104 protein-coding genes and 2 pseudogenes (2 of these 106 cut by a window edge) are annotated in these 115,343 nt (G+C 65.6%); 48 read left to right on the forward strand and 58 right to left on the reverse strand.

The genetic code is table 11. The features are described 5' to 3' along the window. Nucleotides 1–48, forward strand: the 3' end of a protein-coding gene (locus tag AB0M74_RS01265) for a TraR/DksA C4-type zinc finger protein (RefSeq protein ID WP_364900293.1). 261 nt of this gene lie to the left of the window's left edge; the window shows 48 of its 309 coding nt (coding positions 262–309); its start codon lies beyond the left edge, outside the window; its stop codon occupies nt 46–48. A 286-nt stretch (nt 49–334) separates the two neighbouring features. Further along, on the forward strand, nt 335–595 hold the full coding sequence (locus AB0M74_RS01270; RefSeq protein WP_364900295.1) for a hypothetical protein: 261 nt from the start codon (nt 335–337) through the stop codon (nt 593–595). A gap of 42 nt (nt 596–637) precedes the next feature. On the opposite strand, the gene AB0M74_RS01275 is transcribed toward AB0M74_RS01270, so the two are convergent. Then, a complete protein-coding gene (locus tag AB0M74_RS01275; RefSeq protein ID WP_364900297.1) occupies nt 638–1,018 on the reverse strand; it encodes a hypothetical protein in 381 nt (126 codons plus the stop codon). Nucleotides 1,019–1,214: 196 nt separating this feature from the next. On the opposite strand from AB0M74_RS01275, the gene AB0M74_RS01280 reads away from it, so the two are divergent. Further along, nucleotides 1,215–1,847, forward strand: a complete 633-nt coding sequence (locus AB0M74_RS01280; RefSeq protein ID WP_364900298.1) for a hypothetical protein — start codon at nt 1,215–1,217, stop codon at nt 1,845–1,847. A gap of 275 nt (nt 1,848–2,122) precedes the next feature. Here AB0M74_RS01280 and AB0M74_RS01285 read toward each other — a convergent pair whose 3' ends face one another. From AB0M74_RS01285 to AB0M74_RS01300, 4 genes are all read right to left on the reverse strand, one after another. After that, the gene (locus AB0M74_RS01285; RefSeq protein ID WP_364900299.1) at nt 2,123–2,407 is read right to left on the reverse strand and encodes a hypothetical protein; all 285 of its coding nucleotides are present in this window, start codon (nt 2,405–2,407) and stop codon (nt 2,123–2,125) included. Between the two features lie 247 nt (nt 2,408–2,654). After that, nucleotides 2,655–3,284, reverse strand: coding sequence for a LamB/YcsF family protein (locus AB0M74_RS01290; protein WP_364900301.1), 630 nt, complete (start codon nt 3,282–3,284; stop codon nt 2,655–2,657). Between the two features lie 24 nt (nt 3,285–3,308). Further along, nucleotides 3,309–3,800, reverse strand: a complete 492-nt coding sequence (locus AB0M74_RS01295; RefSeq protein ID WP_364900303.1) for a DUF4254 domain-containing protein — start codon at nt 3,798–3,800, stop codon at nt 3,309–3,311. A gap of 627 nt (nt 3,801–4,427) precedes the next feature. Further along, the gene (locus AB0M74_RS01300; protein WP_364900305.1) at nt 4,428–7,031 is read right to left on the reverse strand and encodes a LuxR C-terminal-related transcriptional regulator; all 2,604 of its coding nucleotides are present in this window, start codon (nt 7,029–7,031) and stop codon (nt 4,428–4,430) included. Between the two features lie 465 nt (nt 7,032–7,496). Between AB0M74_RS01300 and AB0M74_RS01305 the strand changes: the two genes are divergently transcribed. After that, complete coding sequence (locus AB0M74_RS01305) at nt 7,497–9,044, forward strand: carboxylesterase family protein (protein ID WP_364900306.1); 1,548 nt, start codon at nt 7,497–7,499, stop codon at nt 9,042–9,044. Between the two features lie 485 nt (nt 9,045–9,529). After that, the gene (locus AB0M74_RS01310) at nt 9,530–9,862 is read left to right on the forward strand and encodes a tetratricopeptide repeat protein (protein ID WP_364900308.1); all 333 of its coding nucleotides are present in this window, start codon (nt 9,530–9,532) and stop codon (nt 9,860–9,862) included. A 116-nt stretch (nt 9,863–9,978) separates the two neighbouring features. Here AB0M74_RS01310 and AB0M74_RS01315 read toward each other — a convergent pair whose 3' ends face one another. Continuing rightward, the gene (locus AB0M74_RS01315) at nt 9,979–10,476 is read right to left on the reverse strand and encodes an HAD domain-containing protein (RefSeq protein ID WP_364900310.1); all 498 of its coding nucleotides are present in this window, start codon (nt 10,474–10,476) and stop codon (nt 9,979–9,981) included. Next, nucleotides 10,473–11,726 carry an IS256 family transposase gene (locus tag AB0M74_RS01320; protein ID WP_364900312.1) on the reverse strand — a complete coding sequence of 418 codons (1,254 nt, stop codon included), beginning with the start codon at nt 11,724–11,726 and terminating at the stop codon, nt 10,473–10,475. Before AB0M74_RS01320 ends, AB0M74_RS01315 begins: the two co-directional genes overlap by 4 nt. 382 nt (nt 11,727–12,108) lie before the next feature. Here AB0M74_RS01320 and AB0M74_RS01325 point away from each other — a divergent pair, with 382 nt between their 5' ends. Then, nucleotides 12,109–12,762: a hypothetical protein gene (locus AB0M74_RS01325; protein ID WP_364900314.1), complete on the forward strand. Its 654-nt coding sequence runs from the start codon at nt 12,109–12,111 to the stop codon at nt 12,760–12,762. 644 nt (nt 12,763–13,406) lie between these two features. On the opposite strand, the gene AB0M74_RS01330 is transcribed toward AB0M74_RS01325, so the two are convergent. After that, a complete protein-coding gene (locus AB0M74_RS01330; RefSeq protein WP_364900316.1) occupies nt 13,407–13,802 on the reverse strand; it encodes a carboxymuconolactone decarboxylase family protein in 396 nt (131 codons plus the stop codon). 153 nt (nt 13,803–13,955) lie between these two features. Here AB0M74_RS01330 and AB0M74_RS01335 point away from each other — a divergent pair, with 153 nt between their 5' ends. Further along, nucleotides 13,956–14,216: a metal-sensitive transcriptional regulator gene (locus AB0M74_RS01335; RefSeq protein WP_364900318.1), complete on the forward strand. Its 261-nt coding sequence runs from the start codon at nt 13,956–13,958 to the stop codon at nt 14,214–14,216. Between the two features lie 455 nt (nt 14,217–14,671). On the opposite strand, the gene AB0M74_RS01340 is transcribed toward AB0M74_RS01335, so the two are convergent. The 3 genes and pseudogenes from AB0M74_RS01340 to AB0M74_RS01350 all read right to left on the reverse strand — a co-directional run. Beyond that, a complete protein-coding gene (locus AB0M74_RS01340) occupies nt 14,672–15,358 on the reverse strand; it encodes a sigma 54 modulation/S30EA ribosomal C-terminal domain-containing protein (RefSeq protein ID WP_364900320.1) in 687 nt (228 codons plus the stop codon). A 228-nt stretch (nt 15,359–15,586) separates the two neighbouring features. Then, entirely contained in the window at nt 15,587–15,739 is a 153-nt protein-coding gene (locus tag AB0M74_RS01345; RefSeq protein WP_364900322.1) for a hypothetical protein, read from the reverse strand. Between the two features lie 117 nt (nt 15,740–15,856). Then, nucleotides 15,857–16,492, reverse strand: a pseudogene (locus AB0M74_RS01350) (DUF4389 domain-containing protein); the annotation flags it as partial. Between the two features lie 126 nt (nt 16,493–16,618). Here AB0M74_RS01350 and AB0M74_RS01355 point away from each other — a divergent pair. The 3 genes from AB0M74_RS01355 (at nt 16,619) to AB0M74_RS01365 (ending at nt 18,276) form a co-directional block, all read left to right on the forward strand. Continuing rightward, the gene (locus tag AB0M74_RS01355) at nt 16,619–16,867 is read left to right on the forward strand and encodes a hypothetical protein (protein ID WP_364900324.1); all 249 of its coding nucleotides are present in this window, start codon (nt 16,619–16,621) and stop codon (nt 16,865–16,867) included. Further along, nucleotides 16,864–17,148 carry an SHOCT domain-containing protein gene (locus tag AB0M74_RS01360; RefSeq protein ID WP_364900325.1) on the forward strand — a complete coding sequence of 95 codons (285 nt, stop codon included), beginning with the start codon at nt 16,864–16,866 and terminating at the stop codon, nt 17,146–17,148. Before AB0M74_RS01355 ends, AB0M74_RS01360 begins: the two co-directional genes overlap by 4 nt. Nucleotides 17,149–17,274: 126 nt before the next feature. Next, the gene (locus tag AB0M74_RS01365) at nt 17,275–18,276 is read left to right on the forward strand and encodes a hypothetical protein (protein ID WP_364900326.1); all 1,002 of its coding nucleotides are present in this window, start codon (nt 17,275–17,277) and stop codon (nt 18,274–18,276) included. A 153-nt stretch (nt 18,277–18,429) separates the two neighbouring features. Here AB0M74_RS01365 and AB0M74_RS01370 read toward each other — a convergent pair whose 3' ends face one another. The 3 genes from AB0M74_RS01370 to AB0M74_RS01380 all read right to left on the reverse strand — a co-directional run bounded on the left by AB0M74_RS01370 (nt 18,430) and on the right by AB0M74_RS01380 (nt 21,624). After that, nucleotides 18,430–19,224 (reverse strand): ABC transporter permease subunit, encoded by a 795-nt coding sequence (locus AB0M74_RS01370; protein WP_364900328.1) that lies wholly within the window; start codon nt 19,222–19,224, stop codon nt 18,430–18,432. Between the two features lie 4 nt (nt 19,225–19,228). Beyond that, a complete protein-coding gene (locus AB0M74_RS01375; RefSeq protein WP_364900330.1) occupies nt 19,229–20,110 on the reverse strand; it encodes an ABC transporter ATP-binding protein in 882 nt (293 codons plus the stop codon). 167 nt (nt 20,111–20,277) lie between these two features. Beyond that, a complete protein-coding gene (locus AB0M74_RS01380; protein WP_364900332.1) occupies nt 20,278–21,624 on the reverse strand; it encodes a wax ester/triacylglycerol synthase family O-acyltransferase in 1,347 nt (448 codons plus the stop codon). A 369-nt stretch (nt 21,625–21,993) separates the two neighbouring features. On the opposite strand from AB0M74_RS01380, the gene AB0M74_RS01385 reads away from it, so the two are divergent. The 4 genes from AB0M74_RS01385 (at nt 21,994) to AB0M74_RS01400 (ending at nt 27,731) form a co-directional block, all read left to right on the forward strand. Continuing rightward, nucleotides 21,994–22,923 carry a universal stress protein gene (locus tag AB0M74_RS01385; RefSeq protein WP_364900333.1) on the forward strand — a complete coding sequence of 310 codons (930 nt, stop codon included), beginning with the start codon at nt 21,994–21,996 and terminating at the stop codon, nt 22,921–22,923. Between the two features lie 424 nt (nt 22,924–23,347). Then, entirely contained in the window at nt 23,348–24,013 is a 666-nt protein-coding gene (locus AB0M74_RS01390; protein WP_364900335.1) for a DUF2267 domain-containing protein, read from the forward strand. 358 nt (nt 24,014–24,371) lie between these two features. Next, the gene (ppsA, locus tag AB0M74_RS01395; RefSeq protein WP_364901896.1) at nt 24,372–26,657 is read left to right on the forward strand and encodes a phosphoenolpyruvate synthase; all 2,286 of its coding nucleotides are present in this window, start codon (nt 24,372–24,374) and stop codon (nt 26,655–26,657) included. 87 nt (nt 26,658–26,744) lie between these two features. Next, nucleotides 26,745–27,731, forward strand: coding sequence for a potassium channel protein (locus AB0M74_RS01400; protein WP_364900336.1), 987 nt, complete (start codon nt 26,745–26,747; stop codon nt 27,729–27,731). A 252-nt stretch (nt 27,732–27,983) separates the two neighbouring features. On the opposite strand, the gene AB0M74_RS01405 is transcribed toward AB0M74_RS01400, so the two are convergent. The 3 genes from AB0M74_RS01405 to sulP all read right to left on the reverse strand — a co-directional run bounded on the left by AB0M74_RS01405 (nt 27,984) and on the right by sulP (nt 31,305). Further along, entirely contained in the window at nt 27,984–28,886 is a 903-nt protein-coding gene (locus tag AB0M74_RS01405) for a universal stress protein (RefSeq protein WP_364900337.1), read from the reverse strand. 23 nt (nt 28,887–28,909) lie between these two features. Then, nucleotides 28,910–29,512, reverse strand: coding sequence for a hypothetical protein (locus AB0M74_RS01410; protein ID WP_364900339.1), 603 nt, complete (start codon nt 29,510–29,512; stop codon nt 28,910–28,912). A gap of 80 nt (nt 29,513–29,592) precedes the next feature. Beyond that, entirely contained in the window at nt 29,593–31,305 is a 1,713-nt protein-coding gene (gene sulP / locus AB0M74_RS01415) for a sulfate permease (protein ID WP_364900341.1), read from the reverse strand. 616 nt (nt 31,306–31,921) lie between these two features. Here sulP and AB0M74_RS01420 point away from each other — a divergent pair. The 3 genes and pseudogenes from AB0M74_RS01420 (at nt 31,922) to AB0M74_RS01430 (ending at nt 33,344) form a co-directional block, all read left to right on the forward strand. Next, nucleotides 31,922–32,449, forward strand: a complete 528-nt coding sequence (locus AB0M74_RS01420) for a flavodoxin family protein (RefSeq protein WP_364900342.1) — start codon at nt 31,922–31,924, stop codon at nt 32,447–32,449. Between the two features lie 31 nt (nt 32,450–32,480). Beyond that, a pseudogene (locus tag AB0M74_RS01425) lies at nt 32,481–32,924 on the forward strand (GyrI-like domain-containing protein); the annotation flags it as partial. 27 nt (nt 32,925–32,951) lie between these two features. Further along, nucleotides 32,952–33,344 (forward strand): DUF302 domain-containing protein, encoded by a 393-nt coding sequence (locus AB0M74_RS01430; protein ID WP_364901898.1) that lies wholly within the window; start codon nt 32,952–32,954, stop codon nt 33,342–33,344. A 153-nt stretch (nt 33,345–33,497) separates the two neighbouring features. Here AB0M74_RS01430 and AB0M74_RS01435 read toward each other — a convergent pair whose 3' ends face one another. Continuing rightward, nucleotides 33,498–34,487 (reverse strand): NAD(P)H nitroreductase, encoded by a 990-nt coding sequence (locus AB0M74_RS01435; protein WP_364900344.1) that lies wholly within the window; start codon nt 34,485–34,487, stop codon nt 33,498–33,500. Between the two features lie 483 nt (nt 34,488–34,970). On the opposite strand from AB0M74_RS01435, the gene AB0M74_RS01440 reads away from it, so the two are divergent. From AB0M74_RS01440 to AB0M74_RS01465, 6 genes are all read left to right on the forward strand, one after another. Next, the gene (locus tag AB0M74_RS01440) at nt 34,971–35,093 is read left to right on the forward strand and encodes a hypothetical protein (RefSeq protein WP_364900346.1); all 123 of its coding nucleotides are present in this window, start codon (nt 34,971–34,973) and stop codon (nt 35,091–35,093) included. A gap of 209 nt (nt 35,094–35,302) precedes the next feature. Continuing rightward, on the forward strand, nt 35,303–35,950 hold the full coding sequence (locus AB0M74_RS01445) for a response regulator transcription factor (RefSeq protein WP_364900348.1): 648 nt from the start codon (nt 35,303–35,305) through the stop codon (nt 35,948–35,950). Nucleotides 35,951–36,018: 68 nt separating this feature from the next. Continuing rightward, on the forward strand, nt 36,019–37,764 hold the full coding sequence (locus AB0M74_RS01450; RefSeq protein WP_364900350.1) for a GAF domain-containing protein: 1,746 nt from the start codon (nt 36,019–36,021) through the stop codon (nt 37,762–37,764). Between the two features lie 224 nt (nt 37,765–37,988). Then, nucleotides 37,989–38,966 carry a PfkB family carbohydrate kinase gene (locus tag AB0M74_RS01455; protein WP_364900352.1) on the forward strand — a complete coding sequence of 326 codons (978 nt, stop codon included), beginning with the start codon at nt 37,989–37,991 and terminating at the stop codon, nt 38,964–38,966. Between the two features lie 332 nt (nt 38,967–39,298). After that, on the forward strand, nt 39,299–39,826 hold the full coding sequence (locus tag AB0M74_RS01460) for a hypothetical protein (protein WP_364900353.1): 528 nt from the start codon (nt 39,299–39,301) through the stop codon (nt 39,824–39,826). A gap of 199 nt (nt 39,827–40,025) precedes the next feature. After that, nucleotides 40,026–40,889 carry a universal stress protein gene (locus AB0M74_RS01465; protein ID WP_364900355.1) on the forward strand — a complete coding sequence of 288 codons (864 nt, stop codon included), beginning with the start codon at nt 40,026–40,028 and terminating at the stop codon, nt 40,887–40,889. A gap of 14 nt (nt 40,890–40,903) precedes the next feature. Here AB0M74_RS01465 and otsB read toward each other — a convergent pair whose 3' ends face one another. Further along, nucleotides 40,904–44,890: a trehalose-phosphatase gene (gene otsB / locus AB0M74_RS01470; RefSeq protein WP_364900357.1), complete on the reverse strand. Its 3,987-nt coding sequence runs from the start codon at nt 44,888–44,890 to the stop codon at nt 40,904–40,906. 140 nt (nt 44,891–45,030) lie between these two features. On the opposite strand from otsB, the gene AB0M74_RS01475 reads away from it, so the two are divergent. Continuing rightward, nucleotides 45,031–46,029, forward strand: a complete 999-nt coding sequence (locus tag AB0M74_RS01475; protein ID WP_364900358.1) for an NAD(P)H nitroreductase — start codon at nt 45,031–45,033, stop codon at nt 46,027–46,029. Nucleotides 46,030–46,116: 87 nt separating this feature from the next. Beyond that, nucleotides 46,117–46,383 (forward strand): hypothetical protein, encoded by a 267-nt coding sequence (locus AB0M74_RS01480; protein WP_364900360.1) that lies wholly within the window; start codon nt 46,117–46,119, stop codon nt 46,381–46,383. 293 nt (nt 46,384–46,676) lie between these two features. Here AB0M74_RS01480 and AB0M74_RS01485 read toward each other — a convergent pair whose 3' ends face one another. After that, nucleotides 46,677–46,952, reverse strand: coding sequence for a DUF1918 domain-containing protein (locus AB0M74_RS01485; protein WP_364900361.1), 276 nt, complete (start codon nt 46,950–46,952; stop codon nt 46,677–46,679). Between the two features lie 141 nt (nt 46,953–47,093). Next, entirely contained in the window at nt 47,094–49,379 is a 2,286-nt protein-coding gene (locus AB0M74_RS01490; protein WP_364900363.1) for a heavy metal translocating P-type ATPase, read from the reverse strand. 641 nt (nt 49,380–50,020) lie between these two features. Between AB0M74_RS01490 and AB0M74_RS01495 the strand changes: the two genes are divergently transcribed. Next, entirely contained in the window at nt 50,021–51,544 is a 1,524-nt protein-coding gene (locus AB0M74_RS01495) for an AAA family ATPase (protein ID WP_364900364.1), read from the forward strand. Between the two features lie 281 nt (nt 51,545–51,825). Next, nucleotides 51,826–53,250 (forward strand): wax ester/triacylglycerol synthase domain-containing protein, encoded by a 1,425-nt coding sequence (locus tag AB0M74_RS01500; protein ID WP_364900366.1) that lies wholly within the window; start codon nt 51,826–51,828, stop codon nt 53,248–53,250. Between the two features lie 48 nt (nt 53,251–53,298). Here AB0M74_RS01500 and AB0M74_RS01505 read toward each other — a convergent pair whose 3' ends face one another. Genes AB0M74_RS01505 through AB0M74_RS01530 form a run of 6 tightly spaced genes read right to left on the reverse strand, consistent with a single transcriptional unit; the run spans nt 53,299 to nt 58,298 of the window. After that, nucleotides 53,299–53,781 carry a hydrogenase maturation protease gene (locus tag AB0M74_RS01505; RefSeq protein WP_364900368.1) on the reverse strand — a complete coding sequence of 161 codons (483 nt, stop codon included), beginning with the start codon at nt 53,779–53,781 and terminating at the stop codon, nt 53,299–53,301. Further along, the gene (locus AB0M74_RS01510) at nt 53,778–55,064 is read right to left on the reverse strand and encodes a Ni/Fe hydrogenase subunit alpha (RefSeq protein WP_364900370.1); all 1,287 of its coding nucleotides are present in this window, start codon (nt 55,062–55,064) and stop codon (nt 53,778–53,780) included. The genes AB0M74_RS01505 and AB0M74_RS01510 overlap by 4 nt, the downstream gene beginning before the upstream one ends. Beyond that, nucleotides 55,051–55,824: an oxidoreductase gene (locus AB0M74_RS01515; protein ID WP_364900372.1), complete on the reverse strand. Its 774-nt coding sequence runs from the start codon at nt 55,822–55,824 to the stop codon at nt 55,051–55,053. The genes AB0M74_RS01510 and AB0M74_RS01515 overlap by 14 nt, the downstream gene beginning before the upstream one ends. Next, entirely contained in the window at nt 55,821–56,675 is an 855-nt protein-coding gene (locus AB0M74_RS01520; RefSeq protein ID WP_364900373.1) for an FAD/NAD(P)-binding protein, read from the reverse strand. The genes AB0M74_RS01515 and AB0M74_RS01520 overlap by 4 nt, the downstream gene beginning before the upstream one ends. After that, on the reverse strand, nt 56,672–57,181 hold the full coding sequence (locus tag AB0M74_RS01525; protein WP_364900375.1) for a cyclic nucleotide-binding domain-containing protein: 510 nt from the start codon (nt 57,179–57,181) through the stop codon (nt 56,672–56,674). The genes AB0M74_RS01520 and AB0M74_RS01525 overlap by 4 nt, the downstream gene beginning before the upstream one ends. Next, nucleotides 57,168–58,298: a 4Fe-4S dicluster domain-containing protein gene (locus AB0M74_RS01530; protein ID WP_364900377.1), complete on the reverse strand. Its 1,131-nt coding sequence runs from the start codon at nt 58,296–58,298 to the stop codon at nt 57,168–57,170. Before AB0M74_RS01530 ends, AB0M74_RS01525 begins: the two co-directional genes overlap by 14 nt. A 756-nt stretch (nt 58,299–59,054) precedes the next feature. Here AB0M74_RS01530 and AB0M74_RS01535 point away from each other — a divergent pair. From AB0M74_RS01535 to AB0M74_RS01545, 3 genes are all read left to right on the forward strand, one after another. Continuing rightward, nucleotides 59,055–59,336: a hypothetical protein gene (locus tag AB0M74_RS01535; protein WP_364900379.1), complete on the forward strand. Its 282-nt coding sequence runs from the start codon at nt 59,055–59,057 to the stop codon at nt 59,334–59,336. After that, on the forward strand, nt 59,333–62,074 hold the full coding sequence (locus AB0M74_RS01540; RefSeq protein ID WP_364900381.1) for a cation-transporting P-type ATPase: 2,742 nt from the start codon (nt 59,333–59,335) through the stop codon (nt 62,072–62,074). The genes AB0M74_RS01535 and AB0M74_RS01540 overlap by 4 nt, the downstream gene beginning before the upstream one ends. A 68-nt stretch (nt 62,075–62,142) precedes the next feature. Then, on the forward strand, nt 62,143–62,697 hold the full coding sequence (locus tag AB0M74_RS01545) for a flavodoxin domain-containing protein (protein ID WP_364900383.1): 555 nt from the start codon (nt 62,143–62,145) through the stop codon (nt 62,695–62,697). 314 nt (nt 62,698–63,011) lie between these two features. On the opposite strand, the gene AB0M74_RS01550 is transcribed toward AB0M74_RS01545, so the two are convergent. From AB0M74_RS01550 to AB0M74_RS01575, 6 genes are all read right to left on the reverse strand, one after another. After that, nucleotides 63,012–63,911: a universal stress protein gene (locus AB0M74_RS01550; protein ID WP_364900384.1), complete on the reverse strand. Its 900-nt coding sequence runs from the start codon at nt 63,909–63,911 to the stop codon at nt 63,012–63,014. Nucleotides 63,912–64,205: 294 nt separating this feature from the next. Further along, complete coding sequence (locus AB0M74_RS01555; RefSeq protein WP_364900385.1) at nt 64,206–65,195, reverse strand: nitroreductase family protein; 990 nt, start codon at nt 65,193–65,195, stop codon at nt 64,206–64,208. 10 nt (nt 65,196–65,205) lie between these two features. Further along, nucleotides 65,206–65,958 carry an SDR family oxidoreductase gene (locus AB0M74_RS01560; RefSeq protein WP_364900386.1) on the reverse strand — a complete coding sequence of 251 codons (753 nt, stop codon included), beginning with the start codon at nt 65,956–65,958 and terminating at the stop codon, nt 65,206–65,208. A gap of 452 nt (nt 65,959–66,410) precedes the next feature. Continuing rightward, complete coding sequence (locus tag AB0M74_RS01565) at nt 66,411–67,355, reverse strand: universal stress protein (RefSeq protein WP_364900388.1); 945 nt, start codon at nt 67,353–67,355, stop codon at nt 66,411–66,413. Nucleotides 67,356–68,229: 874 nt separating this feature from the next. Beyond that, nucleotides 68,230–69,132, reverse strand: a complete 903-nt coding sequence (locus tag AB0M74_RS01570; protein WP_364900390.1) for a helix-turn-helix transcriptional regulator — start codon at nt 69,130–69,132, stop codon at nt 68,230–68,232. A 652-nt stretch (nt 69,133–69,784) separates the two neighbouring features. Further along, nucleotides 69,785–70,183, reverse strand: coding sequence for a hypothetical protein (locus tag AB0M74_RS01575; protein WP_364901984.1), 399 nt, complete (start codon nt 70,181–70,183; stop codon nt 69,785–69,787). Between the two features lie 108 nt (nt 70,184–70,291). On the opposite strand from AB0M74_RS01575, the gene AB0M74_RS01580 reads away from it, so the two are divergent. From AB0M74_RS01580 to AB0M74_RS01595, 4 genes are all read left to right on the forward strand, one after another. Continuing rightward, a complete protein-coding gene (locus AB0M74_RS01580; protein ID WP_364900392.1) occupies nt 70,292–71,740 on the forward strand; it encodes an MFS transporter in 1,449 nt (482 codons plus the stop codon). 150 nt (nt 71,741–71,890) lie between these two features. After that, nucleotides 71,891–73,495 (forward strand): GMC family oxidoreductase N-terminal domain-containing protein, encoded by a 1,605-nt coding sequence (locus AB0M74_RS01585; RefSeq protein ID WP_364900394.1) that lies wholly within the window; start codon nt 71,891–71,893, stop codon nt 73,493–73,495. A 604-nt stretch (nt 73,496–74,099) separates the two neighbouring features. Further along, a complete protein-coding gene (locus AB0M74_RS01590) occupies nt 74,100–75,833 on the forward strand; it encodes a CDGSH iron-sulfur domain-containing protein (protein WP_364900395.1) in 1,734 nt (577 codons plus the stop codon). A 126-nt stretch (nt 75,834–75,959) separates the two neighbouring features. After that, nucleotides 75,960–76,286 (forward strand): hypothetical protein, encoded by a 327-nt coding sequence (locus tag AB0M74_RS01595; RefSeq protein ID WP_364900397.1) that lies wholly within the window; start codon nt 75,960–75,962, stop codon nt 76,284–76,286. 714 nt (nt 76,287–77,000) lie between these two features. Here AB0M74_RS01595 and AB0M74_RS01600 read toward each other — a convergent pair. Continuing rightward, entirely contained in the window at nt 77,001–77,348 is a 348-nt protein-coding gene (locus AB0M74_RS01600; protein ID WP_364900399.1) for a DoxX family protein, read from the reverse strand. A 135-nt stretch (nt 77,349–77,483) separates the two neighbouring features. Between AB0M74_RS01600 and AB0M74_RS01605 the strand changes: the two genes are divergently transcribed. Beyond that, nucleotides 77,484–78,362, forward strand: coding sequence for a sigma-70 family RNA polymerase sigma factor (locus AB0M74_RS01605; RefSeq protein WP_364900401.1), 879 nt, complete (start codon nt 77,484–77,486; stop codon nt 78,360–78,362). A gap of 15 nt (nt 78,363–78,377) precedes the next feature. Here the strand turns inward: AB0M74_RS01605 and AB0M74_RS01610 are convergent, their stop codons facing one another. Both AB0M74_RS01610 and AB0M74_RS01615 read right to left on the reverse strand, forming a co-directional pair. Beyond that, on the reverse strand, nt 78,378–78,758 hold the full coding sequence (locus AB0M74_RS01610; protein WP_364900403.1) for a DoxX family protein: 381 nt from the start codon (nt 78,756–78,758) through the stop codon (nt 78,378–78,380). Between the two features lie 218 nt (nt 78,759–78,976). Beyond that, complete coding sequence (locus AB0M74_RS01615) at nt 78,977–79,738, reverse strand: trans-aconitate 2-methyltransferase (RefSeq protein ID WP_364900404.1); 762 nt, start codon at nt 79,736–79,738, stop codon at nt 78,977–78,979. Nucleotides 79,739–80,305: 567 nt separating this feature from the next. Here AB0M74_RS01615 and AB0M74_RS01620 point away from each other — a divergent pair. Continuing rightward, nucleotides 80,306–80,641 (forward strand): transglycosylase family protein, encoded by a 336-nt coding sequence (locus AB0M74_RS01620; protein WP_364900406.1) that lies wholly within the window; start codon nt 80,306–80,308, stop codon nt 80,639–80,641. A 147-nt stretch (nt 80,642–80,788) separates the two neighbouring features. After that, a complete protein-coding gene (locus AB0M74_RS01625) occupies nt 80,789–81,235 on the forward strand; it encodes a nuclear transport factor 2 family protein (RefSeq protein WP_364900408.1) in 447 nt (148 codons plus the stop codon). A 162-nt stretch (nt 81,236–81,397) separates the two neighbouring features. On the opposite strand, the gene AB0M74_RS01630 is transcribed toward AB0M74_RS01625, so the two are convergent. After that, the gene (locus tag AB0M74_RS01630; RefSeq protein ID WP_364900410.1) at nt 81,398–81,736 is read right to left on the reverse strand and encodes a hypothetical protein; all 339 of its coding nucleotides are present in this window, start codon (nt 81,734–81,736) and stop codon (nt 81,398–81,400) included. 414 nt (nt 81,737–82,150) lie between these two features. On the opposite strand from AB0M74_RS01630, the gene AB0M74_RS01635 reads away from it, so the two are divergent. Together AB0M74_RS01635 and AB0M74_RS01640 are read left to right on the forward strand one after the other, a co-directional pair. Beyond that, nucleotides 82,151–83,401, forward strand: a complete 1,251-nt coding sequence (locus AB0M74_RS01635) for a helix-turn-helix domain-containing protein (protein WP_364900411.1) — start codon at nt 82,151–82,153, stop codon at nt 83,399–83,401. Nucleotides 83,402–83,489: 88 nt separating this feature from the next. Next, nucleotides 83,490–84,884: a pyridoxal-dependent decarboxylase gene (locus AB0M74_RS01640; protein ID WP_364900413.1), complete on the forward strand. Its 1,395-nt coding sequence runs from the start codon at nt 83,490–83,492 to the stop codon at nt 84,882–84,884. Between the two features lie 295 nt (nt 84,885–85,179). On the opposite strand, the gene AB0M74_RS01645 is transcribed toward AB0M74_RS01640, so the two are convergent. After that, nucleotides 85,180–86,433 carry a serine hydrolase gene (locus tag AB0M74_RS01645; RefSeq protein WP_364900415.1) on the reverse strand — a complete coding sequence of 418 codons (1,254 nt, stop codon included), beginning with the start codon at nt 86,431–86,433 and terminating at the stop codon, nt 85,180–85,182. 149 nt (nt 86,434–86,582) lie between these two features. Between AB0M74_RS01645 and AB0M74_RS01650 the strand changes: the two genes are divergently transcribed. Continuing rightward, on the forward strand, nt 86,583–86,858 hold the full coding sequence (locus AB0M74_RS01650) for a YggT family protein (protein ID WP_364900417.1): 276 nt from the start codon (nt 86,583–86,585) through the stop codon (nt 86,856–86,858). Between the two features lie 199 nt (nt 86,859–87,057). After that, nucleotides 87,058–88,194: a CHAP domain-containing protein gene (locus AB0M74_RS01655; RefSeq protein WP_364900419.1), complete on the forward strand. Its 1,137-nt coding sequence runs from the start codon at nt 87,058–87,060 to the stop codon at nt 88,192–88,194. 411 nt (nt 88,195–88,605) lie between these two features. On the opposite strand, the gene AB0M74_RS01660 is transcribed toward AB0M74_RS01655, so the two are convergent. Further along, the gene (locus tag AB0M74_RS01660) at nt 88,606–89,079 is read right to left on the reverse strand and encodes a hypothetical protein (protein ID WP_364900421.1); all 474 of its coding nucleotides are present in this window, start codon (nt 89,077–89,079) and stop codon (nt 88,606–88,608) included. Nucleotides 89,080–89,303: 224 nt separating this feature from the next. Between AB0M74_RS01660 and AB0M74_RS01665 the strand changes: the two genes are divergently transcribed. Next, entirely contained in the window at nt 89,304–90,257 is a 954-nt protein-coding gene (locus AB0M74_RS01665) for a helix-turn-helix domain-containing protein (RefSeq protein ID WP_364900423.1), read from the forward strand. 4 nt (nt 90,258–90,261) lie between these two features. Here the strand turns inward: AB0M74_RS01665 and AB0M74_RS01670 are convergent, their stop codons facing one another. From AB0M74_RS01670 to AB0M74_RS01750, 17 genes are all read right to left on the reverse strand, one after another. Further along, nucleotides 90,262–91,023: a DUF6390 family protein gene (locus AB0M74_RS01670; protein WP_364900425.1), complete on the reverse strand. Its 762-nt coding sequence runs from the start codon at nt 91,021–91,023 to the stop codon at nt 90,262–90,264. Next, nucleotides 91,023–92,090 carry a HoxN/HupN/NixA family nickel/cobalt transporter gene (locus AB0M74_RS01675; protein ID WP_364900427.1) on the reverse strand — a complete coding sequence of 356 codons (1,068 nt, stop codon included), beginning with the start codon at nt 92,088–92,090 and terminating at the stop codon, nt 91,023–91,025. Before AB0M74_RS01675 ends, AB0M74_RS01670 begins: the two co-directional genes overlap by 1 nt. 95 nt (nt 92,091–92,185) lie before the next feature. After that, nucleotides 92,186–93,271, reverse strand: coding sequence for a hydrogenase expression/formation protein HypE (gene hypE, locus AB0M74_RS01680; RefSeq protein ID WP_364900429.1), 1,086 nt, complete (start codon nt 93,269–93,271; stop codon nt 92,186–92,188). Then, nucleotides 93,264–94,376 (reverse strand): hydrogenase formation protein HypD, encoded by a 1,113-nt coding sequence (gene hypD, locus AB0M74_RS01685; protein WP_364900430.1) that lies wholly within the window; start codon nt 94,374–94,376, stop codon nt 93,264–93,266. Before hypD ends, hypE begins: the two co-directional genes overlap by 8 nt. Then, nucleotides 94,373–94,714, reverse strand: a complete 342-nt coding sequence (locus AB0M74_RS01690; protein WP_364900432.1) for a HypC/HybG/HupF family hydrogenase formation chaperone — start codon at nt 94,712–94,714, stop codon at nt 94,373–94,375. Before AB0M74_RS01690 ends, hypD begins: the two co-directional genes overlap by 4 nt. Nucleotides 94,715–94,732: 18 nt before the next feature. After that, nucleotides 94,733–97,063, reverse strand: coding sequence for a carbamoyltransferase HypF (gene hypF / locus AB0M74_RS01695; RefSeq protein ID WP_364900434.1), 2,331 nt, complete (start codon nt 97,061–97,063; stop codon nt 94,733–94,735). Then, nucleotides 97,060–97,302 (reverse strand): HypC/HybG/HupF family hydrogenase formation chaperone, encoded by a 243-nt coding sequence (locus AB0M74_RS01700; protein ID WP_364900436.1) that lies wholly within the window; start codon nt 97,300–97,302, stop codon nt 97,060–97,062. The genes hypF and AB0M74_RS01700 overlap by 4 nt, the downstream gene beginning before the upstream one ends. Before the next feature lie 3 nt (nt 97,303–97,305). Next, nucleotides 97,306–97,770, reverse strand: coding sequence for a hydrogenase maturation protease (locus tag AB0M74_RS01705; protein ID WP_364901900.1), 465 nt, complete (start codon nt 97,768–97,770; stop codon nt 97,306–97,308). A 144-nt stretch (nt 97,771–97,914) separates the two neighbouring features. Next, nucleotides 97,915–99,327 carry a hypothetical protein gene (locus AB0M74_RS01710; protein ID WP_364900438.1) on the reverse strand — a complete coding sequence of 471 codons (1,413 nt, stop codon included), beginning with the start codon at nt 99,325–99,327 and terminating at the stop codon, nt 97,915–97,917. Continuing rightward, nucleotides 99,324–99,974: a DUF6084 family protein gene (locus AB0M74_RS01715; RefSeq protein WP_364900440.1), complete on the reverse strand. Its 651-nt coding sequence runs from the start codon at nt 99,972–99,974 to the stop codon at nt 99,324–99,326. Before AB0M74_RS01715 ends, AB0M74_RS01710 begins: the two co-directional genes overlap by 4 nt. Beyond that, nucleotides 99,971–100,606 carry a DUF5947 family protein gene (locus tag AB0M74_RS01720; RefSeq protein ID WP_364900442.1) on the reverse strand — a complete coding sequence of 212 codons (636 nt, stop codon included), beginning with the start codon at nt 100,604–100,606 and terminating at the stop codon, nt 99,971–99,973. Before AB0M74_RS01720 ends, AB0M74_RS01715 begins: the two co-directional genes overlap by 4 nt. Continuing rightward, nucleotides 100,603–101,448, reverse strand: a complete 846-nt coding sequence (locus AB0M74_RS01725; RefSeq protein ID WP_364901901.1) for a NifU family protein — start codon at nt 101,446–101,448, stop codon at nt 100,603–100,605. Before AB0M74_RS01725 ends, AB0M74_RS01720 begins: the two co-directional genes overlap by 4 nt. Before the next feature lie 121 nt (nt 101,449–101,569). After that, nucleotides 101,570–103,366, reverse strand: a complete 1,797-nt coding sequence (locus AB0M74_RS01730; protein WP_364900444.1) for a nickel-dependent hydrogenase large subunit — start codon at nt 103,364–103,366, stop codon at nt 101,570–101,572. A gap of 11 nt (nt 103,367–103,377) precedes the next feature. Then, nucleotides 103,378–104,433 carry a hydrogenase expression protein HypE gene (locus AB0M74_RS01735; RefSeq protein ID WP_364900446.1) on the reverse strand — a complete coding sequence of 352 codons (1,056 nt, stop codon included), beginning with the start codon at nt 104,431–104,433 and terminating at the stop codon, nt 103,378–103,380. An 88-nt stretch (nt 104,434–104,521) separates the two neighbouring features. Next, nucleotides 104,522–105,358, reverse strand: coding sequence for a hydrogenase nickel incorporation protein HypB (gene hypB / locus AB0M74_RS01740; RefSeq protein ID WP_364900448.1), 837 nt, complete (start codon nt 105,356–105,358; stop codon nt 104,522–104,524). Then, the gene (locus tag AB0M74_RS01745) at nt 105,316–105,690 is read right to left on the reverse strand and encodes a hydrogenase maturation nickel metallochaperone HypA (protein WP_364900450.1); all 375 of its coding nucleotides are present in this window, start codon (nt 105,688–105,690) and stop codon (nt 105,316–105,318) included. Before AB0M74_RS01745 ends, hypB begins: the two co-directional genes overlap by 43 nt. 314 nt (nt 105,691–106,004) lie before the next feature. After that, nucleotides 106,005–106,778, reverse strand: a complete 774-nt coding sequence (locus AB0M74_RS01750) for an SDR family oxidoreductase (RefSeq protein WP_364900452.1) — start codon at nt 106,776–106,778, stop codon at nt 106,005–106,007. A 171-nt stretch (nt 106,779–106,949) separates the two neighbouring features. Here AB0M74_RS01750 and AB0M74_RS01755 point away from each other — a divergent pair, with 171 nt between their 5' ends. After that, entirely contained in the window at nt 106,950–110,087 is a 3,138-nt protein-coding gene (locus tag AB0M74_RS01755; RefSeq protein ID WP_364900454.1) for a BTAD domain-containing putative transcriptional regulator, read from the forward strand. 51 nt (nt 110,088–110,138) lie between these two features. Then, nucleotides 110,139–111,353, forward strand: coding sequence for an FAD-dependent monooxygenase (locus AB0M74_RS01760; RefSeq protein ID WP_364900456.1), 1,215 nt, complete (start codon nt 110,139–110,141; stop codon nt 111,351–111,353). Nucleotides 111,354–111,368: 15 nt separating this feature from the next. On the opposite strand, the gene AB0M74_RS01765 is transcribed toward AB0M74_RS01760, so the two are convergent. After that, on the reverse strand, nt 111,369–111,959 hold the full coding sequence (locus AB0M74_RS01765) for an NAD(P)H-dependent oxidoreductase (RefSeq protein WP_364900458.1): 591 nt from the start codon (nt 111,957–111,959) through the stop codon (nt 111,369–111,371). Between the two features lie 327 nt (nt 111,960–112,286). Here AB0M74_RS01765 and AB0M74_RS01770 point away from each other — a divergent pair, with 327 nt between their 5' ends. The 4 genes from AB0M74_RS01770 to AB0M74_RS01785 all read left to right on the forward strand — a co-directional run bounded on the left by AB0M74_RS01770 (nt 112,287) and on the right by AB0M74_RS01785 (nt 114,002). Then, nucleotides 112,287–112,601 (forward strand): hypothetical protein, encoded by a 315-nt coding sequence (locus AB0M74_RS01770; protein ID WP_364900460.1) that lies wholly within the window; start codon nt 112,287–112,289, stop codon nt 112,599–112,601. 57 nt (nt 112,602–112,658) lie between these two features. Then, entirely contained in the window at nt 112,659–113,045 is a 387-nt protein-coding gene (locus tag AB0M74_RS01775) for a hypothetical protein (protein WP_364900462.1), read from the forward strand. Nucleotides 113,046–113,147: 102 nt separating this feature from the next. Further along, nucleotides 113,148–113,609, forward strand: a complete 462-nt coding sequence (locus tag AB0M74_RS01780; RefSeq protein ID WP_364900464.1) for a roadblock/LC7 domain-containing protein — start codon at nt 113,148–113,150, stop codon at nt 113,607–113,609. Between the two features lie 21 nt (nt 113,610–113,630). Next, the gene (locus AB0M74_RS01785; RefSeq protein ID WP_364900466.1) at nt 113,631–114,002 is read left to right on the forward strand and encodes a hypothetical protein; all 372 of its coding nucleotides are present in this window, start codon (nt 113,631–113,633) and stop codon (nt 114,000–114,002) included. 56 nt (nt 114,003–114,058) lie between these two features. Here the strand turns inward: AB0M74_RS01785 and AB0M74_RS01790 are convergent, their stop codons facing one another. Then, nucleotides 114,059–115,343, reverse strand: partial view of an FAD-dependent oxidoreductase gene (locus AB0M74_RS01790; protein WP_364900468.1) — the 3' portion only. The gene runs 245 nt beyond the window's last position; 1,285 of the gene's 1,530 nt are visible here — the last part of the coding sequence; its start codon lies beyond the right edge, outside the window; the stop codon is at nt 114,059–114,061.

Genomic DNA, 115,343 nt, shown 5'->3' on the forward strand with positions numbered 1-115,343 from the left:
CAAAAGCCGTCTCCAACCGATGCGCCTCCCGCTTCGAACCGCCGATAAGGTGAACGCACCGCCGAGTCCGGCTGTGCCGCACAGCTATATCGCCCGCAGGTAACGGTGCTTGTCCTCGGACGCGAACAGGATCACGCCTTCGTCCTCGACGTCGCCGGTGCGTCCGTCGACACCCTGGGTGGGAGGGGGTACTGGGCGTCATAGCCGGAAGGTACCGAATGTGACCGACATGCCGGATCGTCTCGGACTCTCGCGCCATACTGACGGTCATGGAGTATGAAGCCGCTCGCAGGGGACGGATAGGCGGAAACTCTGTGAGCGAGGATGGGCAAGCGTGAGCGCCCGACGCGCACGGCCGGGGCGCTACCGGTCCCCGTACTTCCACGGCTACCACAGTGCTTCGCCCACTCCGATCCTGTGGGGCCTCGGGGCGGTCGTCGGTGGTGTGATCCTCCTGCTGGTCGTGCTGACCCTCACCCACATGGGATCCACCGACAGACCGGCCGACACCGCCGTGGTGCCGTCGACCGACGCGCCAGCGCAGCCGACTGCCCCGCCGCAGCCGTGCTTCCCGTTCCAGGCGTCCTCCTGCTGACCTGGGTGACGCCATCCATTAACGGCGCCCCGATTACGCCCATCAGAGCTGCTCCCAGCCGGTCGAACCGGGACGATCGAGGAATCGCCGAGGAAACAAACGGCGGCCCACCCGAGCTGCTGCCGCCGATCGATGTGACACAGGCGCGAACCTTGACCAGTGAGCTGCGGGACGCGATCGCCGGGCACGGTGCGCCCGGCGCACCCGTTCGGCGAGCGCGGCGACCAACTCTTCGCGCTCGGCCTGGTTCTCATCTGCGGGTGTTGTGGAACACCGCCGCTGTGGGGCGAAGACCTCCCCCAGCCATTCGACGACTCCCGCCGCATCGGCCTGCGGGTAGGTCACTGCGGCGAACGCACCGAATTCGGCCCGGGCGAATCGCTCCCGCGCCGCCGGGCGCAGCACCAGGCCTTGTTCGGCCACCCAAACCTCCACTCGGGCTGGTGCCCAACTGCGCGGGGAAAGCCGCGTCTGGTCGAAAACTACTGCGGTTCAGAGGCACTGGCGACACACTCGGAGACAGCAGTGAGCCGGGTGAATCGCTCGGCGTCCGGCCGGGATGCCTGATTGGTGCGAAGATGATTGGGGCAGAATCAGATTCGCAGGTGGGAGCGAAACCATGAACGGCCAGGATGTTGTTGCGGGGCGCTTCGCTGACCGCAACCGCTACGCGGCACCATGCGGGCGATGTTCGGTGCTGATACGCGCTCGTGGCGGCGTCATCCGCGACAATTCGGAGACGGGCAAGGTCTTGATGTGCCTGACCTGTCTGGCAATCGAGCATGGTCCCGATACCGAGATCCGGCAGCCAACACCGCATGCGGCGGCGTGGGTGACCGTGCTGGTGCTGGGATTGACCCGTGCGTGCTGGCTCTGCGGTGCGGAGGTGGTCTGCGTCTCCGGGTTGTATCCGTACCAGCCCGCGCCAGAGTATCGCCACCTGATCACAACCCAGGACGAGGACGGCACCTTGCTGGCTACCGCAGCCGGGCTGCTCGACAGGATCGGCCGCCGCGACATCACCGACACGATCGGTTCGGTATACAGCCAATCGTTGAAGGCATGGACGATCGCGGTGAGTTGCCCGCACTGCCGTGGGTTGCAGGGCAACTACTTTATCGGCGAGGAAACGATGGGTCGTGTCCTCACCGACGGTATTGCCGGGCTCGAAGTCCTCGGTCGTGTCCCCTGCGCAACCCCCGAATGGCAGCGGATCGTCCATGACCCGCACTTCGCCTGGTTATCATTCTGACCGCCATATCCACACTGTGTCGCGATTCGGGCTGGGCGGTCGGTGATACGCGGCAGCATCAATCTTGTGACCGGGAAATCCGGTGCGCGCCAGCGGATTCAGCCAGGGGCAGGACCCACGGCAAACTGAACTACACGGCTGGCTTGCGCGGGAGAATCATAGAAGTTCTCGCAGCACGTAGGCGGTGGTGCCGTTCAGCCCGATGTGGCGCGGAAATCCGTCCCTGGATCACAGAACGTCGGTCGGAGCAGGTTCGACCGCACACCATTCGCTGCTCATCGCAAGGTACGTGGCTGATGTTGATAGCGAGGTTCATCGCGCACCTGCTGATCCGGTGTGGCGCCCTCCAGCTGCGCCCATGCCTGACGCGCGGCGACAGGGGCGTGCTCCCAGTCGGCGCGGATGGTGTCGATGCGGTCCAGCGTCGCGTGCAGTTCACAGGGGGTGAGGTCATGCTCGGACGCGGCTATGGAGAGCTGGGCGGCGAGCTGCTGAACGCGGGCGAAATCCGTGTGCAGGCGCGGCTGCCACGCCTGGATGGTGGTCAGGTTGGTGAGCATCGTGTACCTCCTGCGAGCAACTGCGTGTGATCGAGACGAGGACCAGCATGCGCCGATAACAACGTTCGAGCATCGGTAACCGATAGGTAGTCGACGCAATTTGCGGTGCGAGCCACTGATTTCCCGCGCGACTCGGCTATCGGAGATCGGGCCTTGGTTCCGGGTGTGACGCTGTGCACGAGCCTCATGGCTGTACCGGCCCGATCTGCGCGCATGGCCGCCGGTGAACCTACTGTTGCCTGCCCTGTCATGTCAGTGGATTTCTGCGATTGGCGCACCACCCCAGAGGGAGTTGGACTCGACGCGCCCGTATCTCGGTGACCAGTGCCGCGTAGCCCTCCCGGACCTCGGCGAGGTGGAACCACGCCTCGTGCCGCAGCTCCCTGTCGGTGGTGTGTAGGACCGTCCACCACGCGTCGGCGTAGACCTTGGCGACATGGCTGATCACCTCGCCGAGGGAATGGGTGTGCTTGCGCACGTTCGGAGTTCGTGGAACGTGGTGCACCGCCCAAGAATCGATCTCGCCGCCGATCCGCACGATGTCGGCATGACTCCCGGCTGCGTCGAAGTCTCCAGGATGTTGTGACAGGTTGAGATGCACGGGGATCATGGCCGCGTGCAGGTCACCCAACTCCCGCGCCCACCCGATCAGCGGCGAACCATGACTCAGGTGACCGGCAATCGCCGCCAACAGCTGCTCGGGTCCGAGCAGTGGCACTTGGCCGCGCATTATGTCCGGATCGTCGGCACGGAAACCGCCGGCGTTGCCCGCATCGCTGACCGACGAGAGAATCTCCACGTCGTCGCCGGTCCGCTTTCCGAATCCCACACCGACGTCTGCGTTCAGAGACTCGAATCTCTGTTTCGTGCTTTTCATGGCGCTTCTGAATCCTTGGAATATTTACAACCGGCCCGAAAACTTGTGCCAGGCGATCCGGTGAGGCCATGCCTTGGTCATCGCGGGCACACGTCGGGTTCGGGCGCACAAATCGTCGACGAGATCCTGGTAGCCGTCGGCGATGTCGTCGAGCTGTATCCAGATGTCCTCGAACGACGTGTTGTCCGGTTGTTCTTCAGCCGCCGACAGCATGGCCGAAATCAGGGCAAGCCGGTCGACGACCGAACCAACAGTCTCGGTGTGCAGGAATGCGTCAGCGTGTGGAGTAGGGATTACCGCCTCCACCCACCGGTCGATGCCACACATGAGCCCGATCCGCTGACCGACGACAGGCTCGAACTGGATCGCGTCGGTGAACGTGACCGCTCGCCGGTGCCACCGTGTCAGCGCGTAAGCGGCGTTGAGGAGCGGTTGAAAGTCGTACTCCCAGCCGCGGATTGCTGCCAGGAGCAGGTCTCTGCCGGGAAGGTTCTTCGCGGTCGCCGACGCCGACATCTCACTGGGCTCCTGCGAGTAGAGGCAACCGAAGCCAGCCGCCTACAGTGACATCGAACGACGACTCGGACCACGGCGTGTCCGGCCGACAGCACGCATCGAGCGCAGTCGACCAAGTGCACTGCCGGACCGTTACCGACTCGAACTCCACCACGAGGTACTCCTACTCACGTAGCTCGTCCGCGGTAATAGTTGATCGGACTCGGCCACCGCGGTTGACCAGGCGAACCCCAGTATGTGCAGATAGGGGCCAGCCGCGCATCGGTAACAAATAGGTAGTGGCAGCCACAACCCGGCGGACCGATAGTCGAGAACAGCGCGACGACCACCAGGCGATTGATTCTCAACTCGGGCAAGTCCATTGATGACCGTCACGCATACGTACGTGTAACGGCTCGCAAGATCTACGATCTGAGCTTCAGTCAGGGCAAAAGCTCGCGCTGAGTGAGAACATCGTCGACCACGGTCCAGTCGTCCTGCCGCGCACTGTCCCCGGCTCGTCCAGCGCCCGCTCCGCAAGCGCGGAGTGTGCGCGGCGCCAACCACCAGCCGGCGGCCGAGAACGAAGCGGACCGGCGAATCCCATCGCTGTGATTCCGGAATCGCTGTTGACCCATACCCGATCTGTCACCGCCGCCGCGGCGTCTGCGGTCGTTGTCCGGTCGAGCGCGGCTGCCTCGCTGCTTCTTTCCGAACCTGATCGATCAGGTCATCGGGAACGAGTTCGATGATGTCTTCTCGTGAGGTGATGACCAGTTTCTGGAAGATCGCGGCCATCTGCGCGTCGACGGTCCTGCGGGAATTGCCTCGGCGGGCCGCGATCGCGATGTTCGTCCATCCCGCCGCGGCCAGTGTCGCGACCGCCTCTTCGGCTGCCGACAACTCGTCCCAGTGCAAAGGGGCGTTCTTCCTTGCGGGATGCTCCATCGGCATCCTGTCGATGGACAGTGTGCCCAGCGCCAGGCGCTGCACCTCGTGCGACTCGGGATGCAACAGGGAGCCCTGCCTCTGCGCAGCAGCGAACGCCTCGGGTCCCAATACCCGGCGAGCGACGTCGATCGCCTTGTGCGTTTCATCGTCGAAGAGCCCTAGGACGCCGATGTTGATACCCAGGCCGCCGCGCTGCATTGCGGCTCCTCCAGCGAGTTGAGCGGTTTCGGTGGCCAGGGTCCTGAGTTCGGCCGGGTCGGTGCTTCCGGCCGCGATCAAGTCGGTGATGATCTGCGCCGATGACCATGCCCGGATGTACACCGCAAGCGACATGCCCCACTGGTCACCTGCAGCTATCTGGTATGCCAGCGCCGCGCGACCGACGGCCAATGCCTGGGTGGGATCACCATGTTTGGTCAACGTGATCGCCCACGCCAATTCGGCCCAAGCCTTCGCCCACCCGGCGCCGGACGCGGTGGCGCGATCCAGGTGACGCCGTGCGATCTGCAGGGCCTGCTGAGCCGATCCGAGGAGGCCGACGGCCACCGCCTCGTACAGCTCGCTTCTCCCCTCTCCACGGCTGTCGCCCACGGCACCGAACTTCTCGCGGGCGCGGGCCAACACGGTGATAGCCCTCGGGTCGCGGTGGGCCAGCATCAGTTTCGATCCCCACAGGAATTCGAGGGCAGCGGGCAGGCCGGTGTCGATTGCCGGCGTCTCCCGCCAGTTCCCTCGTCCCCCCGGGTCGCTGATGCAGAGGGCGGCACATTCCTCGAGCATCTCGTCGACGTCCTCGTTCCGGCCTTGGATCAGGGATAGCCACCCGATCAAGGTCATGGCAGCTATTTGCAGTTCAGTCGGTTGCGGAGTCAGTGTGCGGGTCGCTTGCAGTGTGCGTTCGGTCCACCAGCGTATTTCTCGGGCTGAGCCTTTGATGATGGGAAGAGCAACCAAGGTCGCGCAGATTTCCAGGCCGAGTTCGGGCTCTCCGGCGGTGAGACTTGTCTCGATCGCGGTCACGATGTTGTCCCACGCCACGTTCGCCCAGCTCTGTTCGTCAGGGCTGAACCAATCCACCGCTGCGACGACTCTGTCTCGATAGTATCGGCGATGACGCTGCGTGAACCGCCCTGGTTCGTCGACCTCGCCGGTGGAGCGTTGTGCCAGCCGGTGCCCGGCAAACAGGCGAATACTTTCCAGCAGGGAGTACCGCACCGTGGTCGGCGAAATGTGCCGGGTCACCAGCGACTGGTCGGCGAGACGCTCCAGCAAGCCCTCGACCTCTTCGGCCGCCACCCGCACCGACGCCTCTGTATTTCCACGGTCGGGTCCGGGTGCCGGATCGTCGGCGCAGACCGCCTCGATGGCTTCCAGGTCGGCGCCGACATCTAAAATGGAGCTGGTGCCGTCTTCGGGGTTGGTGTCATATCCGGCGGCGAAGACCGACATGCGGTCCAACAGCAACCGTTCCTTGTCCTGGCACAGGTCATAGGACCACGCGATGACGTCACCAACCCCCTGATGGCGGGGTTCTGTGCCCACTCGTGGTCCAGGTGACCATTGCAACCGTTTGTCGGTCGCCTCGCCGCTCAATTCCTGGAGAATCATCGCCAGCGGCTGTCGCAGCAGCCGCGCCGCGGCCAACCGGATATACAGCGGATGGTTGTGCACATGACGGCAAATCAGGCCGGCCATCGCAGTCTGATCAGTGTCGGCAATCGGATGATCGGTGAGTTCCGCACGTTGCCGGTACAACGTCAGGGCTTGCTGCTGTGTCAGTGGGGGGACTGCGATGATGTATTCGTCGACCCACCCTATCGGTTCACGGCTGGTCGCCAGGATGGTCAATCCTGGCACCGCTGCCAGCAACTCCGCGATCAGCTGACCTGCAGCGGCGAGAACATGCTCGCAATTGTCCATCACCAGCACCGCCGGAAGGCTCCGCCCGACCGCGTCGGTTCTGGTCAACGTGTCGATCAGCGCCTCCCACTCCGATCGACCCGAAAAGTCGGCCTCGACCACTGCGGCCGAGACCTCGGCCTCGACCTCGGCCTCACCGCACCCCTTGGTCAGCCGCGCCAGCCGCACCCAATACACCGGTAAATGATTCGCCTTGCCGAATCGGCGTAGCGTCTCGGTCGCGAGTCGTGTTTTCCCAATCCCTCCCGAGCCGACCAACGTAATCAACCGAGCCGAACCCAGCATCAAGGTGCTGATCTTGTCCAGCTCCGGACCACGACCAACGAAATCATCCGTTGCTGCCATCACATCCCCAGCGCGTACTCGGCGCGTCGTCGACATGGCACCGAGCGTAGTCACCCGAATCCGCCGCCCGCTATCACAAAGCAGATCGAACGTCTGGGTCCGGGCTGCGGGCACAGACACCAACCAGCCCGACATGCGCTCGGAGGGGACCGCCCGTCATCCCTCTGGCCCGACGCCACTACCACGTCCTCTACCCAATGCTCCACGACCGGCGGCCCTACCGGATACAACCGCAACCGTCCCGTGTCGCCAACGAAAATGCGCCGCCAGCGGCTCACCGGGCCCATCGGCGAGGTCCATACCCGCCTCGCGGCTGACCTATGGATCGCGAAGGGACCGTGCGGACTGACCCGCGGCGTGGGCACCGTGGTCAGACCTCGTTGCCGAATTGATGAACCTGACCGACATCGCCGCACTCGTGTGACGGCCGACTCTCACCCAGGGTCGGACAACGCTGACGATCCAGTGGCGGGTCCTCCGACATCAGACGAAGATCTACCGATGCCGAATGCGTCTGAAGGCCAGAGTGTTTCACCGGACACCGGACCCGAAGTCCGCACGCCTGCCGGCGTCGTGCGCGGCAGGTGGGAGAACACCATCGCGGTCTTCCGGGGCATCCCCTACGGCGAGCCGCCGGTCGGCGCCCGGCGGTTCAGGGCCCCCGTTCCGGTCGAGCGATGGGATGGTGTCCGCGATGCGCTGCAGTTCGGTCCACCGGTACCCCAGGCGAACAATGCCCATTCGGTGATGTCGTCGGTGTCCGGCAACGTCAACGACGGTTCCGACGACTGTTTGACGCTCAACGTGTGGTCCCCCGGCCTCGGTGCCGCGAGACTGCCGGTGATGGTGTGGATCCAGGGTGGCACGTACCTGGAGAACAACTCCGCCGATCCGCATTGCGACGGTGCGACGCTGGCCAGGTCCGGTGTCGTGGTGGTCAGCATGAACTATCGCGTCGGTGCCGACGGTTTCGCCCACATCACCGGCGCCCCGAACAACCGTGGCATCCTCGACCAGATCTCTGCGCTGCGGTGGGTCCAGGACAGTATCGCCGCGTTCGGCGGTGATCCGGCCAACGTCACGGTCTTCGGCCAGTCCGCGGGCGCCGCGTGCATCGCCGCCCTGCTTGTTATGCCGAGGGCGGCCGGACTGTTTCGCCGGGCGATCAGCCAAAGCATGCCCGGCACCTACTTCACGCAACAGCTCGCCGCCGCGATCTCGACCACGATCGCCGTCCAGCTCGGCGTCCAGGCCACCATCGCTGATCTTGCCGGTCTCCCACCGCGTGCACTGACCGACGCGACGAACGCGGTGATCGGCAAAATGCCGGAGTTCGTCGAGGTCTGGGGTCCGATGGCGCTCACGCCCACCCCGTTCTCACCCGTCGTCGACGGCGACGTGCTGCCGTGCGCACCGTGGCCTGCGGTAGCAGACGGTGCCGCACGCGAGGTCGACCTGCTCATCGGCCACACCCGCGACGAGTTCCGGCTCTACACGTCCCGGCCAGGCAGCGGACAGACCCCAGCGCGTATGGCCGCGGCATTCGATCACCTCGCACCAGACGCGGATGGCGACGGGCTCTACCGCACCGCCTACCCGGCCGCCACACGCGGCCGCCGATTCGAACTTCTCAACACCGACTGGCTGTTCCGGATGCCCAGCCTGCATCTCGCCGACGCCGCGCACACAGGCGGCGGACCCGTGTGGCTTTACGAACTGGCCTGGAGCTTCAACTCCGAACAGGGCGCCTCGCACTGCCTGGACTTCCTGCTCATCTTCGGCACCCTCAGCCCCGACGAGGTGCGTGCCCACCGCTCCGCCCACCCGAATGCGGCGAACGAAATTACTCACGTCGCCGAGCACATGCGCACTGAATGGGTAAGCTTCGCAACCCACGGCAGACCCGGCTGGGCACCCTACGAACCACAGACACGGACCACCCGCGTCTACAACGCAGAGCCGACCACCCAGCCCTACCCCGAGGAACCGTCGCGCCATATCTGGTCCGCGCACCAATTCGACACCCTGGACCTACCTCATGCCGAGTAACAGTCGACGACTGGCGGCCACATGCCGACTATCGCTGTAGATTCAGAGCCGTGAACCTCTGCAGGTCACACCCGAGGCCGAACTCCTCTCCACGAAGTATCCGCAAGACCGCACGAAAATGTCAGCGGCGAAACCGGATTCGGATGCCAGCGGGCGACTGCTCAGTGTCATCCGAATCGTCGGGTGGTCCGCCTGGGTGACCAGATCGGTTCTGGGCGCGACGTACCGCGCCGAAAAGTGCTGAGCAAATTGCCTTTCCAGTCGTATCGTGGAGCAGGTGAGCATCGTTTCGGACTACGAGCAGCTGATCGCAGACCAGACTCGCGTGCCGGGGGGGTGATCATCGTGACACCCTGATCAGCCTGCGCCGGCTGACCGAATTCCAGTTCGACTGCCGCGATTTCGCCGCGGCAGCCGTCGGCTACGAGCAGCTGCATGCCGCCCGAGTACGCATCCTCGGTGCCGATCACGAGGAGACGCTGATCATGCTTTCCAACCTGGCCACCTCCCGCGCCCTCATGGGTAACTACACCGGAGCCGTCGCCGATTACCAGCAGGTGTACGACGGGCGGGCACGCGTGCTTGGACCCGACAACCCGGACACACTGCGAACACTGGACATGCTGGCCGACACCCGGGCATCGGCCGGCGACCACGAGGGCGCCGCCGCTGACTTCAAGCAACTACTCGACACGCGCAACCGAGTACTCGGCCCGGAGCATGAGGAGACCCTGCGGACCCGCGGTGACCTCATCCACCAACAGAGCCTGCTGATCACAGCTCAACAGCAGACGTTAGACCAGGTAATCGACAACTAGCCTGTCCAGAAAACCTGTGAGGCGCGATGGCACGATCAGTGCTCGACCCGCTGACCAGCGATACGACAGATCACCCGAGAAGGAGCAATTGTCAAATCCTGTGGATCATGGGTGGCTCATGCTGCTCGCAGCCATTGATCGAGGGCTGTGAAGTCTTCGTCGGTGAGTCCTTGGGACGGCGTGACGTAGTGGAGGAGGACTCGCCCGCGATGATGCGCGGACACCCAGTCCCGATCGGCGTCGGTGATCTCGTCGTCGACCCAGACGAACGGGCGTCCGTCCGCCCAGTCCACCAGGGTCCGGGTCTTCCAGCAGAGCCCGAACCACCTGTCCTCGCGTTCATGCTTGTCGGATGACTCCGGCCAGTTCACGACCGGCAGCTGTGACAGCCCGATCCGCGGTGCTATCTCGGCGTTGGCTTCGTCTTCCCAAGTTGTGGCCCAAACTAGTTCACACGGCAGCGCCGCCAGCCGATGCCCCACTTCGGGACTGAGCCGCGATAAGTGTGATGCCGATGCAACGCCTTGCCGTTGGCGCTGCGGGTTCTCACCGAACGGAAGAAGCGGTCCGTCGACATCAAGGAAGAGTAGCGGGCGCTCCGCGCGATTGGTCATGCTGCGGTGACCTCCTCGCGCTCGACGTGGATGCCGCGCTCGAAGCGGGCTCCGGCACGCACGAGGGCGACAAGGTGTGGCGCGTTGACCGCGCGCCAGCGCTCCTGGGCCGACTCGATGAGCTTGAACGTCATCGCCACGGCGGCCGCGCGGGATCCGGCACCGCGGGTGACCTTGGTGCGCAGCCGGACGGTGGAGAACGTCGACTCGATCGGGTTCGTGGTGCGCAGGTGAATCCAGTGCTCGGCCGGGTAGTCGTAGAACGCCAGCAGCACGTCCTCGTCGTCGGCGATCTTCTTGACGGCCTTGGGGAACTTCGCTCCGTATTGCCGCTCGAAGGTCCTGATGGCTTTGGCTGCCTGGGCTTTGTCCTCGGCGTTGTAGATGTCTGCGATCGCGGCCTTGGCGGCCGGCTGCGCCGACTTCGGCATGGAATCCAAGACATTCGCGGTTTTGTGAACCCAGCAGCGCTGCTCCTTGGTCTCGGGAAACACCTCCCGGAGCGCCTTCCAGAAGCCCAGCGCCCCGTCGCCGACGGCGAGATGCGGGGCGCGCATCCCGCGCCGGGCGCAGTCGCGCAGCAGGTTCGCCCACGACTCGGAGGACTCCCGGTAGCCCTCGTCCATAGCTATCAGCTCTTTGCTGCCGTCGGCCCGGACGCCGACCAGGACCAGCACGCACGCCTTGGCCTGGTCCAGTCGTACCTTCAGGTGCACGCCGTCGGCCCAGACGTACACGAAGTCCGTCATCGACAGGTCCCGCTTCTGGAACGCCCTGTGGTCGTCAGTCCATTGTGAGGTGAGCCGGGACACGGTCGCCGACGACAGCCCGGCGGTCGAGCCGAGGAACTGCTCCAGGGCAGGGACGAAGTCGCCGGTGGACAGCCCGTGCAGGTAGAGCAGCGGCAGCACCTCGGAGATCTTCGGGGTCTTGCGTGCCCATGGCGGCAGGATCGCCGAGGAGAACCGTTTCCGCTCGCCGGTCTCGGCATCGACGCGCTTGTCGTTGACCCGCGGGGCCTTGACCTCGATCGCCCCGGCGCCGGTCACGATGTGTCGCGGCTGGTGGGACCCGTTGCGCACGACCAGACGACGGCCGTCGGCGTCGCGCTGGTCGGCCAGTTCGGCCAGGTAGGTGTCGACCTCGGCCTCCAGCGCGGCGGCCAGCATGCGCCGGGCGCCCTCTCGGACGATCTCGTCGATCAGCGATCCGTTCGGCGTCGTGCCGTCGGCATTGACTACGGTAAGCATGGGCGTGCCCTCCCGGCCGACGCGCCAACGTCGGCCTACTCAGTGACCTTCGAATCGATCACTCGGGAGGGTATGCCCCCGAGCCGATCCACAGGTTCTGAGCATTGCTCCCCGAGAAGCACGGTAGATCAGATGAGAAATACCAACTCAGGTACCGGTCCTGACCGAATCGCTACTGAGATCTCAACTCGCCTGGCTGGTGGAGGGTAGACATTCGAGGCGTAGGCCATTCCTCCTTGTGCGTCCCCCATCTGGGAGCTGGCCATGCTGGCGACCTCCCACATCCGGCCCCCCGTGGCATCCAATTGCGCTGGGCGGCAGGCACGGTAGGGTCTGCCGTGTCATTCGGGGAAGCCTCAGCCCCGACGCGTATCGAATGGTTGTGACGATCTTGATGGATGCACGGGGGCTGAGCGTAGTCGCGGTGAGCGTGGCGGTTGTGGCGGGTGGGCTGACGGGATGCGGGTCCGAGGCTGAGCCGGTGGAGGCACCGCTGTTCAGCGGCATGTCCGATTCCTGCGCAAAACTGGCGGCACCGGCCATGGACGCCATCCGGCAGTCCACTGGCAAACTCTGGAGCGCGGACGTCGCGTTCGAGGACGAGGGCAACCTGCCCGCTTCGGAGCCTGGTCAGTCGATAAAGGTCTGTGGCGCGTTGTATCTGGCCCCGCCCACACCCGTCGGGACCCGGTTGATCACTGCGGCGGAACGCCGCTTCATCACCTTGACGTTCTCGCTCCATTCCGACGATCATGCGGTCGCCTCCGCCAAGCACCAATTGGATTTCGTCCGCGACCAGGTCAAAGGCCGCACCACCTATAGCCTCGGCGACGAATCACTCGAAGGTGCTAACGGAAGCCCCAAGGTCACCCGCGCCATCACCGCCTTCCGCAAAAGCAACGCGGTTGTCGACGTGGCCGTTTCCGGATTGGACAGTTCCGGCAAGGACGTGGAAGTTTCCGAACTCGAGCCCGGATCACGCACGATCGCAAGGGCATTGGCCGACAACATTGGCGCTGCCCTCAAACTCAAATAGACCTCCGCCGAGCCATTCACTCGGCACGGCCCTGCAGTTGCGCCACCGGGCGAAGTCGACAACTGTCGAGGTTGGGCGGGTCTCGAAAGCCCACCATTCCAGCGCGCTCATCGGCGTAGGCGCGCAAAAGACATACCGAGTCCACGTCATCGAAAACTCGACTGACCAGCGAGACCTCAACATCCAAGTGAAACCGGCGGATATCCGACACAAGATCCATTCTCACCGATTGCCGGATCGCCGCTCGAACGAGCGATAGCCCGACTGTTCAGGCTGTGGTGGTCAGTGCGCGGTGCGGAGGGCGGCCGCCACCTGGGTTGAATCGAGCGGGTTGTTCAGACCCCAGTGACAAACCGCTCGCGTTCGTCGGGGCGATATCCCTATCTTCTAGACGACGTCGTCGCACATCGTACGCACGGTCGTGCGCAGTTTCGCATTCACCGCATCGCCGGCTTTCTATCGGCCGAGAAGTCGGTGCAGCCAGCCATTGTCGTCAGTGTTCGGATGGCCGGGGCACCATTGCTCGGCGGGAACGACGGCCTTGACCTGCGCGACGTGCCGACCGCAGCCGGACCATGTTGTTTTGCCACAGGATTTGCAGCGGGCGGGGCTACACATTGTGGGTGCCTTTCGGTGATCGACGGTCATACGGGAGTTACGTCGGCGTCGACGGCGTCGGCGAATTCACAGAACGCTTCGTAGGCGCGGGCGCCGTGGATGGTGGCCGGGCCGCCGTGCATGAGGAAGGTAACGCCGATGGCTTCAGCAGCTTCCTGGCGGGTGGCCCCGGCGCGGGCGGCGGCTTGCCCGTGCGAGGCAATGCAGCCGTCGCAGCCCTCGACCACACCGATCGCCAGGGCGATCAGCTCCTTCGTCTTGCGGTCGAGCGCACCGGGCGCGAAGGCGGCCTTGCTCAGTTCGCCGAAGCCCCGGTAGACCTCGGGGATCGCGCGGCGTAGTTCACGGTGCTGGGGTGAGAGTTCGCGGAGAACCTCGGTGCCGTAACGGGAGGCGTGGGCGTGCTGGACAAGTGATGACATCGGATTCCTTTCGTGTCCGCTGCGGGGCTCGGGGGTTCTGCCTCGCCACTGCATCCCCCCGGGGGGATACACTCTCGACGGTAGCATCCCCCTGGGGGGATATACAATCGGTAAGTGCGGCCCGCGACAGGCCGACCAGACGAAGGAGGCACCGTGCGACTCGAGCCCGCTGACGTGAAGGCCGTGATCACCCGCATGAAGCGGGCACACGGACACCTCGCCACCGTCATCCGCATGATGGAAGACGGGGCCGAATGCGAGGATGTCCTCATCCAACTCGCCGCGGTCAACAAGGCACTCAGCCGCAGCGGATACGCACTGGTGGCCACCGGACTTCAGCACTGCCTGACCACCGGCGGCCCGGACAGCGTCGACACGAAGAAGATGGAGAAACTCTTCCTCTCGCTCGCCTGATACGCGGCAAGGTGCCCTCACCCACGTCCGGGTGTAGTGGCGAGTGTGTGTCGAACCTCGGTCATATCAACCGCGCGGGCCTGTTCCGGCCGGTCTCTTGCTTCCGGACGGACTTCATCGATGGGCGCATACTGTCGTCGTCTCGGCATCGCCACGCCTGCAAGCCGCCAGAGTGCCGAAATGAATATCATCCCAGGGACATTGGACCCTTATCGACCGCCGCTCCGTACCGCGCGGATGGACATGGCGCCACATCCAGGCACTGAGATCATAGGCACTCGCCGGCGCCTGGGGCTCAGCCCCACGCATCCGGGGAACACGAGGTAAGAGCCACGGACATGGTGCAGAATCGGGGTACCCCGCGCGCGGGCAGCAAATCCGTGCTCAATGCTCCGAACACCACGGGCTCATCGGCGGCACACGAATCTCGCCGTCGGCAGGGACAACTCATCGACTCACGTGGTAGTCGCCTGCTCGGCGGCAACCGGGGCAACCAGCCCCAAGTCCGCGTCGTAGCGGCGATACAGGAGGTGTCCGCGACCGTCGCCGGGGTCGGTGAAGAGAAGGAACGGCAGCCCGGCGTCGCAAAGCCGGTCGACGGCCTGAGCCTCGGACAGCTCTGGGGCGAGGACAGCATCGACGGTCACCGACGACGCGGCTGACGGATCATGGAGTCGCTGTCGGGCGAACCGGATTGCGGAAGGCCCGCTTCGGTAGACGATCGCGTCGGCACCAGTGGCCGCATCAGTGAACAGGTGCGCATCATAGTCCATCGCGTCCATTACCGACACGGCCGTGGCGGGCGCGGCCATCAGTAGTGTGAAATGCTTGCGGCGAATGATCACCCCCGCACCGGACGAAGCGAGTGGCGGCCGCGTCGGATCCGGCCCGAGCGAAGTTTGCCGGCCGGTCGACAACCGTCTGATCAGCTCCTCCAATCGCACTACTGCGGGCAACACCACGCCCGCACCCGGCGTCAACGTTTGGATGCGCGCAGGAGTGCCGCGCACCCGTAGGTTCACTTGCACCAGCAGTGGTCCGTTTGCGCAGTTCGCGCCGGCGATCTTCACTCGGGCACCGCCCTCGATCGCGTACCTTGCCAGCAACCGACCGACCGCGCCCGCCACACGTTCGATCTCCAAGTCGGGAACGCGACCGCGCGGAAATACGATGACGCCTGGAAACACCGGGGTCGACCACCCTGCGGACGAACACATGACGATTTGACCTCGTTCTTCGATTTCCTCGTCTGGCACTCACACCTGATGTCGATGCAAACATCAAGTGCACCAACCACATCAGTGCCGAAAGACCCTTGACGTGAGGACCATCGACCGGAGTTCTCCTGCCGGCCGATTCGAGCCGCCGAACTACACCAGCGACAGCAGCACCAGCGGCGCCGCCCGGGCGACCGCGCAGTACCGGCGCAGCGCGCCGATCCGGTACATCGTCTGGAGGGTGAACCAGTAGACGAAGCCGACAGCGCACCCGGCGGTCAGCCACACACCTCGGCCCGAATCCACTGCCGGACACCAGAACAGGACACGCTACGCGCCGTGCGCACCAGACTCCGTGACGACGAAGCGTTTCACTCTGCGACATGACCCTTCGGTGGCCGTTGTGGAGGTGTCGTTCCGAGGTCACGCCACGGTGACATCGACGATGTCGCGTGGCCCCTGATCGAGCCGGAAGGGTGGGTACTCATCGCGCATCAGCGCCGCGTACGCCAGCACGCGGTACAGCCAGCGGTTGATGCCGATCACGAAATCGAACAATTTGGGCGGGTACTTCGCCGTGAACAGCAGAATCACCGCCGCAATCAGCACCAGCACACCGAGTAGCGGCACCGTGCCGCCGCCTTTGCCATTGTCGTCGCCCAAGTTCACCCCACCACCGGTCATGGCGAGCACGACCAGGTACTGCGGGATCGCGAGCAGCCACCACTTCAGCAGGACCAGACCACGCGATAGCTGTTCGGGATAGTCGACCTGGAAGTCGGCCGGATAGTTGGTGGGGCGCAGCGTGAACGGCGGATACCGATCGGTGCCGAGCGCGGCGTGCGAATAGAACTGCACCCGCCACGTCCAGCGGATCACCCCGACGTTGAAGTCGAAGAGCACCCTCGGATAGCGCCTGGTGAACAGGATGGCGAATCCGGCGACCATAGTCAGCACCACGAAGGCGATCCAGAGAAAGAACAGCATGATGTAGTGCGGAATCGCCAGCAGCCATTTCACCAGCCACAGCCAGCGTGATAGCGGTTCGTCGAGGTCTCCGCGAAGGTGGACAGGATAGGGATTCTTCTCGCCAGGAGTCACGATCGGCGCTCCTTGTCGCTCGTGTACTTCGACTGTGACATCGCTCCGATTCCCAACGGGAGGGGCCGAAAGTCACAGGCACAGGTGCCAATTCCCCTATTCGGTGATCGGGTCATCCCGCCGCCGGAGGTGACGATCGTCGGATTCGGCACCGCCGCCGAACGTCCCTGCGCCGACGGCGTCGATCTGTCTGCCGCGATGGCTGACCATCGGCCCCGCCAACAGGGCGTTTATCCCCTGCTGTCCTGCTCTGCCGCGGCGCATCCTGGAATCGGCTACAGCAGAGGTTCGGGCGCCGCACCCGACCCACGTCGAGGAGAAGGCAAGCAATGATGTTCTGGTACGACCACGGTTTGAGCGGTTGGGGCTACGCCTGGATGAGTATCTGGATGGTGGTGTTCTGGGGACTGCTGATCGCGGGTTTCGTGATGCTGGTGAAGTTCGCGTCGCAGCCGCATGACAGTCGGCCCTCGACCCCGGAATCCATTACCGCGGAACAACTTCTCGCTGCGCGGTTCGCCCGCGGCGAGATCGACCGAGACGAGTACGTCAGCCGGTTGGAGACCTTGCGTGGACACGGCACCAACACGACCCACCAGGCGACCAACAGCTGACCACCGATCCAGGTAACCACCCGCGTGCCGCGCCGCGCCCCGAGCCGCCGCCCAGGTGACCATCGACCCTCGAGAATAGGCGTAAGGCCCGTACCGAGCGGCCGTCGTGAAGACGACGCTTGCATCATGACCAGCACCGGTGTTCCTTCCGCGCCCGCCGTACCGGACCATCCAGCCATACTGGCGGCGCTGCGACTCGCCAGTCGGGCCCCGTCCGTGCACAACACACAGCCGTGGCGCTGGGTTTTCGACGGGGTCCGGCTGAATCTGTACCGTGATCCCGACCGACAGCTGACCGCCGCCGATCCGCTGAGCCGCCAGCTCGTGATCAGCTGTGGCGCGATGCTGCACCACGTCCGCACCGCCTTGGCTGCCCAAGGCTGGCACACCGATACGGTGCGACTGCCCGAGCCCACGCGGCCCGAATATCTCGCGGCACTCGACTTCCGGCCGTGGCCCGATCCGCCCGAGGGCATCCGCGCCCGCGCTCGCGCCATCGAACGCCGTCGCACCGATCGACTCCCGATGGGCGAACCGCACGATTGGCCCCAGCTCGTGCACGCCGCGCGCATGCTGGTGACGCCGCATGAACTCGAATTCGACGTGCTCGACGACAGCGCCAGCCCACAGTTGGCGGCGGCGTCCGAGCAGACCAAGGCGCTGCGTCGATACGACATGAGCTACCAGACCGAGTTGCACTGGTGGGCGGGGCATGCCGACACCCCCGAAGGTGTCCCTACGAGTTCACTCGTCTCCGATGAGGAATTCTCGCGCGTGAGCGTGGGACGCACCTTCCCCTCCGCGCCGCATTCGATGCGCCGCGCCGAGATGGAGGACAAGGCCCGGCTGTTGGTGCTGAGTTCGCCCGGCGAGTCGATCCCACAGTGGCTGCACACCGGTGAGGCGCTATCGGCGGTCCTGCTCGAATGCACCGCAATCGGACTGTCCACCTGCGCGCTGACGCACGTCACCGAACTTCCCGCGACCCGAAAGATCCTCGCGGGCATGCTCACTCACCCCGGAGTGCCGCAGGTCGTCATCCGGGTCGGCACCGCCCCGGAGGCGGACGACCAGCCGCCGACACCGCGGCGACCGCTATCGGACATCCTCGAAATCACCCGGCCCTGAACTACGCTGGGCCCGTCCTCGACCGACCCACTTCTTCACGTACCCGACTCCGGTCCACCCATGCCACCACAATTCACCCGCAGACAGAGCCGAATATCCTCGACCGGCACGGACCTCGTGCCCGATGTGCCGGTCGGTTCGTTCGGCCGCGGATCAGACGGCGACGATATCCCGCCGGTTGAATACGGGCAGTGCCGCCAGCAGCACCACGGAACCGGACAGCACCAACCACGCATAGGCCGCCGGGAGACCCGCACCGAGCGGACCGTCCTCGATCGCCTGATCGAACGGCGAGAGCGGCCCCCATGGCCGTACGCTCTCGACGATCTTGCTCGCGACATACAGTACGTAGGCGGCGACGGCGAACACCGATGCGGTGCCGAGCGCGACAATCCGTCGTCCCGTCGCCGCGCCGACCGCCAGAGCGAGCCAACCGAATTCAATACCCAGCAGCACCATTGCCAACGAGCCGGTCAGCGCGGCCCCGGTCGAGATGCCGAGTCCGAACAGCGCCGAGCACGCGATGATCGAGCCGCACAACACCGCCCCGAGCACGACCACCACCGTGGCGAGGACCGCCGCCTGTTGGACTGCCAGGCGAACCGGAGAGAGGCGGGTGATCAGAAGTACCTCCAGCGTGCCGCTCTGTTCTTCCCCCGCAACCGCCTTCGCACCGCGTCCGATGGCGAAGACGAGAAAGAGGATCGGCAGCAGCATGCTGAACAGTTCCGCGTTCAGAAAGCCCGTGCCGGTGACGAATTGGTCCATATTGAACAGCTTGCGTAGCGGTTCCGGATAGCTGTTCAGGAAGTCCCGCAGCCCTGCCATATCCGAAATCGATGGCCACAGCGCCGATTCCAGCAGGACGAGCGCGATGATGCCGATACTCCAGCCGAGCAGTCCACGGCGCTGATCGCGCAAGCTCTTCAGGTATACATTGCGCAGCATCGCTTCACGCCTGTCCGTAGTACGAGAGGAAGATTTCTTCCAGGTCGGGTTCCCTGCTGATGATGTCGACCACGCCGTATGGTGCGATCGCCTTCAACAGTTCCGCGGTCGACCCCGCCAGTTCGATATGGACGGCGGTGCCATTGCGCCGGACCTCTCGCACGCCCTCGATCCGCCGCAGCGCGTCCAGGTCCGGAACCTTCCCGGCGAAGCGCAGGTCGATCCGGTGCGAAGCCGCACTGGTCAGCTCGGTGACCGACCGGACCTCGATCAGCCGCCCCCGACGCAACATCCCGACCGTGTCGGCGACCGCTTGCACCTCCGAAAGCACGTGGGAGGAAAGGAAAACCGTGCGGCCCGCATCGCGGGCCTCGCGGACCATGGCAAGGAATTCGCGCTGTACCAGCGGATCCAGTCCGGTTGTCGGCTCGTCCAGAACGAGTAGGTCCGGTTCGGACATGAAGGCCTGCACGATGCCGACCTTCTGCCGGTTGCCGTGTGACATCGCACCGATGCGGTCGGTGACATCCAGGTCGAGGCGCTTCGCCAGCACAGTGCGGACGCTGTGATCGACGCCGCCGCGCAGATTGGCCACATACCTCAGATATTGGTCCGCGGTCATATCCGGGTAGGCGACGAATTGGCCCGGCAGATATCCGATGTGGCGTTGCGCGATCTCGCGATCGCGCACCGTATCCGCACCACAGACGCTGGCCGATCCGCTGGTCGGCCGCATGAGGCCGACGAGGATTCGAATCGTCGTCGTTTTGCCCGCACCGTTGGGACCCAGATAGCCGAAGACGACTCCGGCGGGAACCTGCAGTGTCACCGCGGACAACGCCGGCTTGTCGCCATAGGACTTGCTCAGCCGATCCATTCGGATCATCGACGGCACCTCTCTGTCGCGGCTGTTGGACGACCACCGCGGCGGTCCAGTCCGTAGCATCGGGTAGGGCCGGCCCCGCTGCGGTGGTCGGTACTTCGACTATCCGCCAGGAGATGCCCGCCATCACAGAGTCCGGTGGCCCGACCGCCGGGGCATATGGTCCTCTCTCAGGCCGGATGCGCCGCGTCGCGGGCGCGTTCGAGCAGGCGGTCGGTGGCCTCCTCGATGGCGGCGGCCAGCACCTCGATATCGGGTGTGGTGTCGTAGTCGCCGGTGATGCCGTACATCAGTTGGTCGCAGTAGCTGAGGATGCCGACGCCGGTGCGCAGACGCATCGCGATAGGGACATAGGCCAGGATCTCCAGCACCTCTCGGCCGTGCAGATACAGGCGGCGTTTCGGGCCGGGCACATTCGTCGCCAGACCCGCGATGCTGTGCTGCGGGAACCGGGAGGCGAGCCGGACTGCCCAGGCCACCGATGCGAAGGGCAGCAATCCGGCCAGCGTAATGAACGAGTTCGCGGCCGAGGCCTCGCCGCCTTGCTTATGGTGCGCCATCTGTGTGTGCACCGCGGTCAACTGATCCACCGGATCGGCCAGTTGGACGGGCAAGAGCGGAAGCATCACCGAAACGCGGTTGTCGAGCACGTTTTTCGCATTCGCGGCGCGTGTCGACACCGGGGCGAGAATCCGCAGTCGGTCGGTTTCGGGATCCTCGCCGCGGCGTAGCAGCAGGGTGCGGAACGCGGCGGTGAGGACGGCGAGCGCGACATCGTTCACGGTCACGCCGAAGGTCGCGCCGATTTCCCGGACGGTGCTCAGCGGGGTCCGCGCCGCCGCGTATCGCCGCTGGCGTCCGATCGGACCGTTCAGCGAAGTGTCGGGCGCGGGTCGCACGGCGGCCGCGACCAGCGGAATCGCAGCACGCAAGGTACTCAGCGCGAACCGCGGTGCGTCGAAGGGTAGCCGCAGGCCCTGCACCATCAGGCCGCGCCAGTCGGTTGCTCCATGCGCCTGCGGTTGCGTCGGCGCACGGTCTGTTGCCGCTGATTCGTCGCAGAACCGCTCGAACAACTGGATTCCCGATATGCCGTCGACCATGCTGTGGTGCGCCTTCACGATCATTGCCCAGCGGTCGTTCGCGAGATGTTCGATGATGACGCATTGCCACAACGGATGGTCGCGGTCGAGTCGCTCCTCCATGACCGTCGCCACCAGTTCGAACAGTGCCGCGTCATCACCGGGCTCCGGGAGCGCCATCCATCGAATGTGGTGCGCCAAATCGAATTCGCGATCATCCACCCAGACCGGCGCGGCGAGATCCCAGGGCCTCCTGCGCACTTTTTGCCTCAGCCGCGTATCCACTGCCAGCCGCCTCGCCAGTTCCCCGGCGAACTCCGCGCGCGTCGGCGGCGAGCCCGCGACGATCGCCACGGCCCCTATCCCGATACTCACGTGCCGATCGGTGTCCTCTAGTTCCATGAATCCCGAGTCCAACGGGCCCAATTCGGTCATCGCAGCCGGTCCATCTCGACGGCGTGGACGCCGTGACCGGGGTCGGCCACGGCCGCTACCACTGCCTCATCGTCTCGCGCCGGACTACCCATGCGGCAGATGCGAAAGGTCACCAGCGGTGATGACGTTGGGCCCGTCCGTGGCCTACTTCGAGGCCGAGGAATCGGATTTCGGGAATGCCGCCAGCACCACCGGACAGGGCGGCCAGAAGCCCACATTGGCAATGCCGACGGTCATCCCCAGATCCGGTCATGGACTGTCGGGGCACCCATCGTCCCTCCGATCGAGGACCAATGCACGCAGTCCGGTGTCCCCCCGTTTTCTACCGTTCGAGTCACCGAATTGTCGAAATTCGAAGGGGAATTTGTCATGGCCGTTCAGCACGAGAATCCGCACCACCTGGCATCGGCAGCAGTCGTGGTCGGTACCGACGGCTCGGGAACCGCCGACCTCGCTGTCCGCTGGGCCGCGGCAACCGCTGCCCAGCGCGGACGGCGATTACATATCGTGCACGCCCTCGATCTCGCCGCTACCCGTTCGCTCCTCGGCGCCTACGACGTGATGGTGCCCACGGTCGGCGACAGAATGCGCGCGCGCGGCGAGCAGGTCCTCGCCTCGGCTCAGCGGCTGGCCAGCGACATCGACCTGAATCTGCAGATAACTACTGAACTTTCCGAAGCGGATCCGGCGAAATTGCTGATCGCGCTGTCCGAAAGCGCCCATCTCGTCGCCATCGGCGCCACGCCAGGTGTCGGCACCCTCGCCCACTTCGGGTCGACCCTGCTCGCGGTCACCAGCCACGGACACGGCCGCATCGTCGTGGTGCGCGACACCGGCAACGGGCAGCGAACCCGCACCACAGGACCGGTCGTGGTCGGTGTCGACGGCAGCCCGGTCGGTGAGGCCGCCATCGCCGCCGCGTTCGCGGAAGCCTCCGAACGCAAGGCCGAACTCGTCGTCATACATGCCTGGAGTGATCTGAACGAGGGCCAGTTCGCTGGTCACCAGTATCTCGAAATCCCCATTGTCGACCTGGAGATCGCCGAGCACGCGCTATTGGCCGAGCGCCTCGCGGGCTGGCAGGGAAAGTATCCGAATGTGATCGTCACCCGGAAGGTCTTCGCTACCGGTCCGCGCGAGCATCTGGCCAAGTGGTCGACATCGGCCCAACTCGTTGTCGTAGGCAGCCGCGGCCGTGGCGGATTCCAGGGCCTCTTACTCGGCTCGACCAGCACTTGGCTGGTGCAGCATGCGCATTGCCCGGTCATGGTGGCGCACCCGGACCGACCCGCGCTATGAGCATCCGATGATTCCACCTGGAGGCGCGCCAAGAATTCGATTCGAGCGCGCTGTCGCTCTCGTGCGCGAAGACAACGGTGCCGATCGGGATCCCGGGCATCCGCAACTGCCGACCAGGTCCATTTTCCCGGAGGGATGTCGACATCGCACGCCAGGCGTCGCGGGCAGAACGATCGACCGGTAACGGTTATCGGAATCCGGCACCGCCGTGCGATGTCGCGGCGCGACGTCCCCAGCGTTAATGCCTGCCTCGGCCCCTGATTGCCGACGACAGTTCCTGGCGAATGGTCGCTAGGTTGGATCAACATCAGGACCATCGTCTCGCCCTCCGGCAACCTTCGGCCCTTGGCCCGAGCCCGTTGTCGTCGCAGGCTGGGTGATGCGCCACCCCGATTCGCACAGGGTGAATTCCAAGGAGGACACCATGCCGCCTTCAGACGATCCGTTCGCGACCGCCCTGCATACCGCGCACGAGTGGGTGCGGGCGGTTGCCGACGGCCTCGACACCGATGACCGCGGCTTCGCCTATCGCGCCCTGCGCGCATGGATGCACACCGTCCGGGATCGGATCAGCGTCACCGGGTCTGCACACCTGTCCGCGCAGCTGCCCGAGGTCCTGCGTGGCGTCTATTACGAGGGCTGGGTGCCGAGCCGTGTGCCGGTGCACCACGGTCTCACCGAATTCGTCACGGATTTCGCCAAGGCCGCGGGTGTCGATCCCGGCGAGGTCGGCCCGGTCGCGGGTGCGGTCACCAGTGCGCTGTCGGACCTGTTCTCCTCTGGCCAGCTGAACCGGGTGTTCGCGGTGCTGCCCATGCCGCTCTACGGGGTGCTGTGCGGCGCCCGCGCCGAACTCGACGAATTGCCCCCTGAACGGACATCGTCCTCCGACGAGCCCGAGGTCGCTCGGCTGGTTCTGCTCGAGTATCGGGTCCGGGCGCTCGGAGATGCTGTCGCCGCGCTCGTCCACGGGCTGGAGCGGCTGCCCACCGACGAATCCGGTAACCGGCGAACCGCTTCGGCGGCGCAAGAGGCCCATCGGATCCTGCTTGCCGAAGGGATCGCCCACACACGCCCGCGGGGGCGTTGAGCCGCCGCCGAGCCCTGTCCAGCGCCATCGCCGGGTGTACGCGCCCACCGGGCGTACCTCCCCGACCGCGGGTTGGGCGCGCAGGAGAGCAAAACCGCTCGCATACTGCTTCGCGTGGCGCCGGCCACCCGTTGCGCCCAAAGGCGTTCCGCTAAGCGGCAGTTCGAGGGACGGAGGACCGATTGTCACTATCTACGAGGACCGAAGACCTCGTTCGGCGTAGTCGCGCATGCCTGATGATTCGCCGGAGCCCAATGCCATATGTGACCGGGACCTTCGGCCGTAGTCACCGGCGTCGGCTCGGAGTGACGCTGAGGACAACCCGATTTCGAACGAGCGCACAGTGATGGGAATCGCGATGGGCGACTATGTGGCCGGATTCGAGGAACTCCGTCTCACCGATGGGGATCGAGCCGGTGGCAAGGGCGCGAACCTCGGCGAACTGGTGGCGGCGCGGCTGCCGGTGCCACCGGGGTTCGCGATCCTGCGGGCATGCTACGAGCAGGTGATCACCGAGGGCCCCGACGGCCGGGAACTGGATCGGCTGCACACCGAGGCACTCGAATCGAGCGCGAACACCTCGCGGGTGGCCGAATTGTGCCGTCAGATGCGCGAACTCGTGCACAAGGCCGTGCTCGACGGAGCTGTCCGCGAGGCGATCCTCACCGCGTATCACGCACTCGGCGACCGGGTTCCGGTGGCGGTCCGCTCCTCCGCGATCGGCGAGGACAGCGCCACCTCTTCCTTCGCCGGGATGAACATTTCCCGCACCAATGTGCACGGCGACACGAAGCTGCTCGAGACCGTAATCGACTGCTGGGCCTCGCTGTTCACCCCGCGCGTGGTCACCTATCGCGCCCGGCGCGGAATGCACGCGCGCCCGGTGATGGCCGTGGTGGTGCAGCGCATGGTGGCCGCACGAACCTCCGGCGTCGCGTTCACCGCCGATCCCGCGACCGGCCGCCGGGACCGGGTGGTGATCGAATCCGCCCGCGGCCAGGGCGAGGTCGTGGTGTCCGGCGCGACCGAACCCGATACCTACCTGTTCGACGCGGTCGGCCCCACTCTGCTCGAAACCCGCACCGGACACCAGACCTACGCGATCGTCGCCGGTCCCGACGGCGACCGGCAGGTGGAACTGACAGGTGACGAGGCGGAACTACCGGCACTCGACGAGAAGCAGGCAACGGCCGTCGCACGGCTCGCGCTGGCCGTTCAGCAACACCACGGCGGCAAACCACAAGACGTGGAGTGGGCCTTCGACGACGAAGCCCTGTGGCTGGTGCAGGCCCGGCCCATCACCACGCTCGCCGACCAGCCCAGCCCCCAGCCGATGTCGACCGCAGTGCCGCAACCCGTATTGGTGCGCGGTCTGGCCGCCGCGCCCGGCATCGCGACCGGCGCCGTCCGCATCCTCTCCTCCCCCGCCCAGGGGTCATCCCTGCGCGACGGTGAGGTTTTGGTGGCGGTGATGACCAATCCGGACTGGCTGCCCACTCTGACTCGTGCCGCCGCCGTAGTCACCGACAGCGGCGGCATGACATGTCACGCCGCCATCGTCGCCCGCGAGCTCGGCGTGCCCTGCATTGTCGGCGCCCGCACCGCGACCACCGCACTCACCGACGGCCTCATTGTCACCGTCGACGGCTCCGCGGGCGAAGTCCGCGCAGGACAACCGGAAACACCTACGACCGCGATCCCGGCCGCCGCACCGGCAGCCAACGCCACCGAATCGACCGCCACCCACGTCTATGTCAATCTCGGGCTTATCGAGGCGGCCGAACGCGCCGCGAAGACCGACGTCGACGGCGTCGGTCTGCTCCGCGCGGAAAACCTGCTGACTCAGGCCCTCGGCGGCAGACACCCCCGCGACCTCATCGCCCGCGGCGAGGAAAAACGGTTCGTCGACACGATGGCCGATTCGCTGCTGCGGATCACCACCGCCTTCGCGCCACGCCCGGTCATCTACCGCGCAACCGACCTGCGCAGCAACGAATTCCGCGAACTCACCGGCGGCACCACCTACGAACCGGTGGAACACAACCCGATGATCGGCTACCGCGGCTGCTACCGCTACATCCGCGAACCCGAAATGTTCAACCTCGAATTGGCCGCGCTGGCCCGAGTCCGCGAACAAACCCCCAACCTGCACTTGATGATCCCCTTCGTCCGCACCCGCTGGGAACTCGAAGCCTGCCTGCGCCTCGTCGACGCCAGCCCCCTCGGCCGCCAGCGCGGCCTGCATCGCTGGGTCATGGCCGAGGTCCCCTCGGTCATCCACTGGCTGCCCGAATACGTCGGTCTCGGCATCGACGGTGTCTCCATAGGCAGCAACGACCTCACCCAGCTGATGCTCGGCGTCGATCGCGACTCCGAACAGTGCGCAGAACTCTTCGACGAATCCGATCCGGCTGTCCTGGACGCCATCGGCCGCATCATCACCACTGCCCGCAACCTCGGCATCACTTCCTCGCTGTGCGGTCAGGCTCCCTCCAACCATCCCGAGTTCGCCGAACGTCTTGTCCGCATGGGCATCACCTCGATCTCCGTCACCCCGGACGCCGCCCCAGCGGCCCGGCGCGCGGTGGCCGTCGCCGAACGCCGCCTATTGCTCGACCAGGCTCTTACGGCAGGATGGGACTGACCGTCATTCAGCGGCGCAATCACCATATTTTGGGGCGGCGAGCCATTTCACCTGGGCGAGAGCCCCGGCCGATGCCACAATCGTCGAGTGAACCCCTTGCGTCGCCTCAGCCGTGTGGTGCTGGCGTTCGTGCTTGTGGCGCTGGCAGGCACCGTCGGCTATGTGATTCTGGGATTCGGGTTCCTCGACGCGCTTTATCAGACGGTGACGACGATAACGACGGTCGGTTTCCGGGAGGTCCATCCGCTCACCCCGATGGGCCAGGTGTTCACCATGGTGCTCATCCTGGTCGGCGCGGGCACCGTCTTCTATTTGTTCGGGGTCCTGCTGGAGGCCCTCATCGAAGGACATCTGCGGCACCATTTGGAGCGGAGAAGAATGAACCGCCGGATAGACCGGATGCGCGGGCATATCATCGTGTGCGGCTGGGGACGAGTGGGCCGCTCGACCGCGCAGTACCTCAACAGCCTCGGTAAGACGATCGTGGTCATCGATCGGGATCCACAACGATTGCAGGACATCGAGTTCGCGAACATCATCGGCGATGTCACCGACGACAGTGTTCTCGACGCGGCCGGCATCAAGCACGCCCACGCCTTGATCGCAGCACTGGACAATGACGCCGACAACGTATACGTGACGCTGTCGAGCAGATCACTGAGCGTAGATCTGGTGATCATCGCGCGGGCGCGGACCGAAGGCTCCAAATCCAAACTGCTTCGCGCCGGGGCGAATCGGGCGGTCAACCCCCAGCTGATCGGAGGTCGCCGGATGGCGGCATTCGCGTTGCAACCCAATGTGGCCGAGTTCCTCGACGTGGTCATGCACGAGGACACCCTCGAATACCGGATCGAGGAGATCGCGATCAGCGCCGAGTCACCCCTGGTCGGCCGCTCCTTGACCGACAGTGCCTTGCGCCGGACCACCGGCGCGCTGGTGCTGGCCCTTCGAACCTCGAACGGCCAGTTCATCGCGAACCCCACCGACGAAATCCAGCTCCACCTCGGCACTATCCTGATCGTCCTCGGCACCCCGACCCAGCTCGAGGCGGTACGCATCCACGCGGTGCCGTAGGCAAGTCGGTCCGAAGTCCCGGCATCGCCCCTGCGCAGCTCCCAGGTGAATCGACCACGCGTTGGGCGAACCCAGCGATCAGGATCGCGCCGATGTTCATCCGCAACGATGCCCGGTCGGGGACCAGCACGGTGAGATCCATCGCCGCCGCCCGTTCGATCGGATCGGTTACCGGCGTCACCATGAGCCCCCTTCACCAGCCACCCAGTATTGGCGTCGAGATCGACTGGCGTACAGGGCATTTCACGGACATCAGTGCGCGCGAACCACGATCATCGGCACCTCGGCCGCATGCAGCAGCGCATTGCTGGTGGAGCCGAGCAGCATGCTGTTGAATCCGCCGCGGCCGTGGCTGCCGACGATCAACAGCTGGGCGTTGTCCGATTCCTCGAGCAGCGAGTGCACGGGTCGGTCGGTGACCACGATTCGACGGACCTCGACATCCGGATAGCGTTCGCTCCAGCCCGCGAGACCTTCGGCGAGCAGCGCCTGTTCGGACTGCTGGGCAGTCTCCCAGCCCGTGATGGGCAGATCCAGTCCGCTCGTATCGCTCCAGGCGTGCAGAGCGACCAGGCCGACCTTACGGCGGGAGGCTTCTTCGAAGGCGAGTTCGATGGCGGGCACGCTGTTGTCGGTGCCGTCGACGCCGACCAGGACGGGGCGGCTCGCGGAGACCGGATCGACGGCCGAGATGTCGTGGATCACCGCGACCGGGCAGTGGGCGTGGCGGGTGACGGCGGTACTCACCGAGCCGAGCAGACCGCGCTGGAACGCGCCGATGCCGCGGCTGCCGACCACCAGCATGCGGACCTCCGCCGAACGCTCGATCAGCGTGGGGATGACTAATCCGGAGGTGATCTCGGTGGTAATGGTGAGATCCCCGCCGGGTGCGGCTGTACGGGCTACGCGGGTAGCTTCGGCGACGATGCGCTCCGCCTCTCGGCGCAGCCATTCGACGTCCGCCTCGGACAGCATCGGGCCCGGTCCCAAGCGGGTCTCGATCGCCATGGACGTGAGCAGGTGCAGCTTGCGGTGGTGCAATGTGGCGTCGACGGCAGCCCAGGCGACAGCCGCATAGGAACTCGTCGAACCGTCGACGGCCGCGAGGATCGGCGGGTCGAGTTGTGCTGTCCGGGAGGAGCGTTCGTCTGCCATGGTCTGCCCTTTCGATACCGATGTCATTGCCGGTCTTCGTTGATCGATCGCGTGAGCTGTCGCCATTGCCGGTCACATCGGACGCTACGGCGCCGGTCCAGCAGCCATGCGGTGCCTTGGACCAGACACCCTCCACAGAAACACACGCCGACGAGCAGGACGACGCCAACGCCGATCCCGGTCATCGGCGCCGCGGCGGGATCCCGCGGCCGACTGGTCGGCGCACCATCGGGGCCCAGCCATACCGCGATCCGATCGCCGGACCGGGCAAGGCGAGGGACCGATACGGTCGCGGCGCCGGACCGGCCGTTCGCCAGCCATTGCACCGCGGCCTGCACGTCGTGTTCCGACGTGCGTGCGGGCTGCTCGGTAACCACCGCCGTAACAACCGTTCTCGTTTCGCGCTCGGCGCGAATCCGGGCCGCGTCGGCGGTGTAGGCCGCGGTCCCGAGCGCCCCCGCGACCGGAACCGCGGTCAGCACCGCGGCTACCACGATGATCCGCACCGCCGCTTCTATCCGATCGGAGGCGCGCATCAGCGGATTCGTATTCCACGGCCGCAGCCACCAGATGTGGACCACTCGGACCCACCAGTCGCGTGGCGCGATCGTCGCGTTCTCCGACATCGCCAGTCACCTCTTCCGACGGCCGGGACACCATCGCTTAGAGCATCCCGCTTCGGCAGCGGCGCGGGCAGAGACCAAGGTCATTCGCAGGGTGGGCCGTCAGACCCTATATCTACCTCCTGCTGGTAGGCCGCGACCGCGGTCGGCAGGGTCGGATACAGGTGCCGTTCACCGATTCTCGCCGTCAGTCCGGAGGCGTCGAGGTCGTCGCGCAGATCCTGTTTGACCCGGGCGATCGCGAAGACGATGCCTTGCTCCGCCAGATCTGAGCGCAGCTGCTCGACCGCATCCAATGCAGTGAGGTCGACCTCCACGTTGGCCTCCGCGTTGAGCACGAACCACCGCACAGGCACTCCGCCCTCCTCGGCCCACGCGCACACCGCGCCAAGGGCCCTGCGACGGAAGTCCTCGGCGTTGGCGAAGCACAGGGGTGCGTCGTAGCGGTAGATCACCAATCCGGGAACGGGTTTCGCGTCCGGATAGTCGTCCACGTCGTGCATGCCCGCGAGCCCGGGGACGAAACCCAGGATGGCGTCGTGCGCGCGGGCGATCCGGCGCAGCAGATCGAAAATCGACAGCGCGATCGCCACCAATACGCCATAGAGCACACCGAGCGCGAGCACAGCCGCGACGGTGCCCAGCGCAAGCACCAGCTCACTGCGCCGGAATCGGGCGATGCGCCGGAACTCGGCCAGATCGATCAGGCGCAGCGCCGCGTAGATCACCAACGCGCCCAGCGCGGCCGTCGGGAAACCCGACAGGATGGCGCGCGCACCGAACAGCACCGCGACGATACCGGCCAGTGTGACGACGGAATACAGCTGGGTGCGCGCGCCCATGGCGTCCGCGATGCTGGTTCGGCTGCCGCTGCAGCTCACCGGCAGACCATGCATCAGACCGGAGGCGATATTCGTCGCGCCGAGCGCGGCGAGTTCGGTGTTCACCGCCACCTGTTCGCCGTGCTTGGCCGCGAAAGCCCTTGCCGTGAGGGCATTATCGGAGAATCCGACCACGGCGATGCCGACGGCGGGCAGGATCAGTCGCCCCACTTCCTCAGCGGGCACCCCGGACAGTCCCGGCACCGGGATCCCCGCCGGTATCGGCCCGACCACCCGAATGCCGTACCGCTGCAAGGAGAACAGCGCGACCACACCCGTCGCGACGAGCACAGCGAGCAGCGGTCCCGGCACTCGGGGAGCGCGCCGGGCCAGCACCAACAGTCCGATCAGTACCGCCGCGCCGAGCACGCTGGTCTCCCAATGCCACCGGTCCAGGTGTGCCGCGAAAGAACGCACTTGCGCCACCAGGGATTCGCCGTCGACCGGTACGCCGGTTACCCGCCCGAGTTGGCCGATGATCATGATGCCCGCGGTACCGGCAAGGTATCCGACGAGCACTGGTTTCGACAGCAGATCGGCGAGCACGCCGAGCCGGGCGATCGCCCCGATCAGGCACAATCCACCGACCAGCAGGGCGAGCACCGCCGCAAGCGCGGCGTATCGATCCGCGTCACCCACCGCGAGCGGCGCCAGCGTCACCGCCGTCATCAGCGCGGTCGTCGACTCCGGTCCCACCGACAACTGCCGCGAGGTGGACAGCAGCGTGTACACCGCCAACGGCCCGATCGTCGCCCATAGACCCACCACCGGCGGCAGCCCGGCAACGGTCGCGTACGCCATGACCTGCGGAACGAGATACGCGGCCACGGTGATGCCGGCGACCATGTCGGGCCGGAGCCAGGACCGCTGGTAGCCATAGAATTGCCGGAGCCCCGGAAGGGCACGAGCCAACACTGTTTCAGCATTGTCCACCGCGCAGCTGAACCCGACGGCCGAAAGTCACCGATCACGACCAACTGCCCCGGGGATCGGCGACATCAGACCCTGCCGTACACCCTTCGCACTCCGGCACAGCCGGGGCATGGCGACAAGACATTGCGCCGAATCGGCGGCCGCCGCGCCATACTGGCCATGCTGTCCGGCTTGGTGGCGATTTGGGCCGTCGCTGGAGCGCTCGGCCCGATCCCGTTCCACAGCTCGGTCTTCGCGAGTTCGATGCGCGCCCTCGTCGTCGGAGTGCCGATGATCGGCATCGCCGTGCTCGCGACCCGCGATGACGAACGGACACCGCAAGCCGCCTCCGTTCCGGGGCCGGCCCTCATCACCTGGATCATGGTGCAACTGGTGGTGTCCACGAGTTCAGCTGGCTGCAGCCGATCTGCGCGGCATTCGGCCGGGCCGTGTTGTTGCTCGGCGGCGCGCTGGTTCGTGGCGTCGCCCCCCGGCGGTGATCGCCGACGGTCGAAGGTCACTCCGGCTACGTAGGTTCGGCACTGTCTCGAGCCGCCGCCGGGTCGTAGCGTCTATTTTCACAGCATTTCCGCAGTTCAAAGCAAAGTAGGAGACTGAAATGCGGGCACGGGTCGTGTACGAATCGATGTTCGGCAACACCGCGGCCATCGCCGAGGCGATCGCCGACGGCTTGCGTGAGCATTCCGAGGTGGAGGTGCTCACCGTGGCGGCCGCCGCGGAGAAGCCTGAGCCGACGGTCGATCTGCTGGTGGTCGGAGGTCCGACGCACGCGTTCGGATTGAGCCGCGCGCGGACCCGTCGCGACGCCGCGACCCAGACCGACGCCCCCGTCGCGACCGACACCGGGATCCGGGAGTGGCTCGATGCGGCGCTGCCGGTGCCCGGAGGATCCAGGGCCGCGGCGTTCGGCACGAAGGCCGCCAAGCCGTCCTGGTTGCCGGGCTCGGCCGCGCGCGGCGCCGGCAGACGACTGCGGCGCTTGAACTATGAGCTCGCCGACGACCCCATGGACTTCTACGTCGAGGGCACCGCGGGTCCACTGGCGTCGGGGGAGCTGCCACGCGCGCGGGCGTGGGCCGAACACTTGGCGCACACCGAACTCGATCGCATCGCGCATCGGGTCTGAGACCGAGGATACAACGATGCACTATCGCGTCATGATCGATGAAGCGCGCCCTCAGACGGTGCTCGAACTTCGTCGCACAGTGCGCGCCGACCGTGCGGGCGACGATGTAGCCGCGGGCATGCAGGCACTCTACGAGCTGGCCGCTATCACTGGTCTGGCACCGGTCGGACCGCCGTCCACAACCTATCTGGGCTCCGGCTCCGGCTCCGGCTCCTCGACCGAGGTCGATTTCGGTCTGCCGGTAACTGCGGGATCCCTCGGCGATAACGGCGACCAGGTCACGGTGCGTGGCACCGAACCGGGTCGCTACGCCCATGTCACCCATCGCGGCGAGTATCAGCACATCGTCGACGCGTACCGGGCGCTGGAAAACTGGTTGCGTACCTCGTCGTTCCAACCGGTGGGGCCGTCGACCGAGGTGTACCTGGTTGCCCCCGACGAGGTGGTCGACCCACACGATCTGCTGACCGAGATCCGCATCCCGATCGCCCCGGTCGAACTCATCGCGCGGGTGCCCACCCTGTTCGCCGACACCGTCGCCACAGTGCGGGAGGCATTGGCCGAACAGGGTTTCGGTGTGCTGACCGAAATCGACGTACGCGCAACGCTGCACGCGAAGCTCGGCATCGAGATGGAGGACTACCTAATCCTCGGTGCCTGCAACCCGGCCCTCGCCCACCGGGCGCTCGAGCTGCACCGCCAGATCGGTCTACTCCTCCCTTGTAACGTGGTGGTCCGCACCGAGAACGATGCCACGGTCGTCGAAGCCGTCGACCCTGATCTCCTGGTGAGTCACACCCACCAGCCCGCCTTACAGCCGATCGCCCAGGAAGCCCGCGCCGGTCTGGCCGCTGCCCTCGAGACGGTCGTAAAACGCTCCCCCGCAACGGTTTAGCCGCCGATCGGCCAAGCGACTCGGATCCAGTCGGCTCGGGCCTGTTTCGTAGCTCGACATGGGCTCGAACGGGCTTCGGAGAAGTGGCTTCGGCCGCCGGCCGGTCGGAATTCGGTCGGCGGCCGAACCGGCGTGTGGACGCTAGGCACCCCGTCAGCGCCGGCACACCGCCTCGTATGGATCCAGTACGCCGTCCACTGCTCGACGAGCCGTCGCCGGCAGTCGCGCGGCGCTGGTCGGCGCCCAGCCGATGCGCAGCACCGCCTGCGGGTAGGCGGCAGAGCCGAGGACGCCGATGCGCACCTTGCGGCGCAGCTCCGGAATCTCGAACGGTTCGGTGAGCAGGCAGGTGGCAAGGCCGACATTGGTGGCGGTAAGCAGTACCGCGCTGATCGCCTCGCCCGCGCGCAGCTGTGCGAGTCGATCGTCGGCTGATGTGCCGATCACCAGCAACTCGGCGAAATCGGGTTCCTGGGCGCCGTCTGTCAGCTGAGGTGCGGCGGACGCGCGAGCAGGCAGTTCGTCACCGGGGCGAACGCTCGGGATGTTCCGGGCAGTCACACCGTCCGCCGTGCTACGTCGACCGGTCCAGTTCGCCGACTGGAACTGATACTCCGGGTCGGCGGCATACCGGTCGGCAGCGGTCTCTATCACAGTCACCAATACTTCACGTAGTCGATCGGCGGCATGCTGCACGATCGCACCCTGGGCGGCGGCCCGCTCGGTGAGCAGCCCCAGGTATCCGGGTGAGATCGGCCCTGAGCTGTAGTGTCTGCGGTCGGTCCGACGTGTCGAAATCGCCGCGCTCAGTGCCACATCCAGCTGTGTCTGCCGATGACGCACCGGTTCGATGGCGGCCAGGTGGTTCGGATCCACCGGATTCGGCAGCCGATGCACCACCGCGGACCACCCCAGTGCTGCTAGCGCGACGCGCAGATGATGTAGCGCCGCACCACAACTCAGGACGAGATCGCGCTGATCCGGATCAGTCGACGGCAGGGCGCGCGCCGGGTCGAGATAGAGGTGGATGGAACGATCACCGATCCGCCACCTCCACGGCTGAATGTTGTGCACCGACGGCGCCCGCACCGCGAGTCCCAGCGCTGTCTTGACAGTGTTGTCGTCGGGCAGTCCGTGGTCCATGTCGCCCTCCTTCGGCTTGTTTCGCACCACATTCCCACTGGCGCATCGCCGACGGTAAGAGCAGGACGGCCCCTTCCCGGTGGACTTCGGCCGCCTATCGACGACCGCCGAATTCCGAGGTCGCAAGGGAGGACTCGGCCGATCAACGACCTTCGGCCATCACCGGATAGCGGGTCGTCGCGCGAATCTGGGAGCCCAAAACCTGCGAAAGGATTCGATCAGACGGGTGTCGGCGTGGTCTTCGCCGACCTCCTTGATAAGGACGCCGCAGCCGCGACTGGCTACGCGAGCGATCCTGCGCACGGAGCTCGAACTCGATCACCGTATGGCGCTGAACGTGCACCTCGGCGTCGCACACCTGAGCGATCCTCTCGGTGGTCCGAGCGAACCAGTGCTCGTCATGCGCCGGATGGACGCGGGCCGCAGGCTCTGCCGTTCTCGCCACCCTGGCTGCCAGCCGACCGAGCTGTCGACGCTGGCCACGTGCTGGCTGCCCTCCACGCGAACGCCGGCGCGGTCCGCTATCTCGGGACGCAGGGTGCACTGCTCAACCGATGGCACGCGCTGTATGGTGCGCTGCGCGACCAACCCGCCGAACTCGGATAGCACACCCCGATCAGGTGGCGGCGATGCGGTATATCGCCGATGCGTGCCGGCTCTGGCAGATCGGCGGAGAATGGGACACCTCAGCCGCGCAGCAGGACCGGCCGACGAATCAAGGGACTTTGGTCCTCCAGCTAGGGTCCAACTCCGATACGCCGAGCCTGAACCACTCCGTACGCTGAGTCAGATCCGTGACGGAGAGGCGTAAATCCATGATCAAGGTGTTCTTGGTCGATGACCATGAAATCGTCCGCCGCGGTGTCGGAGACCTGATCGAACTCGAATCCGATCTCGAGGTGATCGGCGAGGCGGGCACCTTCTCTCAAGCGCTCGCCCGGATCCCGGCGCTGCGCCCCGATGTCATCGTGTTGGACGTCCGACTGCCCGACGGCAACGGCATCGAACTTTGCCGCGAGCTGCTCTCTGCGAATCCGAAACTGCGCTGCCTGATCCTGACCTCGTTCACCGATGAGCAGGCCATGCTCAACGCGATTCTCGCCGGCGCGAGCGGCTATGTGGTCAAGGACATCAAGGGCCTCGAGCTGATCGATGCGATCCGCGAGGTCGGCGCGGGTAAATCGCTGCTCGACAACCGGGCGGCGGCCGCGCTGATGGCCAAACTCCGGTCCGAGGCCGAGGCGAAAACTGGACCACTGGCCAGCCTCACCGATCAGGAACGCACCTTGCTGTCGTTGCTCGGTGAGGGCCTGACCAACCGGCAGATCGCCAGTCGCATGTTCCTGGCCGAGAAGACCGTCAAGAACTATGTCTCGCGGCTGTTGACCAAACTCGGCGTCGAGCGCCGCACACAGGCCGCCGTATTGGTATCGAAGCTGAACCAGCCGGAGCCGGACGAATAAGCGACCCCCGGTCGCTTCTACTCGGCGGATATCTCGGTCGGCGGTCCTGGCGTGGAAGAATGTTGGGCATGGAGCGCAAGTCGCCCGGAGCGAGACAGCAGGGGCGCCCGCCGGTGACAGAAACCCTGGCCCAGCTGCGGCTGCGTGAATTGCTGATCGAGGTCCAGGACCGCATCGCGCAGATCGTCGACGCGCGCGACCGGATGGACCGGCTGATGGAAGCCATGCTGGTGGTCACCGCCGGTCTGGACCTCGACAACACGCTGCGCACCATCGTGCACAGCGCCATCGAATTGGTTGACGCGGAATACGGCGCGCTCGGTGTCCGCGAGACCGACCCGACCAGCAACCAACTCGCCGAATTCGTCTACGAGGGCATCGATGACCGCACCCGCGTCATGATCGGCGACCTGCCGCGCGGTCACGGCGTCCTCGGTCTGCTCATCGAACAGCCGAAACCCATTCGGCTGGCCAATCTTTCGGATCACCCCTCTTCGGTCGGCTTTCCGGAGCACCATCCGCCGATGCACACCTTCCTCGGCGTTCCGGTACAGGTCCGCGACGAGGTGTTCGGCAACCTCTACCTCACCGAGAAAGCGGGTGGACTGGAGTTCACCGAAGACGACGAGGTGGTGGTGCAGGCGCTCGCCGCGGCCGCGGGCATCGCCATCGAGAACGCCCGGCTCTACGGGCAGTCCCGGATCCGCCAGCAATGGCTGGAGGCGACCCGGGATGTAGCCTCCGAACTACTGGCGGGCGGCGAACCGAGCGAGGTGCTCGAACTGGTCGTCGAACGGGCACTGACGCTGACCGAGTCGGCATGCACCTTCATCGCCTTGCCCCTCGATCCCGATATCCCGACCGACGAGGTGACCGAACTGGTGGTGCTCGCAGCGGCGGGCATCGACGCCGAAACGCTGCCCGGGCGTCAGATCCCACTGGACCAATCGCATTCCGGCGACGCGTTCCGGCACGGCCGCACCATCGCCGTCGACATGTTGGTCCACCATCCGCTGTTCGAGTCGGCCGCCAAATTCGGTCCGGCACTGATCCTTCCGCTGCGGGCCGGGAATTCGGTCATCGGAGTGCTCACCGCCATGCGGCCCGCCGACGCTGCGCAGTTGGACGCCGCGGCGCAGGCGATGATGGCCGCGATCGCCGACCTGGCAGCGCTGGCCCTGCAACTGGCCGATACCCAACAGCGGATGCGGGAACTCGATGTGCTCTCCGACCGCGACCGGATCGCGCGAGGTCTGCACGATCACGTCATCCAGCGACTATTCGCGGTCGGCCTATCGCTGCAGGGCACGATGCAGCGAGCCAGGGCCCCCGAGATCAAGTCCCGACTCGGCGAGACCATCGACGACGTCCAGGCGATCGTGCAGGACATCCGGCATTCGATCTTCGACCTGCAGAGCAACACCACGGCGGATTCGTCCAAGTACCGCAAACACCTGCACGGCATCGTCGTCGACATGACCGCCGACAGCGGGTTGCGCACCACCGTCCGACTCGCCGGTCCGGTAACAGTGCTCGCGCCACCGCTGTCCGATGACGTCGAGGCGGTCCTGCGCGAGGCCGTCAGTAATGTGGTGCGCCATGCGCACGCGACCACCGTGTCGATCGAGCTTCGGGTACGCGACGATGTCACCATCGAAGTGACCGATGACGGCATCGGAGTGCCCGATGACATCGCCCGGCGCAGTGGGTTGGCAAATCTCGCGGCGCGAGCCGAACAGGCCGGTGGCAGCTTCAGCATCGAGAACCGCCCCGAAGGCGGTACGGTACTGCGCTGGTCTGCCCCACTGTCCTAGCGCGACCTTGCTCCTCCAGAGCATCCGCTGGACCGGCCACGACATCCTCTGCTTCGCATCGAATTCGACCAATGGCCTCGCATGCGGGTCCTTTCGGCACTGTAGTGGGTCTGCGGCATTCGAGGACGCTGATTCGAACAGCCCCGTATCAGGAGAGTTCGATGCTCGATACCGCGTTCTGCGCACTCCCGCACATCAGATCCTGCTCAGAGAAGGATTGAGCTATGTCCCGCATCGAACGAGTCCACGTGTCGACGATATTGACGGTCACGCTTAACCCGACCGTGGACATATCCCTCGAGGTGCCGCGGCTGATCAGTGGTGGCAAGAACCGCGCCCGGTTGTGCTCGGTCCAAGGGGGTGGCGGCGGTATCAACGTCGCGCGTTGCATCAACAGGCTCGGTGGTTCGGTTACCGCAGTGCACACCTCCGGCGGTGAGGTCGGCCGACGGCTCGACCATCTGCTGGACGAGGAGGGTATGGACCATCGCCGGATCGAAATCGGGTCCGATACCCGCGAAGCGATCATTGTCGCCGAGGAATGGACAGGGCACAGTTACCACATCGTGCCGCCGGGTCCCGAACTCACCGAGATCGAAGAAATTCGATGTGTGGAAGAAATCGTCGTTGCGGCACAACACTGCTCCTATGCCGTGATCACCGGCGGCGCCACGCCCGGACTCCGCGACGATTTTTGTGCCGAGGTCGCCCACCATATCCGCCCTTACGGCACCCCGATCATCCTCGACATCACCGGAATGCAGCTGCGGAAAATACTGGAAGAGCCCGTATTCCTGATTCGGCTCGACCGACGCGAAGCCGCCGACCTCATCGGCAGGCCCATCGATGCCTTCAACGATGCGCGCACAGCCAACGACTGTCTACTCGACCTCGGGGCAACCGAATACGCGGTCACCACGGTCGGTGGACTCGGTGCCGTGTGCTCCGACCAGAACACGCACTACGAGATATCCGCGCCGCCGCTACCGAGGCCGCCTCGCAGTGATGCCTGCGCGGGCGACAGTTTGGTCGCCGCTGTGACCTATCAGCTGGTCCAAGGCAGCAGTTGCGTTCACGCCTGCGAGTACGGGGTGGCCGCCGCCGCGGCCACCGTCATGCTGCCCGGTAGTGCAGTGTTCGAGCGCGCAACCGTCGACGCCCTCCTCCCCGAGGTACGCACCAGTCCAACCAGCCGACTTTGACTCTCGATCGGCGATCGACCGTACCTCCGCACGAGAGCTCGACGGATGTGCAGATTTGATTTCGCCGAGTCGCCGTCGCTCTCGGCTACACACCAACCACCAGCAATGTGCGCTGACGGAGTAGGCGCAGCGAGGCACCGGATGCCGACCAGCATCGATTCAGCATTGCCCATCAGTCGCGGGGCAGCGGCCCGAATCGGAGTCGACTACTGGCGAGGGTTTCTCGGCAATGGGGCGAAGGTCCCACGGCAAGTGTCGGTTCGGCTCTATGCCTCCCGTCCGGCCCCCATAGCGTCAAAATCCCCACAGTGCACAGCACAGAGGAGAAAACGATGCGTGCACTCGTTGTCTACGAGTCGATGTTCGGCAACACCTCGGCGGTCGCAGAGTTTATAGCGCAAGGGCTGCGCGAGCACGCCGACGTAGAAGTGGTGAACGTGGCCGCCGCAGCCGAGTGTCCCGCTCCGACAGTGAACTTGCTCGTGGTCGGCGGACCCACCCACACGTTCGGGCTCAGCCGCCCGCAGACTCGCAGCGACGCCGCCAGACACACCGACGCGCCCATCGCGACCGACATCGGCGTCCGGGAATGGCTCGACGCAGCACTACCGGTCCCGCCGGGTCACCGCGCCGCGGCATTCGGCACCAAGATGGCCAAACCTTCGTGGCTGCCGGGATCGGCCGCACGCGGCATCGGAAAACGGCTGCGGCGCTTGGGCTATTCCCTCGCAGACCAGCCCATGGACTTCCTGGTCGAACACACGACCGGCCCGCTCACTGCGGGTGAGCTCGAACGCGCGCGCGTATGGGCTGCCCGGATCGCCTACACCGAACTCGACCGCATCATGCACCACACGTGACCCGTCGGACAACAGCCGAACCTCCTCGGGAGCGACCGGGTCGCCGCGGACAATGGACTGCTCGCCGGTGCGGCGGCGTGGTCGGTGGCCGTGGCGAATTGCGTGGCCTGCTTCTCGACGCCGCCAGCAAAGTCCGTGTCCACCAAGCTCATTGCCCGGCCATGGTCACCCACGAGGCACTGGAAGAAAGTGAAATCACATGTCCACCAGCAACAATTCCGCTGTCCTCGTCGGTGTCGACAGCTCCTCGACCACGCTCGCCGCCGTACGCTGGGCCGCCGCCCACGCAGCCCACCGGCGCGCACCGCTGCACATCATCCACGCGATCGGTGCCCCGATGGACTTCGGGCCAGGCATCGGCGTCCCGCAATTCGACTACGACGACTACCGTCAGGAGGGACGGGCGGTGCTCGACGCCGCGCGCAAGAACGCTGAGGCGGCAACCGCCCCCCTCGGCGAACTCGACATCACCACCGATCTGGCAGAGGCGCCGCCGATCCCAGTTCTGCGGGACCGGTCCAAGTCCGCCCGCCTGCTCGTCGTGGGCACCCACGGGCTCGGCGCCTTCAGCCGGACGGTTCTCGGATCGGTGAGTACCGCGCTGGCTCGGCACGCCGCATGCCCGGTCGCGGTGATCCCGGAAGCGGCCGTCCGCCCGAATGGCCCGGTGGTGGTCGGCGTCGACGGCTCGCAGTGCAGCGTCCGCGCTGTCGAGATCGCCTTCGAGGAGGCCGCGCACCGTGGCGCAGAGCTGGTCGCGGTGCATACCTGGTCGGAGTTCTTCCGCTACATTTCGCGCGCCGAAATGCAGGACGAGGCAGAGGAATTGCTTTCCGAGAACCTGGCCGGCTACGGCGAAAGGTATCCGGAGGTGCTGGTACGGCGGATCGTGGTCGAAGACCGCTCCGCCGCGCGACTGCTCGAGGAGGGCGAGAACGCTCAACTGATCGTCGTTGGCAGCCACGGGCGTGGCGGTTTCGCCGGAATGACCCTCGGTTCGGTCAGCCAGGCGGTGCTGCACGGGGCGAAAGTGCCGGTGATCATCGCCAGGTCAGTGAGCTGATCACTCGCCCGCGGTCACTCGGTCGGGCTGCCGGTGTTCGTCGGCAGCCGAACCGTGTCCCCCGGCGTCAGACGTGCGATCTGGTCACGACAGCTGATCTCGATCGGCGGCGAGGCACCGGGATCCGAACTGATCTCGACACCTTCGCCGCTGACCCGCACGGTAAGCCGGTGACCGCGATAGATCATGGGGAACGACATGGCGCCCATCGATTCCGGCCAAGACGGGCAGAAGATCAGGCGATCGCCGCGGATCTCCAGGCCGGTGAAGCAACGCTGCAGCAGGTCGACGCTGCCGGCCATGGCGCCGAGGTGAATTCCCTCCGCGGTGGTGCCGCCTTGGATGTCGGCGACATCGGATTCGAGCACAAGGTCGAAGAACTCCACGGCGCGATCACGATTGGCCCGGGCCAGTACCCACGCGTGCACCAGCGCGCTGAGCGTCGAGCCGTGCGAGGTACGCGAGAGGTAGTAGTCGATCGTGCGAGGAATCATCTCACCCGGCAGCTCATAGCCGAGCTGGTCCAGCAACTCGCGAAGTTCGTCGGCCGACAGCAGGTAGAACAGCATCAGCACGTCGGCTTGTTTGGCAGCCCGGTAGCGGTTGACGTCGTCCCCCTCCGCCTCCAGAATCCGATCCAGCCGCTGGATATTGCCGTAGCGCTGCCGGTAGTGGGCCCAATTCAGTTCGGCCAGTTGGTCATACCCGTCGAACTGGCTGATGACTCCGTCATGGAAAGGCACGTACATGTGGTGGGCCACGTCCTGCCAGTGCTGCGGCTGCGACGGCTCCACTGCGAGCGTCTCCAGCAGTTCGGCTCGAGTACGCGGGGCAAGAAGATCCAGAGCGTCGATCGCCCGCAGGATCACCCAGGCCGCCATGACGTTGGTGTAGGCGTTGTTGTCGATACCCGCGCCGGGCGCATGCGGATAGCCGGTATGGAACTCGTCGGGACCGATCACACCGCGGATGGTGTAGCGGCCGCGCTCCGCGTCGTAATCGGCCAGACTCGACCAGAAACGGGCGATTTCCACCAGCAGTTCGGCGCCGCATCCGACGAGGAACTCCAGGTCTCCGGTCACTTGGTAGTACTGCCAGACGTTGTAGGCGATCACGATTCCGATGTGGTGCGCACGGCGACTGGAATCCGGATTCCAGCGCCCCGACAGCGGATTCAGATGCCAGCGCTGACTCTCTTCGCGGCCGTCGCTTCCGGATTGCCACGGGAACATCGCTCCGTTCAGGCCGGCCTCAGCGGCCGCGCGGCGAGCTTCGGGCAGGCGTCGATAGCGGTAGCGCAGCAGCGATCGGGTGATGTCCGGGAAGCGCGGATTCAGTACAGGGAAGACGAAGAGTTCGTCCCAGAACACGTGTCCGCGGTATGCCTCGCCGTGTAGGCCGCGTGCAGGGACGCCCACATCCAGGTCCGTGGTGTGCGGTGACAGAGTTTGCGTCAAGTGCATGAGATGCAGGCGCACGAGGCGTTCCGGGTTCGCTCTTCCGTCGAGGTCGATTCGCAGCCGTGCCCATAAATGCTTCCATGCGACGGCATGGCCCTCGAACAGGTCGGAGTAGCCGCCAGTGGTCTCGAGCCAGCGGGCAGCCTGCTCGCCGGGTTCCGCGGCGGCGTTGTCGTGTCCGGTGAAGACTGTGACTATCTTCTCCAGGGTCAACGGAGCCCCGGCGGCAATGTCGACGGTGAAGTCGTGCCCGATCAACCCGTCTCGATCGATCAAGTCGCTGGTCGTGTAGATCCGGTGTGCGCCCCGTCGCAAGGTGCTGCGCGTCGCCACTGCCACCGGTATGCCCGACGGGTCGGTACGCACCGCGACCAGCACCGAATCGTCCGACAGCGGCACCCCCCGTTCCATCACCAAGTGGGTGTCCGAGAGTTCGCGATAGCGCTCGACCAGCCGATTATGCACGCTGCCGTCGATCGCCGAACGGACGGTCAGTTTCCCCGACCAGTTCTCGGCCGTGATCATCGTCGCCAGCGCGCCCAGGTGCGGCCGGTGCATGGCGACGAACCGGCGTTGGGTCACCGCGGTGATTCGTCCCGTGGTGTCGCGGAAGCGGAACTGTCGTACGAGTTCGGCTCTGCGCAGATCCAATCGCTGTTGGTATTCGAGCAGTTCTGCGGCATCGAGGTCGAACCAGTCACCGTGCTCGATCCGGAAGGTCACAGGCAGCCAATTGGGCAGATTCACCAGGCTTTCGTTGTCGATGACGTGCCCCGCGATCTCATCGTGCAGCCGGTTGAACACCCCTGCGACATAAGTGCCGGGATAGTGGACCACTCCAGCCACGCATTCCGGTGCCGCGCCGCGGGTGGCGAAATAGCCGTTGCCCACCGTGCATAGCGATTCGCGGAGCTTTTCGCGCGCCGGCTCGTAGCCGTCGAAGGTGAGCGTCCACGATTCCGGCACTCCCGCACGGGTTCCGGCATGCAGCAACTGCACCAGCCACTCCAGGAAGTCGCGAACCTGCCGCGGTCCGGCCACCGCGAACCGAGCCGCGGTGTGCCTGTCGCCGGTCTCGTCGTGGCGCACCACGATGCCCAGCCCGTCGGATTCGACGGCATCGAAGGCGTCTTCGTCGGTCACGTCGTCCCCGAGATAGATCGGCAGCACCGGGAAGGTGAGGTGCTCCAGGATCCACCGCAGTGCGGTGCCCTTGTCCCAGTCCACATCCGGCCGCAGCTCGACGACCCGACGGCCATGGGTCACGCGCAAGCCGGCCACCCGGCCGGCTTCGTGTACCGCTGCGACCACCCCATTGACATCCTCGGCTGCGACATTGCGGTGATGGACGGCCACCGCGAATCGCTTGTGCTCGACCAGAACTCCTGGAACATCCCGCAATCGACGCCGCAGTTCGCCGGCCGCCACAGCGAGTGTCTTCTCGGCGCCGGGCGCGGCGTCGTGCACGTGACGGGTGCCGTCGGGGGCCATCAGCTCGAAGCCGTGACTGCCCGCGTACCAGATTCCGCTGACGCCGACGCTGTTGCGCAGGTCGGTCAGATCACGTCCACTGATGACCGCGACGGGGCATTGCGCGGCAAGTTCCGCCAGTGCCGCGGCCGCGCCGTCGACCGGCTTGGCGTCGGCGGGGTCGGCGACGATATCGGCCAAGGTGCCGTCGAAATCCAGTAGCACCGCCAGTTTCTCGGTGCTCAGCAGATCGGCGATAGTCGGCCGGCAATCGATGACATCCGAAAGTTCCGACATCCGCCGAAAGCCTCCGCGCAACCGCACCCGGCAGAGGTCATCGACGACGGCGTCGGCTCCTCGTACCAGTAGTCGATCCGCGTTCGCCTTCCGGTCGACCCCGATGACCAGCGCGAAGCCCCCGCTTCGACCGGCCGCTACGCCCGCCTCGGCATCCTCTACGACCACCGTCCGATCGGGTTCGGCCGCCAGTCGGCGCGCGGTCTCGACCAACATCGCCGGATCGGGTTTTCCTGGTAGGCGCAACTCCTCGGCATCGTTCCCATCCACCCGCACCGCGAACAAATCGGCGACGCCGGCGGCAGTGAGCACCTGCGGGCAGTGCCGACTGGCAGAGAACACGCCGGTGCCGATTCCCGCGGCGTTCAGTTTGCGAACGAGGTCGGCGGTAGAGGCGAACGCCCGGACACCCTCGCGCGCAAGGCGATCTAGGAATAGGCGATCCTTTCGGTTACCGAGCCCGCACACCGTTTCGGCCGTCTCCGGATCAGCGGCGGTGCCCCAAACCAGGGTGATACCTCGTGCGGCGAGAAAGTCCGCCACGCCCCGATAACGGGGTTTGCCGTCCACGAAGCGCAGATAGTCGGTTTCGGTGAACGGTGACCGGTCCTGCCCGGCGCTCGCCGGACGCCCGGTCAGAAAGTCGTCGAACAGTTCCGCCCACGCCGCGGCGTGCATCGACGCGGTGTCGGTGACCACCCCGTCCATATCGAAGATCACCGCGTCGTGGCGGCGTGAATCAATCTGCGGCGCTCCCGGCTCACCGTTGCCCACATCCTCCAGCCTGAACAGGTGGATCCGTCCTGTCCAGGGACAAAGGTCCGCGACAGCCGCCAGACTTAGGGGCCACCAGGGAAAAGATCCGGGACCATCGACTCCTCCTCAGTCGGCGTGGCAGACATACGGTCAGCGATATGAACCAGCTACCCACCGGAGAAACCATCGAGAAGGCCGTCCTGCTCGCCGGCCGGGCGCCGTCGCTGCACAACAGCCAGCCCTGGCACTGGACATTCGACGGTCACGCGCTGCTGCTGTTTGCCGTGCCAGAACGCAGACTCCCAGCGACCGACACTTCCGGGCGCCAGATGCTGATCAGTTGCGGTATCGCGCTGGGACATCTTCGCGCAGCTATGGCTGCGGCGGGTTGGCGTATTCTCGTCGCAGGCTTCCCCAACCCGAACCGTCGCGATCATTTGGCCACCGTCACGTTCCATCCGGCCCGCCTTGTGACCGATGCCGACCGCGCCCGTGCCGATGCCATCCTGCGCCGGCACACCGACCGGCTGCCATTCGCGGGTCCCGCCGACTGGTCCGATTTCGAGACCGTATTGCGTAGCACGTTCGATCCGGCCGACGCCCACCTCGATGTGCTCCGCGATGACAGCCGGCCCACTTTGGCCCGTGCGTCGCAGATGACTGCCTCCCTGCGCCGCTATGACGCCGACTATCACGCCGAACTCCAGTGGTGGACCGGCCACGTCGTCGGCAACGCCGGCATCCCCCGCGAGGCACTCGTCTCCGCGGAGGAACGTCAGCGAGTCGACGTAAGCCGCCAGTTCCCCCCAACCACCGGTGATCCGCGTCGAAGTGAGGCGACCGCCGACCATTCGGTGATACTCGTGCTGTCCACCGACGGTGACACCCCCGGCGAACTGGTGCGCTGCGGTGAGGTGCTGTCCACGGTGTTGCTGGAATGCACCCTCGCCGGATTCGCCACGTGCCCGCTGACTCACGTCATCGAAGTCCCGCAAAGCCGTGCTCTTGTCCGCACGCTGATCGATCGCTCCGGCTTGCCGCAAGCGCTGATCCGTGTCGGCACAGCACCCGAAGCCACGCAGAACGCTCCGGAGACGCCGCGCCGCCCGCTCGCCGAAATCCTCGATATGCCCGCTTCCGCCGACCAGGTGGACTGAGGCCCATCGACATCGGGGACATTCGCCCCCCACTTACGGGTAGCAGTGCCCTCGTGCCAGACCAACCGCTCGAACATGCTATGTGTTATGTCGGCAAGTCCCTCCCCCCTACCCTCACCCGACGGTGCACCAGACCCAGATATCGCACCGCTAGCGGTTCCCGCGGTGGTGCTCGCGTCGATCATGCTGATCGGGATGCTCGTCACGCTCGTTGTGTTCCTGCCCGATTGGGCACGCGACTACGGCGCGATCTCGGTGTACCTCGCTGTCTTGATCTACGTCGGTCTCGCGGTCCGGCTCTTGTGGTGGGGCTCGGCAATCCTGCGTGCCCGTGTGGTGGATTCCGAGGAATAGGGAGTCATGAAGCACGTCGCGGCAGCACTCGCCGGCCGCCGCGAGAGCGACAGCGTCTACGGCACCAGAAAGGTCTGGTTGCGACTCGGCCATGATTGAATCCGCGTCGCCCGGCCGGGGGGCGGCTCATGCGCGAGCTCGGACTGTGAGGGGCGGTGCGCGGCAAGGTCGAACGCACCACCATCGCCGACCCGGCCGTGCCCAGGCCGGCCGGAGTACGCACCCGCTGGGACGGGACGAGATCCCGCTCGATGTGTTCCAACGACACGAGGGATTTCCAGTCGGGCGGTTCCTCACATTCCGGCGGGCTCGGGGGCGCGCCGGCCCGGGTAGTGCTTCGAGGAGAGGTGTGCCGACGCGACCTCTTCTTGCGCACGCAGCTCATCGCTGGTGACCACATGTGCGTCCGGGCCGGGGAATGTGAGTGCCCGGTGCCCGGTGTCGGTCCAATGCACCAGGAAAGGTGGCGCCCCGTCCTTGCCGTGCACCTGCTCGATGAGACCGTGCCGGACTGCACCGCCAACGTTGCGCCCCTCGACTATCAGCCAGTTCCCTGCTTCCGCATGCATAAGAAGTCCACCTCCTTCTGGTCGAATTCCATCGTCGCGACGAGCGTGAAAGGACGGTAGGGCCATTGGTCGCTGAGCGCGATGGCATACGGCACGGCAGTGGGGATACACCACGCCCGGCCACCTGCTGGCCGTCCACTCTCATCGCGAGTTCGTCGCAGTGGGCTCGACCGGGTTGTGCGCCAACGTGAACAGCGCTTCGTCCTCCTGTGCGAAATGCAGACTGAGGATTGCGTCCAGCCCGTAGAGGGTGGCTCGCAGATCGTCGATCTGGTCGGCGTGGATTCCCTCCGGGGAGTCGTCGAGGTGGCGACGGATCCGCTGAACGAGCCGTTCGATCTCGGTATGCTCGCGACTCATCGTCACCATTGCCTCCGGGTCCCGCAGATACGCCGCCAGCGCCGGATACAGTTCGGACTCCTCGGCATGCTCGTGCGGCAGGATGTGCTCGACGAGGAGATCGAATGCGCGCCGTACCGCAGCGTCGGTACCCACGCCAGGCCCTTGTGACAGAGCGTCGGCGGCCTGCCGGACGGAGGCACGCGCGGCATGCAGCCCGCCGTGCTCGCGCGTGAAGCGAGCCACCAGCGGGTCGATCGCAGCTGTGGGGCGTCCACGATGAATTCGCAAGGCCCGCAACGCGTTCAGAATCACGGCGACGTCGATGCCCTCCTGTAGCAGTGCGCCGGCGGCCGGTGCAAGCAACCCGAAGGCGGCGGCGATCATCGCCGCCAGCGACAGCGCCATGCCCGCGGTCGCGCTCTGCACGGCCAACCGATGCGACCGCTGCGCTACCTCGACCGCATCTGCGAGCCGATCGATGCGGTCGTCCACGATCACAGCATCGGCTGCCTGCACTGCGGCCGTCGACCCGCGCGATCCGAGGGCGACGCCGACGTCGGCTGCCGCGAGCGCTGGGGCGTCGTTCACGCCGTCGCCGACCATCACGGTCACACCGTCGCGGCGTTCCGCTCGGATGGCCGCGATCTTATCGGCGGGGTCGGCGTCTGCGATTACCTCGGTGAGTCCCAGCAAATGCGCCACCTCGGCAGCATTCTCGACTCGGTCGCCGGTGAGCATGAGCAACCGCTTCAGCCCCGCGGATCGCAGCCGACGCATCGTCCGCGCGGCGTCCGCGCGGATACGGTCGCGCACCAGCAGCGCCACCACTGGCACATCGTCGACACACACCCAGACCAGGGCAGCCAGATCGAGTCGCGCCCGCCGCAACGCTGCCTGCGCCCAAGGCTCGGGATCGGTGTTCGCAGGCAGCCGCCCGACCCGCACTGCACGACCGTCCACGATCCCTGTCGCTCCCGCGCCGGGCCGCTCCGTGACATTCTGCGCCGTCGGCGGTTTCAGTCCGCGTGCCGCGGCCGCGGCGGTGACGGCGCGCGCGAGCACATGCGGTGAGAACATCTCCACCGCCGCGGCCTGGCATAACACCTGGTCGACTTCGGCATCGGGCGCGGTGAGAATGTCGATCACCTCGGGCCGCCCCACGGTGACTGTGCCGGTCTTGTCCATCGCCAGGCACCGTGCGCGCCCCAGGGTCTCGAGCGCGGCTCCGTCCTTGACCACGACACCTGCTCGCGCCGCGCGCGACATTCCTGCCGTGATCGCGACCGGCACCGCCAGCAGCAGTGGACAGGGTGTCGCGGTGACAACTACCGCGACCGCGCGCACCGGGTCCCCGGTGCCCAACCAGGCGGCTGCGGCGACTGTCAGCGCCAAGGGCAGGAACCACACTGCGACCCGATCCGCCAGGCGCGCCAGCGGCGCCGCCGCGGCCGCTGCCTGCCGCGCGAGCGTCACAATTCCCGCATAAGTACTGGTCTCCACCGTCGCCGAGGCCCGGATATCCGCGGCCGCACCGGCATTCACCACACCACTGCGGACCTCCGTGCTCGCGCGGCGCACCACCGGGACCGACTCTCCGGTCAGCGCTGATTCGTCGAACACCCCCGCAGTGGCGAGTACTCCGTCCACGGGCACCGTCTCACCGGGCAGCACGACCACGACATCCCCCGGTGCGATCGTCGTGGCCGCGACGGTCTCGATGCCGTCGCGGCGGCGACGATGTGCCTGCGCCGGCGCCCGTTGTAGCAACGCGGACAAGTCGCGCCCGGCGCGGCGGCCCGCATACGCCTCCAACACCCGACCGGTGGCCACCATCAGCGCGATCAGCGCTCCCGCGAAGTACTCTCCGACAGCGGCGGCGCCTGTCAGCGCCACCAGCGCGAGCAGATCAGCGCCATAACGTCGCTGCCGCAGGTCCGTCAGCACCGAGACTGCCGCAGGAAAGAACGTCGCCACGGTCGCGGCCAGCCACAACACATCGGCGCCCATCTCACTGAACGGGCGCGCCGCGAGCCCTATCGCGACCAGCGCGCCGGTGCTGGATGCGAGGGCGACCTCACGAGCCATTCCGCCGCCGCCCCGCGGCCTGTCGCCTGCCGAGTCGATATCACGTCCTGATCGAATTGGTGGATCAGCGACGTCGGACGGCAGTTTCATAAGCCACCTCCGATCACGCAGTGACACCTCCGCCGTAACCAGTGTGCTGCGAGCGCGATTACAACGGCCGAAAATAGCTCCGCGAACCCAGCCGTGGCGTGAGGGACCCGCAATCTCGACAGGAGCAGTTCGGTATCCAGCCTGCACACCGCTCAGAAGGCACGACAGATCCACTGGTCGGTCCTCGGACGGGACATTGGTCGCATAGTGACCTGACAAACGGCCCCAGCGTCCTCCCGAACAGTCGATGGCACCGCCGCGCAGGATGAGCTCCGAGAAGCTGCCGCTCTGCATGGACGCCGACTGACCTGTGGCCCGCTGCTCGGCCCGGTTCAGCTCATGATTGCCTTCGACGGTCACGGACCGCGCCCGCAACGCCACCGACCGGGGCTCTGTCGACCCGATAGCGTGAGCCGGCTGGTGACCTTGGTAGCTCGATGGTAGGGCGCTTGTCCTCCATCTTCTCGAGACGAAACCTGCGAAGCTGGCGGTGCCGGGACGGTCGGCCGGCGGACCCGGTAACGGGCCAGATCTGCGAGAGGGGTGCCCGCATGCTCGATGACTCGGCCCTGCTGAGTGGTGACCGTATGAGCCGCGCCGACCAACCGCTCGCGCAACTGCGCGAGACGCACACAGGCCTGGTTGTGCTGTGCGGGGACCGCGCCTACAAGGCGAAGAAACCGGTTGTGACGGACTTCCTCGACTTCGGCACGCCGGAGAAGCGCGAGCTGGCGTGCGTCCGGGAGCTCGAGCTCAACCGGCGTCTCGCGCCAGACGTCTACCTCGGTCTCGCACATCTGACGGATCCCGAGGGTGGTGCCGATGAACCGCTGGTCGTGATGCGCCGGATGCCGGACGCTCTGCGGCTATCCGTCCTGCTCGAGGACCGGACGCGAGGAGCGGTCGATGTGACTGCGCTGGCAAAGATTCTGGCCGTCTTTCACAACGGGGCGCGGCGCGACGCCGATATCGGACGTGCCGGAACCCCGGGACAGCTGCGGCGCCGCTGGCACACGTTGCTGCACCCCCTCCGCGATCATCCGCAAGAACCGGTCGATCCACAGGCTTTGGCCTGCACCGAAGATCTGGCCATGCGTTACATCGACGGCCGCGCCCAGCTGCTTGAGGAGCGGATCGCGGAAGGTCGCATCATCGACGGCCACGGGGATCTGCTGGCCGAAGATATTTTCGTTCTGCCCGACGGCTTCCGGATCCTGGACTGCCTCGACTTCGATGACGAGTTGCGGTACGTCGACGGCCTCGACGATGCCGCCTTCCTGGCGATGGACCTGGAGTTCCTCGGTCACCCAGAAGAAGGCCACAGATTCCTGACCGACTACCTGCGCGCGGCGGGCGATGCCCCACCGGCCTCGCTGCGACACCATTACATCGCCTATCGGGCGATGGTCCGGGCCAAGACCGATCACATCCGAGCAGGGCAGGGCGATCCGAATGCGGCCGGGCATGCGAGGAGGCATATCGAGCTAGCGGTCGACCACCTCGAGGATGGCGCCGTTCGTCTCGCGCTCGTCGGCGGTCTTCCCGGCACCGGAAAGTCCACGGTCGCTGCCGGTTTGGCGGCTTCGACGGGCGCCGACCTCATTTCCAGCGATAGGGTGCGCTCTGCTCTGCGTGCCGCTGGAGCGATCACTGGAACCTCCGGCACGTTCGGCGCAGGCGCCTACCAGCCCGCCGCGAAGGCACTCGTGTATTCGCGGCTGCTGACCCGGGCACGAGATCGTCTCGAGCGCGGGATGTCGGTAATACTCGACGCGAGCTGGATCGATGCGGAACAACGGGCCCAGGCCGCCACCCTGGCCGACCGAACCAGCAGCGATCTCATATCGCTGCGATGTGTCTGCCCCGGGCCTCTCGCGACCGAGCGGATCGACGCAAGGCGCCGAGGTGACTCGGAGGCGACGCCGGCAATCGCGGACGCATTGACCGCCACCGCGTCGCCGTGGCCCGAGGCGGTCGTGCTCGATACCACCCGGCCGATCGACGACTCGGTCAACGCGGCGCGGCAGGTTTGGCGTGACCTGATCGTCCGGGAAGCCCCGCCCCATCAGCCGTAGGTGTGCACCTTCGGCGGACTGATCGCCGTACAGGCGCGTGACAACTTCATCAGCCACCGGAAGCTCGCCCGCAGGCCGCCTCGGCGGGCGCAGGCCATGGCTGCGGCGGTCGGCGGCGAGCAGAGGACAAATGGCCTCCCCATTGGGGTCTTCGTGATCGGTTGCCGCTGGAGGGGAACGTGCACACTGACAGATATGGACACCGCCCAGGACGGCGGCGAGATACCTGATCGACAGCGAAGCGGTTCGAGGTAGTACGGAGTATTCGAAGGCAACACACGATGGACCCCAGTCAGTCCCATATGTCGCAGTCGGACCAGTTCTCGTGGAACATGGAGCGGGATCCGGTGCTGCGGTCGACGATAGTCTCGATCCTGACCCTCGATAGCGATCCGGACTGGGATCGCCTGGTGCGCACGATCGATCGCGGCACCCGCATCGTGCCGAGGTTGCGGGACCGGCTGGTGACCGTGCCGTTCGGTCTCGCACCACCCCGGTGGGAACCCGATTCGGAGTTCGATCTGTCCTGGCATCTGCGGCGTGGCGCGCTACCTGCGCCGGGGACGCTGTCCACCGTGCTCGAGTTCGCCCGCACCGAGGCCATGACCGCGTTCGATCCGGCCAGGCCGCTGTGGCGATCGACGTTGCTGAGCGGATTGGATGGCGCCGGTTGCGCGCTGGTCTTGACGGTGCACCACAGTCTTACCGATGGAGTCGGTGGTATTCGGATCGCCACCGGAGTGCTCGACTTCGATCGTGCGGGCACAGACCGTCGCCAACCGCCCGAGCCCCCGATGGATCGCAGCGGCGGGATACGCGACATCATGGCGTGGAACTGGGCCGTGGGCTCGAAGCTGCTCCATGGCGGTCTCACTGCGGCACTACCGACCGCGTGGCACACCGTTACGCACCCGAGGCGGGCAGTACGTGACGGCTTCGGACTCGCCACCTCCTTCGTCCGTTTGGCTCGGCCGGTCACCGCAACGTTGTCGCCGGTGATGACCGCGCGAAGTCTCGGTCGGCGACTGGCGGTGCTCGATGTTCCCGTCGAACAACTCCGTCGCTGCGCGCACGCCACGGGATGCACGATCAACGATGCGTTCCTGGCCGCGGTGGTCATCGGGCTGCGCATCTACCACGCTCGGCACGCCGCGGCAGTCGAGCGGCTGCGGGTGACCATGCCGATCAGTCTCCGCGTCGCCGATGATCCGCTCGGCGGCAACCGAATCACCCTCGCTCGCTTCGCGTTACCGGTCGATATCGACGACGTCGCGGACTTGATGCGTGCGCTGAGGGCCATCGTCGACCGTTGGCGCCACGAACCGTCGATACCGCTGTCCAATGTCGTCGCGGCCACACTCAATCAGTTGCCGGTCGGATTGCTCACCGAGATGCTCAAACATGTCGACTTCGTCGCCTCCAACGTCCCGGGTTCTCCGGTCCCCCTCTATCTGGCCGGAGCGCGGATCGACCGGATGTACTCCTTCGGCCCCACTATCGGCACGGCCGTCAATGTAACGCTGACCTCGCATGCCGGAACGTGCTACATCGGAATCAACACGGACACCGCCGCGATCCCGGACCTCACGACTCTGACCGAAAGTCTCGCGACAGGCTTCGAAACCGTGCTCCGCCTCGGTGATGAACCGGCACCGCCGGACGGGGCCGACCTGACTACCGAAACATTGCCGTCCACCCAGTCGTGACCACTCCCCTCAGCGACCGTCTCGGTCACCACCGCCATCGCTCGACATTCAGGGTTCGGTCGTCGGCTCGGCTCCACGCTCCAACTCCGTCAGCACCGCCTCGACCGCCCGCGGTACGGCCGCCGCGACCGATTCGGACAAGCCGACGCCGTAATCGAGGCGAGCCGCCTCGACAGCGAGGACGACCAGCTTGTCCGGGAACTTGCCGAGAGCGCAGCCCAGCGGCAACGCGTCCGAGATCCCGAGGGAGTGAGTGCTGGCGGTAGTGGTGGTGGTGCGACCGAGCGCGTCGAGGTCGGTGCGCCGGATCCGGCCTGGAGTGGCGGGCTCGCACAGGATGGCATCGATGATCACAGCGAGGTCGGCGCCGGCCCACAAGTCCAGAAGACCTGCGGGTTCACCATCGGACACAGCTACGAAAACACCTGGTATGAACAGCTTTTCGACGCAAGAGGCGACGGCGGGACCGATTCCGTCGTCGCGACGGTACGCGTTGCCGACGCCGATGACAACCGCCCACGGCACGGTCATCGACGTACCACATCGATGTTCAGGAAGTGCGCCGAACAGGAGATGCAGGGATCGTAGTTGCGGATGGTGCGTTCGCACAGCGTGGTGAGCGCGGCATCGTCGAGGTCGAGATTGTTCGCGACGACCTGGCGCAGGTCGTCCTCGATGGCGGCTTGGTTCTGAGATGTCGGTGGGATGATCGTGGCCGAGCGCACGATCCCCTCTTCGACTTCGTAACGGTGGTAGAGCAGTCCGCGCGGCGCCTCGCTGACGCCGTGGCCGGTTCCGGCGCGGGGCTCGACGGGAACCGCTGCGCGGGGCGGCCGTCGGTAGTCGGCGATGAGTCTGAGCGCCTCCTCGATGGCGTACACGACTTCGACCGCGCGCACCAAGATGCTGCGAAACGGATTACGGCATTCGTGGCCGAGCCCGATCTCCGCCGCGATCTGCCGTGCGGTCGGCGAGAGTTGCTGATAGTTCAGGGTGTATCGCGCCAGTGGCCCGGTCAGGTACGGTCTGCCATCGAGCGTCGCGTGTAAGGCGGTCGAGTGGGGCACCTGTCGCTCGACCACGTGGCCAGGAAACTCGGCCGCCAAGAACCGCATCCCGGTGCTGGTGCGGACCTCGCCCCCGTCGATGGCGTATCTGTCCGGTTCGGTCGCGGCGAGGAGTTCATATTCGAGCTCCAGGTCGGGGAAGTCGAAGCCTGCCACCTTGCGGGCGGTGTTCACGGCCAAATCGTGGGCATGACGCAGGCGCTCGGCCACCAGCGCGAAGTCGGCTGATTCGGGAACCGAATAGAAACCTCCGACCTTCACGTTGATGGGATGGATCGCCCGGCCGCCGAGGAGCTCGAGCAGACTGTTGCCGGCTTTCTTCACCGCCAGCCCCTGTTCGACGAGTTCGCGGTGGTCAGCAGCGAGTGTGATCGCGTCCGGGTAGCCGAGAAAGTCGGGGATGTGCAGCAGATACATGTGCAGGGCATGGCTGGAGATCCATTCGCCGCAGTACAACAACCGTCGCAGGTCTGCCAAGGGCTCGTCGAGCTCGACTCCGCAAAGCTGCTCGAGTGCATTGCAGGCGCTGGTCTGGTATGCCACCGGGCAGATGCCGCAAATGCGGGAGGTGATATCGGGTGGTTCGGTGTAGGCGCGCCCGCGCAGGAATGCCTCGAAAAACCGTGGTGGCTCGTAGATGTTCAGCTCCGCGCGCTCGACTCGGCCCTCCGAGATCACGATGTGGAGAGCGCCTTCGCCTTCCACCCTGGCCAGCGAGCCGACCTTCAATTGCCTACGTTGACTCATCGCGGCTCCTCTGCGCGAACTCGGGCGCGGCCGCGGCGTAGGTCGTGAACACCCGGTCGACGTCGTCGGCGGACATACCGTTGACGCGCAGGATGGGAAGCAGCGCATGGATATTCGGCTTTGCCATCGGGCCGAAGCACCCGTAGCAGCCGCGATGGTAGGCCGGACACAACGCACCGCATCCGGCCTGGGTAACCGGGCCCAGACAGGGAATTCCCTCAGCGACGGTGACGCAGGTGGTTCCGCGCCGTTTGCACTCGGTGCAGACACTGGTATTGGGGATATCGGGCCTGCGGCCGGCCAAGAACGCGCACAGGGTGTCGATCAGTTGGCGGCGGTCGATCGGGCAGCCGCGCAGCTCGAAATCTACCGGCACGTGCGTCGAAATCGCGGTGGAGGTGGACAGCGTGGCGATGTGCTCCGGGCTGGCGTAGACCACCGAGGTGAATTCTCTGACGTCGGCGAAATTGCGCAGCGCCTGAATACCGCCGTGGGTGGCGCATGCTCCGATCGTGACCAGAATCCTGGATTGCTCACGGATCTCGGCTATCCGGTGCAGCTCTTCCTCGGTGGTGATCGAACCTTCCACCAGTGATACGTCGTACGGTCCGGGCTCGGCGACGCTGGAGGCTTCCGTGAAGTGTGTGATGCGGACCCGGCCCGCGAGGGTGAGCAACTCGTCCTCGCAGTCGAGCAAGGTGAGCTGGCAGCCGTCACAGGAGGTGAACTTCCAGACCGCGAGTGTCGGTGTCTTCGTCATAGTTCCCTCACCGCCAGTAGTGGTTCGGCCACCGCGTAATCGGTGATCGGGCCGTCTCGGCACAGCAGCAGCGGGCCGAGCTGGCAATGGCCGCATCGCGCCACGCCGCACTGCATATTGCGCTCCAGCGATACTCGGATGCCGGTGCCCGGGATTCCTTTGCGCAGCAAGGTCTGAGCGCAGAAACGCATCATCGGCTCCGGCCCGCACAGGAATGCCGTAGTGCGGCCGGGGTCGAGATTCAGATGTGCCAGTGGCTCGGTGACAAAGCCGATCCGGCCCGACCAGCCCGGTGCCGAGTGGTCGACGGTCTGATGTAGTTCGATCGAACCAGTCGTTCTCCACCGCTTTTGGTCGTGGCGGAAAAGGATGTCCGCCGGGGTCCGCGCCCCGGTGACGACGACAATCCGGCGGTAGTCGTCGCGGGCGGCGAGCGCGCCGAGCACCACCGACCGTAATGGTGCCAGACCGACCCCGCCACCGACGATGACGAGGTCTCCAGCCACCGCCGACTCCAGATCCCATCCTGTGCCGAATGGTCCACGAACACCGACCAACCCGCCGATCTCGGTGTCGTGCAGCGCGCCGCTCACCGCGCCGACCGCCCGGATCGTGTGCTCCAGGATGTCGTCGTGTGCCGCGGGGTTTCCGCTGATCGAGATCGCGATCTCACCCACCCCGAAGCTGTAGAGCATCATGAATTGCCCGGCCCGAAATTGCTGTGCCACCCGTCGTACCGGTTCCAGTATCAAGGTCACGGTGTCGTGGGTCTGGGGTGTCCGGCCGACAACTCGGTAGGGCAGCATCGTGTCGCCGTCCGATGTCGGGTTGGCCTGCATCGCGACGCTCATCGACCACCTCGCTCGGTTACTGTGCGAGAGCTATCGGTGGTGCACTTTTCGGCCGGATTTCGGTACAGGTCCAGCAGCCTGGCCCGGGTCGCCTGCAGGCGTTCCAGCAGCGCCTCGAACAGCACCAGCGTCAGCGCACGACCGAATCGCGGATCCGCGTCGCCGAACCGGATCAGCACCGCCGAATCGAATTCGATAGCGTCCACTGGTTCGGCGGTCACCGCCCCGAAATGCCACCGATAGGGCGGCACCAGCCACGACCAGCCGAGCACGTCACCGCTGTCCAGAGTCTGGAGGACGACGTCGCCTTGCCCCGGCACATGCGCGTCCAAGAGTATCCGGCCGTGACGGATCAACCAGCACCGGTCCGCCGGTCGTCCTTCCTGGATCACCCGGTGCCGAGCGGGGAACGACACGTCGCGCCCGGCCCTGGCCAGCGTGTTCCGCTCGTCCTTACTCAGGGCGGCCAGGCGCGCGAACGCGGACAAATCGTCAACGGTCGGCATCGTCGGCTTCCTTGGCCAATTCGGCCAGCCGGGCAACCTCCGCGGTCAGATCGATCTCCGCCGGGCACCACGCGATACACCGTCCGCAGCCGACGCATCCCGAACTGTCGAACTGGTCGTACCAGGTGCCGAGTTTGTGGCTGAGCCACTGCCGGTATCGACTTTCGCCGGATTGCCGCACGCTGCCGCCATGTGTAAAGGAGAAGTCCAATTCGAAGCACGATGACCACCGCTCCCACCGTTGCGCATGATCGCCGGTGAGGTCGGTAACGTCCTCGGTGGTGGTGCAGAAACAAGTGGGGCACACCATGGTGCAGTTGCCGCAGGTCAGGCAGCGGCTCGCGACGTCTTGCCAGTGCGGCGATTCCCGGGAATCGCGAACCAGTGCACGGATATCGACGTCGGGCATCGCGCGGCCCATCCGGTCGGCCGCCGCCGACACCGCCGCGCGTGCCTGGACGATCTCCTCCGCATCGGCCGGACGCGCGGTGAGCTCGGCGAGGACATGTGCGCCGTCTTCGCTGCCCACCTCGACCAGGAACCGATGGCCCCCGGCGTCGACACACTCGGTCAGAGCGAGATCGTAGGCGGCGGTCACTCCCGGCCCGGTGCCCATGGATACGCAGAAACACACTCCGCCCGGCTCGGTGCAGTTCACCGCGACGATAAACAGGTCTTTGCGGCGGGCGGTGAACGAGGCGTCGGGATGTGCCCCGCCACCGAGCACTCGCCCGAGGATCGCGATCGAAGCCAGGTCGCAGCCGCGGACGCCGAGAAACGCCGAGCGGACCGGCACATCCTCGATCGGTTTCGGCTCCAGATCCGGCCCGGTCTCCAGCACCTTGCGGCGCGGCGCGTGCAGGAACTGCTTCCAGGATCCGGGCCCGGCCGAATGCGCGAATACCGTGTCGTCGTCGCGGCGATGGAGCCGATAGCGACCGGGCGCGGTCTCCACACCCCACCCCGCGGGCAGCTGAGTTCCGGAGTCCAGTTCGTCCAGCACGATCGCGCTGTCGCGAACCTGTGGACCGATGACTCGGTATCCGTTCTCGCGCAGCACATCAACTAGGCGATCCAGACCAGCGCGATCGATTATCACAGTGTCGCCAGGCATCATCGAACCCTTGTTCGGTCGGGTAGAGCCGTCCGATTTCGAGTCTGGTCGGGGACCGGCGCCGTGACGAGGGACGAAGGTCCCGGATCGCGATGGCCGATGCCATCGGTGCGGCTATCGGCTCGACACGCCGTCACCGACGTCCGAGTTGTGGCTCGACCAGTGCTGAATCACCAGTACTGGCAGGAGATTCGCGACGGCCTCGAGCCTTCCGGCATCCGGGTTTGTCATGTCGTGCTCCATGCAGACCGCGCAGAACTCACCCGGCGCAACGATGCTGACAGCGCTCAGCGTCGAAGCCGGCGCGCGCCAGTGGCGACTCACTCGATCCGCTCGCTGCGGCCAACACCCTGCGAGGGGCGGATTTCGGCATTGAGAGCGGCTCCGATGCCCGGCAGTGACGTCAAATTTCACCGTCACGATCGTCCCGATCCGCCAGCACGCGACGCGTGAATTCATCGACAATCGGCGTCAGAATTCACTCGCACAACCACTCTGGGATTGTGTCCTTGGATGTGCCCATATCGCGGCCGTCGTCGCCCGGGCCTGGAAATTACCGCGAGGTTGCGATCCGACGGCTTGTGGCCGAGAGGCGTTGACAAAGGGTAGCGAATCCGCGCAGTAACTCGGGGAGGAGGTCGTCGGCCCTCTCCCCCTGTCGTTTCCGGGTCGGGTGCCCACCATGGCGGGGACCTTTGCCCCTGTGCAGCGGCACGGGCGCGGCGCACGCTCATCCCCAGACGAACCGAGGAGGCGGCAATGGAGTACTGGGTGGGCCCGGTCGCGTCGGCACCGGAAACGGTGCTGCGGCGGGAGATCCGGCCGAACCGGAATCTGCTCGGCGAGGACATCGTCGAGGAATTCGGGAACCGGCCCGAATCGCACAACACGCCGGATCGACCAGCGCCGACGATCATGTTCCACCAGGGGCCACCTGCAGACGAGTCGACAGCGGTGGAATTCGGCGTGCTGGTCGAGCTGGCGCCCACACGCGGTCCGAGTTCCGGAGCACAGGTGGTCGTGATGCCGGGAACCCTGTGACGGACCTCGTCCGACCCGAATCCGAATTACGGATCGATCCCACTGAGCGGATCGACCTGCTGCTGCGCGATCTGCGCGGGGCCCGCTCCGGGTTGACTGCCAGGGAGGCCGAGCGGCGTCTGGTCCATTACGGACCGAACGTGCTGTGTCGCCGGGGTCGCCACAGCTGGCGGCGGGAACTGGCTCACCAGTTCACCCATCCCCTCGCGCTACTGCTGTGGGCAGCAGCCGGTTTGGCCGCGGCCGTCGGCATCGTCCCGGTGGCCATCGCGATTGTGGTCGTCATCGTGATCAACGCCGCGTTCGCATTCGCCCAGGAACGGCACGCTGAGCAGGCGGTTGAGGCATTGGCCGCCTACCTACCCATGCGAGCGAACATTGTCCGCGACCGACGGGCCATCGAAATCGACGCGACGGATGTGGTGCCCGGAGATGTCCTGATCATCGCGGAGGGCGACCGGATCTGCGCGGATGCGCGACTGCTCGAGGGCGGCATCGAAGTGGACCTGTCGGAACTGACCGGGGAGTCGATGCCGGTCTACCGCAGCGCCGACGCGATCGACGCCGGAGTTCCGCTGGCACAGGCGCGCGACCTGGTCTTCAGCGGCACTTCCTGTACCGAGGGCGAGGCCCGCGCAATCGTTTTCGCCACCGGGATGCACACCGAACTCGGCCGCATCGCCGCATTATCGGAGCGCGTCGATCGGGACGAGAGTCCCCTCGAACACCAAGTGCGCCGCGTCGCCTGGTTGATCGCGTTGATCTCCGTTCTGCTCGCGGCAGCCTTCATCCCGCTCGCGATGCTCGGAGCAGGGTTGTCTCCGATCAACTCCGTGATCTTCGCGGTCGGACTTTTGGTGGGCAATGTCCCGGAGGGGCTGCTGCCGGTGATCACGCTGGCGCTGGCGCTCGGTGTGCGGGAACTGGCGCGCCGCGGCGCAGTGGTCAAACGCCTCAGCGCCGTAGAGACCCTCGGCGCCACCGATGTGATCTGCACAGACAAGACCGGCACGCTCACCGAGAACCGCATGCGGGTCGTCGTGATCGACACCGCGACTGGATCCCACGACCCGACCGCGGTGCCGGCACCGCACGATCCGACCCTGACCTGCGTGTCGAAAGCGATGAATGCCTGCAGCAACGCCCGGCTGGACGACAAGGCCGGACCTGCTCTCGGCGACCCGACAGAACTGGCGCTTCTCGCCGCGGCCGCCGCCTTGGGTGAGCGAGTCGACAGCGACAGCCGACAGCGCTCGCGGCGACGCCTGTTCCATTTCGATCCGGTGCGCAAGCGTATGTCGACGGTCGATGCCGCCGAGACCGGCCGGCTGCGAGTACACGCCAAGGGCGCCCCGGAATCGGTGCTGCCGCTCTGCACCGCGGAACTCTGCGCCGACGGCACCACCCGGCCGCTGACGTCACAGCGCCACGGCCAACTCGCCGAGCTAGTCGATGTGCGGGCGAGGCAGGGCTTACGAGTGCTGGCGGCGGCAGCGCGCGACATACCTGATACAACCGCACCGCAGACCCGAGAGCAGGCCGAGCAGGATCTGGTCCTGCTCGGCCTGGTGGCCATGGAGGACCCTCCTCGCGCCGAGGTCGCCGATGCCGTGCGACTGTGCCACGAGGCGCATATCCGCATCATCGTCATCACCGGCGACCACGGGCTGACCGCGGCGGCCGTCGCCGCCGAGATCGGCATCACGCACGGGACGCCGACCGTGATCACCGGCGCGGAACTGGAGCAGATGGGCGAAAACGAACTCGATAAGCTGCTGTCCGGACCAGCCGAACTCATCTTCGCCCGTTCCTCGCCGGAGGCCAAACTGCGCGTCGCCGACGCGCTGCGGGCCGCCGGGCATGTCGTTGCGATGACGGGTGACGGCGTCAACGACGCGCCCGCTCTGAGGCGCGCCGACATCGGAGTGGCGATGGGCCGGTCCGGGACCGACGTGGCGCGTGAGGCCGCGACCATGGTGTTGACCGATGACAACTTCGCGACCATCACCGCAGCGATCCAAGCTGGGCGGCGGGTGTACGACAACATCCGCAAGTTCATCTGCTACATCTTCGCCCACGCCACCCCGGAGGTGACACCGTTGCTGGTGTTCGCGCTGTCCGGGGGTGCCGTTCCCCTGCCGCTGACCGTCATGCAACTGCTAGCGTTCGACGTCGGCACCGAGACCCTTCCCGCACTTGCGCTCGGACGGGAAGCAGCCGAACCCGGTCTGATGCAGCGGCCGCCCCGCACGCGCAGCGAGTCCGTGATCCGCACGCCGATGCTGCTACGAGCATGGCTGTTTCTGGGAGTTATAGCGGCGGCGCTTGCCATGGCAGGGTTCTTTTTCGTGCTGGTGAGCGGTGGCTGGCATCCGGGTGCGCCCACCGGGCCCGGTTCGCCGCTGCATCACACCTACCAGCAGGCGACCACGATGACTTTCTTCGGCATGATCACCGGCCAGATCGGCACAGCCTTCGCCGCCCGCACCGACCGGGCATCGCTGCGCTCGATCGGCGTCCTGTCCAATCCTTTGCTGCTGTGGGGGATTGCCTTCGAACTCGGCCTTGCCGCGGTGATCATCTACGTTCCACCTGTCCAGGACCTGCTGGGGACGGCCGCGCTCACACCGTCCATGCTCGCGTTCACCTTGCCGTACCCGCTCATCGTCTGGGGCGCCGACGAAGCGCGGCGCTGGCTACTACGTCGCCGCGCGGGCCGCCCAGCAGACCAGCGGTGACCATGGGCCCGGCCGCGTGGGCACGAGTCCTCTCATCTAGCCGACTGCACGCGAGGACGCTTCTTTGCATGACACACGAACATCGCCGCATCGCGGTCGTCTACGCGACCGAACAGGGATCGACCCGCGACATCGCCGAATTCATCGCCAACGAACTGGCGGGCCGCGAGACAACCGTCGAGCTCGCCGATATCGACCACGCCCCCGACTCGTCCCGTTTCGACACCCTTGTGCTGGGCAGCGCCATGCACAACATGGATTTCCTGCCGGCCGCTGTCGACTACATGCACGCACACCACGACGAGCTCGTCCACCGTCAGGTCTGGCTCTTCAGCGTCGGACTCGGCCCCTCCCTGCGGGGGCCCATCGGCCGTCGCGTCGGCCGAATCGTCCCGAAGAAGATTGCCGCGCTGCGCGATTCGATCGTCGCGCGCGACTACCGTGCGTTCGCGGGTCGCTACGACCGCGCCGGTGTTTCGCTGCGTGCTCGCGTTCAATACCGGCTGCTGGGCGGTGGCCGCTACGGGGATCTGCGGGACTGGGCCGCGATCCGAGCCTGGACCGACAACATCGCCCACAGTCTGCGGCTACCACCGGCCCGCTCGACCACAATCCATCCGTGAAATGGCGCTGGCCATGAGCTTTCACCGGGATCCGCTCGTGCCCGCGGTCCCTACCGCGCACAAGTGGCTGCGCGCCATCACCGAGGCACTCGCCACCGACGACCGTGCCGACTGCGCAGTGGAGCCGTGAGATGCGAAAGTAACCACGTGGCGTGACAGTGGTCGAACATTGCGATCTCCGGTCCGAGTTGTCAGTGATCACGCCCGGACCAACCGACATACCGAAGCGTCCGGGCAAAGTCGGACATCAGTACTGCACGGCCCGTATCGGAACTGCCACGCTGGCCTTGCTCTGACATCGATGTCGCCCGCGCTCAACGCTCACGCACGACGATCATCGGGCACTCCACCGAATGCAGCAGCGCGGCGCTGGTGGATCCGAGCAAGATGCCGGCGAATCCGCCACGGCCGTGGCTGCCCACCACGACCAGCTGAGCACCTTCTGATTCATCGAGCAGCGAGCGAACCGGCATGTCGCGCACCAGCACACGCCGCACCGACACATCCGGGTACCGTTCGCCGAAACCGGCAAGCCGCTCTGCCAGCACTGCATCCTCGTGCTCTCTTACGGCATCCCAGCCGGGCAAAAGATCGATCCCGCTCGAATCACTCCACGCGTGCAGCGCGACCAGTCCGACTTTGCGTCGCGACGCCTCCTCGAAGGCGAGTTCGGTGGCGGGCACGCTGTTAGCGGTGCCATCCACGCCGACAAGCACCGGTTTACCCGACGAGAAGGCGTCGGTCGCCGAAGTCGAGTGCACCACCGCCACCGGGCAGTGTGCATGCCGGGTGACCGCCATACTCACAGAGCCGAGAAGACCTCGGCGGAACGCGCCGAGTCCACGGCTGCCCACAACCAACGTTCTGGCCTGTCGGGAGCGGTCGATCAAGTAGGGAGTGATCTGCTCCAGGTTCAACTCGGTGCTGATGGCAGGCGCCTCACCCACCGCCGCTGCCCTGGCCACCCGCTCGGCCTCCGCGAGCACCCGCTCGCCATCCTTGCGCAACCACTCCACATCGGCTTCGGTCGGCATGGGACCGAGGCCGATGCCGGACCGGATGGCGACGGAGGTAACGATGTGCAACCGGCAGCGGTGCACCGCGGCGTCCACAGCCGCCCACGCCACCGCGTGGTACGAAGTGGCCGAACCGTCGACGGCGGCCACTATGGGCTGATTCGTCCGCCCAGCTGATGCGGTCAGTTTTTCGGTCATGATGTCCTCCTCGGGTCCCGTTACCTCATTCCGTGTCCCCTGCCGATCGACCTGTTGACCGACCCTTACCGGGACTCCATCGAACACTGCGGATCCAGCCCGGAAACTATCCGATGGCCAGGAGTAGATCCATTGCGCCGCAGCATATTTCAGTCAGAGCGACATGGCCGAATACAATTCCGGACCAGATCGCATCGGAGATGGGAGATGGCACCTCCGCGGCCGCGATCGCCACAGACGAACCGGCGGCGACGGATACTGCAGCACCTGGAATCACTCTTGCGGGCAGCACTATCACCTGTCCGCCGGACCCAGCGGTTGCACGACCTCGTCAAGGGGGCGGCGCGCAGTCGCCGCAACCGCGTCGGCGCTTGGCACCGCCCAGCCAACCCTGACGATGATCTGCGGATATCCACTGTCGTCCAGAACCTTCGTGCGGATCCGATTTCTGGTGGCGGTCAACTCCATCGGCTCACTCAGTGGACACGTCGCCAGCCCGAGTGTCGTAGCGGTCAGCAGCACTGCGCTAGCGGCTTCACCGGCCCGCAACTGAGACATCCGGTCATCGCTGCTGGTGCTGAGCAGCATCATCCGGTCGGCGGCGTCCACATCGCGGACAACAGCCTGCGACAAACCCGGACTCGAGAATGGCCGAACGGTCGGATCGGCAGCGAACAGCACCGCGTTGCGCGCGGGCACGCCCTGCGATGTGGCGTGTTTGCCACTCCACTCGGCGATTTCGGCACTGTAGGAGAAATCATGGACATGCTCCCACGACGCCTGCTCGAATGCCCGCAGTAACTGTGTCCGAGCCGGTTCGGAATCCACATCACGCACAAGTACTCCGTTCGCGACACCCGCGGCGATGATGGCCTCGACATGTGCGGCGGGTACCTCCCATGAGGTGTAGCGTCGGCGATCGGAGCGGCGCATATCGATAGCGCGCGCCAGCTGGACGTCCTCAGGGGTGGATGTGGCGGAACGGAACTCGACAGCTGCGAGATGCTCCGGCTCGGCCGGATGCGGCAGCCGATGGATCCGCGCCTCCCAACCGAGTGCGCGGACTGCGACCCGCAGATGATGCAGTGCCGCACCACAACTCAGTACCAGATCGCGACCGTCCGGGTCCGTGTGGCGCAGCCATCGGCTTTCGTCGGCGTACAAGTGCACCGACTCGTCACCGTACCGCCACAGCCACGGCTGCGTGTTGTGCACCGACGGCGCCCGAGACGCCAGCGCCAGAGCGGATCGCAGAGTTTCGAGATCGAGATTTGTCTTCGGCATCGCTTGCCCCTTATCGGGATTCATCCGGAAGGCCCAGGACCTGACCGGCGGTCGCCCCGCCGTCCAGCACGAACTCCGAGCCTGTCGAGTAGGTGGCCTCGGTGACCAGGAAGCGCACCATGGCCGCGACCTCCTCGGGCTCACCGAAGCGAGCCAGCGGCTGGGACGCGGCAACGGATTCGTCCATACCCACTGTCATCTGGGTGTGCACAGGGCCGGGATGTATCGAACACACACGCACATTCGCGGACCCGAGCTCGAGAGCGGCCGCCTTCGTCAAACCCCGCAGACCCCACTTGCTTGCCACATAGGCGCCGATGCCCGCGTAACCGATGAGCCCGGCGGTGGACGAGATGTTGACGATCACCCCGCCGCCCGCGGCCCGCAACCGCGGCGCCGCCAAATGCATACCGAGCCAAGCGCCGTAGAGATTGACATCGATGACATGACGAAACATTGTCGGAGATTCGGATTCGACGCCACCGAAGTCGACGATGCCCGCATTGTTGATCAATACCCCCAACGGACCGAACTCCGCCTCGGCATCATCGAGAACCGCACGCCACCCGGCCTCATCGATCACGTCCAGTCGGCGGAAGATTACGCCAGGGCCGAGCGAATCGGCCAGCGCGTTGCCCTCGCATTCGAGCAGATCGCCGATCACCACGGCGATGTGCTCCTTCGCCAGGGCAGCCACCACGGCGGCGCCGATACCACGCGCACCCCCGGTGACCACCGCACTTCTGCCCTTCAGTTCGACCATGACGATTACCCTCCAGGTGGCTGTGGCCGCTGGTTTCGTGATTCAGCATTGCGCAATCCGCTGGCGTAGATGACGGCCGAAAGTCACCGAATGCCAGGTCCTCCGGCCACGATCGGCCCCGGAGACGGGCTTCGGTCGGTCAGGTGTGGTTTCTTGTTTGCGGTCCGCGGTATACGGTTCAGGCCACCTCTGATCCCGACGGCCGATCAGAGATTTGCCCTCTGCACGGGAACCCGTCGCTCGGTAAAGGGACGAGTCGTTGCCTGGTAGAGGACTTGGTCCTGACATAGGTGCGCACTCGGATGCGCGGCGTCACTCATTCCCGGAGTGGACGCCGGTCTGACCGCGGGCACTTCACCGCCGAACAGATCAACGCGGCGGCACCGCCGATCGACGATCGGTAAACCTCCACGGCTCCTGCACCATGCGGGCGCCGACCAGCCGGGGTTCCGCTATCCCCTTCCCCGCTGCTCGTGTTTGTCGTCGTGAGGGTGGACAACCATCACCGGGCATGAAGCGTGCTGCACCAGGTTGTTGGCCGTCGAGCCGAGGAACATGCCCGCGAATCCTCCGCGCCCCCGATTACCGACGACCAGCAACTGCGCAATCTTCGACCAGGACAACAGATGAGGGGCCGGCGCGGCCACGTCCACTTTCCGGGCAACGCGGACCTCTGGAAACTTCTCCTGCCAACCCGCGAGACGCTCAGCGAGAATCGCACGTTCGACGCTGTCGAGTTGTACTCCGGGCAATCCGGCGTGACCGGCGAACCGGCCGGAGTCCCAGTCGCTCCATACGTGGACGGCAACGAGTTCGGCACCGCGCTCGGCTGCTTCGGTGAACGCCGCCGCGATCGCAGCTTCACCGACCGGACTACCGTCCACGCCTACCACCACCGGTCCCGAGGCGTGGATGGTGCCGTTGGTATCGGGATCTGTACGTACGACGACCACCGTGCCCTGAGCGTGGGCGGTAACGGCCAGCAGAGTGGAGCCCAGATGGGTGAAAGTACCGGCGTTGCCGGTCGCACCGACAACGACCACGTAGGCGTCCGCGCTGTGTTTGATCAGCAAGTGCTTACCGTTGTCGGTGCTCGCGCGAGCCGAGACTCGCAGTTCGGCCGCAACCGAGCGGGCCAGACGTTCGGCCTGTGCGACCACGTCCCTTCCCTCTTCGCGAACCGCGTCGATGAACTCGGGGACCAACATCTCGTCACCCAACGCCCAACTGGACCCCACCAGATCCATACCGTGCAGAATCTCGAGCTCGCGTCCGCGTTCGTCCGCAAACTGTGCCGCCCACCGCACGGCGGTCCATGACCCGTCCGAACCGTCCACACCGACGATCACCTTCGCAGCGGCGAGCTGGTGGGGGTCACCGAATCGTGGCTCTGCCATAAGTGCCTCCCGAGCCTGTGTGATCGTGTGTCGAGCACCCGTCTCAACCATATGGGCCGCGCCGAGGTACGAATGCGGCTGATCGTCATCAAGACAAGGGCCGAAAGAACTGCTGCCGCGCCGCGTCGACTGGTCGGGCGCGTGTCGACTGGAAGACCGCATCCGCTGGGCACTCGCTGCGCAGCGGCGGCTTCTCGGCGGATCAAAGGCAACAGACCAAGCCTGTCCTGGCCTCGGGGGACATTCCGCGCTGCGGGAACGGAACACCGCCGGCGAAATGCTGCCCCGGGCCCGCGCAGCCCGACTCATATGACAGAGGACTCTGGTCTGCGCGCAGCGCTGGGTGGCCGCGCCACGGACGCCATTCCAGGCGGCGCTCGCTCGGCGAACGGCTCGGCCGCTTCTATCGCGGAGTCGGATTCACTCGCCGCGGCTGCTACCTACCCGTCGGATGATCCACCTCGCGGGCGTCATGTACACCTCGCGATACGACGGATGATCACCGTTTCCGCAGGTCGAGCTCTGTGGTTGATGCATGTTTCCCCCTTCGGGCACGCTGCGCACACGACTAGTTGTGGACCGGCGCGGAGTTGCGAAGCACTCACCTCACCCTGTTACGCCGCAACCGATCCCGGCAAACGCGAAGCACGCCGCCATCGGAAGATCTTCGCCGCTCCTACCCTGCACCGACGGCAAGACAACTCTGTGTCCGCGAACACCACTGCCAGCGTTCGATAACTACCGTCTACGCCCGCCCTGAATCGCCGATGACGATGGCAGAGTACAGCTCTCGCGCACCACCCCAGGAGCGGCTCCGCTTACCAGTCCGCGCAATCCATCGAGCACTCTCCTGAACCTCGACACCCTGACTCCGCTACCCCGCTGCCGGGTGGAGCTGTTGGTGATGCTCCGCCCAAGGACGCTGCCGCTCCGCCACACTCATCGCCAACAACTCCCGCAACTTCCTCCACGCCACCCCATCAGTCGGGGTATAAATCTGCATCCACGCATGCGGAACCGACGGCAACGACATACTCGTCAAGAACATCTCCAAATCCCCCACCGCCAAATTACGGACCTGCTTCGTACGACTGACCGGGACCGCGACATCGTTACGCGCCCACAACGCCTTGAAATTCGGGCTCTCCGAACACAACTCGACGATGAACTCCTCCCAATGCGGATCACCCAGGTTCTTGGCATAGGCACCGCGCAGATAGCCGACCATGCGGCGCAGGTCATCCCAATTGTGTTGGTAGGTATTGCAACACTCCGGGGTGAGGAAGACCCGGCGGGCGACGTTGCGTTCACCGGTCAAGAAACCAGGACACAACGCCTCATACGGCTCGTTATGAGCCAACACGTCATACCGCGCACTCAACACCACCCCCGGCAACGGCTCCAAATGATCCAGAATCACCTGAAGCTCCTCCGGCAGAGCAGTACCCGCATCCGCCGTCGGCACCGTAGGCACATCCGCCAACCGATACAAATGCGCCTTCTCCGCCACATCCAACGACAACGCCCGCGCAACCGAATTCAACACCTGCACACTGACATTGATACTGCGGCCCTGCTCGAGCCACGTATACCACGTCACGCCCACCCCTGACAGCTGTGCCACCTCCTCCCGACGGAGACCAGGAGTGCGCCTACGCGGCCCAGGAGGTAGCCCCACGTCCTCCGGTGAGATCCTGGCGCGACGGGACTTCAGGAAGGCCCCCAGCTCTGAACGCCGCGCCTTGCGCACTGCCTGAACATCAACAACACCGGACATGCTCAGATGCTCCCACACCTCACTAGCGGTATCCAGGTGCCACCAATACCAGTATCACCGGACGGTTCACCAAGCTCCCACGACAGGCTTCCCGTGACCGCCGACGTCGGTCAAGCAAGAAGGCGGTCGATCTTGATCGTGTCCGAACCGGCACCGACGGAAACCCCCCGACGCTTCCCAACCGCGGACAGGATCGTCACGTTAACCAACGAGCGAATGATGTCCCGCTTCGCCTCCAGCGGCGCAACTTCAGGGTCGTGCCACTTCGCGCGTGGCCCCGCTGCGGCGGCCACCTGCGGCATCGGCGGCGCAGCAGCCTGGGCGCGACGCTCCGCCAGCCTCAATCAACGGGGCCTTCTCCGCTCTGTACCACGCAATCTCTCGGTGACAGGTCCACATCGATCGCGTCGCTCAACCACTTCTCGTACGGATCCCGCAATCCACGCGCCTCCGCAAGAGCTGCGACTGCGTCATCGGCTGTCCGGATCAGCGAACCCAGCAAACCCGAATCCTCGAGCCGGCGCAGAACCACCTCGTCGACAAGCGCATCAACTAGATGATCAGCCCTTCGCGTCACGCAGCTGTTTTGCATGCACGCGTAGTAGCGGCGGCGATCCACGCAACGCCGAGACACCGCGGGGCCGCCGCACTTTCAACACCGAACGATTCCGGATAGCAACCATTTAGGCGCGGTGCCCCGGAATGATCCTCGCTGCGAATCGTTGAGGATGACATTCAGCCGCTCATGAATCAGACCGTCCCAGGCCGACTTCACAGTCAACCGGTTTCCGTATTCGTCGACATGCACACGCAACCCTGCCGCCGCTTCATTCACGAGAACGCGCTTGAACATGTCGCCGTCCCATTTTGTGCGCCACCCTTTCGGACGCGGACAGAGCAGCTGGGCGACCTCCGCACGCCGCAGGCCGGGCGTGCGCCGACGGGGCCCGGGTGGCAGGCCATCCTCCAGCGAAATCCGCGCACGCCGTGACTTCAGAAAGGAGCCCAGCTCGGCACCGCGCGCCTTGCGCAGGTGCGAATTCCACAACATCGGCCATCGTGTGATCGTCCCCGAAACCCGGGACCTTATCCAGGTGCTGCCGATACCAGTTTTACTGGGCTCCTGTTACTGGTGTCGAATTCGCTGCAAGCTCAGTGCATGACCCAGACGTTGTCACCGGGTTCGGCCAAGACGACACCCGCCACGCCGACTCCCCCACCATCTCCCGCGTACGGCGCGCGGCGCACCATTGCGATCCTCGCCGTCATCCTGACCGGTCAGTTCATGGCGGTGCTCGACGCCTCCATCGTGAATGTCGCTATTCCCTCCATCCGCACCTCGCTGCACACGAGCGGATCGGCGCTGCAGCTGATCGTCGCCGGATACGTCATCGCCTACGCCGTGCTGCTGGTCACCGGCGCCCGGCTGGGTGACAGGTTCACTCAGCGCCGCACTTTCATCGCCGGCCTCGCGGTGTTCACCGTGGCCTCATTAGCCTGCGGGTTGGCGTGGAATGAAGCCACCCTGATCGTGTTCCGATTCCTGCAGGGCGTCGGTGCGGCGGCCATGGTCCCGCAGATCATGACCCTGATCCAACGCAATTTCACCGGCAACGCCAGGGCCAAGGCGCTCAGCACATACTCCGCGATCATTTCCGGCGGCATGGTGGTCGGTCAGGTCGTGGGCGGCCTGATCGTCAACGCCAACCTCTGGGATAGCAGCTGGCGTGGCGTGTTCCTGGTCAATGTACCGATCGGTGTGGCGCTCCTGCTGGTCGCGCCGCGGGTATTGCCTTCGGACACGGCACGATTCGACCGCAAGCTCGATCTGGTCGGACTGGCGATGCTGACCGTTTCGGTGCTGCTGCTCGTCCTACCGATGGTGCTCGGCCACGAACAGCACTGGCCGCTGTGGACATGGATCGCCCTGGGCACCAGCGTGATCGGTGTCGTGGTATTCCTCGCCATCGAACGAGCGGTCGCGGCGCGCGGCGGCGAACCATTGTTCGCGCAACGGGTATTGCAGGCCCCCGGGTTGGTGCTCACCGCGGCGACGTTGTTCGTGATCATGGCGACCTTCGGCGGCTGGATGTTCGTGATGGCCATCCACCTGCAGAGCACCCTCGGCTACACCGCACTGCATGCGGGGCTGCTGTTCATCCCGATGGGCGCCACGTTCGCGCTGGCAAGCCTGAACTGGGAGCGCATTCCACACCGCTTCCACGCTGTCATGATCCCGCTGGGGCTCGTGCTCGGTGCGACGACGATGGTGACGCTCGGCACGCTGCTGCGCGACGGCGCCGACTTGGGCCCGCTGCCGCTGACGATCTTCGGAATCCAAGGTATCGGCTTCGGACTCGCGTTCAGCCCATTGATGACCAGGACCCTGGCCAAGATCCCGATGTCGCTCGCCGCGGACGCGAGCGGAATCCTGGTCACCAGCGTGCAGCTGGGCATCGTCGTCGGCATCGCCTGCTTCGGCACCCTTTTCCTGGGGCTGGTGGGCGCCACCGCTGTGTCGGCAGCCCATGCACTGGGCAGCACGGCGATCGCCGAGGGTGTGACGGTACTGGCCGCCGCCGCGCTCGCAACCAGGGCAGCGCGCTGAGCACCGTTCACAGGTGATTCGCCGGAAACCCACCGCTCACCCACAGCGGTGGGTTTCCGGCGGTTTGCTGTCCAGATTTCCAAGAAAGCGAACCCGTAGCCGCCGGATCCTCGTATGTTTGCCCTACGCAGTGTGGATCGGAGTGGGACAGTGCAGACAGCTGGGATAACAGCGGACTACGTCATCGTCGGCTCGGGATCCGCCGGTGCGGTCCTCGCCAACCGGCTCAGCGACGACCCCGGCACCACCGTGGTGCTGCTCGAGGCGGGGCCGCCCGACAAGAACAAGTTTGCCCACATTCCCGCTGCGTTCTCGAAACTGTTTCGCACAGAAGTGGATTGGGATTATCTCACCCAGCCGCAGCCGGAGCTGAACAACCGGCAGATTTATTGGCCGCGCGGGAAGATGTTCGGCGGATCGTCGTCGATGAACGCGATGATGTGGGTCCGCGGATTCCGCGCCGACTACGACGAGTGGGCGCTGCTGGCGGGCGAGGAGTGGGGATTCGCCGCCGCGGTGGAGCAGTACCGGCGCATCGAGAACGTCGAAGACGCGCAGTACCCGGACGAGGGGGCGGCCGGGCCGCTGCACATCTCACGGCAGCGCAGTCCACGGGCATCGACAGCGGCTTACCTGACCGCGGTGCAAGACGCCGGGTTCGCGGTGGAACCGCCGAACCGGCCGCAGCCGGACGGGTTCAGCGAAACCATGGTCACCCAGCGGGGCGGTCGCCGATGGAGTACGGCAGATGCCTATCTGCGGCCCGCGCTGCGACGGACGAATCTGACCGTCCGTACCGAAGCGCTCGTCTCCCGGGTCCTGTTCGAACGTGGTCCCGGGGGCGCACTGCGCGCGGTCGGCGTGGAATATCTGCAGGGCAACGCCTCGCACACGGTCACCGCGCGCCGCGAAGTGATCCTTTGCGGCGGCGCGATCAACAGCCCGCAGCTGCTCATGCTCTCCGGCATCGGCGACCGGGACGAGCTCACCAGGCAGGGCATCGAGGTCGTGCACCATGCCCCGGAGGTCGGCGCGAATCTGCAAGACCATCTGGTCGCCGGCATCGGCTACAGCGTCGAAGCGGACTCGCTGTTCACCGCGGAGAAGCCGCGCCAGCTGTTGGATTATCTGATCCGGCATCGCGGCATGCTGACCTCCAACGTCGGTGAGGCCTACGGGTTCGTGCGCAGCCGATCCGATCTCGACCTGCCCGATCTGGAACTGATCTTCGCGCCGGCACCCTTCTACTACGAAGGACTGCTCGACCCCACCGAGCACGGCGTCATCCTGGTGACGGTACTGCTGCGGCCGCATAGCCGCGGCCGCATCACCCTCGCCTCGAGCGACCCGACGGCGAAACCGGTCATCGATCCCAGATATCTCTCCGACAGTGCGGGCGCCGACCGCGCCGCGATCATGTCGGGGCTGCGAACCTGCGCCGAACTGGCGGCATCGCCTGCGATGAAAGCCGTACTCGGGCCGTTGATCTATCCGCCGCAAGCGCCGAGCGACATGGAAGCAACCCTCACACTGGCGCTGAACGGCTACTCGCACACCCTCTACCATCCGGTGGGCACCTGCCGAATGGGCACCGACGAAGCAAGCGTGGTCACACCGCGACTGGAAGTCCGTGGCGTGCACGGACTTCGGGTCGCCGATGCGTCGGTGATGCCGCTGCTCATCCGTGGCCACACCCATGCGCCGAGCGTGTTCATCGGCGAACAGGCGGCCAAGTTCATCAGCGCAGGGCGCTGACCACTTCCACACCAGGGTCTCGATTCGGCGCAGAGTGTCCGCGTCTCGGACAATCTCGGCGAACGGGGCAGAAGACCTCCGGACGTCCTCCCGAATAATTCCGGCAGCCCGAGGCCGCCGCGCTGTCTCCGACACGAGGTGGCTAATTCCCGTTGGTCCGGGCCGAGAGTTTCTCGATGAGTAAGGGCACACAGCGCTCGAGCGAACCCACCGCGCCGTAGGCGGCGGTCTGCGGCTGGGTGGCGTGCAATCGGGAGTGCCCAATTTCCTGACCGCGGCCTGCTTCGAGAGGGCACATTCGCGCGGTGCGAGGTCGGCGAACGCGGCAGGATCCGGTTGGCGAGCGCCGGTATGCGGTGTATCTCGGGGCTGCCACCTGGTGGCTCGCACCTGGGGGCGCCGGTGGGCAAGGCCCGCATTGGACAGCGGGGATCCGGAGCGGGCGTAGCGGGCACGTTCGACCGCTCGAGAGGTATCGGTCGCAACGCTGGAGGCGGAAACGCCGCCCATTCCCGGCGCCGGGGATTCCTCGACCTGGACCGAAACAAAGTAATGAAGTAATCATTGTCCTGTTGGACCGTTAGACAGAGAAACAGGAGCAGGAGTGCACAACGAACTGGAGTCCTTGCTGACCCGGGCCCTGACGCTCGACCGGCACTTCGCCAAGCTTATGGAAGGCCACCCGGCAGGAAGCGCTGCGCCCCTGCAAGATTCGGTGATTCGACCATTGACGGAAGCGTTCACCGAGATGACCGGCCGGGCCCCGGACGTCAACCCAGCCGAGGAAACCGGAGCAGAAACCACAGACCAGGTGTGGCAGCTCGCGCGCGACATCACCAGGTTCCGCGGCAACCCCGGACTACCGACAGGGGTTCAGGAGGCCACCGCCGCCCTTCAGCACCTGGCCGTCCTGTCCGCTGACGACCCGGACGCTCGCGTGGCCGAGCTCACCGCGCTCCAGTCCGGCCTGGAACCCCAGATCCAGGTCGCCCCCGACGGGCCGTACCTGGTCACCAACGCGACCAAGATCACCGACTGGCTGGGCGTGGCCATCCGAGCGCTCCCGCAGCTGGCCCTGTGCCGCTGCGGAGCCTCGGAGACGAAACCGCTCTGCGACGGCAGCCACGCCCGCATCGGATTCAGCGGCACCAAGGATCCGCAGCGGGTGCCCGACAGCCGAGAAACCTACGAGGGCGTTGCGGTCACCGTTCTCGACAACCGCGGCCTGTGTGCCCATTCCGGGTTCTGCACCGATCGGTTGCCGAACGTATTCCGGTCTAGCGCGGAACCTTTCGTCGCACCCAGCGGCGGCCGGATGGACGAGATCAAACGGGCGGCACGAGCCTGCCCCTCCGGCGCGCTCGGTTACGCAGTCGACGGCAAGGAGGGTGACGCCCCGGCCAGGGAACCCGCGATCGAGGTATCGAAGGACGGTCCGTACCGGATCACCGGTGGCATCCCGCTGGTCGATTGCGGCCAACGGAACACGGGCGCGTCGAGCGAGCACTACAGCCTCTGCCGGTGTGGCCACTCGCAGAACAAGCCGTTCTGCAGCGGCATGCACTATTACGTCGGATTCACCGATCCGGTGCCCTCCGAGGAGCCGACGCTGTTCGAGTGGGCAGGCGGCCTCCCCGCGCTCACCCGGATGACGCACATCTTCTACGGCAAGTACGTTCCCGAAGATCCACTGCTCGCGCCGCTTTTCGCCAGCATGTCTCCCGACCATCCCGAGCGTGTGGCTGCCTGGCTCGGCGAGACCTTCGGCGGACCGAAGCTCTACACCGAGATGTACGGCGGCTACGAGCACATGGTCGCCGAGCACGCGGGCAAGGCGCTCACCGAGGAGTGGCGGGCGCGGTGGGCGCAGCTCATCTCTCGTGCCGCAGATGACGCCGGGTTGCCGACCGACGCCGAATTCCGGGCCGCGCTCGCCGCCTACATCGAGTGGGGATCGCGCATCGCACTGGAGAATTCGCAGCCGGGCGCGACTCCCCCGCCGCACATGCCGGTACCGCAGTGGTGGTGGGTATGCAACGCCACACCTGGATCCCGGGTTTCCGCCCTCGCAGCTCCCGCCGAAGCCGAGCACACCATCGAACTACCGAGTCCGGACGAACCGGTCAGCTTCGACCGCCACATCAAACCGCTCTTCCGGGCGATGGACCGCAAATCGATGAGCTTCGTCTTCGATCTGTGGTCGCACACCGACGTCGTGCAACACGCCGCCGGTATCCTCGACCGACTCCAGCAAGGATCCATGCCCTGCGACGGCCGCTGGCCCCAAGACCACATCGATGTCTTCGCCCGCTGGATCGCCGACGGCACTCCCGAATAACAGCCGCGGCGCCACCGCTCTGCCCCACCGGGGTAGAGCGGACCGCGACAGTCGGGTTCGACCCCGCTAATCGGCGGTGCCGGACTCGGGTTCCGCGCTGAGGTGACGACCTCGAGAGGAGACCCGGTGACGCTGCCAAAGAAGGGTGCCCGGCGCATCGTCGTCGATGGGGTCGCCTACCGATGGCGCGTTCGGCGACGGCCGACCTATATGCAAGCAATCGCGTTGATGCGCTTGACCTTTGCTGTCGAGCACGCCGACTGTCCCGGCTCCACGTTGGTCGTCGAAACCAGCCACGCTCATTCCCGCAACTGGATGGGCATTCCCCCGGTTTCCGTCCGTCCTGCTGACGTTGCCGCGAGCATCCGTCTCGGACTGGCACGCGGATGGAAGCCGTCTTCTCCCGGTTCACCTTTCATGCTGGACCGGTCCGGCAGCGCCACCTCGCCCTGATCGCGGTCCGGAGCGCTCGGCACGGTAGCAAGGCCGGTCGTGTCGGGTGACAAATGGTTCGGACAGCGGGGAGTACCTGTGGTCGCCGGGTCGCTACGGAATGCCGAGGCCGTCGGTGCACGGATGCACCGACAGGGCTGGGGCACACCGGAGTTACCGGTCACGGTGATCGCCGCGGGCGAGCATCGGCCGGGACACCCGGTGCTCCGCCCTGCGGTCGAGAACCTACTCGGTGCGGGCGCGATCATCCATGCGCTGAACCAGCGCGGCGCGGCGCGCTGTCACCGGAAGCGCTCGTCGCCGAGGCGAGCTCCACCGGGTGTGGACATCGCGACCATCGTTACCGAGCGCTCCTCCGGTCGGGAGCTCGCGGAAGGCGGTTTGCCGACGACGTCGCGATCGCCACCGAACTCGAGACCAGCGACGTAGTGCCACTACTCGTCGACGGTGTCTTCATCGACGCCCGCCGCAGGTGATCAAGCGTGTCACCATGACATCTTTGGCGCCGATATGTGGTGTCCCTCGAGCTGGTGGCGGCCCTTCCAGCCGGACGTCGGGAAAGGCTCGCCCGATCGCCCCTCGCCCTCGCCCTCGCCCTCGGCATCGGCAGGCCGGATTGGCATGGCGTGCAACATTGCTCGTGCCGCACAAGTGCGCAGCGCGCACCTTCGCATCATCCGCCTTTCTGGTCCTACGTCGTTGTGGACCGCGAGCTCATGCGGCAACGAAGAGGCCGACAGACCCAGCGGCGAGCGCAAGCCACGGCAGCGGGTAGGCGATGTGGGAGTACCAGCGAGCGCGCACGATGGTGACGACCGCGCCGAGGAAGTACAGAACCAGGCCAATAGCGGCAACAAGGCCGATGGGCGGAATGAGGAGGCCGACCAGGAGGCCGAGCGCGCCGAGGGCCTTGAGACCGCCGAGCAGGCCGAGCGCCTGCGCGGGGATGCCGTAGTTCCGCATGTTGTCCAGCAGCCACTGCGGCCGGACAACATCGATGGCGGCCGCGCCCGCGGCGGCCACAGAGGCGAGCACGGTGACGACGATGTAAGCGATATGCACGGGAAATACCCTCCTGTTGGATGGACCCGATGTCTGCGATCGTGATGGGGCGCGCGAAGCGCCGCACCCACGGTCACTCGGGCGGTGTTGAGTTCGTCATCGGAGATGACGGATGGCGGCGAGGAAAGGTGACCGATGCACGCACAGGATTTGTTGGCGCGCCGATTCGAAACGCATCGTGGCCACCTGCGGTCGGTCGCCTATCGAATGCTCGGCTCCTCGAGCGAAGCCGAAGATGCGGTTCAGGAGGCATGGCTACGGCTGGCACTGGCCGACACCGGCGAGGTGGAGAATTTAGCGGGCTGGCTGACGACGGTCGTCTCACGGATCTGCCTGGACATGCTGCGATCGCGAGCCGCGCGGCGCGAAGACCCCATGGAGTCCCTCGTCGATCTCGGCGACACGGGCTACGACAGCGACCCGGAACACGAAGCCGTACTTATTGATTCGGTGGGCCGCGCGCTGCTGGTGGTGCTGGACACCCTTCGCCCCGACGAGCGGGTGGCATTCGTGTTGCACGACATGTTCGCGGTGCCGTTCGATCAGATCGCGCCGATTGTGCGGCGTACGACCGCCACGACCAAGAAACTCGCGAGCCGGGCCCGAGCGCGCGCCCACGGTGACGCGACCGCGTCCAGCACCGAACTCGCGGAGCAGCGCCATGTCGTCGAGGCGTTTCTCACCGCCGCGCGCAGTGGTGACCTCGGCGCGTTGCTGGCGGTGTTGGCACCGGAGGTGGTGCGCACCGCCGATCCCGCCGCGCTGCCCGCCGGAATGGCCTTGGTTGCCCGTGGTGCGGATGCCGTGGCGAAAGAGACCCTGCTGCTTCGCAATCGCTCGCAGGTCGCCACCATTGCCCTCGTCAACGGCGCGGTGGGCATCATCGTGGCGCCGCGTGGTCGGCTACTGCTCGCGCTCACTGTCTCGGTCGAAGGCGATCGGATCGCGGCCTACGAGGTGTACGCCGATCCGGCTCGCCTGCGACAGCTCGAGCTGGCGGTGCTTCCGGACTGACCGTCGAAGTTCACGCTATGGCGATGCGCAGCACAAATGCGCCGATCGACCGGATCGGTATGCCGCAGGCACGGGCATACGCTTCCCCGCCTTCGCCTTGACGTGGAAGCCGATACCGCCGAGAAAGTAGAGCATCGGCCCGACCGCGGCAGCAATCCCGACCGGCGCGAACCACAGGCCGATGAGCAGACCCGCCACACCGGCGAGCAGCACTGCGGCCAATGGATTCCGCCAGCGCTTCGACACCCCGATGGCGGCGCACCCTCCACGAACTGCGGACGCCGAGTGATCTCGAAGAACGCAGATATGGACAATATGACGGCAAGCAATACAGAAATAATGACGGTGGCAATGAACATAATGCGTTTCCTCGAATGTCACTCTCGGCGACTGCATTCGACATGGATCGGCGCGACGACCAACGGAACACGTGCGTCGCGACCATACGCCGGTCCGTCACCAAGCATTCCGAGGGCATGACAGATCTTCAGTCACGACACATCACCACCGAAAGGTGTCAGCTGCTCGATGGCCACGACGTATCCGTGGCAGTCCCATAACCAGCTGCGTTCGGCAAGTCACGAAATACCTCCGCCGCCATACGGTCCGGTGCCCTACCCGGCCTTGCGGCCGACGACGAACACTCGGCGGAAAGGTAGCCAGGTGGTGCCGTCGGTGTGGCGCGGGTATTCCGCCCGCAGCAGTGGGGCGAGTTGCGCGGTGAATGCTTGCCATTCGGTGTCGTCGAGCGCGTCGCGAACGGGACGCAGCGCAGTTCCGGTGAGCCATTCCAGCACGGGGTCCTCCCCCACGAGGCGCTGGAGGTAGGTGGTCTCCCATGCGTCGACCTGACAACCTGTGAGTAGTCGGGCGTATCCCTCTGGGTCGAGAACCGCGCGCGGTTCGAGGATGCCCGCCGGGGCCAGTTCGGTGCGCCACTGATCCCGGGACGCGAGTTCACGGAGTGTTCGGTGGGACGGCGCATCGAAGTTGCCGGGAACCTGGAAGGCCAGCCACGCTCCCGAAGGCATGCGAGCTACCCATCGAGGCAGCAAGGCCGTGTGGGTCGGCACCCATTGCAGGACGGCGTTGCAGATCACGACGTCGGTGTCCGGGGCGGGGTGCCACTCCTCGACGGCGCCGAGGGTGGCATCGACACCCCGATCTCGGGCTGCCGCGACCATGTCCGGCGAGGAGTCGGACGCCTCGATGATCGCTCCCGGCCAACGCTGCGCGAGTGCGAGGGTCAGATGGCCGGGCCCACATCCGAGGTCAACCACCCGGCGCGGCTGTTCGGCGGCCACACGGTTCAGCAGATCGAAGAACGCGCGTGAACGGTGGTCGTCGAACGCGAGGTACTTCTCGGGATCCCACATCGGCTCTCCAATGTCATTGGATTGCAACAAACCGTACGGACGTACTGTAAGACATCACAGGCAATACGGCCAGCATCTGCCGCAGAAACCCGTTCGCCACAGACTTCGCCTCCACGGTCCACCTCAACGGATCGACCCAGACCGATCAATGTCCGACCAGGCGCTCACGCGGCCTCGAATCAGGTCTCCCGACGCCACATCGCCGCCCGAGAAGCCGGGGTCGCGCTATCGAACATCGATCGACGCGACCCGAATCACTATTTCATAGTGATCTCGCACACATAACGTAACAATAACTAACAATTGAACTATTGCATTTCCCCAGCGCTATACCGGAAAACGGATGCAGTCTATCGATGCGGTTCAGGCAATTCGGACGTTATTCCGACGTGATCCTCCGCGACTTCTCGGTTAACGTCGCTGGCGGCCCGGATCAACATCCGGTTCTGACTCGAATCGCCGAACACCGGCAACCCTGCCCCACGATTCGAGGATCCCCGACATTCCTGGGGGCAGGGACCCGTGTGCAGCTTCCGCGGGCCGGTAGGGCGCAGGCAGGGAATCACTATGTTGAAGAACCGTAAGTTCACCACCCGTGCGCTCGGCACCACCGCCGTCATCGGCGCCCTCGTCGCCGTCCCGTTCAGTGTCGCCACCGCCACCGCGTCGGCCGACGGCCACAACTGGGACAGCGTCGCGCAATGCGAGAGCGGCGGCAACTGGGGCACCGAAACCGGCAACGGCTTCTCCGGCGGCCTGCAGTTCACCCAGAGCACCTGGGAAGCCAACGGCGGCTCCGGCAGCCCGAGCGGCGCCAGCCGCTCCGAGCAGATCCGCGTCGCGGAGAACGTGCTCGCCACCCAGGGCCCCGGCGCATGGCCGGTGTGCGGCGCCTACCTGTAAGGCCGCAACCTCGTTCGACCAGCACGGCCCTGTCACGCGGAATCCGCCGACAGGGCCGTGCCGCGTCACCGGCCGGAACGCGCTCTTGCTTACTTGCTCCGACACTGATGGCATTACTGAAACCTGTGTCAGTCCAAGGAGGCGCCCATGCTGTCGTTGCAGGAGATTTCGGACCGCCTGGAGATCCAGGATCTAATGGTCCGCTACTCGCACGCGGTCGACACTCGGCAGTGGGACCTGCTCGACGACGTCTTCACCGCGGACGCGCACATCGACTACTCGGCAATGGGCGGCGCGATCGGCGACCTTATGGCGACGAAAGCCTTTCTCGCCCAAGTGCTCCCGAACTTCCCGGCATTCCAGCATTTGGTCGGCAATTCGTCGATCACCGTCGACGGCGACACCGCGACCGGCCGCACGATGTGTCACAACCCGATGCTCGTCGCGAACGGCGACGGACAACAGAGCATCATGTTCTGCGGCCTGTGGTACCTCGACACCTTCGTCCGCATCGACGGTCGATGGCGTATCAAGGAGCGCGTCGAGGAAAAAAGCTACATGTATCTCACGCCTGCGACGCCGAGCATGGGCTGAATTGGCGAAGATATCGGCGCGCACGTGGCAGCAAGTGCCACTGAGCTGGCACTGCCCCACCCTGCCATCGCGAAACGGCGGGGCAGATGATGCACGGTCAACGGGGCGGTCCCGAGATCAGAGCGCGGTTTGTCGAGGGTGTCCCGAGAACGCCGGGCTGACCTATTCCGCATAGGCTCGCGTCACCGCGGAGGTCAACATATCGACGACTCCGCCGACCGCGCCGGGCTCGATCCCGCTTTCCCAGGTGCACGTCACCGGCTCCCCGACCGGACCGCCCTCGGCCAGAGCGGTTTTCACGCTGTCGCGGACGGCGGCGTGCACCGCTTCGATGGGGACTCCCGCCGCAGCGCAGCGGGCGGCGGCGTGCTCGAACCATGACAGCACCATCGAACCCGAGGCCTCGGCGGCATCCACGAGGACGAGTGCGAGCTCGAAGCCTGACTTGAGCAGCGCATCGGGGCCCGTCGCCCAGGCCTTGTCGTGTGGGCGCATCGTCATGGGACTCCCTCCGCGTAACGCCCTTGTCGGATTCCGACGCTACGGGCTGACCTACCGGCCTTCGAGCCGACGGGCCCGTTTCGGCGAATGGACGAACTCGGGTGCGGATTGATTGTGAAACATCCCTAAGTTGCCCGAACCGACGCGAACGCAGCCGCCTCGCAGCGGTTGCGTTCTCCATAACGAGGCAGCTCGCCATCGTGGCGTCGGGACGGCCTGCGGTTCGAAACTCGGACAATTGACCAGTTCAGCAGGACGTAGCCGATCTTGCGCGTTCTCGCACTGTGAACCCTCACAGGGATGCGCGCGCCAGGTTCGGAACATGCCCCGAACCGACAACGCCCCCTCGTTCCGCGAGGTCGCCACGTTACCGTGGGGTGCTTCGCCACGTTGCGACGCCGGAAGGGAGCCACGATGACCGTCACCAGTTCGGATCGACCGGATCTGACCGTATCGGGCAGGCCGGTGACGTCCTCACTGCAGGATGTCCGGGCATTGTCACAGCAGATGGTCGGGCACTTCGTCGAGAACGTCGTCCCATGCCGGACGTTGCCGGGCGAGGCGCTCAACGGTGACATCACCACCATCACTCGGGTGTGCCTGGAGTTGGCGGTGAGCATGTTCGACGGCACCGATATTCCGGAGAAGACCCAGCACCTGCAGAAGGTCGCGGCGGGGTGGGCCCGCGAGGGCATCCCGATCGACACGATCCACCATGCCGTGCACGAGGGTTTCAAGCTCGGTTTCGACCTCATCCTGGCCAACGCCACCGCCGACGACTTCGACAATCTCAAGCAGATCAGCAGACGATTGCTCGAAATCCTCGACACCATCACCTCCACCGTCTCGCAGGCCTACGTCCGGGAGCTACGGGCAGTGGTCAGTGAGCACCACACCGCCGCACACACGCTCACCTCAGCACTGCTCGGCGGCCATCCCACCTCCACCATGGCGCGCGAATGCGGGATCGGAATCGCCGAATCGTATTCCGTTCTTGCCGTGTCGATTCCGCAACACCCCGAGGAGCGCAATCCCAGGGTCGACAGCACCGTGGTCGCCCGGCGCAAGTTGCGCCGTGTGCAGGCCGAGCTCGCGACCCGGTGCGGCGAAGGTGCGCTGTCGCTGTTGAGCGTCGACGGCGGCACCATTCTGCTGCCTGCCACACTGTTCGAGGACCACGCCCTCGACGCGCTCATCGACCAGCTTTCGCACGCCGCACAAGTCCCGATCACCGCCGCGGTAGTGCCCGCGACCCCGGCCCAGGTGCCCGCCGCAGCTGATCAAGCCCATGAGCTGCTCGACATGGTGGCCCGGCTGCACAACGTCCACGGCCTGTATCGCTTCGACGATTTGGCCCTGGAATACCAGCTCACCCGGCCGGGCCCCGGCCTCGACCACCTGCGCACCCTGCTCGACCCACTCGACGAACACCCCGAACTGCTCGAGACCTTGCAACGCCATATCAGCAATAACCTCAATCGTCAGCGCACCGGACGCGCCTTGCACGTCCACACCAACACCGTCGACTATCGGCTCAAGCGCATCGGTCAGCTCACCGGCTTCGACCCCGCCCAAGCCTCCGGCGTCTGGTACCTCAGATCCGCGCTGATCGCCCGCAGCTACAAGCAACCGAAGCCAGGTGGACCACAGCGCGAAGCGAGCTAGGCCACCGGCCGAGACCGGCGCCCATAAGTCCAGTTCCTTCCGACTGGACCAGGACAAATCGGTTGGCGCGCTCGTAACGTCTGCAGCTGTGGACCAGAAACTAGCCGACGATCTCGCCGAGCTGCCAGCGCTGCTCGAGGTAGTCCGCCATGCTGCCGAACAGGTATTGACCGCAATCGCCGAACGTCCCGTAGCGCTGCCGCAGGATCCGGTGCCCGCTGCACCCCTGCCGGAACAGGGAATCGGTCTGCGCCAAGCGCTTTCGGAATTCCAGCATCGTTGGGAACCGAGCTTCTCCGGTAGCGCGGGCCCGCGCTACCTCGGCTTCGTCACTGGTGGCGCGACGCCTGCATCGATCGCGGGTGACTGGCTGACCAGCACATTCGACCAGAATGTCATGTCCGGCGGTGATTCCACGGCGATCGATCTGGAGCACGAGACCGTCGGATGGATCAGGCAGCTCTTCGGCTTGACGCAGCACACCGGCGCATTCGTGAGCGGCGCGACCACCTCGAACCTGGTCGGGTTGGCGATCGCGCGGGAATGGCTCGGCGAACAACTCGGGGTTTCCGTGGCCACTGCGGGGGTCGGCGCGCTCGGGCCCGTCCCCGTGTTGTCCGGATCGCCGCACTCGAGCATCACGAAGTCGTTGTCGATGCTCGGCATCGGTCGCGATCGGCTCCAGCGGATACCCGCGCTGTCGGATCGGGAAGCCGTCGACGTGGACCAACTCGCCGCCGCCCTCGCCGCCCTCGACGGTCGACCCGCCATCGTGGTCGCCAACGCCGGAACGGTGAATACCGTCGACTTCGACGATCTGCGTGCCATCGCGGCATTGCGCGAGCGCTTTCCCTTTTGGCTGCATGTCGATGGTGCTTTCGGAGCCTTCGCCGCGCTTTCGCCACCGCATGCGCATCTGGTCGACGGTCTCGCCGAGGCCGATTCGTTGTGCGTCGATCTACACAAGTGGCTCAACGTGCCCTACGACGCCGCGGTCCAGTTCACCCGGCGCCGCGACCTGCAGGCACGGGTCTTCCAGAACTCCGGCGCCGCCTACCTCGGCGCACCGACCGAAGAACCGGGATTCGGGGATCTGGTACCGGAGAACTCGCGGCGACTGCGTGCGCTCCCCGCCTGGTTCACCCTGTCGGCCTACGGCCGCGACGGACACCGAGAGATCGTGCAACGCAACATTTTCTGCGCAGGCCGCCTCGGCGATCAGCTCGCCGCGACCGGCGTGATCCGGCTGCTCGCCCCGGTGCGCCTCAACGTTGTCTGCTTCACTCTCGCCGACCAGCCCAGCTCCGAACGGGTGCGGGCACTGGCCGAGGCGATCGCCGCGAGCGGGGAAGCGTTCGTCACCCCGACGGTGTACGACGGGCAACCTGGACTGCGCGCCGCCGTGAGCAACTGGCGCACCACCGAAGCCGACATAGCCCGGGTGTGTGCTGTCATCACCGCCGCCGCCCGTGGGCTCCCCTAGATTCTCGTTGCGGCTCTGCCGGCGGCCCCACCTTGCGGTGGAGCCGCCGCAGCCGAACCAATCGGTGCCCGAGTCGATGCTCACACCCCGACCTCGACAAGCAGGTTGCCACATCGGAACGACTTCGTCGACTCGAGAAGCATCGATGCGTTCGTGCATGCACCCATGCTGTTGTGCGTTCGCAAGAGTGCGCGCCAACCAGGCAGATCGTGGTCGAAGCGCGTGCCTCGATAACGAAATAGCATCGAAGGCGACCCGTCGTTTCCGAACTGTTCCCGAATGGAAGGAACCGCGCTCAGAGATCGAACGCTCGGTCGGCAGTATCCAGAACACCGATAGTGCGGGAGATCTGCGCGCACAGCTGCCACGGCCGCTTGGTATCGGTGGTCGCCTTGCCACTGGTCAGAATCGCCCCCGAGAGCCCGCGGGCCGGATCTGCCCAACCGTATTGGGTGGTCAATCCACTACGCCCGAAATGAGATTCGGTATCTCGGCCGAACTTCGACCGCCGCCCGCCCAGTTCGAAGCCTGCCCGGCTCACCGCCCCGGCCAGCCCCGGCATCCACTTCGCCGGTTGCACCGCCTGCCGCAACGTGTCCGGTTCGATGATCCTGACGCCATCCAGTTCGCCGCCGCGCGTGAGGATTTCGTAGAACCGCGACAGCTCGTACGCCGTGGTGACGAGATTGCCCGAGGGAAGCTCCGCGGTGAGGAGGGCCCGCGTTGCGGCATCGGACACCCGACCGCCCATCCCGCCACCGAGCGCTTTGCGCGCCAGGAAGGTCGACACTCGAGACGCCCGCGGCCCGGTCTTCACGCTGGGAACCACCTTGTCGACATCCTCCGGGGCCACACCGAAGTTCGTCCACCGAAATCCCAGCGGATCGAGTACCTGCTCGGCCAGATGCTCACGCATCCGTCTTCCTGTTGCCCGCTGCACCAGCAGCCGTTGGATGAGCCCACCGGTCAGCGCGTGATAGACCCGGAACCGGCCCGGCGGCCAACTCGGGACGAGATCGGCCAACCCGCGCACCGCCAACTCCTCGTCGACCACCATTTCCATACCCTTGTACGGCGGCGTGACGAAAGGTACGCCCGCCGAATGGGACATGACGTCACCGATCGTGATGGCCACCTTGCCGTTGGCGGCGAATTCCGGAATGTACTGGCACACCGGATCGCTCAACGCGAACGCGCCCTGCTCGATCAGCATGAACATCAGTGCCGCCGACACACCCTTCGCTGTGGAGAACCCGCAGAACGGCGTTTCCGGCGTGACGAGCACTTTCGCCGCGCCAGGCCCGTCGGCGGGGGCGTTCCCCCAGCCGTGTCCGATGGCCCGGTTCAACACGATCTTCTCGTTGCGCCGCAGACACACCTGGATCGCGGGTGTCGTTCCCAGCCGGTACCAATCGCGTACCGAGTCCCACAGCGACTCGACCTCACCACGAGTCAGACCGGCGGCCGCCGGATCGTCCTCGTTCCCGACTGTCGTCACCGATTCCATATCCTCGGCGACCATCACCAACGAGCCAGACGATGTACTCATCCACCCACCATAGGTGCGTTCGCACCGGCAACCCTTGCTGGTCAGACCTGATAGTCCACTGAGAACTTCGCAAATGTGACACTTTGGACCCCGCCGGCCGCGTTGATATCGGCAGGACGGCCGCCACGGCCACGACGAAGGAGTGCGCCATGACGCTCATCGGAACGCTGATCGGGTACGCGTTGACGGTGTTCGTTCTCCTACTGCTCGCCAGGATGGTGCTGGACTGGGTGGGGGTGCTTGCCGGCGCTCCTTCGTGGACGACCCGTGCCCGCACCCTGACGCGCAACTGGACCGAACCGGTGATCGCACCGGTGCGCCGGATGCTGCGACCGGTTCGAGCGGGCGGGCTGTCGATCGACCTGGCGTTCACGGCGGTATTCGTCGTTGCGCTGATTCTGCGCACGATCGCCTTCAGCCTGTAGGCATCCTTCGCCGGGTGTTCCCGCGACAGATAGGGCGCTCGATCACTCAGTCTTGCCAATGTCGGGAATGCCCGATAATCAGAGAAATTGAGGGTCGGCCACGCGGCCGGATGGGTCGTGACCGAGTGAGGTAACGGATGTCGCTGTTCGTAAGCCCGCGGGCGGGTGCCGCCCGGACCACCTGCAGTGAGGTGGCTCGATGAGCCCGGGACCCAAGACACCGTACAAGCCGGAAGCCGCCATCCCGGACGAATTCGAAGTCGACCTGCCGAACCATCGCGAAGGATGGCCTCCCGTCCTGATCTCGATTGTCGACTTCGCCGATGAGACCCTGCAGGACAATGTCATCAACTTGGCGGCAGGCACCCCGGGCGCGCAGACGGATCCGATGGACATTCTTCGTAACAAAGTGGAGATCCTCGCCAAATCCACGGACGGAAAACCCAGCTCCGCACTGGCAGATGACTACGGACAGAAGATCGCCAAGGTCGACGACATCAAGACGAAACTGCATGACCATAACGTGAAGGTCGACAGCTCCTCGTACTCCACCTACAAGACATCCAACACGACATTCAACTTCGTCATCAAGAAGATTCGCGCGCTGGAGGACACGCTGGGCACCTCCGACGGGCCCACCGCACCATCGCCATACATCTCCCCCACCACATTGACATACCTGCTCAACGCGATATTCGACACCCTCGGTGCCGTCCATGACAAGATCGCGTCGGCGATCGACGATATACAGGGTGATGCCGACAGAATTCACCGCTCGACGCCCTCCTATGGCGCCCCCTCCTACGCGGCTCCCTCCTATGGCGCGCGCCAGGCCCCGCTCCCCCTGCCGCGCAGCAATGGCGAGTACGCGGCCGGCCCCGCGAGGGACAAGGTCGATGTGGCAATCAAAGCCGCGTGGGGCGAACTCGCCAGGGGCGTCCACGAAACGAATGGCAACAATCATGTCGACGCGCCGTACAACATCGACGACGCGTGGTGCGCGTCATTCGCGACCTGGGCGTGGAAGGAGGCAGGCATCGACGTCGACTGGAGCAACAAGAACTACGTACCTGCCATCTGGGCCGACGCAGGCAGACTCCGGGACAATATTTCGGCTGCGGCCGCGGGCGACCTGCTCATCTGGGGCGACCAAGGCCACATCGGCCTCGTCGTCGCTCGGAACGGCAACATGATCACCACGATCGAAGGCAACTCCGGCGATCAGGTGGCCGAGCACACCTACGACATCACCAAGGGCGGCTTCGCGGGTGTCGTCCATCCACCAGCAGGCTCCAGGTCTCCAGGTGTGGGAAGTCTGCAACAAACCGCCGTGTGAATCCTTGGCTACGGTCCTCGCACGTCGTCTTCACTGAGGCGGCCGCGACACTGAGTCCCATGGATCGAGTTCGTCAAATGTGGCGAACCCGCCCATTGACGTCGCTTCACCTATCGGGATCCGCGATCTCAGCGCGGATCCCCCGAAAGAAGAGTGAGCAATGGATATTCAAGGAATCCTGGGCCTGATCCTCGGTGCTGGCAGCAGCGTGCTCAGCCTTGGTAGCAGCCTGGTCCGCTAAAGCTCCGACCACAGGCAGGCAAACGCTCACCGGCGAATGCACGCCGACACGGAAGACCGGGCGCTCGTACGAGCGTCCGGTTCGCCGCCCGGCAAGGCGTCCGCGCAACGCGAATGTGCTTGCCATACAGCAGCATTCGACTGATCCGCTCGAGCAAAAGCGATCACACCTCATGCCCCGGTTGTGGACCCGGGACGAATGATCATCAAGACCGTGACAGTCGCCCACAGCAGGTTGAATGTTCCGGTGTACATCGCCAATTGACTGATCACGGCGCGCGCGGGCGCAGTAGGATGCGACATCCCGGTGAGCTGCGTAAGGATCTTCGCCTGGTCAGGAAGCACCATCAGTGCAAGGACCCCTGCCGCAGCGGCGGTCAGGCCGATCGAGATCATCAACCAGGTATCCCCCAGCGCGCCGAGGCTTATCGCGGTGGCGAATCCGAACACCGGGACGACTATCCCGACAGCGGCGTACACCCGGCAGATGCGATGCAAGGTCCCAAGCACCACAACCGGTTGTCCCCCACCAGGTTCGGCTGCGGCACGACGCGCGAAGGCGGGGAACATGCTGGCGGCGACGGTGACCGATCCGACCGTGATGATCGCGGCGAGGACGTGGACCGAGAGCAGAAACTTGGTCACGACGCGATGACCCCCGACGACACTGATCCTGCGGACACAAGCATGGGCATTCGATCCTTTCCGTTGGCGCTTCCCGCCGACGGTAGCCAGCGCGCGCGATCATCGGAATCGGCTGGATTGCCATATCCCAACGGATTCTCGCCAACCTGCTCAACTCCTCCTGGAACGGACAACCCCAGGCCAGAATGCTTGGCGGGAATTGTGGTCGGGCCTAGTTTGTAGCCATGCACACTGTCGCCGTCCTGGCGCTGGACAAGGTCATCCCCTTCGACCTGTCCACACCGATCGAGGTCTTCACCCGCATCCGGGTCCCCGACGGTCGCACGCCCTACCGGGTCCGCGTCTGCGGTGCGACGCAGACAGTCGACGCGGGCGCGTTCACTCTGCAGCCACGCTGGGGCATGGAAGCGCTGGCCGGCGCCGACACCATCATCCTGCCGGGCTGCTCCGACCCGACCGCCCCGATCCCGCCCGAGGTCATCGATGCACTGAAACTGGCGGCGCACAACGGAACCCGCATCGCCTCGATCTGCTCGGGCGCGTTCATCCTCGCCGCCACCGGGCTGCTCGACGGACATCGCGCCACCACGCATTGGCTCGCCGCCGAACTACTCGCCGCACGGTATCCGCTGATCCAGGTCGATCCGAATGTGCTCTACGTGGACAATGGCCACATACTGACCTCTGCGGGCGCCTCGGCCGGAATCGACCTGTGTCTGCATCTGATTCGCCGCGATCACGGCGCCGCGGTGGCCGCCGCCGCCGCCCGTCTCTCGGTCATGCCGCTGGAACGTGAAGGCGGACAAGCCCAGTACATCGTCCAGGACAAACTGCCCGCACCACGCGGCTCGGTTCTGGAGCCGGTGTTGCATTGGATGGAGGACAATGCGGCACGGGAACTCACCCTCGATGACATCGCCCTCCACGCAGGCATGAGTACCCGCACCCTCAACCGTCATTTCCGCGAACAGACCGGCACCACACCGATCCAGTGGCTGCATCGCACGCGCATCCGCCATGCCCAATACCTGTTGGAAGCCACCGCGCACCCGGTCGATCGGATCGCGGGCCAGGTCGGGTTCGGCTCGCCCACGGCCTTTCGTGACCGCTTCAAGCGCATAGTCGGCACCAGCCCGAACGCTTATCGGTCGGCCTTCCACAACGCCGAAAAGGTGTGATGATTCAGTAGTTTTCCAGCGCTTGTGCCCGCCGAGCGGACTCGGCGAGCCGAAGGTTGGTTACCTCCAGCTGACGGACGGTACTGGCCGCCAAGTCTCGAACCTGCTCCGGCGCGAGGCGACCACACAGGCGACCCCAGTGCACGCCGACCTCGTCGCCGACCTCGACGTCCGGCACCGCGCTGTATCCATCGGACCAGATGTCCGCGCGGTGTATCGACGGCGTGGACAGCTCGAGCGTCTGCCCGTTCCACACCAGTGTCCGACAGCGCAATGCGACGCCGGTTCGGTCACGGGAAACGACTGTTCCCCAGATGATCCGGCAATTGTCGAGGACGCTCACCGGATGCTCATCCATCCCCCTGCCCAATAGTCGCGACCACGGGTACACACCGAACACGTGGAAACAGTGGTTGGCTGCGGCTTCCTCGGCCAGCTCCGAGGTGAGGTGCGCCCAGTAGGCTCCTGCCACCGGACCGATCACCGAAAGCAGCTCGGTCATGAAGGCCCCCGCGTCGAGTTGAGCGCCGATTCCGCCACCGTGCCAATAGGATTCGACGAGGCGATGGTCCAGCGGATCATCGATCCCGGTCAGCCGGGACATCACCTGCAGGTAGGGCCACACGCCGGAGAAGCGGGTGGCGGCCGCCCGAATCTCGGCACCGGAGCCGCCACGCAATGCCGCCGCCTCCGCAGGACCGCAGAAGCCGAGCCGGTTGGGCGCGTAGGTGTACCGCGCGAACATGTCCGTACCACGTGCGTCCATCACCCCTGCGGCTCCCCTGCCAGATCGGACTGCCAGCGATGCTCGACATCACCGATGCGCCACACCGCGAGGGCCGCGATCCAGGTGAACGCGAACAGTCCGACGATGATGAAGCCCATCGCACCCAGATCGAGGTTCCCGACCCAGGCCAGCGGCCCTGTGGTGACATCGAGCTTCTCGGCGAAGATCGAAATCACTTCCTGCACACCGATCAGCAGGGCGACCGCCACCGACAGTCCCGTCACGACGATGTTGTAGTAGATCTTGCGGATCGGCCTGGCGAACGCCCAGCCGTAGGCAAAGTTCATGAAGGTCCCGTCCAAGGCGTCGAACAGCGACATGCCCGCCGAAAAAAGGACGGGCAGAACCAGGATCGAGTACCACGGCAGAGCGGTCGCCGCGGCGCCGCCCGCGATCACCAGCAGACTCACCTCGGTGACCGTGTCGAAGCCGAGGCCGAAGAGCATCCCGACCGGGTACATCTGCCACGGTGTGCGCACCGCACGCGTCATCGGTGCGAAGAGCCGGTTCAGTGCGCCCCTGGATTCCAGTTGCGCTTCGAGCTGCGTCTCGTCGTAGCTGCCCCGACGCATCGTTCGGAAAACGCGCCAGATCCCGATCAGCGATACTGAATTCAGGAGCCCGATCAGGATCAGGAAGGTGCCCGAGACACCGGTGCCGAACACGCCGGTCCACTGTTGCAGGGCGGAGTTCTCGTTCTGGATATTGGCCGCGAGCGCTGTGACACCCAGCGCGAGCAGCGCAACGAGAACGAACACGATCGTGGAATGCCCTAGCGAGAACCAGAATCCCACCGACAGCGGCTGCCGCTTGTCAGCCACCAGCTTCCGCGTGGTGTTGTCGATCGCGGCGATGTGGTCGGCGTCGACGGCGTGCCGCATGCCGAGGGTGTAGGCGGTGACGCCCAGCCCGACACCGAATACGGTGCCCTCCACCACATAGTTGTTCGGGACGACAAGGAAGCACAATGTGGCCCAGCCGACGATATGCAGGGTGAGGACGGTGGCGACCATTCCGACGATGCCGACCCGTTGGCGAGGTTCCATTCCGGTCCACACAGGCCGCAACGCCTTCGGATAGTTGGTGATCGATACGATGGCGTGGACCTCGCTATCTCTTCAGCGGCGGATCACCGCCCCTCTCAACAAATCCGCGGTAGCTGCTCTCCGGCTGGCAGCGCGACCACCCTGGTGCCCCCCAAGGCGGTGCGCGCGACCACCATGCCCGGATGCTCCGCGACGCACACCCCGATCGCTTCCGCCCGCGCACCGAGCGGATGATCGCGCATCGCGGCCAGCACTCGATCCGCGTCCTGCGGTGGGACGAAGGCGATCAGCTTCCCCTCGTTGGCGACGTACATCGGGTCCAAGCCGAGCAGACCACACGCATCGCGCACCTCGGCGGGCACGGGAAGATTCCTTTCGTCCAGTGAGACACCGACTTTCGCGACACCCGCGATCTCGTTGAGTGTCGCCGCCACACCGCCGCGGGTGGGGTCGCGCAGGACGTGCACATCCGCGCCGGTCGCGAGCATCGCCGCGACCAAGCCATTGAGTGGCGCGGTGTCACTGACCACAGTGGTCCCGAATTCGAGCCCTTCGCGACAGCTCATCACCGCGACCCCGTGCACTCCGATATCACCGCTGACGAGCACGACATCGCCCGGCACCGCGCGCTGCGGCCGGATATCGACACCCTCATCGACGATGCCGATCCCTGCGGTATTGATGAAGATGCCGTCGCCGTGCCCGGCATCGACCACCTTGGTGTCACCGGTGACGAGCGTGACCCCGGCCGCGAGCGCCGCAGTACCCAACGCCTTGGCGATGTGCGCGATATCGGCGAGCGCGGTGCCCTCCTCGAGGATGAACGCGGTCGAGAGCACCATCGGCCGCGCACCAGCCATCGCCAGGTCGTTGACGGTGCCGTTGACCGCGAGGTCGCCGATCGAACCGCCGGGAAACACCAGCGGCTTCACCACGAACGAGTCCGTCGAGAAGGCCAGCCGGGCGCCGCCGAGTGTGATCACCGCGGAGTCGCCCATGCCCGCTTCGGCGGCAGACCCGAACGCGGGCAGGAAGAGATGCTCGATCAACTCGCCCGACATCGCGCCGCCGCCGCCGTGCCCCATCACAATGTTCGGTGAGTCTCGTAGGGGCATCGGGCACACCCAGTTCTCCATGTCGATCGTCGGAGCCGGGGCGGACATTCCGATCTGGTCAGGCATGAGCCACCTCCGCGGGTTGATCGAGGCGCCGATAGAGGTAGTAGGCCGCGCAGGCGCCCTCCGACGACACCATGGTGGCACCCAACGGGTTTCGTGGTGTGCACTCCTTGCCGAACGCGGCACACTCGTGCGGTTTGATGAGGCCCTGCAGCACCTCGCCGGAGCGGCAGATCGACGATTCCGCGGTATGCAGGTCGCCCACCGAGAACCGCTGCTCGGCGTCGTAATCGCGGTAACGCTCCGAGAGCCGCCACCCACTCTTCGGTATCACCCCGATGCCACGCCAGGCACGGTCGGTGACATCGAAGACATCCCGCAGCATCGCTTTCGCGGCGGCATTGCCCTCGGCCATCACTGCACGGGGATACGCGTTCTCCAACTCGTGTCGGCCTTCTTCGAGCTGAATCACAGTGCGGCGGATGCCCTCCAGGATGTCGAGCGGCTCGAAGCCGGTGACTACCATCGGCACCCGATATTTCTCGGCGAGCGGCGGATATTCCTCGGTGCCCATCACGCTGCACACGTGCCCGGCCGCGAGGAACCCCTGCACTCGGCAGCTCGGCGACTCCATGATCGCGGCGATCGCGGGTGGCACCAGCACGTGTGAGACGAGCAGCGAGAAGTTCTCTATGCCCAGGCGCTTCGCTTGATAGACGGTCATGGCGTTGGCAGGTGCGGTCGTCTCGAACCCGATTCCGAAGAACACCACCTGGCGATCCGGGTTCTCCCTGGCGATATTGAGCGCGTCCAGCGGTGAATAGACCACTCGGACGTCGCCGCCCTCGCTCTTGACGTGGAAGAGGTCCTTCTTGCTACCTGGCACACGCAGCATGTCACCGAACGAACAGAAGATCACACCGGGTCGCGCGGCGATATCCAGTGCCTTGTCGATCACTTCGAGCGGAGTCACGCAGACCGGACAGCCCGGTCCGTGGATCATCTCGATCTGATCGGGAAGCAGCTGGTCGATGCCGTGCCGGATGATCGAATGGGTCTGTCCGCCACAGACTTCCATTATGGCCCAGCGCTGCGTGGTGGCCCCGCGGATCTTGTCGAGCAGCTTCTTGGCCAGCTCCGGATTGCTGAACTCGTCGAGATACTTCATGGCGCCACCTCTGTGTCGTGTTGCGGCTCTGTTGGTTCGGCCTCTTCGGCCGTGGGGTCGGCGAGACCGGCTTGTCTGGCGGCCAACGCGAAACCGTCGCCGAATTCCTCGTTCAGCACGCCGAGGTGCTCGAATTCGGCCAAGGTCCGCAGCGCGGACTCCTCGTCGAGACGCTGGATGGCGAAGCCCACGTGGACGACCACGTAGTCACCGACAGCCGCGTCCGGGATGTATTGCAGGCACACATCTTTGTGCACGCCGCCGAAGTCGACGACGGACATCAGCGTGCCGTCGCGTTCCTCGAGGCTGAGCACCTTTCCTGGGACTGCCAGGCACATCGTCGGCTCTCCTTTCGCTCAGCCCGCGCCCGCGGCGAGTATCTGCCCGAACGCGAGACCGCCATCGTTCGGCGGCAGCCGACGATGACACAGGACGTGGAATCCGTTTTCCCGCAGCAATGTTCGCGACTGCGACAACAACAAGGCGTTCTGGAAGACCCCGCCCGACAGGGCGACGGTCGTCGATTCGCTCGCGTAGGCGAGCGCCAGTTCGAGGACAAGGCGCGCGACGGCCCGGTGAAATCGCGCGCCGATCACAGCAGGTGCGACGCCGCGCGTGGAGTCGGCGACCACGGCGGCGATTATCGGCGCCGCGTCGATGACGACGGGTTCGATGTCGTGATCGAGCTCGAACCGATAGGCGTGCGGGTCGATAGCGTCGTCGGAAGCGACGTCACGTGACAGGCCTTCCAGCTCGATCGCGGCCTGCGCTTCATAATCAGCGACGTGGCGTACGCCGGCCAACGACGACACGGCGTCGAACAGCCGCCCCATGCTCGAGGTCGGCACACAGCCGAGGCCGGTCTCGAATTGATGAGACAACACACCTCTTTCGTTCACCGGACACACCGCGACCGACGCGATGGACGGCGACCACTCGATGCCCGCCGCCCGCAGATGTGCCAGCGCCATCCGGTACGGCCGCTGCACACTCGCATCGCCACCCGCCAGCGGCACGTATTTCAGGTGCGCGAGTCGCCGGAAGCCTTTGTAGCCGGCCAGCAGCACCTCACCACCCCAGACCGCCCCATCGGGACCGAACCCCGTCCCGTCGAAGGCGAGACCGACGACCGTCGCCGATTCGCTGAGCCCGTGCTCGCCCATGACCGCAGCGATGTGGGCATGGTGGTGCTGGACCGTCCGGATGGGCCGGTCACCCGCGTGCTGCCGCGCCCACGCGGTGGACCGGTAGAGCGGATGCGCGTCGACCGCCAGCTGCGCCGGCCGGACACCGGTGAGGTCCTCCAGATGCTGTTCGGCAGCGTCGAACGCGCGCAGGGTCGCCAGGTCGTCCATATCCCCGATGTGCTGGCTGAGCCACGCGTAGCGGCCATCGGCCACCGCACAGGTGTTCTTGAGGTCGCCGCCCACCGCCACGGTGGGCGGCACGGGCACCGGTAGTGCCAATGGCATCGGCGCATAGCCACGCGAGCGCCGGATCGGAAGTTCGATCCCGTCGACCAGCCGCACCACCGAGTCGTCGCACGGCACAAGGATGCGACGGTTGTGCGCGAGCCAGCCGTCGGCGAGATCGGCGAGCCGCTCGCGCGCATCGGCGTCGTCGTAGCAGATCGGCTCGCCGCCGAGGTTGCCCGAGGTCATCACCAGCACCCGCGGGACGGGTGGATCGCCGGGCAGACCGAACAGCAGCACGTGCAGCGGAGTGTAGGCGAGCATGACTCCGAGATCAGGGTTGCGCGGCGCGACGGATTCGGCGAGCGCGCGATCGCCGCGAGCCAACAGCACGATCGGTCGTTGCGGACAGGTCAGCAGGGCGGCGCCGGTCTCGTCGACATCGGCGATCGAGCGCGCCGCGGCCAGATCCGCGACCATGACGGCGAAGGGCTTGTCGCCGCGGCGCTTTCTCCTGCGCAACTCGGCAACAGCGGCCTCGTTTCCGGCATCGCAGGCGAGGTGATAGCCGCCGATGCCCTTCACCGCGAGAATCCCACCTGCGCGCAGCAATTCTTTTGCGGCCGTCAAAGGATCGCCGGGGTGGCAGCGCACATCATCCGAGATAATCTGTGGCACACCTACATTCGTGGCACTGTCGACAAATTCGAGCGTCGGTCCGCAGTCCGGGCACGCGATCGGCTGGGCGTGGAAGCGCCGGTCGACCGGGTCTGCGTATTCGCGAGCGCAGTGCTCGCACATCGCGAAATCGGCCATCGAGGTCTGTCCGCGGTCATAGGGCAGACCGGCGATGATGGTGAACCGTGGACCGCAGTTGGTGCAGTTGATGAAGGGATGGCGGTAGCGGCGGTTCTGTGGATCACATAGTTCGCGAGCGCAGTCCGCGCACATCGCGACATCGGGCGAAGCCAAGGTTCGTCCACCGTCACGGGTGGTGTCCGCAATGTGGAATCCGGTGCCACCGCATACCGTGACAGCGACCTCGTGCACCGATTCCACTACGGCGAGCGGCGGAGGGCTATGTCGAACTCGGCGTGCGAACTCGTCCAGATCCGCGGGGGCACCTTCGACTTCGACTATCACACCGGAACTGTTGTTCGACACGCTGCCGGACAACGCCAATTCGGCCGCTGTGGTGTAGACGAACGGACGGAATCCGACGCCCTGCACCACACCGCGGATGATCAAGCGCCGCCGTGCTCGCGCGCCGGTCACGGCTCGCCACCGTTGCCCAGCAGGCGAAGTCCGTCCAGCGCCCGCGCCGCGCCTGCCTCGTCGGTCTTCTCGATCGCGAAGCCCATGTGAATGATCACCCAGTCACCGGGTTGCGCCGGATCATCCTCGAGGAGGCCCACATTCACCTTCCGCTTCTCGCCGGAGACATCCACCAGCGCGATCTGGTTGTGGTAGCCGTCGAGAATCTCGACGACCCGACCCGGGATACCGAGACACATCGTTCACACCTCCTGTCGTGCGCTCAGCAGGTCCGCGACGACTCGATCGACGGCGTCCACCGCCGCGTCCACCGCCGCGCCGACCGGCCCGGACAAGCCGATCCCTTCGGCAACGGACTCGATCTGGCAGCCGACGACGACCGTCGACGGCACTGTCCCGCCGAGCGCTCGCACACCCGCGAACACGGCGTCCGGATTCATGGCGTGGGCGTCGAGTTGCGCAGCGCTCGTCGGATCGGGCTCCGCGTGAAAGACCACGAGCGCACCCGGAGTTCCGCGATTCGGCACGGCGTCGATCAGCACCAGTGCCTCCCACCGGTCGAGCAGGTCGTAGGCGAGATGCATGCCACGGATTCCGTAGTCGACCACGCGCACGTCACTCTCGGGGTGCGGCGGCAACCGCCGCACCACCTCCGGTCCGAATCCGTCGTCGCCGAGGAAGATGTTGCCGATCCCGGCGACCAATATCTTGGCCGTCTGCTCGCTCCTTTCCCGGTGCGCTTGCCGTCGGCTACATGTGCCGAATCTTGAAATAGCGCCTGAGATCCGGTATAGACCGGACACCGAGATAGAGACCGCCCGCTACTATCAGCGCGACCACTCCTGTCGCGATCAATCCCACCGTTTCCATGGCGGACCTTCCTTTCCGTTCTCGGGGCTGCTGAGTGGTTCGATTTCCTCCGGTGCGAAATACAGATAGCGGCCGTACCATTCGTGCAGGTCGGCGGCTGGGTCGTCCGCGATGACAACCCCGACATGGGCCTGACCGTCGACGTCTTCGTGCACCGAGGTGACCCGCGCGAGCTTGCCGGCGAAGAACAGATCCTGGGCGTCCGCGCGCCGTGTCGGATGCAGCCGGACCAGGCTGCCTCGGCTCACGCGAACACCCCGAATCGAGACCGCATCCGATTCCGGCGCAACGGCGTTGTCCGCCAACGGATCCCACCAGTCGACGCCCTCGGGGATTTCTGGCACCAGCCGCGGTGGTGTCGAGCCTGATTCGCTGAAGTCCGGTGGACCAGGATCCGGTCGCCCCAGGTGTGGGTCGCGCAGCACGCCGTGCAACAGCTGCATCGCCTCCGGGGTCATGCCGTCACAACGATCGATGATTTGGGCTGCGCGCGCATCGGTGGCGCGGGCCTGCGCCTTCTCTTCATTGGTCATCGTCATCACGCGCAAGGTGAGGATCTCGTCGATCTCGGTGGAATCGAACAGCGGTCCCTCGCTCTGCTCGGCGATCTCGGGGTGGTCGTAGAGAATGATCGGGGAAATCAACAGCAAGCTGTCGTCATCGGGCGGTCCCGCCAGCACCGGAAAGCAGCGGTGCTGGTGGCAGCGTGCGACAGCGTCGATCGAATCCGCAGGCGGCTCGAGCAGCGAAATGAACTGTGCGCCATCGACTTCGGCGATGACGTGCGCGCCGATCAGTGAGCGCGCGATGGCATCGTCCTTGTCGGTCGCGGACGGGCCGATATTCCGGACCTCGACCGTGAGGCGCAGGTAACCCCCGTCGGGCTGCACCGACATCGCCAGCCCGCCTTTCACCGGAAGCCGAGTCCGTACCAATCGGCCCGCCGCCCGGCCCTCGGCGTCGACGATTTCCTCCACATCGAAGCCGCCGGGTACCTGCACCGGCTGTGTCATGTCGGTGGCCGGAAGTGGACCGAAGGTCAGCTCACGCTCGACGGCTTCGTCCCACGTGATCCACGACCGCGTTCCGACGACGAGTTCGTCGACCGAGTGACCGTCGGCATCCACCGCGAGGCGACGCTGCAACTGCAGAAAACGGACGGTCAGCGTGATAGACGCCGCGGCGCCCGCGGCGAGCAGACATTGCGCCGACAGGCTCGACTCCTCGCCGACGCCCGCCTGCGCCGCGCCCTCAGGCCCCAGCACACCGAACTGCCAACGGGATTGGTTCTTGCGGGAATTCGCCCGGTAGGGGTAGAGCAGATAGCCCTCGTAGAGCACAGCGTCGGCGACCGCACGGGCCCGCGCTGCGCCGGGAGATATGGCGGCGCTCATGGGATCTCCTCGGCCGAGGAAGCCAGCAGGTGTGTGACCGCATCATCGAAGCCGAGCATGCCGTGGCCGGACTTATACGCGGCGAGCCCGTCGAGAGTATCCCTGCTCAACCGCACCCAGCCGGAGTTCGGAAAATGCGCGGCCACCAGGTCCTGCCAGACCGAAACCGGCATATCGAACTTGTCCTCGCGGTCCCACGGAATCTGCTGGACGGCGAACCCGGTCTGCCCCTTGAAGAAAACGGTGCCGCTGAACAGGAAGATCAAGGGCACGGTGCCACCGCGCAGCGCGTGCAGATACTTGGAGCCGGTCACCTCGAAGTCGTAGGTGCACGGCATCGGCAGGTCTACTTCGGTGCCGCCATTGAATCCGGGAATCATAGTGGCGCAATGCATCCAGAGAAACGAACGCTGTGTGTCCTGCCACCGCTCACGCGGACCGAACAGGTCGGCCAGACCTGCGCTCTCCTCGTCGGTATAGGTACGACGGTACGGCTCGATGCGCACCTGCGCTCGCAGCGCGATCGCATGCACCGGGTCTTCGCCGAGCGCGGCGATACCGACCCGCGCGGACAGGATCGGCGCCACCGCATAGGGCTCCGGCTTGATCCCGAGGACGGCGAAGGTGGTCGAGTAGACGGGGCTCATCGCACACCACCCGGCCGTGCACGGGCGGAGATCTCGGTGAAGAATTCGTCCATGTAGCGGCGAACATCCTGACCGCCATCGAAACCACGCCACAGCATCCGCATCCGGCCGACGAATTCGTAGCACGCATCGATCGGCAGCAGCAGACACACGGCGTCAGTGGTGCCGCGCTCGGGCACACGAATCAGCAATGCCTCGACATCGGCGGCGAGCACATCGAGTTCCGGATGTCGCGCCAGCACCGATCGCCACTGCTCCAGTGGCAGTTCCGATTCCGTCGCTCCCGCCGGACCCGGATAGAACGCGACGGTCTTGTCGAGCGCGGAATTGCGGAAGAAGAACGCCAGGCCCACCGGGATCTCGAGCGCGTCCCACTCACCTTGACTGATGGTGAAGTCGGGGAAGAACAGATAGCGGTCGGGCACCGCCCGGTACCGCAGAGCGGCGTTCTCAGCTGTGAACAGCAGGTAGCAGCCTCGGCAGACACACATCAATTGTCTGCCTTCGATATCCACCACGTGCTGATGGATATCGGCGATCGGCTCGGCACACATTTCACACCGCTCGCCCGCACGCACCGCCGGCCTCCGGTCGGCGGTGATGCGTTGCAGGACATGGAATGGTGTCGTCACCCGTGCACCCCCACCGGCACCGCCACCGACAACTCACCGGAGCGCACCAGCACGGGCAGCGGATCGAGGTGCCCTTCACCGTCGACTCGGGCACCGGCGTGCACGACATCGAAATGGGCAAGGCAGGTCGGGCACCGCAGCACCGCGTCGCCGACCGGGAACCCGACCCGGCGCTGTAATGCCGCGCCCGCCAGCGATTTCTCGCACGCCGGACAACGGTCCCGGTAGGCGTACAGGCCGTCACCGACCCGGCAGGCCAAGATCGGCAGCCCACCGACAGCGAACCCACCGACCTCGCCCGGCTGCAACTGGGCAAGCTCTGGCACGGCGACCCAACTTCCCGACGGCGATTCGTCCGCGTGCACCCGGGCGAACAACGAGTCGGCCGAGATCAGGCCGGACGCCGACTTCTGTTGTGCAGCAACCACTTCGATGCGTTCGATCTCCGGCGCGGCCGCACGCACCGCGTCCTCCACGGCCAGCTCGAGCGTTACCGACGACGACGGGCAGGTGCGGCAGCTGCCCGCGAATTCGAGCCGCACCACCCCGTCGGCGACATCGAGCAACTCCACATCCCCGCCGTGCGACCCGAGGTAAGGCCGCACACTGTCCAACGCGGTCAGCACTCGCGTGTGCAGGTCGTGCGGATGCAGGCCGTGCACGAGAAGCAGGCTGGCGACCAAGTCGTCACGCGCCAGCCGATCGACGGCGGGGCCGTCGATCAGCTGCAATACGCGTGCCAACGCGGCGCCGTACAGATCCGCGACCTCACGCACCAATTGCTCGGCGCGTTCGCGCGCTACCGCGCCGCCGACGGTGCTGGCTTCGAGCAGAGCCTCGATGCGCTCGCCAGCGTCTCGCCAGCGACCCGCTTCCGCCTGCTCTGGTTCGTCCGCCGCAGCGACGTGCTGTTGCCCCGGGCGATCGTCCACTGTCGTCTCCTGTCGTGTCGCCCGGTTCAGCTCACTCAGCGGTGAGCGTTTGTGTCGGGGAGTGCAGCTTCTCCAGCGTCTTTCCGTTGCCGAGATACATGTGCACGCCGCATGGCAGGCACGGATCGAAGCTGCGTACGGTACGCATGATGTCGATCCCCTTGAAGTGCTCCCGATCGTTCTCCTCGAAGATCGGTTGCCCCTGCACGGCGTCCTCATAGGGGCCGGGCGTGCCGAAGCTGTCGCGGGGGTTGGCATTCCACGGTGTCGGCGGATACGGGTGGTAGTTCGCGATCTTGCCGTCCCGAATGACCATGTGGTGCGACAGCACGCCACGCACGGCCTCGGTGAAGCCACAGCCGATGCCCTCGTCGGGCACCTCGAACTTCTCCCAGGTCTTGGTGCGGCCCGCGCGAATCTCCGCCAAAGCCTTCTCGGCGAAGTGCAGAGCGCTCGCCGCCGCGTAGGCCTGGAAGTAGGTGCGGGCGCGGTTGCGTTCGATAGTGTTGCTGCCGTGGGCGGGGATCTTCCATTCGAAGGTCACCGGGCCTTTGAGCGCGGTCTTCGGCAGGTCGATCTGCACACTGTGCCCCGTCGACTTCACATACCCGTTGTCGACAAGGCCGGCCAGCGCCGTCGCCCACAGTCGGGCCAGCGGTCCGCCGCCGGTGTCGAGTGCGAGATGGTCGGTGCCGTCGAACCAACGAGGTGACATCACCCAGCTGTACTTGTCGTCCATGTCGCGCTTCTGCGGCTTGGGATTGGTGTGCTGGTTCCACGGGTGGCGACGATCGATCGGATTACCGAGAGGGTCGGTTGTCACGAACATCTCCTGGTCGGTCCAGTCCTCGTAATACGAACTACCCAGGAGGATTCGGATGCCCAGATTGATGTCGACCAGGGAAGTGGTGATCAGCTTTCCGTCTACCACGATGCCCGGGCTGACGAACATCTTGCGGCCCCACGCCTCCATATCCTTGTAATCGAAGTTGCACACCTCGGGATCCTGGAACGAACCCCAGCACCCGAGCAGCGTGCGGCGTAGGCCCACTTGGTCGTAGCCGGGCAGTGCTTCGTAGAAGAAGTCGAACAGATCATCGTGCATCGGCACGACCTTCTTCATGAACTCGACGTAGCGCATCAGCCGAGACATGTAGTCGGTCATCAGCTGAATCGTCGCGACTGTGCCGACACCGCCGGGATACAGCGTCGAGGGATGCACATGCCTGCCCTCCATCAGGCAGAACATCTCACGGGTGTAGCGGCTGACCTGCAGTGCCTCGCGATAGAACTCGCCGGTGAACGGGTTGAGGGCCCGCATGATGTCGGCAATGGTCCGATAGCCGTGTTCGCCGGAATGCGGTGACAGTGTTTTCTCCGCCATCGCCAGCACGCCGGGATTGGTTTCGGCGACCATCTTTTCGCAGAAGTCCACGCCGACCAGGTTTTCCTGAAAGATGTTGTGATCGAACATATACTCGGCGGCCTCGCCCAGATTGACGATCCACTCTCCCAGGTTCGGCGGCTTCACACCGTAGGCCATGTTCTGGCAATAGCAGGAGCAGGTGGCATGATTATCGCCGCAGATTCCGCAGATGCGGCTGGTAATGAAGTGCGCGTCACGAGGATCCTTGCCGCGCATGAAGATCGAGTATCCACGGAAGATAGAGGAGGTGCTGTGGCACTCGACCACCTCACGATTCTCGAAATCTATTTTGGTGTAGATGCCTAGGCTGCCGACGATTCGGGTGATCGGATCCCACGCCATTTCGACGAGACTGTCGGGATCGATCTTTCGGTGTGACGGCTCCGGGATGATCTGTGTCATCGAAGATTCTCCTACCAGGTGCGCGACGCGCCGGATTCCAGCTTCTGGCCCTTGTGCCGCCAGCGTGGTTCTTTATCGAGTGTGTTGCCGGTGATGTGACGCAAGCTGCGGATCACCGACCCGTAGAGGCCCGATGCCTTGGAGGAGAGCTTTCCGCCCGGTGGCTCGTCCATGAACGGCATGAATTTGTCGGGGAAGCCGGGCATAGTGCAGCCGATGCAGATACCACCCACATTCGGACAGCCGCCGACGCCGTTGATCCAACCGCGTTTGGGCACATTGCATTTGACGACCGGGCCCCAACATCCCAGTTTCACAATGCATTTCGGCGAACCGTACTCCGTAGCAAAGTCTCCCTGCTCGTAGTAGCCCGCCCGGTCACAGCCCTCGTGCACGGTAGCGCCGAACAGCCATTTCGGCCGCAACGCTTCGTCGAGCGGGATCATCGGCGCTTGGCCGGTTGCCATGTAGAGCAGGTACGTCAGTGTCTCCGACAGGTTGTCCGGCTGGATCGGGCAACCGGGAACGCAGACGATCGGGATATCCGCCTTGCTCTTCCAGTTCCAGCCCAGATAGTCCGGCACGCCCATGGCACCCGTCGGGTTGCCTGCCATCGCATGGATGCCGCCGTAGGTAGCACAGGTACCGACCGCGACAACAGCGGTCGCTTTGGGTGCGAGGCGGTCGATCCATTCACTGGTCGTCATCGGCTGACCAGTAGCCGGATTGTTACCAAATCCGCACCAATAGCCTTCCTCGTGCAATTGCTCGTTCGGAATCGACCCTTCCACGACCAGCACGAACGGTTCCAATTCTCCGCGATCCGCTTTGAAGAACCATTCGAGGAAGTCGTCGGCACCGCCTGTCGGACCGCATTCGAAATCGATGAGCGGCCAATGAACCGCGATCTTCGGCAAGCCGGGGAGGGCCCCCAGTGCAATTTCTTCGATACTCGGCTGAGTGGCTGCAGTCAGCGCCACCGAGTCACCGTCACAACCTAGGCCGGCATTGATCCACAAGACATGGATCAACGCTTCTTCGGCTCGGACTGCTTCCTGAGTTGGCACAACCGCCACCTTCCGAAGTCCGGACACCGGGTGACGGTCTCGCCCATTTTGAAGAACGTCACCGCTATGTGACCCTGATCACAAGAGTTTAGGCGCGCTCGACAACATGATCAAGACTGGCCGATGCTGCGAAGCGTTCCTTCGCAAGCCAGTCATACCAGCGCGCCATGCCGTCGCCGGTGGTCACCGAGATCGGCAGCATTTCGACGCCCGGGTTGATCGAACGGACATATTCGCGGCATTTATCCAGATCGAAGTCCACATAGGGCAGCAGATCGGTCTTGTTGACGATGACAAGCCCTGCGGCGGCAAACATATGTGGGTACTTGAGTGGCTTGTCGGTCCCTTCCGTCACCGAAATGACGACGACCTTGCTGCGCTCACCCAGATCGAACAGCGCGGGGCAGACCAGATTGCCGACATTCTCGATGAACAACAGGGTGCCCGGCGCAGGCGCCAAGGCATCGAACGCCCGCCGCAGCATGTCGGCGTCCAGATGGCAACCTGCGCCGGTATTGATCTGCACCACCGCGCAGCCGGTCGCCTTGATCCGCTCCGCATCCAACAGGGTCTCCTGGTCGCCCTCGATGACGGCGATCGGTACCTCGTCGAGCTCTCCGATGGTGCGCTCGAGCAGCGTTGTCTTACCCGCGCCCGGTGAGCTGGTCATGTTGAACGCCACGATATTTCGCTGTTCGAGCCAATCACGATTATGGCGAGCCAGCAGGTCGTTCTTCGCCAAGATCTTCTGTTCGAGGGTGATCGTCTCGGTCACCGGTAGATGCATATGATCAGCGCCGTGATCATGATGGTGATCGTGACTGTCGCCGTGATCATGGTGATGACCGCCGTGATCGTGATCGTGATCGTGAGGGACGGTGATCATGGCAGTTGCGTCGTTACCACATCCGCAGGTTGCGCACATTCTTCGCTCACTTCCATCGACCGGATTCGCAGTTCCCGCCCGGAAATCACATCGACGTCGGCACTTCCGCAGTGACACAGCACAACCAGGTCGGTCAGCGTGAAGTCCGCGCCGCAGGACCGGCAGACCGCCCGGCCCGATACCTGCTCGATCTCGAGCCGCGCCCCGTCCGCCACCGTGCCTTCGGCGGCGAGCTCGAAGCAGAACTGCATCGCGTCCGGAACCACCGCGCAGAGGGCACCGACCGCAACGGTGACACTGTGCACCTTCCGTCCCGCCGCGTGCCCGCACACGGCGTCGATGACACTCTGCGTAATCGCCATTTCGTGCACGACGGCCTCGGCTCGTTAAGAGAGTGGACCGACAACGTTACTCCTGCCCATCGGCCGTTTGCAGACATTCCGTGTCCCGACACGGGACTCAGAACCTGTCCCAGACGTATCCCGCTGTGTGGTGTCGATGATGTCGGCCGAGATCCACCTGACATCTCCCGAGACCAGGAACGCGAGGGTTCTGCCGAGGACGTCGATGGCGCCCTTGCTCATCACGTGGGCCACCTGAGACGGTGCGGCCGGGCAGGGCGCGCAACGAGAAGAGATTGACGCTGGTCGGCGGCCCGGTCGGCACCACTGGGATCCCGAGTCGTTCACTGTCCCGTCGCCGGGCTCAGGAACGTACCTCCGCTGGCGTCGATGATGTTGGCGGTGATCCAGCGGGCATCGTCGGAGGCCAGGAACGCGACCACATCGGCAATGTCCGCGGGGCGGCCCGATCGGCCGAGCGCGGTCATCGAGGCCATCATCGCGCTGGCCTCCGGGATGGCGAACATGGCTGCGGTACTGTCGGTCTCGGTTGCTCCGGGGGCAACGGTGTTCACCGTGATTCCGCGTGGCCCGAGTTCAACGGCGAGGGTTTTGCCCAGGACATCGATGGCACCTTTGCTCATCGCGTAGGCCACCTGAGACGGTGCGGCCAAGCGGGGCGCGCACGAGGAGATATTGACGATGCGACCGCCGTCGTTCAGCAGCGGCAGCGCGTGTTGGAGGATGAAGAAGGGGGCAGCCACATTGACGGCGAAAAGCCGATCGAACTCCTCCGGCTCGACCTGGGCGATCGAACCACCCATACCGCCGCCGCCCGCGTTATTTACCAGAATGTCCAACCGCTCGCCGAACGGTCCGGCCGCGAGTCCGGCGAACAGCGTGTCAACCCCGTCCGGGGTACCCAGCGCGGCGCGCACTGCGAACGCTTTTCCGCCGGCAGCCTCGATATCGGCCACGGTCTTGGCGGCAGCCTGCTCGTTACTACCGTAGTGCACGATGACGCTCGCGCCATCGGCTGCCAATCGCATCGCGACGGCCCGACCGATGCCTCGCGACGATCCGGTGACCAGTGCGGTTTTACCGTGCAGATTCGACATATCGAGTCCCTACCTTGCTTCTGAAGTGCTGGTGTGCGGTTCGAGGATTAGCCTCGGCCACGGCGCTCACCACCTGGTCACCATCGGCTCACCACCTGTCGCTGAGATCGGTGCTGGCATACTCTGCGGCATGATTACCGCAGGTCGAGTAACGAATTCGAACGGTGCCTGATGCTTTTCAGAATCTTGGGCCCGATCGAGGTGTGTCGCGAGGACGGTCGCCCGGTTGCGGTCGGGGGGCCGCAGGTTCGCGCGCTGTTGGCACTGCTGTTGCTCGATGCCGGACAGGTCGTCGGACGTGAACGGCTGATCGACGGGCTGTACGGCGAAGACCCACCCGCGGATGCGGCGCACGCTCTGCAGTCGCAGGTTTCGCGGCTGCGACGTGGCTTGCGTGAGGCAACAGCGTCCGGCGTAGCCGTCGAGCACAGCTCGGCGGGGTATCGGCTCGCCGTCGATCCGGACAGGGTCGACGCGCACCGCTTCGGTTGTTCGGCCGAGGACGGGCGGCGGGCACTTGCCGCCGGGGATCCGGCGGCCGCGGCAACGCTGTTGACCGAGGCGCTGAGCTTGTGGCGCGGCGAGGCCCTCGCCGACGTCTTGGACGCCCCATTCGCCGCGCCACATGCGGCACGCCTTGCCGACGCACGGGCCGCCGCGCTGGAGGATCGCGCCGCGGCACTGCTTGCGCTGGGCGATCACCGAGCCGTCGCGGCAGACTTACCGGAGTTGTTGGTCTCCGACCCGCTGCGTGAACGAGCCGTCGCGCTGTTGATGCGGGCGCTGTCTGCGGGTGGGCGGCAGGCGGAGGCGCTTGCCCTGTTCGCACAGACCAAGCAGCTGCTCGCCGACGAGTTGGGCGCCGACCCCGCCGCGGAGCTCACGACGGCACACCTGGCTATCCTGCGGGCCGAGTCCACGGCAACCCCGATCGCATGCCGCATGCCCGCTCAGCTCACCAGCTTCGTAGGTCGCGAGCGTGAGCTCCGCCAAGTGGCGGCGCTGCTTTCACAGGAACGGCTGGTGACGCTGACCGGTCCGGGCGGCACCGGTAAAACCCGTCTGGCCGTCGAGATCGGCGCTCGCGCACGAGGTGAGGCGCACTTCATCGATCTTTCGCCGTCGGTCGACCGCGCGCAGGCCCTACAGGCGATCGCCGGGGCACTCGGGGTACGCGAAACAGGGCTGCTGCCTTCGGATTCAGGTCCGGCAGACGTCGAATCCCGACTCGTCGACGCGCTCGCCGACCGTGCGCAGCTGATCATCCTGGACAACTGCGAGCAGGTGATCGACATTGTCGCCGCGCTCGCTCATCGGCTGCTCGCGGCGTGTCCCGGTCTCCGAATTCTCGCCACCAGCCGCGAGGCGCTGAACATCACCGGTGAAACCTTGTTCCCGTTAGGGCAATTGGCCGTGCCCGCGCCGGACGTCGAGCTTTCCGAGGCATTGGGCTCCCCCGCGGTGCGACTGTTCGCCGACCGCGCAGCGGCTTCGCGGCCTGGTTTCGTGGTGGACGCGGGCACCATCGGACCGGTACGACGGATCTGCGCCGACCTCGACGGTCTGCCGCTGGCGATCGAACTGGCCGCCGCCAGGTTGCGCACGCTCGCTCTCGAAGAGATCGAAACCCGACTGGCCCAACGGTTCCGGCTGCTGTCGCGCGGAAGCCGCACGGCCGCACCGCGACACCAGACCCTGCGCGCGGTGGTCCAATGGAGCTGGGATCTGCTCGACGCTGGCGAACAAGCCCTCGCCAGGCGTTTCACGGTATTCGCGGGAGGCGCCACGCTGACCGACGCCGAACGAGTATGCGATTCACCGAATACCGACGACCTCCTGTCAAGTCTCGTGGACAAGTCCTTGGTCGACGTCGACTCGGGCCGATACCGCATGCTGGCGACGGTACGCGAGTTCTGCGCGGAGCGACTCGCCGAAGCCGGTGAGACAGCACAGCTCAACCGTCGCCATGCCGAGTACTTCGTGACACTGGTCGAACACGCGGACCTCCGGCTACGCGGGCCCGAGCAGCTAGAATTCCTGACCCGGCTCGCCGCCGAGCACGCCAACCTGATCGGCGCGCTGCGCTGGGCCGTCGGCGAGGGTGCGACCGTCTCCGACCCGCCGGATGCCGGCGACCCGAAGTTGGCTCTGCGACTCATCGCGGCGTCGTCGTGGTTCTGGTGGTTGCGCGGGCTGCGCGGCGAGTCCGCGCCGCTGGCCACCCAACTATTGGACCGGCTCGGTTCCGAAACTCCTGCCGAGGAATACGCCCTGTGCGTCGCGACCGCCGCCCAAGGTCACGGCGATCCGAGCGACCACCTCGCGCGGGCCGCCACGGCGATCGCGAACTACGACCGGCCGTTGCAACGGCCATATCTCTTGCTGCTCTTGATGGTCGGCGGCGGCAAAATCGATATACCCGTCGAACAGCAGCGCAACCTGTTCAGCGCCGATCCGTGGTCACAGGCGTTCCTGCGCGTCGGACAAGGGCTCGAACTTATCTTCGCCGGGCAGCCGTCGGCGGCAGAGCGCGAATTCACGGCCGCGCTGGACGGCTTCCGTCCGCTCGGCGACCGGTGGGCGATCGCGACCGTGCTGGACAAGCTGGCAGCGATCGCCGACGGTCGCGGCGAACCTGTGCGCTCGGTGGAGTTGATGGACGAGGCCATCACGCTCGTCGAACAACTCGGCACGGTCGAAGACACCGCAGACCTGCTCAACCGCCGGGCAGATGCCAGGGTTCGGCGCGGGGCATTCGATGCGGCTCGCGCGGATTATCAACGTGCCGAAGAGTTTTCGCGCACGATCGGATGCCCGAGCATGCGCGCCAACGCGCACAGAGGACTCGGCGATATCGCTCGGATCGAAGGCGACTCCGCGCTGGCGGCACAGGAGTATGCGCTGGCGCTCGAACTGAGCGAACACATCTCGATCAGCGCGCAGGAGACTCGGGCCAGGATCCTCATCGGGTCGGGCTGGGTCGCCGCGGGGCACGGCAACCTCGCGCAGGCCCAGTTGGCACACCGGGCCGGTCTCGCCGCCGCCGTGGCCAGCGGAAACCTGCCCGTCGCCGCGGGCGCGGTGGAGGGCTTGGCCGATACTTGCCTGCTGGCAGGCGACGCTGAGCGCGCGGCCGTGCTGCTCGGTGCGGGAGCTGCCCTGCGTGGTGGGCCCTCGTCGGACGACCGTGATGTCGCGCGGGTTGTCGCCGAAGCCGAGCGCCTGCTCGGGCCGAGACACTACCTCGATGCCCGGCAGCGGGGCAGCGTTCTCGCACTTCATGAGGTGGTGCATCTAGCCGGTGAGTGACGGTTGGCAGACGGTGAGCGTTCGGTGAGCGCCGACGCCCACGCTTGCCATATGACAACGACACAGCGTCTCGCCAATAAGACTGTCTTGATCTGCGGCGCCAGCGTCGCGGGCCCGGCCCTCGCATACTGGCTGCACCGATACGGGTTCACCGTCACCGTCGTCGAGCAAGCTCCCGCTCTTCGGGAAGGCGGCTACAAGGTCGACCTGCGTGGTGTCGCGATGAATGTCATCGAGCGGATGGGTCTGCTGCCCGAGATCCGGAAAGCGAGCACCCAGATACGCGGCGGCGCATGGGTGAACAGGTCAGGCAAGGCGCTCGCGTCGCTCGGCCCCGATCTGATCGGCATGCGCGCCCCAGGTGACGAGGAAGTACTGCGCGGTGATCTCGCCCGAATCATGTTCGACGCGAGTAAGAGTGGCGTCGAGTATCTGTTCGGGGACTCGATCACCGCTATCGCCCAGGTGCCGCACGGGGTGCATGTGAGTTTCGAACATGCCCCGACGCGGGTGTTCGATTTGGTTGTCGGTGCCGACGGATTACATTCGACCGTGCGGCGCCAGGTGCTCGGGCCCGAAACCGAGTTCGTCCGCCACACCGGGATGCACGCGTGCGTATTCAGCGTGCCCAATCACCTCGATCTGGACCGTTGGGAGCTCATCTATCCCACACCGGGCAGAGTGGTGCAGGTCTACAGCACCCAGCAGTCCGCGGCTAAGGCCCAATTCGTCTTTCCGACACCGAAAACACTGCCCGACCGGCGGGATGTCGCCGGGCAGCAGCGCCTGGTCACCGATACATTCGCCGACGGTGGGTGGGAGACCGCGACGCTGCTCGAGGCGATGCCTCACTCCCCCGACTTCTATTTCGACTCGGTCAGTCAAGTCCGCCTCGACCAGTGGTCGCTGCGGCGCATTGCCTTGGTCGGCGACGCCGCCTACAGCCCGTCGCCACTATCCGGCCAGGGCACCAGCCTTGCCATTGTCGGCGCGTATGTCCTTGCGGGGGAACTGAAGTCGGCCGGCGGCGACCACCACGTCGCATTCCCGAGCTACCAGGACAGGATGCGCGACTACGTCGAGCTGAACCTGGCCCTCGGCTGGGATAACGCCAGCCAGATGGTGGCGGGCAGCAAGAGCGCCATTCGGATGCAGACCACCATGTTGCGTATGCTGCGCTACCTGCCGTGGAAGGACCTCGCACTGCGCCCGATCATGAAGCCGCTCAACCACGCTGCCAACGCCCTCACCCTTGAGGACTACTGAATCGAATATCTCAGGTCAAGCGACATATGGGCGCTCGGACCTTGCCGATCGGAGAGCTTCACCGAACCAGACGAGTTGGTCGAGCAATTTACTGGCGGCGGCCTTGCTCGGCGCGGGCTCGATCGGCTGGCCCAGCGAATCGAATTGCTGTGCGGCGCCGTGGAAGCTGACGGTGTCACGCACGGTGACCGCGTGCAGCTCCGTGAAAACCTGCTTCAGATGTTCGACAGCACGCAAACCACCCGAGATGCCCCCGTAGGACACAAATCCGATCGGTTTCGCCTGCCACTGGGTGAAGTGCCAATCGATCGCGTTCTTCAGCGGCGCAGGGTAGCTGTGGTTGTACTCCGGTGTCACCACAACGAACGCCTCCGCGTTCGCGAGGCGGGCGCCCGTTTCCGCCAGCGCAAGTGCGCCCTGCGCACCCAGGTCGTCGGACATGTGCGGCGGCAGCTGCGCGTCCGCGAGATCGATGAGGTCGACACTGAGGTCCTCGCGCTGAGCGGCGAGTTCGACGAACCACTTGGCGACAGTCGGGCCGAATCGCCCGGAGCGGGTGCTTCCGACGATCACGGCGAGCTGGAGTGGACTAACTGTTGGGGTCATGCACGAAGCATCGAACATCAATGAAGGTTGAGGTCAAATCGGCCGGGCGGCGAGGTGCAGCGGCTCCCCAACATCCACCACCCACGCAGCCCTCGGCGCCTGCACCGCGCTGGCGCGCACCAGCGGCGAATTTCGACGCGGGCGAGGTCGAGCACGGCCGGCCTACTCCGCGACGCTGCGCCACCCACCGCTCGGTGCACACACTGCGGCCACGGTCGATCAGCTCATTGCAGGTCGACTGGCCCTCGAGCTCGGCGCCGGAGAGCGTGGCCGAATTCGAGATCTATCGGAGCACCTTTCGCACAGCGGGTGGGTCGACTGGACGAGATGGTGGCCACCTGGCAGCGCAGTTGGTCGGGCGACGGCCGGTTCGGCGGTCGCTACTGGCGTCTCGACGACCTGTCGCGCACGCTGTCCACCAAGGACATCACCGCGATACGTGTCGAAATTATTAATACCGAACGGTATTCGGCTACTCACAGTGACGGAAACCGAAAGGTATTGATACCGCATGGTATTCAATTAACCTCACACCTCGAGATACCGAAAGGTATTGATACCGAGAGGTATTCTTGTGTGGTTTCCGGGGGAAATGCTCGCCCGATCGGAATTCTCCTGACATTTGCTGTACATCACTCGTGACGGTGTGTAGCGTCTGGAATCCTGAAACCCTCACAGGACAGGACAGGCCAGGAGCGCGTGATCGGAATCGACGGCTGTGTGCAACGCATTATGAACATTCCCGGTGCGCGCAGCGTGACGCTCGTGGACGCGAGCGGTCTGGCTATCGCCGCAAGCGGCAGGCATGCTCTGGTCGACGAGCACGAAGACGCTGCGGCCACCGCCGACGTTCTCCGAGCGGTGCTCGACTGCCCGGCGCTCGCCACCGGCCATGACGATGTCATGACTGAGCTCATTGTGTGCGGCACCCGCGGATATCACCTGTTGAATCTGGTGAACGGCGACTTCGACGGCCGACTCTTCGTACACGTGCTATTCGACGACGACACCGGAAATCTCGGGATGGCGCGATTTCAGCTCCAGGCCATTCTCGCCGAATTGGCCGTGGACGTTCATGAGCGTTGAGATCGCGGTCGAACTACGTCGGCTCGAAAAGGAAAGGCGCACCGGGATGTTGGAAACCCTGGCGTTGCTGGCGGAGTCCGAGCCCTGTCCTGCGGAGCTGACGTGACCGCGCGCAAGAAACTGCTCGGCGAACTGATGGGAAGGTTGACCAAGGTGGCGATGCCAGGACCCGAACCGAACACTATGGTGCTCGCGGAACTGCGAGCCCTACGCGATCGCGTCCCGCGGCTGACCGGCTCACTGGTCGCATCCAGTGACGGCCTGCTCGTCGCCCACGATCTGCCGGCGCACATCGAACCCGACACGATGGCCGCGATGGCCGCCGCGCAACTGTCGTTGTCGCACCGGTTGGCCACCACCGCACACGGCGGCGGCTTCCACGAGGTCGTAGTGCGCGGCACCGACGGGCATGTGGTGATCTACGCGGCGGGTTGGACCTCGCTGACGGTGCTGGCGGGCCCCGATGTGAATGTCGGCAGGCTCCATCTGGAGTCGCGCCCGGTGGCCCGCGCGATCGCCGACCAGCTGACGGCGACGTCGAACGAACTCGACAAAGACAACTAACACCGATTGAAAGGAACAGACATGTCCAACTTGGATCTGGCGCTCAAAGACATGATGGTGATCGACGGCGCGCTCGGCGCGGCCGTCGTCGACTACAACAGCGGCATGGCACTCGGCATGGTCAGCAGTTCCAAGTCCCTGGATCTGCAGGTCGCGGCGGCGGGCAATACCGAGGTGGTGCGCGCCAAGATGCGCACCATGGAGCAGCTCGGGCTCAACGACGGTATCGAGGACATTCTCATCACGCTCTCGGGCCAGTACCACATCATCCGGCCGATGACCGGGCGTAAATCCAAGGGCCTTTTCCTCTACCTCGCGATGGACCGAGGCCGGGCCAACCTCGCGATGGCCCGACACCGCCTCAGGGGCATCGAGGAAGAGCTCGACGTGTGATCGGCCCGCGTGCGGCGCCTGGGGCGGGCTCCGGACGCCGCGCGCGCAACGTCGACCTATTCGGGCGCTCCGAACCAGCGAGTCACTGCGCTCGACAGCCCGTCGATCTCGGTGGAGTCGGTAGCCCACGCCACATAGCCGTCGGGGCGAATGAGCATCGCCGCGAGAGAGCGCGATCGGGCGGGTTTTGCGGTGACGACTCGGACTCGGGAAAGCCAGGGGGCCACCAAGTTTCGGAGTTCGGCGGAGTCGGTGAGGTCGAGCAGGACTGCGGCGCCGTCCACGAAATGGTCTTCGACCCGGCTGCCATCGGACAGTTCGAAATCGGGGGCTGTCGCTCCGGTGAGTTCGTGGCCACCGCCGAAGTCATAGCGGTGACGAACGCCCGATATGTTCTTGAAGAGGGTCGTTGCCCCGTCGGTCGTGGCCAGTAGTTCGGCGAAGACGGTGCGCAGTGCCCGGCTTCGCTGGTCCAGCCGCATCAATGCGACTTGCGCGCGGGTCCAATCCAGCACCCAAGCGCCGATCGGATGCCGCTCGGCGGTGTAGGTGTCCAGCAGGTTCGCCGGCGCCCAGCCGCGCACGACCGCGGCGAGCTTCCAGCCAACATTCACCGCGTCGCCGATGCCGAGATTGAGGCCCTGGCCGCCGAACGGGGAATGCACGTGCGCGGCGTCGCCTGCCAGCAGGACCCGACCACGGCGGTAATCGGTGACCTGCCGAGTGTTGTCGGTGAATCGGGTAGCCGAGTGCACCGCCGTGATCTCGACCGGCACGCCGGAGACCGCGCGCAAACTGGCCTGGAGCTCGTCCGCGGTGATCGGTGCGTCCCGGTCGGCGGGCGGTCCATCCATCTCCACGGTGAGGAAACGACCCGGCGTCGGACCGTACGCGTAAATGCCCGTGGGCGTCGAGCTCCAACCCGGCACCAGTCCTTCGGCACCCGCCATCTCCACGACCGCCTGATGCCCGGTGATCTCGGGATCGAGGCCGGGAAATTCGAATCCCGCCAGCTTGCGCACGAGGCTGCGGCCACCGTCGCAACCCACCAGCCACGCCGCGCGGACTTCGACATCGCCGAGCCGAACGACGACGGCATCGGTGACGTCGGTGAAACCGGTCAACTCCACACCGCGACGAATCACCACACCGAGTTCCTCGGCGCGCCGGGCGAGGATTGCTTCGATGCCCTGCTGCGGCACCAGGAACACACCGGCGGCTGGACCGAGATCAGCGAAGTCCTGGTCCTCGTAGTCGATATCCTCGACATCGAGGAAAACCCCGGCGAAATGACCTGCGCCGGGCCGCTTGCTCGTCGTCCCGATCACCGTGCCACCACGC

The sequence above is a fragment of the Nocardia sp. NPDC051463 genome, assembly GCF_040681975.1.
In the GTDB taxonomy this organism is placed as follows: Bacteria; Actinomycetota; Actinomycetes; order Mycobacteriales; family Mycobacteriaceae; genus Nocardia.

Coding starts and splice junctions, on each gene's coding strand:
- AB0M74_RS01480 (WP_364900360.1), top strand. CDS start 46,117: ATGTCGGCAAGTCCCTCCCCCCTACCCTCACCCGACGGTGCACCAGAC.
- AB0M74_RS01715 (WP_364900440.1), bottom strand. CDS start 99,974: ATGAGCCCCGTCTACTCGACCACCTTCGCCGTCCTCGGGATCAAGCCG.
- AB0M74_RS01410 (WP_364900339.1), bottom strand. CDS start 29,512: ATGTCGGAGAACGCGACGATCGCGCCACGCGACTGGTGGGTCCGAGTG.
- AB0M74_RS01500 (WP_364900366.1), top strand. CDS start 51,826: ATGGACCCCAGTCAGTCCCATATGTCGCAGTCGGACCAGTTCTCGTGG.
- hypD (WP_364900430.1), bottom strand. CDS start 94,376: ATGAAGTATCTCGACGAGTTCAGCAATCCGGAGCTGGCCAAGAAGCTG.
- AB0M74_RS01755 (WP_364900454.1), top strand. CDS start 106,950: ATGCTTTTCAGAATCTTGGGCCCGATCGAGGTGTGTCGCGAGGACGGT.
- AB0M74_RS01545 (WP_364900383.1), top strand. CDS start 62,143: ATGACACACGAACATCGCCGCATCGCGGTCGTCTACGCGACCGAACAG.
- AB0M74_RS01315 (WP_364900310.1), bottom strand. CDS start 10,476: ATGACCAATCGCGCGGAGCGCCCGCTACTCTTCCTTGATGTCGACGGA.
- AB0M74_RS01610 (WP_364900403.1), bottom strand. CDS start 78,758: ATGCAGTCGCCGAGAGTGACATTCGAGGAAACGCATTATGTTCATTGC.
- AB0M74_RS01475 (WP_364900358.1), top strand. CDS start 45,031: ATGAACCAGCTACCCACCGGAGAAACCATCGAGAAGGCCGTCCTGCTC.
- AB0M74_RS01690 (WP_364900432.1), bottom strand. CDS start 94,714: ATGTGCCTGGCAGTCCCAGGAAAGGTGCTCAGCCTCGAGGAACGCGAC.
- AB0M74_RS01285 (WP_364900299.1), bottom strand. CDS start 2,407: ATGCTCACCAACCTGACCACCATCCAGGCGTGGCAGCCGCGCCTGCAC.
- AB0M74_RS01665 (WP_364900423.1), top strand. CDS start 89,304: ATGCACACTGTCGCCGTCCTGGCGCTGGACAAGGTCATCCCCTTCGAC.
- AB0M74_RS01625 (WP_364900408.1), top strand. CDS start 80,789: ATGCTGTCGTTGCAGGAGATTTCGGACCGCCTGGAGATCCAGGATCTA.
- AB0M74_RS01435 (WP_364900344.1), bottom strand. CDS start 34,487: ATGGACCACGGACTGCCCGACGACAACACTGTCAAGACAGCGCTGGGA.
- AB0M74_RS01420 (WP_364900342.1), top strand. CDS start 31,922: ATGCGGGCACGGGTCGTGTACGAATCGATGTTCGGCAACACCGCGGCC.
- AB0M74_RS01485 (WP_364900361.1), bottom strand. CDS start 46,952: ATGCATGCGGAAGCAGGGAACTGGCTGATAGTCGAGGGGCGCAACGTT.
- AB0M74_RS01710 (WP_364900438.1), bottom strand. CDS start 99,327: ATGAGCGCCGCCATATCTCCCGGCGCAGCGCGGGCCCGTGCGGTCGCC.
- AB0M74_RS01320 (WP_364900312.1), bottom strand. CDS start 11,726: ATGCTTACCGTAGTCAATGCCGACGGCACGACGCCGAACGGATCGCTG.
- AB0M74_RS01700 (WP_364900436.1), bottom strand. CDS start 97,302: ATGTGTCTCGGTATCCCGGGTCGGGTCGTCGAGATTCTCGACGGCTAC.
- AB0M74_RS01295 (WP_364900303.1), bottom strand. CDS start 3,800: ATGTCGGCGTCGGCGACCGCGAAGAACCTTCCCGGCAGAGACCTGCTC.
- AB0M74_RS01765 (WP_364900458.1), bottom strand. CDS start 111,959: ATGACCCCAACAGTTAGTCCACTCCAGCTCGCCGTGATCGTCGGAAGC.
- AB0M74_RS01675 (WP_364900427.1), bottom strand. CDS start 92,090: ATGGAACCTCGCCAACGGGTCGGCATCGTCGGAATGGTCGCCACCGTC.
- AB0M74_RS01300 (WP_364900305.1), bottom strand. CDS start 7,031: ATGTCGACGACGCGCCGAGTACGCGCTGGGGATGTGATGGCAGCAACG.
- AB0M74_RS01445 (WP_364900348.1), top strand. CDS start 35,303: ATGATCAAGGTGTTCTTGGTCGATGACCATGAAATCGTCCGCCGCGGT.
- AB0M74_RS01460 (WP_364900353.1), top strand. CDS start 39,299: ATGCGTGCACTCGTTGTCTACGAGTCGATGTTCGGCAACACCTCGGCG.
- AB0M74_RS01655 (WP_364900419.1), top strand. CDS start 87,058: ATGAGCCCGGGACCCAAGACACCGTACAAGCCGGAAGCCGCCATCCCG.
- AB0M74_RS01375 (WP_364900330.1), bottom strand. CDS start 20,110: ATGATCCGAATGGATCGGCTGAGCAAGTCCTATGGCGACAAGCCGGCG.
- AB0M74_RS01370 (WP_364900328.1), bottom strand. CDS start 19,224: ATGCTGCGCAATGTATACCTGAAGAGCTTGCGCGATCAGCGCCGTGGA.
- AB0M74_RS01310 (WP_364900308.1), top strand. CDS start 9,530: ATGCTTTCCAACCTGGCCACCTCCCGCGCCCTCATGGGTAACTACACC.
- AB0M74_RS01465 (WP_364900355.1), top strand. CDS start 40,026: ATGTCCACCAGCAACAATTCCGCTGTCCTCGTCGGTGTCGACAGCTCC.
- AB0M74_RS01605 (WP_364900401.1), top strand. CDS start 77,484: ATGCACGCACAGGATTTGTTGGCGCGCCGATTCGAAACGCATCGTGGC.
- ppsA (WP_364901896.1), top strand. CDS start 24,372: ATGGGCGACTATGTGGCCGGATTCGAGGAACTCCGTCTCACCGATGGG.
- AB0M74_RS01575 (WP_364901984.1), bottom strand. CDS start 70,183: ATGTTGTGGAATTCGCACCTGCGCAAGGCGCGCGGTGCCGAGCTGGGC.
- AB0M74_RS01730 (WP_364900444.1), bottom strand. CDS start 103,366: ATGACACAGATCATCCCGGAGCCGTCACACCGAAAGATCGATCCCGAC.
- AB0M74_RS01525 (WP_364900375.1), bottom strand. CDS start 57,181: ATGCCGACCGTTGACGATTTGTCCGCGTTCGCGCGCCTGGCCGCCCTG.
- AB0M74_RS01770 (WP_364900460.1), top strand. CDS start 112,287: ATGGTGGCCACCTGGCAGCGCAGTTGGTCGGGCGACGGCCGGTTCGGC.
- hypB (WP_364900448.1), bottom strand. CDS start 105,358: ATGTGCGCAACCTGCGGATGTGGTAACGACGCAACTGCCATGATCACC.
- AB0M74_RS01380 (WP_364900332.1), bottom strand. CDS start 21,624: ATGACCGAATTGGGCCCGTTGGACTCGGGATTCATGGAACTAGAGGAC.
- AB0M74_RS01505 (WP_364900368.1), bottom strand. CDS start 53,781: ATGACCGTGCCGTGGGCGGTTGTCATCGGCGTCGGCAACGCGTACCGT.
- AB0M74_RS01490 (WP_364900363.1), bottom strand. CDS start 49,379: ATGGCTCGTGAGGTCGCCCTCGCATCCAGCACCGGCGCGCTGGTCGCG.
- AB0M74_RS01570 (WP_364900390.1), bottom strand. CDS start 69,132: ATGTCCGGTGTTGTTGATGTTCAGGCAGTGCGCAAGGCGCGGCGTTCA.
- AB0M74_RS01620 (WP_364900406.1), top strand. CDS start 80,306: ATGTTGAAGAACCGTAAGTTCACCACCCGTGCGCTCGGCACCACCGCC.
- AB0M74_RS01645 (WP_364900415.1), bottom strand. CDS start 86,433: ATGAGTACATCGTCTGGCTCGTTGGTGATGGTCGCCGAGGATATGGAA.
- AB0M74_RS01635 (WP_364900411.1), top strand. CDS start 82,151: ATGACCGTCACCAGTTCGGATCGACCGGATCTGACCGTATCGGGCAGG.
- AB0M74_RS01365 (WP_364900326.1), top strand. CDS start 17,275: ATGACCAGCACCGGTGTTCCTTCCGCGCCCGCCGTACCGGACCATCCA.
- AB0M74_RS01405 (WP_364900337.1), bottom strand. CDS start 28,886: ATGGCAGACGAACGCTCCTCCCGGACAGCACAACTCGACCCGCCGATC.
- AB0M74_RS01385 (WP_364900333.1), top strand. CDS start 21,994: ATGGCCGTTCAGCACGAGAATCCGCACCACCTGGCATCGGCAGCAGTC.
- AB0M74_RS01560 (WP_364900386.1), bottom strand. CDS start 65,958: ATGGTCGAACTGAAGGGCAGAAGTGCGGTGGTCACCGGGGGTGCGCGT.
- hypE (WP_364900429.1), bottom strand. CDS start 93,271: ATGCCTGACCAGATCGGAATGTCCGCCCCGGCTCCGACGATCGACATG.
- AB0M74_RS01550 (WP_364900384.1), bottom strand. CDS start 63,911: ATGACCGAAAAACTGACCGCATCAGCTGGGCGGACGAATCAGCCCATA.
- AB0M74_RS01330 (WP_364900316.1), bottom strand. CDS start 13,802: ATGTCATCACTTGTCCAGCACGCCCACGCCTCCCGTTACGGCACCGAG.
- AB0M74_RS01785 (WP_364900466.1), top strand. CDS start 113,631: ATGTCCAACTTGGATCTGGCGCTCAAAGACATGATGGTGATCGACGGC.
- AB0M74_RS01650 (WP_364900417.1), top strand. CDS start 86,583: ATGACGCTCATCGGAACGCTGATCGGGTACGCGTTGACGGTGTTCGTT.
- AB0M74_RS01280 (WP_364900298.1), top strand. CDS start 1,215: ATGAACGGCCAGGATGTTGTTGCGGGGCGCTTCGCTGACCGCAACCGC.
- AB0M74_RS01290 (WP_364900301.1), bottom strand. CDS start 3,284: ATGAAAAGCACGAAACAGAGATTCGAGTCTCTGAACGCAGACGTCGGT.
- AB0M74_RS01515 (WP_364900372.1), bottom strand. CDS start 55,824: ATGACGAAGACACCGACACTCGCGGTCTGGAAGTTCACCTCCTGTGAC.
- AB0M74_RS01360 (WP_364900325.1), top strand. CDS start 16,864: ATGATGTTCTGGTACGACCACGGTTTGAGCGGTTGGGGCTACGCCTGG.
- AB0M74_RS01530 (WP_364900377.1), bottom strand. CDS start 58,298: ATGATGCCTGGCGACACTGTGATAATCGATCGCGCTGGTCTGGATCGC.
- AB0M74_RS01305 (WP_364900306.1), top strand. CDS start 7,497: ATGCCGAATGCGTCTGAAGGCCAGAGTGTTTCACCGGACACCGGACCC.
- AB0M74_RS01450 (WP_364900350.1), top strand. CDS start 36,019: ATGGAGCGCAAGTCGCCCGGAGCGAGACAGCAGGGGCGCCCGCCGGTG.
- AB0M74_RS01535 (WP_364900379.1), top strand. CDS start 59,055: ATGGAGTACTGGGTGGGCCCGGTCGCGTCGGCACCGGAAACGGTGCTG.
- AB0M74_RS01580 (WP_364900392.1), top strand. CDS start 70,292: ATGACCCAGACGTTGTCACCGGGTTCGGCCAAGACGACACCCGCCACG.
- AB0M74_RS01390 (WP_364900335.1), top strand. CDS start 23,348: ATGCCGCCTTCAGACGATCCGTTCGCGACCGCCCTGCATACCGCGCAC.
- AB0M74_RS01555 (WP_364900385.1), bottom strand. CDS start 65,195: ATGCCGAAGACAAATCTCGATCTCGAAACTCTGCGATCCGCTCTGGCG.
- AB0M74_RS01495 (WP_364900364.1), top strand. CDS start 50,021: ATGCTCGATGACTCGGCCCTGCTGAGTGGTGACCGTATGAGCCGCGCC.
- AB0M74_RS01455 (WP_364900352.1), top strand. CDS start 37,989: ATGTCCCGCATCGAACGAGTCCACGTGTCGACGATATTGACGGTCACG.
- AB0M74_RS01630 (WP_364900410.1), bottom strand. CDS start 81,736: ATGACGATGCGCCCACACGACAAGGCCTGGGCGACGGGCCCCGATGCG.
- AB0M74_RS01760 (WP_364900456.1), top strand. CDS start 110,139: ATGACAACGACACAGCGTCTCGCCAATAAGACTGTCTTGATCTGCGGC.
- AB0M74_RS01565 (WP_364900388.1), bottom strand. CDS start 67,355: ATGGCAGAGCCACGATTCGGTGACCCCCACCAGCTCGCCGCTGCGAAG.
- AB0M74_RS01670 (WP_364900425.1), bottom strand. CDS start 91,023: ATGGACGCACGTGGTACGGACATGTTCGCGCGGTACACCTACGCGCCC.
- AB0M74_RS01520 (WP_364900373.1), bottom strand. CDS start 56,675: ATGAGCGTCGCGATGCAGGCCAACCCGACATCGGACGGCGACACGATG.
- AB0M74_RS01510 (WP_364900370.1), bottom strand. CDS start 55,064: ATGAGTCAACGTAGGCAATTGAAGGTCGGCTCGCTGGCCAGGGTGGAA.
- AB0M74_RS01750 (WP_364900452.1), bottom strand. CDS start 106,778: ATGTCGAATCTGCACGGTAAAACCGCACTGGTCACCGGATCGTCGCGA.
- AB0M74_RS01615 (WP_364900404.1), bottom strand. CDS start 79,738: ATGTGGGATCCCGAGAAGTACCTCGCGTTCGACGACCACCGTTCACGC.